Genomic DNA, 101,489 nt, shown 5'->3' with positions numbered 1-101,489 from the left:
TCCTCGCTGTGCATTGCCCACCAGACTCAAGGAGCCTCGTGGGACTTTCAAAGGAACCTCGAACCTGCCTTCGACAGGTCGGGGTATCAACATATCTGGCGTTGACTTTTGGCACGCTGTTGAGTTCTCAAGGAACGGACGCTTCCTTTGTACTCACCCTCTCGGGCTTTCCTCCGGGCGCTTCCCTTCGGTCTTGCGTTTCCGACTCTATCAGACTCTTTCGTGTCCGATTCCCGGTCGAAGCGGGTCAAGCGTTTTTCGCTTTCCAGTTCTTCGCTTTCGCGTTTCCCTTTCCGGCGAGTCCGACTCTATCAGATCCTTTCGGGCCTGATTCCCAGTCAGCGGGGTTTGTCCTCCGGGCCGTTGGGCCCTTCCGACGTCCAAAACCTTAGCGGATTCTCCCGGCGACTCATAATCGAGCCTCGCAACTGAATTTCGGCATGCCGAAATTGCCCCGTGCGGGAGGTCGTGCTGAAGAGTTGGTTGCCGCGGATGCGGCGGGATCGGCTGTCGGAGAACCGTTACGGCTCGATGACAACTCGAAGAACCTTACGGATCAGGGAGGGTCGTGTCAACCCCTCCCCGGGGGCGCTCTCAGTCCAGGTCGGTCAGGCGGCCGCCGGCGTCCGGCTGGGCGTGCTCCACGCGGCGCAGCAGGCGGATCAGCATCTCGCCGAGGACGCCGCGCTCCTCGCCGGAGAGGTCCTGGAGCAGGTCCTCCTCGAAGTCGGTGGCCATCCGCATGGCCTCCAGCCACTTCGTGCGGCCCTCGTCCGTCAGCTCGACGATCACGCGCACGCGGTTGTTCTCGTCGCGGTCGCGGGTCACCAGCCCCTCACCGGCCATGCGGTCGATGCGGTGGGTCATCGCGGCCGGGGTGAGCCCGAGCCGCTTGGCGAGCTCGCCCGGACCCAGTCGGTACGGGGCCCCGGAGAGGACCAGTGTCTTGAGGACCTCCCATTCGGCGTTGCTGATGCCGAGGGCGGCGACCTGGCGTCCGTACGCCACGTTCATCCGGCGGTTGAGCCGGCCCAGCGCGGAGACGACCTGTTCGACCTGCGGGTCGAGGTCGCGGAACTCGCGCTGGTAGGCGGCGATCTGCTCGTCGAGGCTCGGCTCCTGCGGACCGGGCTCGGTGGTGTCAGACATGGCGCGCAGTATGGCACGCCACCCACAGTCGTCGAAGTCCTTCACCTTGAATTGTTGAGCTTCTAACTTTAGTGCTAAAGTCTTCGGGTTCGAGTCTTTCGACGGTGTGGTTCGAGACCTTGAGGAAGGTGAGTGTGACCAGGGAAATGGGCGCGGCACTGCGGCGGATCCAGCTGGGGAGCGCGCTGAGCGCGTTCGGGCTGGGGTTCACCGTTCCGTATCTGTACGTCTACGTGGCGCAGGTGCGGGATCTGGGAGCCGGTACGGCGGGAGTCGTGCTGGCCGTCTTCGCGATGGCGGCGCTGGCGGTGCTTCCGTTCACCGGCCGGGTCATCGACCGGCGCGGGCCGCTTCCCGTGCTCGTCGGCGCCTCCGGCATCGCGGCCGTGGGTGCCGTGGCGCTCGGGCTCTCCTCCCAGGTCACCGCCGCCGTGCTCGCCGCGGCCGTGCTCGGTGCGGGCACCGCCGTCATGCAGCCGGCGCTCGCCACCATGCTCGTGCGCTGCACGGGCACCGCGACCCGGACCCGCGCCTTCGCCATGCAGTTCTTCCTGCAGAACCTGGGCCTCGGGATCGGCGGCCTGGTCGGCGGGCAGATCGTGGACACCTCCCGCCCGGCCTCCTTCACGCTGCTGTTCCTCATCGAGGCCGTCATGTTCGTCGTGCTCGGCGTCATCGCGGCGACCGTGCGCATGCCGCGTACCCCCGCCGTCGTCACCGGCACGGCCGCCGGTGAGGGCGCCGCGCCGCGCGGCGGGCTGCGGCAGCTGCTCTCGCACCGGGCCATGGTGCAGCTGTGCGTCCTCGGGTTCGTGCTGTTCTTCGCCTGCTACGGACAGTTCGAGTCCGGGCTCGCGGCCTACGGCACCGAGGCGGCCGGGATCCAGCCGTCGACGCTGGGCATCGCGCTCGCCGCCAACACGGCCGTCATCGTCGTCGCCCAGTTCGTGGTGCTGCGTCTGGTGGAGCGCCGCAAGCGCACCCGGGTCATCGCCGCGGTCGGTCTGATCTGGGCCTTCGCCTGGATCGTGGCGGGGTACGCCGGGCTCGGCCACGGCAGCCAGACCATGGCGACGGCCGCGATGATCTCCACGTACGCCCTGTTCGGACTGGGTGAGTCGATGCTGTCGCCGACGGTCGCGCCGCTGGTCGCGGACCTGGCGCCCGAGTCGATGGTCGGTCAGTACAACTCGGCGTTCGCGCTGTGCAAGCAGCTGGCGCTGGCGGTCGGACCGGCCGTGGGCGGCCCGATGGGGGCCTCGCTGCACGGGCCGTACATCGTCACGTTCGTCCTGTTCTCGCTGGGGATCACCGTGCTCGCGCTGCGGCTCGGGAAGCGGCTCACCCCCGTACAGGACCAGCCCTCGCTCGCGGCCGTGCCGTCGCGGGTCGTGGCCGTGTCGCTGCCGGAGAACGCGCCGGCCGAGATGCCCGCGGCGGTCGCCGCCGCGCGCTGACCGAACCCCCGGGGCCGGCGGCTACTGCGGCAGGGCGAACTCGCACCAGACCGCCTTGCCGCCGCCCGGGGTGCGACGGCTCCCCCAGGACGTGGCGATCGTCGCGACGATGGAGATGCCCCGGCCCGCCTCGTCGCCCGGTTCCGCGCGGCGGCGGCGCGGCAGGTGGTCGTCCCCGTCGGTGACCTCGATGATCAGCCTGCGGTCGGTGCGGCGCAGGCCCAGGCGCATCGGTGGCGTCCCGTGCTGGAGCGAGTTGGCGACCAGCTCGCCCGCCGCCAGGACGCCCAGGTCGCACAGCTCGACCGGGAACCGCCACGAGGTGAGCACCCCCGTCGCGAAGGCGCGGGCGCGCGGGGCGGCCTCGATGCCGCCGAGCAGATCGAGCGAGGCGTTGTGGAACAGCTCCGCCGCCGGGCCCGTGCGGGCCGGGTGCTGGACGACCAGGACCGCCACGTCGTCGTCGTGCTCCGCCGTCACGTTCAGGGAGCGGATCAGACGGTCGCACACCACCTGCGGCGCGCCCTTCGCGCCGGCCAGGGCGCGCTCCAGGGCGGCCACCCCCTCGTCGATGTCCTCGCTGCGGCGTTCGACCAGGCCGTCCGTGTAAAGAACAGCGGTGGAGCCGGGCGGCAGGGCGATGGTCCCCGAGGTGTGGATCCAGCCGCCGGTGCCGAGCGGCGGACCGGTCGGGTCCTCGGCGCGGCGGACCGTGCCGTCCTCGTCGCGCACCAGGATCGGCAGATGCCCGGCGGAGGCGTAGACGAGCAGGCCCTCGTTGGGGTCGTGGACGGCGTAGGCGCAGGTGGCGATCTGGCTGGCGTCGATCTCGGCGGCGAGGCCGTCGAGCAGCTGGAGCACCTCGTGCGGTGGCAGGTCGAGCCGGGCGTAGGCCCTGACGGCGGTGCGCAGCTGGCCCATCACGGCGGCGGCGCGGACCCCGCGGCCCATGACGTCCCCGATGACGAGCGCGGTGCGGCCCGCTCCGAGGGTGATCACGTCGTACCAGTCGCCGCCGACCGCGGCGTCCGTGCCGCCCGGCTGGTAGGTGGCGGCGATCCGCAGGTCGTCGGGGTGTTCCAGCTCCTGCGGGAGCAGGGAGCGCTGGAGGGTGACGGCCGTTTCGCGGTGGCGGCGCTCGCTGGCGCGCAGCCGCTCGGCCGCTTCGGCGTGGTCGGTGACGTCGACGGCGTAGACGAGGACTCCGCCCTCGTACCCCTTCTCCCGGTCGCCTCGCACGGGTGTGCAGGTGACGGTGTAGGAACTGCCGCTGCCGGCCTTGCGGGACTTCACCGTCCTGGGGGTGCCGCTGCGCAGCACCTGGTCCATGAGCGGGAGCAGGCTCAGTTCGGTCAGCTCGGGCATGGCCTCGGCGGCGGGGGCGCCCTGGGGGCGGGGGCCGAACGCGGCGGTGTAGGCGTCGTTGACGTACGCGATGCGGTGCTCGGGTCCGTGCACGAGGGCGACGAGGGCGGGCAGCCGGCCGAGGATGTCGCGGGTGGAGAGGTCCTCGGGGGTGGGGGCGCCGGGCCGGGCCCCGGTGTCGTCCGGGCCCGTGTCGGAACCGCCGTGGGGAGGGCTCGAATCGGTGTCCGCCTGCGCGTACTCACCGCGGGCCGCCGGAACGGGGCTGCGGTCGTCCCGGGCGGCTCTGCGCTGCGTACCGGGTAGGCGGGCGCTCCAACGCGTGAAGTTCACGGAATCTATGGCCTCGTGTGTCGGTCTGGTCCGCTCGGGCGGGCTGCTTCCTCTGCCGGGGCGTCACAAGTATGTGCTGGTGGTCGGTCGCCCCTGGGACGGTCTCCTGGATGGTCACTGTCGGTCGCTGCCGGCCGGGTCACTCTGTGCAGATGTGAGCCCACCTATGGTCACACGTCCAGTGTGTCGGACCCTACTGACAGTCGTCGTCGTCCGGGCGGGGGCGCCGTCCCGCGGCGATCTCGAACTCGGCCCGGGGGTGCTCCAGTGAGCCCAGTGAGACGATCTCCCGTTTGAAGAGCCCGGCGAGGGTCCATTCGGCCAGCACCCGGGCCTTGCGGTTGAACGTGGGGACCCGGCTCAGATGGTACGTACGGTGCATCAGCCAGGCCGGGTAGCCCTTGACCCGGCGGCCGTAGACATGGGCGACGCCCTTGTGGAGGCCGAGCGAGGCGACGGATCCCGCGTAGCGGTGGCGGTACTCCTCGGTGGGCCGGCCGTCCAGGGTGGCGACGAGGTTGTCGGCGAGCACCTTGGCCTGGCGGACGGCGTGCTGGGCGTTGGGCGCGGTGCGCGCGCCCGGTGTGTCGGAGGTGAGGTCGGGGACGGCGGCCGCGTCTCCGGCGGACCAGGCGTGCGGCGTGCCCTCGACGGTGAGCCGGGCGGTGCAGAGCAGCCTGCCGCGTTCGTCGAGCGGCAGGCCGGTCTCGGCGAGCAGCGGTGCGGGTTTGACCCCGGCGGTCCACACGAGGGTGCGGGTCGGGAAGCGGGAGCCGTCGCTGAGGACGGCGACGCGGTCCTCGCAGGAGTCCAGCCGGGTGTCGAGGCGGACGTCGATGTTGCGGCCCCGCAGCTCGCGCACGGCGTACCGGCCCATCGACTCCCCCACCTCGGGAAGGATGCGCCCGGTGGCTTCCACGAGGATCCATTTCAGGTCCTCGGGCTTGATGTTGTGGTAGTACCGCGCGGTGTAGCGGGCCATGTCCTCCAGCTCGGCGAGCGCTTCCACTCCGGCGTAGCCTCCGCCGACGAAGACGAAGGTCAGGGCGGCGTCGCGGATCTCGGGGTCGCGGGTGGCGGAGGCGATGTCCATCTGCTCGATGACGTGGTTGCGCAGTCCGATGGCCTCCTCGATCGTCTTGAAGCCGATGCCGTGGTCGGCCAGGCCGGGGACGGGGAGGGTGCGCGAGACGGAACCGGGGGCCAGGACGAGTTCGTCGTACGCGATCTCGACGGCGCCGGTGCCGTCCTCGCCGGTGGCGAGGGTGGTGACGGTCGCGGTGCGTTTGGCGTGGTCGATGCGCCTGACCTCGCCGACGACGAGCGTGCAGTGCGGCAGCACCCGACGCAGCGGGACGACGACGTGGCGCGGCGACAGGGAGCCCGCGGCCGCTTCGGGGAGGAACGGCTGGTACGTCATGTACGCGTCAGGGGTGACGACGACGATCTCCACCGCCCCGCTTCGCAGCCGATGCTTCAGTTTCCGCTGGAGGCGCAGCGCGGTGTACATCCCGACGTAGCCGCCACCGACGACGAGAATGCGCGCGCCCGGCTGGGGGCCGGGGGCTGTTCCCCCGGATTCTGAGGCCATCACCACCCCATGACGCAACGTGCACAAGAGTTTGTCCACAGCCTCGGCGAATTGTGTGACCGGAGCGCGCGTTCGGGCCGCCTCCGCCTTTCCGGCCGGTCGGGCGGAAGTACCGCAGGTCAGGCGTTACGGGGAGGGGTGCGGGCGAACCGGGGGCCGCAGGGCGGGCGGTGGTTGCTCCGATCGGGGGGCGCTCCCGGCGGGCTGCCCCCTTCTGAATTGACCCGGGCTCAACTATGTTCGTATGTCGTCGGGGTGTCGGACGGTGACCATCGATCCACCCTCGACAGACACGGCGGGAGTCTCCGGGGGGAGACGTCATAACCGGGGGAACAGTTATGCATATTCAGGAATCCCATTGGCCGACGGCCGCGCTCTCACCCGAAGGAAACGGGCGAATCGGGGCAGTCGGTACGACAAGCGGGACCAACGGGACCGCGACGGTCGCGGGCACCGTGAGCACGCTGGGGACCGCGCTCGGCGCGCAGGCCCCCGCACACGGCCGCTCGGCACCGCTGCGCGTCGACGCGCAGCGCAATCTGGAGCACGTACTGCGCGCCGCCCGCGAGGTGTTCGGCGAACTGGGGTACGGCGCACCGATGGAGGACGTGGCACGCCGCGCCCGGGTCGGTGTCGGCACGGTCTACCGGCGCTTCCCCAGCAAGGACGTGCTGGTGCGCCGGATAGCCGAGGAGGAGACCGCGCGGCTGACGTCGCAGGCCCGCGCCGCGCTCGGCCAGGAGGACGAGCCGTGGTCGGCGCTGTCGCGCTTCCTGCGGACCTCGGTGGCCTCGGGCGCCGGGCGGCTGCTGCCCCCGCAGATACTGCGGGTCGGCGTGGAGGTGGACGAGGGGCCGGCGGCCGGTGAGACGGCTGCCGTCCAGGGCGCGGAGAGCGGTGACCCGCGGGACGAGCACCGGGTGCCCCAACAGCGCCAGGAGGTCGGGCAGTCCGGACTGCGGGTGGCCGAGCGCCGCCCCGCGTCCGAGGAGGCCGACGACCTCGGCGCCGGTGCCGCCGAACTGCTGGAGGTCGTGGGCCGGCTGGTCGAGCGGGCGCGTACGTCCGGGGAGCTGCGCCGCGATGTGACGGTGGCCGATGTGCTGCTCGTCATCGCGACGGCCGCTCCCTCGCTGCCGGACGCCGCCCAGCAGGCGGCCGCCTCGGCCCGGCTGCTGGACATCCTGCTGGAGGGTCTGCGCTCGCGGCCGGAGTAGCGGGAGCAGTCGGCGGGGAGCCGCCGCGGGCGGGGTGGGCCGGCAACGGCACGCCCGGTCCGCGGCGGCTCCCCGGCGTCCGAGGGGGCGTCCGGGGACGGCCCGGGGCGTGTCCGGAGAAGGGCGGTCTTCGGCCATCTCGTGCCGTTCCACCCCAACTGCCCCGTCAACACGTGCCGTTACTCCTCCCCCTCACGGGTGTCTTTTAGAGCTCGCCTGCGGGAAAACTCCCCGGATGAGTGGTTGCCGGGGCTGAAAGGCGGCGGCTCCCGCGCTCTGTGGCACGCTTGCCCGGTATTCGGGGCCGAAAAGCGCATACGGGGGCGTCCGCGATGAGCGGTGACGGGCAGCAGGAAGAGTCGCTCGAAGGTTTCTCCAGCGGTGGCGGCACGGGGACGGACGGCCCGGCGGGCCGTCGGGCGGAGGGCCGGAAGGGACCGCGCGCCCCGGAGTCCGACGAGGACGGCGGCGGCACGGTGCTGCCCGGCCCCTGGTCATCCGCGCCCGTCGAGACCCTGGCCGACGCGGCGGACACCGCGCGGTCCGGCGCGATCGACGCCGCGGCAGCCGCGGCCGTGCCCATGCAGCGGAGCCCGGTGAGCGGTTCCGCGGCCACCGGGCCGGGCGCCGCGCCCGGTGACGCGGCGCCGTCGGACGCGCAGTTGATCCAGCGGATGCGCGGCGGCGACGACCTGGCGTACGAGGAGCTCTTCCGGCGGCATTCGGACGCCGTGCGCCGCTACGCGCGTACCTGCTGCCGGGACGCGCACACGGCGGACGACCTGACGGCCGAGGTCTTCGCCCGGACCCTGCAGGCGGTACGGGGCGGCAAGGGGCCCGAGGAGGCCGTGCGGGCCTATCTGATGACGGCCGTCCGCCATGTCGCCGCCGCCTGGACGAGAACGGCGAAGCGCGAGCACCTGGTGGACGACTTCGCGGTGTTCGCGGCGCAGGCCGTCCGCACCTCCGAGGTCTCCGACGCCGACACGCTCGACCTCGGCGCGGACGTACGGGCCATGCACGAGGCAGAGCAGTCGATGGCGATGCAGGCGTTCCGGAGCCTTCCCGAACGCTGGCAGGCGGTGCTCTGGCACACCACGGTCGAGGAGGAGTCGCCCAGCGACATCGCCCCGCTGTTCGGGCTGACCGCGAACGCGACGTCGGTGCTGGCCAGCCGGGCCAGGGAAGGGCTCAAGCAGGCCTACCTCCAGGCCCATGTGAGCCAGGCGCTGACCGCCGGGGGCGACTGCGCCCGCTACGCCGACCGGCTCGGCGCCTACGCCCGGGGCGGGCTGCGGATGCGGGCCGAGCGCGGACTGCGCGGCCATCTGGACGCCTGTGAGAAGTGCCGGCTCGCCGCGGGCGAACTGGCCCAGGTCAACGCGGGCATCCCCGCGCTGCTCCCGGTCGCGGTCATCGGCTGGTTCGCCGCCGGGTACGCGCTCAAGGCCGCCGGGGTCGTGGCGGGCGGTGCCGTCGGCGCCGCCGGTGCGGGCGCGGCGGCGGCGGCCACCGGCAGCGGTTCGTCGGCGGGTTCGTCCGCCGGCGGGGCCGCCGTCTCCGAGGGGCTCGGTGCCCCGGCGAAGGCCGGAATCGCGGCGACCGTCGCGGTCGCCGCCGCGGCCGGTCTGGTGTGGGCCCTGGTCGGGGACGACCAGCCCCGTCCCGAGCCGAAGCCCGTCGCCAAGCCCCCGGCGGTGGCCCCCGCGGTGCCGTCCCCGACCCCGCCGACGCCCACCCCGACGCCTCCCGTGCCCGCCCCGCCGCCCCCGGAGCCGACGCCGACCCCCAGCCCGACACCGACGCCCACACCCACACCCACACCCACACCCACACCCACACCGACGCCGCCCCCCACGCCGACGCCGACGCACACGCCTCCGCCGCCCGCACCGGAGCCGCCCCCGACGACGCCTCCCCCGCCCCCGCCGGCACCGGAGGTGTACCAGGTCAACGAGCTGGCCTACACCCTGCTCGGCGACCACTCCGGCCCCGAGGTGGTGCTCGGCGAGAGCAGCTGGGTCTGGCAGCGGTCCGCGCTGTCGATCGGCGGCACGCGGTACGCGCACGGGGTGACCGTCAACGGCAGGTCCTCGGTGAACATCCAGCTCAACCGGGCGTGCACGCGGTACGAGGCGATGGTCGGCGTGGACGATCTGACCCGGGGGCTCGGCTCCGTGCGCTTCTCCGTGTTCGGCGGGGACGGGACGCGGCTGTGGCAGTCCCCGGTGGTCAACGGCGGCGACCCGGCCGTTCCGGTCGGCGTCGGCATCGAGGGGCAGGAACGGATCCGGCTCGTCGTCGAACCGGCGGGCCCCTTCGGCGGGATCGCGCTCGCCGACTGGGCCGACTCGCGCATCACCTGCGTCTGACGGGCGGTGCGGGGCGGGCGGACAGGGTTACGGGAGGTCCGCCGTGATGCCTTTCAGCAGCTCGATGGCGTCGTCCAGGGTCAGGCCCCGCCCCGCGGTGTGCTCCTCCTCGTACCGTGACGGCCCCAGCTCCTCCCGGGCCCGGCGGGCCACGGCGTCCACCTCGGCCTGCTCGCCCTCGGCCCGCAGGACGGGCAGCCGCCAGACGTCCGCCGCGGCCAGGAAGCGTACGGCGGCGTCGGTGCGGCCCACCTGCGGCAGCACGGTGGCCAGACCGTCCGCCAGATAGCCCGTGACCATCTCGGGGCACTGCGCGTCCCGGGACACGACCAGCGTCTCCAGCAGGGCGCGCGCGGCGGCCGCGGGGCCGCCCCCGGGCTCCGGTTCGCGCAGGGCGATCCGGGCCGACACCCCTTCCTGCATGACGATGAAGTGGGAGGCGGGGCCGCCGCGCACGTTCTCCTCCCGGGCGACGGTGAGGAACCGGCGGGCGGCCGCCGGATCGCCGCGGTGGAGCGCCATGACGGCCCGCAGGTAGTAGACGTACGACGTGGCGTCGCGGGTGTGGTGCCGCTCCGCCTCGGTCTCCGAACGGTCGAGGTCCCGCTCGGCGGCGGCCAGATCGCCGGTGCGGTAGGACAGTTCGGCCAGCCGGGCCAGCAGGAAGGGGGCCTCGGCGTGGGCGCCGACCTCGCGGGCGAGCAGCAGCGCCTCCGCGTAGTCCTGGCGCGCGTCCTCGTAGCGGGCACGCATCATGTTCGCCTCGGCGGCGGCGCTCGCGACCTGGGCGCGCATCCAGCGGTCGCCGACCCGGCGGCTCAGCCGGCGCAGTTCGGCGAGGTCGTCGTCGACTCCGGGCATGCCGCCGGGAGTGTCGACGACCATGTGCGTACGGAACATCAGCGTGGCCCCGTACTCCCACTCCCCGCCGTGGACGCGGGCGTTGTCGACGGCCCGGTCGATCTTCAGCCGGACGTCCGCCGTGGTCCAGGTGAGGAACGAGGTCATCGGCCAGAGCAGCCCGGGGAAGCGGGCGCCCTGCTCGGCGGAGCCGGCGAACGCCTGGGCCACCCGGCCCATGAGGGCCTGGAGCCCGGGATCGTCGGTGTCCACATCGGCCGCCCGGGAGTCCATCCCCAGGAAGAACCACACCATGTGCACGTTCATCCGGGGCCAGTAGCGGGGGTCCGTGTCGTCCTCGGGGTCCGTGCCGAGGGCGAGGGTCCGCTCGGTCCAGGTGAGGCCCTCCACGCGGTAGTTGCGCAGCCACCAGAACCAGGCCATGCCCATGACCAGCCGGGTGGCGGCCGGTTCACCCGGCGGCCCGGCGGCGATGGCCCGCTGGAGCGCCGCCCGGATGTTGTCCAGGTCCGTCTCCAGCCGCTGGATCCAGCGCAGTTGGTCGCCGGAGCGCAGCCGGGGCTCGGCCTCCTCGACCACGGCGGTGAAGTACGCGCTGTGGGCGTCCTCGGCGGCGGACCGGGTCTCGGGGGTCTCGGCGCAGCGCTCGATGGCGTACTCGTGGATGGTCTCCAGGAGGCGGTAGCGCATCGTGCCGTCCGCCGCCGGGGCGGCGACGACCAGGGACTTGTCGACCAGGGCGCCTATGAGGTCCGCGGTGTCGGCGCGGGGGCCGCCCGGTCCGGAGGGGGTGGCGACGACGGCCTCGGCGGCGGCCAGGTCCCAGCCGCCCGCGAAGACGGAGATCCGGCGCAGGGCGGTGCGCTCGTCCTCGTCCAGGAGGTCCCAGGACCAGTCGACGACGGCCCGCAGGGTCTGCTGGCGGGGCAGTACGGTGCGGCTGCCGCCGGTCAGCAGGCGGAAGCGGTCGTCGAGCCGGTCGGCGATCTGGCGGGGGCCCAGCAGCCGCAGCCGGGCTGCGGCCAGTTCGATGGCGAGCGGCAGTCCGTCCAGCCGGCGGCAGATCTCCGCGACGGCCTCGGGGTCGTGCGCCGGATCGTGCACGGGGTCGAAATCGGGGCGCACCGCCCGCGCGCGCTCCGTGAAGAGCCGCAGCGCGGGGTCGGCGGGGAGCGGGTCGACCGGCCGGACGGATTCGCCGGGGACGCCGAGCGGTTCGCGGCTGGTGGCGAGGACCCGCAGGTGCGGGCAGCGGGTCAGCAGGGTCTCGGCCAGGGCGGCGGCCGCGTCGACGACGTGCTCGCAGTTGTCGAGGATCAGGAGGACCGGCCGGGGCCTGCTGCCGTGCGCGAGGTGGTCGACGAGCAGATCGACCGGGTCCGTGCGCAGCACCGGCCCGTCGTGGGTGCCGTCCCGCAGCAGGGACGTCTCGCGCAGCCCGAGGGCGGAGAGCACGGCGCCGGGGACGGCGTCGGGGTCCTCCACCGGGGCCAGTTCGGCGATCCAGACCTCCCGGGGGCCCGTGGCGGTGCGCTGCTCGTGGGCGGCGGACTCCTCGGCGAGCCGGGTCTTCCCGGAACCGCCGGGTCCGGTCAGCGTGACCAGCCGGGACCGGACCAGGTCCGCGCGGATCGCGGCCAGTTCCGGTTCGCGCCCCACGAACGAGGTGAGCCGGGGGCGGAGATTGCCCCGGGCCGGTTCCGGTTCCGGCTCCGGCGGCGGCCGCCGCTCCGGGGCGGGGGCGGGCGGTGGCGGCGCGGGTGCCAGCAGTTCCTGATGGAGGGCGGTCAGCTCGGGCCCGGGATCGGTGCCCAGGCCGTCGGCGAGGGTGCGGCGCGCGTCCTCGTACGCGGCGAGCGCGTCGGCCGGCCGGCCGTCGGCGCGCAGGGCGCGGATGAGCTGCGCCCGGAAACGCTCGTCGTAGGGGTGCGCGGCGGTGAGTCCGGCCAGCTCGGCAACGAGGGCGGCGGGGGCGGCGCCCGGAACAGCGGGGGCGGCGCCCGGAGCGCGGCGCGGCTCCTCGGGGCCCGGTACCGCCGCGCACCGCAGGTCGGCCTCCACGCGGCGTTCCAGTGTGGCCAGCCGGTGGGCCTCCGGGCGCAGGGCGTGGCCCCGGTCCGCTTCGGGGAGGTCGGCCAGGGCGGGGCCGCGCCAGAGCGCGAGCGCGGTCCGCAGGGTGCGGGCGGCGGCCTCCGGGGCGCCGGACTCCAGCTCCGCCGCGCCCTGCCGGGCCAGCTTCTCGAAGACGTACAGGTCGACGTCGTCCGCGCCGGCGGCCAGCCGGTATCCGCCCGGGGAGCTGGTCAGGGCCTCCCGTCCCAGCACCCGGCGCAGCCGGCCCACGAGGGCCTGGAGGGCGGCGGGGGCGTCGGCCGGGGGATCGTCCGCCCAGACGTCGTCCACCAGCTCGCCGATCGGCACGGCACGTCCCGGCTGCAGGGCGAGCGAGGCCAGCAGGGCGCGCAGGCGCGTGCCGCCGAGCGGCAGCACGCCACCGCTCTCGTCTCGCGCCTCCGTGACGCCCAGGATCAGATACCGCACTCCGCCATTGTGTCCCCCCGCTCGGACACCGGTACGGATACCTGCGCGGAGGGCCGCGTTCCGTCCGTACGGCTCCGGAAGCGCGCCCGGAGCGCCGGTCTCAGCGCTGGAGGGAGCGGCGGGCCGGGGCGACGCCGCCGGCGACGGCGCGCTGGCGGGGGGCCGCCGTGCCGGTCCAGCAGGTGCCGCGGCGCGACACCAGGCGGCGCAGCCAGAGCTCGGTGGAGGCGAGGTCGGCGAGGCCGTCCAGCGGCAGGGGTTCGCCCTCGGAGGCCGCGCGCAGGGCCTTGCGGACCACGCGGGCCTCGACCAGTCCGGCGTCGGCGAGCAGCGGGGCGTCGAAGAGGGCGATGAGCTCGGGCAGGGCGGCGCGCAGTCCGGTGCGGTTGACGGCCGTGGAGGTGGCGTGGGAGGGGGTGCCCCAGCCGGGCGGCAGGTCGTGGATGCCCGTACCGGCCAGGACCCGGCGCAGGATCGCGGCGCGGGCGCCGGGCTGGACCCGCAGGGACTCGGGGACGGCGCGGGCGGCGCGGACGACCTGGTTGTCCAGGAAGGGGGCGTGCAGGCGCTGGCTGCGCACCTCGGCGGCCTGTTCCAGGATCCGGTGGTCGGCGGCGTGGCGGGCCAGGGCCGCCCTGGCGCGGGCCTCCCCGGGGCGCTGGACGGAGGTCGGGCGGATCGCCGCCTCCTGGAGGCGTACGGAGACCTCCGCCAGGGCCTCCCCGGTCAGCCAGCGGGCCGCCGGTCCCGGGCGGGACCAGGCGAGCGCGGCGAGCGAGGCGTCGGCGGGGGTGTCGAGGCCGGGGGTCAGGCGGTTGGCCTCGGGAAGGCGTCCGGCCGCCGTCTCCAGGCCGGTGCGGAAGGAGGTGCGGGCCAGTCTGCGGGCGGCCCGGTAGACGGTCAGCGGGACGACCAGGGAGTGCGCGGAGGGGCCTTCGGCCCGTGCGAGGGCGGCGACCGGGCGCACCAGATGGCGGCGTCTGCGGTCGATCAGGAGATCGGCGAGGCGGGCCGGGTGGGCGTCCAGGACCTGCCGGGCACCGTCGCCGACGAAGTGGTCGGCGCTGCCCGCCGCGAGCCTGCGGCGGTGTCGCTCGACGAGGACGAGGGAGGGGGCCGGTTCGTCGGTGAGCGGACCGTTCGCCAGATCCGCGTACGGCAGGGCCTCCTCGCCGGCGGCGACCACGACGTGGTGCAGCCTCGGGTTGGCGGCGATGGCCCGCGCCCGTTCGAGTTCGTCCTCGTGGGCGCGGGTGGTCAGATCGTTGAAGGTGACCGCGAGCAGCCGCTCCCCGGCCCCGGTGCCGTGGCCCAGGATCGTGCCGGGCAGTCCGGGAAGGCCGGCGGCGAGCAGGGCGAGCGTCGCGGACGCGCTGCCGCCGGAGAGGTCGGAGCCGATGCCGGGGACGGGCGCGCCCCGGGCCGCGCGGCGCTCGGCCGGGCCCATGCCGGGGACCGGCCCCGGGTCGGGCGGCAGGGTCTCCGGGGCGTGGCGCGGGGCGAGCAGCCGGGCCCGCACGGCCTCGACGAGGGCGTCGCGCACCCCGTCGACCGCGCTGACCGGGTCGGTTTCGGGTGCGGCGACGGCGAGGGAGGCCACGGCCTCGTAGCCGGTGATCTCGCGCGAGCCCTCGCGGAGGATCAGCGCGTGTCCGGGCGGGATGCGCTTGACCCCGGCGTACGGGGTGCCGTCGCGCAGGGCCTCGGGGGTCTCGGGGCAGGCCAGCAGGGCGGCGAGGTGGCCGATGTCGAGCTGGGCCTCGATGAGGTCGGCGAGGGGGAGCGCGGCGGTGGCGTAGGCCGTACCGCCGGCCCACGGCGTGTAGAAGACCGGCCGGGCGCCCGCGAGGTCCCCGACGACGGTGATCCGGCGGCCTATCTGGACGACGGCCGTGTAGCTGCCGGTCCAGGCGGTGAGGTGGCGCAGGGCGCCGCCGCGGGCCGCGAGGAGTCCGACGCGCAGCTGTTCGTCGGTGGCGCCGCAGCAGCCGAGGACGGCGAGCCGTGCGGTGGGGGCGCCTTCGGCGGTGTCCACCCGTACGGTGCGGATCTCGTCGGGCCGCCAGTCACCGACCGCCCAGAGGGGATCGGGGTCCCCCCAGAGGAGTTGCGAGCCGACCGGGTGCATCGTGCGCCCGTCGTCGTCCGCGCCGACCGCTCCGGCCGTGCCGAAGCTCGCGGCGATACTGCTCCAACCCACCAACCAACGCATCGCCGCCTCCACAGGCTGTGGACGAAGGGGCGCAGCGAAGCAGTCGCGGGAACTCCGGTCACGCGCGGCGCCGTTGCGGACATGCTGCCACGACAACGGCGTGCGGGAGTGGCTACGGGCGGCGCACGTCGTACGGGCATGCGCCCCTGGCAAGGGCCGGAGCACGGCCGCGGGCCCCGGACGGGGTGTGCAGCCCGCGCGCGTCGTCCCCGTGATCAACCGCGGCCGGGCCTCCGGCGGTTGTCCGGACCCCCCGAGGGCCGGGCAGCGGCTGTGATCCGGCCGGAAAGCCGCTGCCCGTCCGGCCGTTCGCGACGATGTCCGCGAATCGTCCGGCCCAACCGTGCCGGACCGATGACATCCGGCCAATCTCGGGAGGGACGGGAACCGGTCGGGCGGTCAATCACCGCCCCACGTAAGCCAGTTCATCCCGGTTTGCTCCCGGGAGGCTTCGGCGGACCGGCACCCGTCCCACGGCCGCCGCACCATTCGACGGCCGGGGCGGACACCGTTCCGCGACCGGTCCCGCACTTCCGTTCACGCACAGTCCGGGAGGCGAGCCCCACCTCCCGGACCGGTCCGCCGCCTGCGGGGAAATGAGGCGGCGGGATTCCCCCAGCCCGCCGCTTCCGGAGCGACGGGCCGACCCACGCAGCACCCATGCAAGCGCTCCCGCCGGGGCCCGGCCAGAGCGCACGGCCGGGCGCACGGCCACACACCCGGGGCACGCGCGAACCCCTCGCGGGAGCGCTTCCCCGAGGCCGTGGCACCGACCGCCCGGGACCGCGCCGCGCCGCGCGCGCCCCGGGTCCGCCCCTGGTCACGGCCGGGCCGCCCGCTCGGAGCCGTACCCCGCGGCCTCCGCGACCACCCCGCCGCCGACAGCCCGCGACCCGGCCGCGCGCCCACCGGCCGGCCGCCGGCCGGACCGCCGCGGACATCCGCCGACGGGCTCCACACCCCCTCCCCGGGGCCCCCTCCGTTCCTCCGCCGCTCCTTCGCGGGCCCTCCGCCCCCCGCTCGCCCCACCCGTCCCCCGCACCTCTCATGTCACTCGGCACGCCCCGGACGGCCGGGACGGACAACAATCCCGCCATCCGGACGTCCGGCCCTTAACGGTAGGGATGCGGCGAACTACGCTGGGTTTACTGATGTTCTCAGCAGGGGGGCATATTCCCCGGGGCTCGGCCATATGCGTGTGCGGCCGGTGTGACGGGGTTCGTCCCTGGGGAGAACCCGGTACGAATGCCGCGCGCCGCAACGGTGACGCGGCTGCCGTCTGTGTGTCGAGGGGTGGCGCATGTCCAGGGAGCAACGCGGACCGAACGACAAGCTCGGAACCGTTCTCGCCCTCGCGGGAATCAGCAACGCCGGGCTCGCCCGGCGGGTCAACGACCTCGGGGCGCAGCGCGGACTGACACTTCGGTACGACAAGACCTCGGTGGCCCGGTGGGTCTCCAAGGGGATGGTGCCGCAGGGCGCCGCGCCCCATCTCATCGCGGCGGCGATCGGCGCCAAGCTCGGCCGGCCGGTCCCGCTGCACGAGATCGGGCTCGCCGACGCCGATCCGGCGCCCGAGGTCGGGCTGGCCTTCCCGCGCGACGTGGGCGAGGCGGTCCGTTCGGCGACCGAGCTGTACCGGCTGGATCTGGCCGGACGCCGGGCGGGCGGTGGCGGCATCTGGCAGTCGCTGGCGGGCTCGTTCTCGGTCAGCGCCTACGCGACGCCGGCGTCCCGCTGGCTGATATCCCCCGCCGACCCCTCGGTGGCCCGCGCCGCCACGGCGGCGGTGACGGCCCCGGCCGCGCAGCGGAACGGCACACAGGGCGCACGGGGCGCGTCGGGGGCGCAGAGCCCCGGCGGCACACCGCCCGGCACACCCGGGACGCTCCTGTCCCCCGGTGTGCCCGCTCCCCCCTCCGGGTACGGGGCGGCGATCCCCGCGCAGCCGGGACCCGACGCCGCGCACGACGCCTCGCCGCTGCGGGTCGGCCACAGCGATGTCTCCAAACTGCGGGAGGCCGCGCAGGACGCGCGCCGCTGGGACTCCAAGTACGGCGGCGGCGACTGGCGTTCGTCCATGGTCCCGGAGTGCTTACGGGTGGACGCGGCACCGCTGCTGCTCGGCTCGTACAGCGACGACGTCGGCCGGGCGCTCTTCGGGGCCGCGGCCGAGCTGACCCGGCTCGCCGGCTGGATGGCCTTCGACACCGGCCAGCAGGAGGCCGCGCAGCGCTACTACATCCAGGCCCTGCGCCTGGCCCGCGCCGCCGCCGACGTCCCGCTGGGCGGCTACGTCCTCGCGTCCATGTCCCTCCAGGCCACCTACCGGGGCTTCGCCGACGAGGGCGTCGACCTCGCCCAGGCCGCCGTCGAACGCAACCGCGGCCTGGCCACGGCCCGCACCATGAGCTTCTTCCGCCTGGTCGAGGCGCGGGCGCACGCGAAGGCGAACGACGCGCCGGCCGCGGGGGCCGCGCTGAAGGCCGCCGAGAGCTGGCTGGAGCGCTCCCGGGACGGCGACGCGGACCCGTCGTGGCTGGGCTTCTACTCGTACGACCGCTTCGCCGCCGACGCCGCCGAGTGCCATCTCGACCTGAAGGCCCCCCGGCAGGTGCGGCGCTTCACCGAGCAGGCGCTCTCCAGACCCACCGAGGAGTTCGTCCGCTCCCACGGTCTGCGGCTCGTCGTCTCGGCCGTCGCCGAGCTGGAGTCCGGGAACCTGGACGCGGCCTGCGCGGCGGGCACCCGGGCCGTGGAGGTCGCAGGGCGCATCTCCTCGGCCCGCACCACCGAGTACGTACGCGATCTCCTGCACCGGCTGGAGCCCTACGGGGACGAGCCGCGCGTGGCCGAGCTGCGGGAACGCGCCCGGCCGCTGCTGGTCGCCCCCGCGTAGATCCCGTCCGGCCCGCCGCCGGACCGGACCGGGGCGGCGGGGCCCCGCCCCCGCCGTGCGGGCACGGGATGCGCCACGCTGTGCCCGCGGGGGTTTGAGTGCGTTGTCAGTGGGCCAGTGCACTATCGGGGTGGGAGGTGGCGTGGTGATGACGCACGCGGCGTACGACTGCGACGTGCTGGTGATCGGCGGCGGGATCGTCGGCCTGTCGACCGCGTACGCGCTCACGCGGAGCGCGCCGGGCACCCGGGTGACGGTCCTGGAGAAGGAAGCGGCCCCCGCGCTCCACCAGACCGGCCGCAACAGCGGGGTGATCCACAGCGGGATCTACTACCCGCCGGGCTCCCTCAAGGCGCGGTACGCGGTCCGCGGCGGCGCCGAGATGATCGACTTCTGCCGCGAGCACGGCATCCGGCACGCGGTGACCGGCAAGCTCATCGTGGCCACCGAGCGCTCCGAGCTGCCCCGGCTCCACGCCCTCGTCCAGCGCGGCCGGGAGCACGGACTGCCGGTGCGCGAGCTGGGCCCCGCGCAGATCTCCGAGCACGAGCCGCACGTCCGCGGCCTCGCCGCGATCCGGGTGGGCACCACGGGGGTGTGCGACTTCGGCGCGGTGGCGCACCGGTTCGCCGCCGAGGTGCGGGACGCCGGCGGCCTGATCCGCTTCGGCGCCGAGGTCACCGCGATCGACCGGCGCCCCTGGGGCGTCGCGGTCCGCACGGCGGACGGCCTGGTGGTGCGGTCCCGGGTGCTGGTCAACTGCACGGGGCTGCACTGCGACCGGGTGGCCCGGCTGGCGGGCGACGACCCGGGCATGCGGATCGTGCCCTTCCGGGGGGAGTACTACGAGCTGACCCGCCCCGAGCTGGTGCGCGGCCTGGTCTACCCCGTGCCCGATCCCGCCTTCCCCTTCCTCGGCGTCCATCTCACCCGGGGCCACGACGGCGGTGTCCACGTCGGCCCCAACGCGGTCCCCGCACTGGCCCGCGAGGGCTACGGCTGGCCGGTCGTCCGCCCCCGCGAACTGCTGTCCACGCTCAGCTGGCCCGGCTCCTGGCAGATCGCCCGCAGACACTGGCGGTACGGGGCGGGCGAGGTGCACCGCTCGCTGTCGAAGCACGCGTTCACCGCCGCCGTGCGCCGGCTGCTGCCCGAGGTCACCGAGGCCGATCTGCGCCCCTCCCCCGCCGGGGTCAGGGCCCAGGCCGTGCTGCGCGACGGCACGCTCGTCGACGACTTCCTGATCCGCGAGGCCCCGCACACCGTGCATGTGCTGAACGCCCCGTCCCCCGCCGCCACCGCCTCGCTGCCCATCGGACGGGAGGTGGCACGCAGGGCGCTGCTCCGGGCACGGGCGACGGGGTGGAAGCCGCCCGCCGTAGAATCGGGGCATTGTGTCTGAGCCCATGAACTCCCCCGCGACGCCCCCCGCCGGTTCACCGGACGGCCGGGAGGCCGCCACCGCCGGTATCCCGGACGAACTGCGCGCCGCCTCGCTGGACCGCGCGCGCCGACTGCGCCAGGAGCCCCGCTTCCCCGGCGGCCCCTCGGCCGACCCGGCCGGATCGCACCACGAGCGCCGCATCCGCAGCTTCCAGCCGCGCCGCAGCCGGGTCACGACCGGCCAGCAGAACGCGCTGGAGCGGCTCTGGCCGAAGTGGGGCCTGGACATCGACGGGCTGAGCGTCCTGGACCTGCCCACGCTGTTCGACGGGCTCCCGGTGGTCCTGGAGATCGGCTTCGGCATGGGCGAGGCCACCGCCCAGATGGGCGCCGACGACCCGGGCACCGGCATCCTCGCCGTCGACGTGCACACCCCGGGCCAGGGCAATCTGCTCGGCCTCGCGGACCGCAACGGGCTCACCAACATCCGGGTCGCCAACGGCGACGCGATCATCCTGCTCCGCGAGATGCTTCCGCCGGACGCCCTCGACGGGATGCGGGTGTACTTCCCCGACCCGTGGCCCAAGGCGCGCCACCACAAGCGCCGACTGATCCAGCCGGAGTTCCTCGACCTGGCGGCTCAGCGGCTGAAGCCCGGCGCGGTGCTGCACTGCGCGACCGACTGGGAGCCGTACGCCGAACAGATGCTGGAGGTGCTGACCGCGCACCCCCGCTTCGAGAACACGGCGGCCGACGGCGGTTACGCGCCACGGCCCGCGTTCCGGCCGCTGACCCGGTTCGAGGGCCAGGGGCTGGACAAGGGCCATGCGGTCCACGACCTGCTCTTCGCGCGCCGCTGACGGACGGGGTACGGGCGGACGGGGTACGGGCGGACGGGGCGTGGCCGTCGTCCGTCGGCCGGTTCGTCCCCGCTCCATGGCCGTTGTCGGTCCCGGTCGTTAGGGTCGAAGGGTGTCCGACGGGTCCGTGCAGCAACAGCGGCAGCCGGCCGTCCCGGTGCTCGAGGAGCAGCGGGTCGGCGAGATCCTGGCTGCCGTGCCGGAGCGGGGCCAGTGGCGCTACCGGCCGCGCGGGGTCGGCATGCTGTGGCGGAGCCGGACCCTCCGCGTCGTCGCCGTCTTCACGGTGCTGGCGCTCTGCGGACTGGTGATCCTCGCCCTGGTCCGCGACCAGACCGGGACCCGGGGCTTCCTCGTCGGCCTCGGACTGGCCGTGCTGCCCGTTCCGGTGCTGATGACGGCCTTCCGCTGGCTGGACCGGGTCGATCCGGGCCCGTGGCGCACGATGCTCTTCGCCTTCGCCTGGGGGGCCTGCGCGGCCGCCCTGATCGCGATCCTGGCCAACTCGATGGCGGCACGGTGGATCGCCACGGCCACGGCGGACCCGGGGGACGCGGACACCCTGGGCGCCACGGTCATCGCCCCCGTGGTGGAGGAGAGCGCCAAGGCCGCCGCCGTGCTCCTGCTCTTCCTGTTCCGCAGACGGGACTTCGGCGGTGTCGTCGACGGGGTGGTGATCGCCGGCTTCGCCGCCACGGGCTTCGCCTTCACGGAGAACATCCTCTATCTGGGCAACGCCTTCGGCGAGGACCAGCAGTTGGGCTCGGGCTTCGCCTCGGTGACCGTGGCGACGTTCTTCGTCCGCGCGGTGATGTCGCCGTTCGCGCATCCGCTCTTCACCGTGCTGACGGGCATCGGCTTCGGCATCGCCGCCGACGCGGCCCGCCACCAGCGGCTGCGGCGCTTCGGGCCGCCCCTCCTCGGCCTGCTCCTCGCGATGGGCATGCACGCCCTGTGGAACGGATCCGCCTCCTTCGGGCCGTACGGGTTCTACGCCGTGTACGGGGCGTTCATGGTCCCGGTCTTCGGGCTGGTGACCTGGCTGGCGATCTGGTCCCGGCAGCGGGATCTGCGCACCCTGGGCGTCGAACTCCCGGCCTACGCCGCGGCGGGCTGGCTGTCGCCCGCCGAGCCGCTCGCCCTGTCCTCGATGCGGGCCCGGGGCATGGCCCGCGACATCGCGCGCCGCCTGCACCAGGGACCGGGGACGCACCCCTTCCCGGCCCAGCAGCCCCTACCGGCCCCCGCCCCGCCGCGGGGCCGCGCAGGGAAGGAGGCGAAGGCCCGCGAGAAGGCGGCGGCCCGTACGGTCGCCGAGTACGAGTCGTTCGCGACCTCCCTCGCGTTCCTGCGCCGCCAGGCCCGCCGGGGCACGGCCGGACCCGACTTCGCCGAACGGGAGCTGGAGCTGCTGCACCATCTGTGGCAGCGCCGCGGTACGGCAGGCCCCGCCCTGGTCCACGCGGCCCGAGCCACCGGCCGGCTCCGCCCCCGCTTCGCCCCGCCGGTGCCTTCGCCGTACCCGGGCCAGGCGTACGGGCCCCGGCCGCTCCCGTACGGGGGAGGCCCGGTGCCGTACCGGGGCGGCCCCGTCCCGTACGCCACCGGGCCCGTCCCGTACGCCACCGGGCCCATCCCGTATGCAGCCGGGCAGAGCCCGTACCCGGGCGGTCAGGCCCCGTACGAGTCCGGGCACGTTCCGCGTCAGGACGGCGGCCCGCTTCCCTACGATCCGCAGGCGGGCCCCCGGAGCTGACGGCTCCCGAGGCGGACGGTCCCCGAGGAGAAGGACGATGCCCCGACGGCCGCGGGGGCGTCGGGGCATCGTGTCGGCTTCGGGAGGCCGGTGCGGTCAGGCGGAGGCCTCGGTGAGGCGGGCCAGCTCCGCGTCGGTCAGGTGGAGGTCGGCGACGGCGAGCAGGGCGGGAAGCTGCTCGACGGTGCGGGCCGAGGCGATGGGCGCGGCGACGGTCGGCCGGGCGGCCAGCCACGCCAGCGCCACGGTGGCGATCTCCGCCTCGCGTTCGGTCGCCACGGCGTCCAGTGCGGCGAGCACCTTCTGCCCGCGCTCGGACTCCAGATGGGCGGAGGCACTGCCGGCGCGGGCGCTGTCGACGGTCGTCCCCGGGCGGTACTTGCCGGTGAGGAATCCGGCGGCGAGGGCGTAGTAGGGGACGGCCGCGAGTCCGGCGCGGGCGGCGGTCTCCTGGAGCTCGCCCTCGTAGGTGTCCCGGGAGACGAGGTTGTAGTGCGGCTGGAGGGCCACGTACCGGGCGAGGCCCTCGCGCTCGGAGAACTCCAGCGAGGCGCGCAGCCGCTCCGGGCTGATGTTGGAGGCGGCGATCTCGCGGACCTTGCCCTCCTTCACCAGCTGGTCGAGCGCGGTGATGATCTCCTCGACCGGGACGGTCTCGTCGTCGAAGTGCGTGTAGTAGAGGTCGATGTGGTCGGTGCCGAGCCGGCGCAGCGACTCCTCCGCACCGGCCTTGATGGTGGCGGCGGAGAGGCCCTTGTAGTCGGGGTGGGCACCGACCTTCGTCGCCACGACCACGTCGTCGCGGTTGCCGCGCGCGGTGAGCCACTTGCCGATGATGGTCTCCGACTCGCCGCCGACGTTGCCGGGGATCCAGGACGAGTAGGTGTCGGCCGTGTCGATGAAGTTGCCGCCACCGGCCGTGTAGGCGTCGAGCACGGCGAAGGACTGCGTCTCGTCGGCCGTCCAGCCGAAGACGTTGCCGCCGAGGGAGAGCGGGAAGACCTGGAGACCGGAGGTGCCGAGGGGGCGAAGAGAAGTCATGGGGAGAACAACCCTCCCCACCCGGGCCGCTATTCCGTGCCCGGTACACGGGAATACCCGGAAGCCCCCGGGCGCGGGCAGACCGGCAGCCCTGACGTCGGGGGGTCAGCGTCAGGGCTGCCGGGGTTTCTCAGAGCGCCTAGGGCGGCTGTCAGACGGTCAGACCGCGGGCGTTCAGCCAGGCCATGGGGTCGACGCCGGTGCCGTCCGCGGTGTGGACCTCCAGGTGGAGGTGCGGGCCCGTCACGTTGCCGGTCGCGCCGACGTTGCCGATGACGTCCCCGGTGGTGACCTTCTGGCCGACGCTGACACCGATCGAGGACTGGTGGCAGAACCACAGCTCGGTGCCGTCCTCCAGCTCCAGGACGGTGCGGTAGCCGTAGGACCCGGACCAGCCGGCCGACTTGACGGTGCCGGTGTGGATGGCCTTGATCGGGGTGCCCGTCGGGGCGGCGAAGTCGAGGCCCGTGTGGTAGCCGGAGGACCACATCGAACCGGCCTCGCCGTAGGTCGAGGTGATCGTGTACGAGGAGGTGGGGATGGCGTAGCTCGCGGCGAGCTTGGCCAGCCGCAGGGCCTCCGCCTTCTTCGCCGCCTCCTCGGCCGCCTTCTTCTTCTCGGCGGCGAGCTGGGCCTCGGCGGCGTCCTGCTTCTTCTTGGCCTCGGCCGCCGCCTTCTCGGCCGCGGCCTTCTCCTCGGCGGCCTTCGCCTCGGCGGCGGCCGCGTCCTGCTGCTGTTCGGCCTGCTGGAGGATGCGGGCGCGCAGCGCCTCACCGGCGTCGGTGGTGCCCTGCTCGGCCTCGGCGGTGGTCACACCGGCGGAGGTCAGCGGGGCGGCGGCGATGGCCGCCTCGGCCTTCTCCTCGGGGGACTCGGCCTTGTCGGACGAGAAGAGCGCGCCCACTCCGGGCAGCGACTTGGCGGCCGGAAGGTTGTCCGCGATGGAATCGGGAAGAGAAATGGAGACCGGCGGCTTGCTCTGGGCGGTGGCCATGCCCCCCGCTCCGACGGCCGCGATGACACCGACACCGAGGACGGTGGAGCTGCGGGCCAGACCGTTGCGCTGCTTGGCGACGCGGTGCCTGCCGCGTACGGGACGGATGGACTCCTCGGTGGGATTCCACTCCTCCCAGGCCTGATCGGACCCGGCCTCCTCGGCACGGAAGCCGGCCGCGAAGCCGTCGCCCCGATCGATCCCGCGCTCGGGCGCGAAGTCGTTGCCGTAGTCGTACCCGAAGCGGGAAGAGCCTTCGGGGGCAGGCTTGTTGGACGCCACGGAGGCGCACTCCTTTCCTTCCTTCTCGCCTACCGGGTTAGCTGACGGGTTCGGAGCAGGAAGGTCTCCTACGGGTTCCTCCGCCTCGACAGGCGAGACAGAGATGCCCGATTCACCCCATGTAGGTGGTTCCCCGGTTCCCTTGCGGAATTCGGCGCTCGCGCACGGTGCCGCCACTGACGGCGGTTGTGACAACCGCGCTGCGTTATCGAACGTTAATAGACAGGCGGGCTCGATTCCAAGCTGTTCCCCTTGATCGTTCCCGTCCTTGGCCTGGACTTTACGGGACACAACCGGGTGGAATCGGGCGAGTTCACCGCCCCTCGACGGCCACCCGGTTTCTGACAGTGCGTCAAATGTTATGCGGAGTGGGGTCTCTCGGTCACGGTCCGTGGCCCCGCTCGTCGCCCCTGCCGACGATCTTCACCGTCCTGCGCCGGTCGGGCTGCCCCTCGGCGGGCCGGGCGACGGCCAGGAGCGCCATGTCGTCCGTCGTCTCCCCGCCCGTGTGCAGCCGCACGTCCTCGGTGAGCGCCGTCAGCAGTTCCTCGGGTCCGGGGAAGATCCGCCCGCGCAGCCGGGCGGCGGGGTCGTAGAAGACCCCTGCGGCATCACGGGCCTCGGAGAGGCCGTCCGTGTAGAAGAGGAGCATCGCCCCGGCCGGCAGCTCCCACTCGTCGGTCCGGTCCGGCCACGTCCCGAGGTCCAGCCCGAGGGGCAGCGCGGGCACCGAGGGCGTCAGCACCTCCAGCGCCCCGTCGGCGTGCAGCAGCAGGGGATCGGGGTGGCCCCGGTTGACGATGCGCACCCGGCCCGCCCCCGGCGGGATCTCGGCCAGGACGGCGGTGATGAACCCCTCGAAGGCGTCGAGGCCCCCGCGCGCGTCCGCCTCCCGGGCCAGCGCCCGCTCCAGCCGCACCGCCACCCCCGCCGGGCCGTCCTCCTGCTCGGCGGCCTCCCGGAAGCAGCCGATGGCCACCGCCACCGCCCCGACCGCGTCCAGCCCCTTGCCCCGTACGTCCCCGACCAGCAACCGCACCCCGTGCGGGCTGTCCGCCACCGAGAACAGGTCGCCGCCGATGTACGCGTCCGCCTGCGCCGCCTCGTACCGCGCGGCGACCCGCAGCCCTCCGATGCGCTCGGCCGGGGTCGGCAGCACGGCGCGCATGGCGGTCTCCGCGATGACCCGGGCGGAGGCCAGCTGCTCGTTGCTCCGCCGGACGACTCCGTTGATCACGACGGCGAGGACGGAGACGGTGAGGACGGTGAGCAGTTCGATGACGATCACGGGACCGGGCAGGTCCTGGTGCTGGATCCGCAGGAGAAACAGGGCCAGCAGGGCGGCGGCGCCCGTCCGGATGGTGCTTACCCGCGAGAAGAACGGGGCGGCGATCAGCGGAGCGGCGGCGAACAGCGGGATCGCGGTGTACCGGGGCGGGGTCAACGCGTCGGACAGCACACCGCCGATGATCATCAGCGCGGGAAGCGCGCGGACGAACCGGCGGGCCGTGATGCCCCCGGCCGGCCCCGCCCCCCGCTGCTCCCGCGTCCCCACCTGTCTGGCCTCCTGCCCGGCGCCTCCATGGCCACGGCCGGTGCCGCACCACCGCCGCCCCCAGGTTTCCCCGGGCGGGAGCGCGGGGCGAACGCTCATCGGCAAATGGGGGAAGAGAGCGCGGGCCACCGGGCCCCGCACACGCATCAGGCCCGGCACGCTGCATGCGTGCCGGGCCTGATGTTTCAGTAGCGGGGACAGGATTTGAACCTGCGACCTCTGGGTTATGAGCCCAGCGAGCTACCGAGCTGCTCCACCCCGCGTCGGTGAACACAACTCTACGCCATCCCCGGCGCACCTGTGACCACTCACCCCGTTCACCCCCTCCGCACCCCCCGTGCACACGCGCCCCGCCCCCTTCTCCCTACGCGCCGGAGTGCGCTCCACCTGCACGTCCTGCGCGCACCAACACCCCATGCCGCCAAGGGAGTAGAAACCAGCCATCCCGAACACACGCCCTCTCGGCCACCCTTGGAGAGCGGAATCAGGGCCTCCCGGCGGCACGCGCGGGTGCAGGCCGACCGTCGGTCCGTCAAGGTGTGGAAAGCGAGAAGGTGTTGCAAGGAACACGTGTTCTGCCGCAAGGTAACTGCTGCATCCCCCGGTCCGGTGGGCTGCCCGTGCGAGCAGGCCGCCGACCGCGCATGTCATCGCGCCCGGACGCCTCTCCCGGCCTCGCGTCGCAACCCGTCTGGAGGGCCCTCGACGATGACCGCTCCGCTCACCTCTGACCACGCCCCCGCTTCCCCGGCCGCCCCGGCCTCCCCCGTACGCGCCGCCGCCACGGGCGGACTCATCGGCGGCGTCATGGGCGCGGTGATGAGCGCGGTCGTGAACTACTTCGCGATCGGCCTGCCGGGCAGCGAGTCCGTCAACGCGGTCAACCACGCGATATCCGGCCTGATCAGCGGCTTCATCGCGGGCTTCATCGGCATCATGACCCACAGCAGGAAGACGGCGGCGGAGGCCGCGGCGCCCGCCGCCCAGGCCGCGCCCGCCACCCAGGCGGCGCCGGCGGCCGAGCCCGAGGCGTCCCCGGAGCCCGCGGCATCCGCCGGGTCCGAGGAGCCCGCGAAGGCCGAGGCGTCCACCGAGTCCGCCGAGTCCGCCGAGTCCGAGGATTCCTCGAACGCCGAGGAGCCCGCGAAGGCCGCCTCCGTACCGGAGAAGTAGCCGCCGCCCTCCGGCGCCGCGCCGCACAGCCCCTCGCCCGGCCCCTCCCTCTCCCCCGCACGGCGGAAGGGGGACCACACCAACGGGCGAGGGGCTGAATGCGGTGATATGACTGATTTCAGTTTCAGCCATTTCGACGCTGCGCCAGGAGTGGACGATGGACGACTACCCCCTGCTCAACCTGTTCTGGACCATGCTCTGGTTCTTCCTCTGGATCATGTGGCTGTTCCTGCTCTTCCGGGTCATCATGGACATCTTCCGCAGTGACGACCTCGGCGGCTGGGCGAAGGCGGGCTGGCTGATCCTGGCCCTGGTGCTGCCGTATCTGGGTGTCCTGATCTACGTGATCGCCCGGGGCAAGTCCATGGGGCAGCGCGACATGAAGGACGCGAAGGACCGCGAGGCCGCGTTCAAGGCGTACGTACGGGATGCCGCGGGCACCTCGGACGCGCAACGCGCCGGCGGACACGTCGACGATCTGTCCAAACTGGCGGACCTCAAGGCCAAGGGCGCGATCTCGGAGGACGAGTACCAGCGCGCGAAGACCAAGCTGCTGGCCTGACCGCACAACACCACGGCGCCGGACCTCACCCGAGGACCGGCGCCGTGGAGCTGAACCGCCCCGCGCGGAACCTGAAAGATTCGAGGTACCCGGGGGCCGTCCCCCCGCCCAGAGTGAGGGCTGCTCGACCAGCGACTCACAACGGGAGGACCTCACATGATCAGGAAGAAGATCGCCGCGGTGGTGGGCACGGCGATGCTCGCGGGACTCGGCATCGCGGCGACGGCGACGCCGGCCAGCGCGGCGTACGGCGACTGCTCCCCCGGGGCGCTGTGCGCCTTCCTCGGCGACGGCGGCGCGGGTGACCCCGGCGAGGTGTCCGGGAACAACAGCAACCTGCTGCAGTACTACAAGTTCGACAACGCCGAGTCGGTCTACAACCACGGCAACGAGTGCGATGTCCGCATCTACAGCGGGACCGGCTACACCGGCTACTCGTTCATCCTGCACCGCGGCAAGGTGGTCTCCAACCTGGACACCTGGTACAGCGGGCACTACGCCGACAACGTCGCCTCCAACAAGTGGGTCTGCTGACCCCATGCGCACCCTGCTGTGGCCGGCCGCCGCAGTGTTCCTCGTCGCCGGGTGCTCGACGCCACCCGGCGGCGGGGCCGCCGCGCAGCACCGGCCCGACCCGCGCCCGCTGGACCGCGTCCTCGACGTCACCGCCGCCCAGTCCGCCGCACTGCACCGCGCGGAGGAACAGGAGGTCCGCACCTGCATGACGGCACGCGGATTCGCCTACGCCGTGAGGCCCGTCAGTGACGCTCGCAGGTCGGCGACCCCGAGCCCGTACGGCTTGCTGACCGAGAGCCGGGCCCGGCAGAACGGTTACGGGCTGACGGTGGACCGTCTGCGGAAGCGCCCGCCCGACCCGAACGCCCGTCGGCTCGCCGCGCTGAACGATCACGACCGCCGCGTCTGGGAAGCGGCCCTCCAGGGAGCCCCCGACGGCCCCCGCGAAGAGATCGCCCTCCCCGACGGCCCCACCATGTCCGTCTCCACCGACTCCTGCGTCACCGCAGCGACCAGGGCCCTGTACGGCGCCTCCTGGGAGCGGAACCTCTTCACCCTCCAGAACCTCGCCAACACCGTCGTGGCCGACGCCCTCGCCCACCCCCTCGTCAGGGCGGCGGAGCGGAAGTGGGCGGCGTGCATGCGCGACCAGGGCTTCCCGTACGAGAACCGCCAGGACCCGCTCAGGGCCCTGGAGAAACGCCTCACCGCCGCCGGCACCGATCAGGCCGCCCTGCGCGCCACCGGCCGCGAGGAGTTGAGGATCGCCGGACAGGACGCCGCCTGTCAGGCCGAGTCCGGCCTCGCCGAACGGATCCTCCGCGCCCAGAACCGGATCGAGAAGGCCCTCCCGCCCGTGCGCACCTCCGTCCTGGCCGATGTGCGCACCGCCCGGCGCAGGGCACTGGAGCGTGCGGAGCGGGCCTGAGTCCGCTCGACGGCGCCGGGGCGGGCCCCCGGGCACGGCGAACGGCCCCGACCCGGACGTCTTCCGTCCGGGTCGGGGCCGCGTCCGCGCCGGCCGGGTGCTCAGTGCCTGCGACGGCGCCGGGCCGTGGCCAGCAGGACGCCGCCGCCGAGGAGGACACAGCCCAGGGCGGTCAGCGCGAGCGGGCCCTTGCCCTCCGCGCCGGTGTTGCCGAGCTCCCCGCCGCCACCGCCGTGGCCACCTCCGTGGTCACCGCCGCCGGGAGGCGGTGTGGGGTGCGGGCCCGGCCAGGTGTGCGAGGGGTGGGGGGACGGGGAGCCGCCCCGCTCCTCGTTGGTGAGGGTGCAGGTGACCTCGTCCCCGGCGGAGAGCGTCACCCGGTCGTCGGTGACCGGCACGTCCCCGTCCCCGGAACGCGTGCACGTCCAGCCGGACGGCAGATAGCCCTCGGGCCCGCCGGACTCGCCCAGGGTGTAGGTGCCCGAGGGGACCTCCACACCGGTGACCTCCCCGCTGCCGCTCGTACCGGAGAGGTTCTCGGGGCCGTCCGCGCTCAGCGTCCAGTCGCCGGGGACCGCGGTCCCGCCGTGCTGGTTGACGACGCGCTTGACCAGGGTCAGGCGGGCCCGGTCCTCGTCCTGGCAGGTCACGGTGTTGCGTACGGTGAAGGTGTTCTCGGGCTCCGTGAGCTGGGCCGCGTACGGCAGGGCCGCGTCCACGGGGCCGCCGTTGGCCGCGACGACGCGGCTGCTGTCCACGGCGCAGGTGTCGGGAACCGTCGTGGTCTCGGCGATCGTCGTGGTGTCGCCGACCGCGTAGCCGCCGCGGGGCTCGTCCCACTCCTGGGGTGTCGCGGCGGCGGTGCCCGGACCGGTCAGGGTGAGGTCCGCGTCGAAGCCGTCCGGACGCTCGTCGTGGGCGTACGTCGTCCCGTCGATGCTCCATTCCTTGTGGACGGTGACCTCGGCCTCCGGCTCCGCCAGGGGCCGGTTGTACATGGTGCAGCTGATCGCGGAGAGCCGGGGGACGTCCACCCCGAAGGCGGGGGCGCCTGGCGTTCCGCCGTCGGTGACCTCGACCGGCTCACCGGTGTCGAGATCGGTGCAGACGGCGTTGCGGCCGCCCTGGGTGACCAGTTCGTAGCCCGGTCTCTGGGTCTCCGTCACGTCGATGGCGGCGGAGTCCGTACCGGCCGGGTAGGTGGGTTCGAAGGAGACGGCGCCGGTGCCGTCGGCGGTGGTCTCCTTGGCGTCGGGCAGTCCGCCGATGCCGGGCGTCGTGGTCGCGGCGCCGAACTCCCAGCCCGCGCCCGCCGGAGCGGCCCCGGTGACGTCCTCACCGGTGGTGCCCTCGGGCACGATCTGCTTGACGACGGAGAGGGTCCCCGCACAGTTGCTGAGCGCCAGTTCGGTCAGGGCCTGTCCGGCGCCGGCGAAGTCGGCGGTCTGGTAGTAGTCCGCGGTGAGCGGATTCGTCCCGTCGAACGCCTCCGTACCGGAGATGGCCCGGAGGTTCAGCCCCGAGATCCCCTCCACACCCCGGCCGACGCCCACCGCGACGACCCGGGAACCCTCCGCCTTGACCGCGTTGGCGGCGAAGATGCCGCCCTCCACGTCGGCGAAGTGGGTGTGCGAGCCGTCCCCGCGGCGCGGGTTGTTCCAGTAGGTCGGGTTGCCGTCGGTGAGCACGACGACCGCGTCGTAGTGCGGCTCCGCCTTGGCCACCGCGTACAGCCCCTGGTCCCAGTTGGTGCCCGAACCCAGGGTCCAGTCGGCGTACAGGGACTTGAAGGCGTCGGCACCGGCCTGGGTCGAAACGGGCATCAGCTCGGGGTGGTTGGCCGTCCCCGTGCTGGGCGAACCCCGGTCGAAGGAGAAGAGCGCCATCCGGGACGGGGTCCGGGCCAGCGCGTCGGTGAAGCCGTTCGCGGCCGCCTTCAGATCGGGCAGCGCGCTTCCCACGGACGCCGAGAGGTCCAGCACGAGCGCGACGTCCAGACCGCAGGTCTCGGGCAGCGCGGGGTTCTCGCGGGACTGCTGCCAGATACCGCCCGAGGCGACGTAGGGGTTGGCCGCGTAGTCGGTGCTGAACATGAAGTCGCTGGTGGAGGAGTAGGTCTGCCCCTCCTCCAGGGCCGGCGTCAGGAACCGGTACGGGGAGCGGACGGAGCCCGAACCGCTTCCCGCGCCGGTCCGCAGGGAGGTGTTGGTGAACCAGCCGGGCGGCACACCGTCCTCGGGCTGGCCGACGTAGTAGCGGGCGTTCTCGTTGGCTCCCCCGTCACCGGTGTCCGGGACCGTGAAGTTGCAGTCTCCGTCCGCGTCCGAGGTGCACCGGGCCCACACGGCGTCCAGGGGCTCGGTGGCGTCCTGCGAGGCGTACAGCGCCAGCCGCACCCCCGCGAGCGGCCCGACGACGGAATCACCCGTACGGTCGCCCCCCGTCTTCACCGTGACGACGGAACTGCCCGGCACCGGGGGCGGGACCGTCGCGGGGGCCGCCCCCAGCGAGGCTGCCACGGCCACCAGCCCGGCCAGCACCCGGCCGACGGCCCGGCCTCTCCGGCCCTGCGGGCCCCTCGGGGCGGGCCCTGTCCTCAGCGACCGCATGAGCACTCCTCTGATACGCAGATACGGAGATCTCATTAGAAGGAGACAAGCGGCGCCGGCTTCCCCATTGGTCCGTTCACCGGCGTGGCACCACAGGACGTGCGGCGGCCACGGGCGCGCGCGGGTCGCCGGCACCGTCGGCTTGCGGCCTCGCCGCTCACGGGAATCATGGGACGGGGAGAGACGAAGCGGGGGATCCGCGCCCCCCTGGGGGCCGCACGCACTGGAGCACTCATGACTCAGCAGCCCCCGCCCGTCACGCCCTATCTGGAGCGCGCCGCGCGGGAACTCGCCGACGCGACCGACCCGCATCCCCGCATCTACGAGGTACCGCCGGAGCAGGGCCGCGACATCCTCGCGGGTCTGCAGAGCGGCGAGGGCGTTCCCCGTCCGGAGGTCGACGAGGAGTGGGTGGACGTCGACGCCGGTGAGTGGGGCACGGTCAGGACCCGTGTCATCCGCCCCAAGGGCGTGTCGGGGCCGCTGCCGGTGATCGTCTACATCCACGGCGCCGGGTGGGTCTTCGGCGACGACAAGACGCACGACCGGCTCTTCCGGGAACTGGTCGTCGGGGCGGGCGCCGCCGGGGTCTTCCCCGTGTACGACCGGGCGCCGGAGGCGAAGTACCCCACGCAGGTCGAGCAGAACTACGCCGTCGGCCAGTGGGTCCGCAAGAACGGTGCCGACCACGGCCTCGACGCCTCACGCGTCGCGGTGACCGGCGAATCCGTCGGCGGGTGCATGTCCGCGGTGTTCGCGCTCATGAACAAGGAGCGCGAGGACGGCATCGCCCTCAAGGCCCAGGTCCTGCTGTACCCGGTGACGGACGCCGACTTCGACACCCCGTCGTACCACCAGTTCGCCGAGGGCTACTACCTCACCCGTGACGGGATGAAGTGGTTCTGGGACGCGTACACGACGGACCCCGCCGAGCGGAAGCAGCACTACGCCTCCCCGCTCCGGTCGACCCTCGATCAGCTCAAGGGGCTGCCGCCGACGCTCGTCATCACCGACGAGGCGGACGTCCTGCGCGACGAGGGCGAGATGTACGCGAACAAGCTCCGCGAGGCCGGTGTCGACGTCACCTCGGTCCGGGTCGCCGGCATGGTCCACGACTTCCTGCTCCTGGACAGCCTCCGCGACACCCGCGCCGCCAACGTCGCCCGCCATCTGGCGATCGACGCCCTCAGGAAGGCGCTCCACGAGGACTGAACGACGGAGCGCCCCGCCCGGAAGAAACCGGACGGGGCGCTCCACCGCAGGTCGGAAGGGTTTCCCCCGCCCTGCGTCGCGTAGGCCGTGTGGGACTCGAACCCACAACCAACGGATTAAAAGTCCGCTGCTCTGACCAATTGAGCTAACGGCCCTCGGCACATCACCCCCGAGCATAGCCCGCCGCGGCCCGGCCGCCGATCGGGTATCGGCCGGCGGGGGTTCCGGGTGGGGTGGAACGGGGAAGGCGCCCCCGCCGGAGCGGGGGCGCCTTCGGCCGGTGCGGGGTCAGGCGAGGCGGTTGTACATGAGCCAGCCGCCGCCGATCTTGACGCGGGTGGCGAAGAGGCCCTTGCCGTCGCCCGGGTAACTCCAGAGCGCGCCGGAGGTGTCGCGGGCCAGGAGGTCCGCCCGGCCGTCGCCGCTGATGTCACCGACGCCCACGAGGGCGTCGTAGACCTGCCAGCCGCCGCCGACCTTGACGCGGGTGCCGAGCGTCGTCGCGCCGGTGCCGTTGGCCGGGTAGCGCCAGAGGACACCGGAGGTGTCGCGGGCGAGGAGGTCCGGCCTGCCGTCGCCGTCGAGGTCGCCGGCACCGGCCAGCAGATAGCCCTTCCAGCCCTTGCCGATCTGGAGGCGGGCCTTGAAGACGCCCGCGCCCTTGCTCTCGTAGAGGAAGAGCAGACCGGTCGTGGTCTCGCGGGCGATCAGGTCCGCCCGCCCGTCGCCGGTCACGTCGCCGGGGGACGTCAGCGTGTCGTAGACGTTCCAGCCGAGGCCGACCTTCGTGTACGGCGTCGACGGCGTCAACGCGGCGCCGCACGCGGGGCGGTAGGCGCGCAGCTCGCCGCTCTTCACCCGCACGAGGACGTCGTTGCAGCGGTCGCCGTCGCCGTCGTCGAACGGGACGGCGGCCGTGACCGCGGAGGTGCCGGTCCAGCCCGCGCCGGAGACCTTGGCGTCGACCCGGCCGGTGCCCGTACCGGTACCGGCGCGGAAGTCCGCGACGCCCGCCGGGGTGAACGCGAGGAGGTCGCCGAAGCCGTCGTCGCCCGTGAAGTCGCGGGCGACGGCGGCGCCGCCGGTGACCTTCACCGTGTTCGAGACGGAGAGGGCGGCGCCCTGGCCGTCCGCCGGCACGGCCGTCAGCGTCCAGGTGTACGCGCCGTTGCCGACGAGCCGGCCGGCCGTGTCCTTGCCGTCCCAGGCGGCGGTGAGCGAACCCCGGACCTCGCCGCCGGAGACCGTGCGGACGACCTTGCCGGAGGCCTTGTTCTTCACGGTCAGCCGCCAGGAGGCGGCCGGCTTGGACAGCCACCAGGTGCCGGTCCAGCGCGGCGCCGAGGCGCGCAGGTCGAGCGAGGCGGCCGGGGCCCGGGTGTCGATGACCGACAGCGGGGACGCGGCGATGCCGGTCGGGACGATCCGCACGCGGCGGTCCTGGCCGGTGTACGCGACATGCCCGCCGAAGCGGTCCACGGTCCAGCCGGAGCGCCGCACCGTGCTGTCGCCCAGGTCCGCCGCGTTCACCAGCACCCGCCGGGGCAGGTCCGCGTACGCGCCCGAGGCCGGCAGACCGCTGTGCAGGTCGTAGACGGTCAGGCCGTCCTTCTCCGTGTACCCGACGAAGTAGCCGTCGCCCAGCAGGCCGGGGCCCTCGGGCGCGGTCGTCGTCCGGCCGGTCTGCCGGTCGCTGATCCCGGCGCCCCGGACCCAGGAGCCGTCCCGGCACTCCCAGTACACCCACCGGCCCACGGCCTGGAGCTCACTGGGAACGCATCCGTTCGGCGTGGTGAAGGAGGCACCGGCCGCGCCCGTGGACAGCGTCTTCGAGGTGATCGTGGACGAGCCCGGGAGGTTGCTCCAGAGCGTGCCGCCCCACAGCGCGGCGCTCTGCTTCCCCGTCTCCACGACCGTGCCCGGGTCGGAGCCCTTGAACTCGGCGATCCGCTGGGTTCCGCCCGTGCCCTGGCCGATCACGCCGTACCGGCCGGAGAGGTCCACGAGTTCGGGCGAGGAGAGCCCGGTGGTGAGCTGCGGGCCCCATTTCTGCTCACCGTTGCGGTAGAGCATGGTCACGTCCTGCTCGGTGGCGTCCTTGCGGCCGTGGAAGCCGTCGCCGCTCGCGAACATGGTCACGCAGTAGATGGCGTCGGTCCATCCGCAGTCGGCGTCCCGCCCGCCGATGAGTCCGTCCTGCGTGGTGCGGATCTCCTCGGGGCGGCCGGAGGTCTTCAGCCAGGTGCTCCGGTAGCCGCCGACGTACGTGTGCGGCTGGTAGAGGTACGAGTCGTCGGCGGTGGTGAGGATGCCGCTGCCGAGCGCGATGCCGGCCGGGCGGGCGGGCATGTCCTCGATGTCCGCGACGCGCGTGCGCGTCACCTTGCCGTCGGCGCCCGCCGTGAACCGGTAGTAGCCCCAGTCGAGGGCCCCGTAATCGGTCCGCTTCTCGGCCCCGGCGACCAGGAGCGAGCCGTCCGGCGTCCGGGTGAGGTCCGTGTGCGCGACCGCCAGCAGCTCCTCGCCCCAGTAGTCGCCCGCGACCAGGGCCAGGCTGTTCCCCCGGTACTCGTTGTTCCCCGCGTTGGCCCGGTCGACCGCCACCAGCGAGTCGCCGAGCATCCGGAACGTCGTGTCGTACGCGAAGTTCCGCAGGTCCAGCGGGCGCGGCGGGGCCGTCGGATCGTTCCGGTCCAGCACCTCCCCGCCGTAGGAACCGATCTGGAGGACGGAGTCCGGGGTCAGGCTGACCGATTCGGCGTGCGCGTCGAGGGTCCTGATCGCCCCGGTCGCGAGGTCGACCAGCCACCACCCGTTCTTCATGGTGGTGTCCTCCCAGAGGATGCCCCGCACGAGCGCCGAGCGGCCGTCCCCCTCCTGGAGGCCCAGGTTCCACCCCTCGGGCAGCCCCTCCAGCCGCTGGTCCTCGATCCCGTCGGCCGTCCGCCGCAGCAGATGCAGGCTCGTGACGGCGTTCGCGGCGCCCGTGCGGGTGACCACGGTGGTGCCGAAGGTCTGGACGTACGTCTGCCCCTCCGGGATCGGGACGACGGTGGTCGCTCCACCGCCCGCGCCCTGCTGGAGCGTCACATGCGGGTCGGGCGTCGCGGCGTAGACCGCGACGGTGTCCGAGCCCTGGCCGAACCCGGTGGGCCAGGCGCCGACCTCGCGCCCCTCCTCGGGGTTGTACGCGAGCGGCTTCGGCAGCCGTTCGGACAGGACCGTGGCCGTGCCGGTGGCGTAGTCGATCCAGCGCAGCCGGTCGTCGCCCTCCTGCGCGGTCAGGAAGCCGGTCTCACCGGCGTTGAGGATCCGCGTCGTACGGGGCACGAAACGCGCCCCCGGGCTCACGACCACGGTGTCCGCCGCCGAGGCCCCGGCCACCGCCGTCCCCGTGTCGGCCGCCGCAGTCCCGGTGCCGGCCGCACCGGCGCCGCCGGTGATCGCCAGGGTGATCAGGAGAGCGAGGTGCCCGGACGCACGCCTGCGTCTCCACCCGCTGGATGAGCGAGTCAATGTGAAAGTCCCTCCCCGGGAAACAAGGGCACGGGAGGGGCTCGCGGCGCGCACGAGAGGCGCCGCGGCCTGCGTGGTGCGGCCGATACCGCTCGCACCACCACCCCCGAGCAGATGCGGCGACTTTAACAGCAGCATCCGACATCCCGACAGCGTGTTTCGAACCCGTTCAACGCGCGGGGGCCCGCACGGCATTCTCCGCCGTACGGGCCCCTGTCGCGTCACTCGTCCCGGGCGGGCCGGGCGTCCCTCAGGCCAGCCTGGAGTACTTCTGCCAGCCCCCGCCGATCCGCACCCGCGCCGCGAACAGCCCCTTGCCGTCGCCCCGGTAGCTCCAGAGCACACCCGACGTGTCCCGGGCCACCAGATCCGCCTTGCCGTCCCCGCTGATGTCCCCGATGCCGACCAGCGCGTTGTACACCTGCCAGCCACCGCCGACCCGTACGCGGGGCGCCAGGGTGCCTTTGCCCGTACCGGCGTACCGCCACAGCACCCCGGCCTTGTCGCGGGCCAGCAGATCGCCCTTGCCGTCCCCGTTCAGATCACCGGCGCCGACGATCAGATAGCCCTTCCAGCCCTTGCCGATCTGCACCCGGGACTTGAAGGCGCCGCCGCCCTTGCTCTCGTACAGGAAGAGGAGCCCGGTCGACGTCTCCCGCGCGATCAGGTCCGCCCGGCCGTCACCGGTCAGGTCGCCCGGCGACGTCAGCTCGTCGTAGACGTTCCAGCCGAGGCCGACCTTCGTGTAGGGGGTCGTGAGGAACAGCCCGCTTCCGCAGTTCGGCCGGTACGCGCGCAGTTCGCCGCTCCTCATGCGCAGGAGCACGTCGTTGCACCGGTCACCGTCCACACTGTCGAAGGGGACCGCTTCCGTCACCTTGTTGGCGTCGGACCAGTCCCGGTCGCCGGGTTCCTGCGAAGCCACCTGTCCGGTCCCATTGCCGCCCCGGAAATCCGAACCACCGAGCGGGTCGAACGTCAGCAGATCGCCGAACCCGTCCCGCCGGATGAAGTCCCGGAACACCGCCGCGCCCCCGGTCAGTTTCACCGTGCCCGTGGCGCTCGCGTCCGGGCCCTGTCCGTCCGCGGGCTTCGCGGAAAGCGTCCAGGTGTACGCGCCGTTCGGCACGTAACCGCCCTTCTCGTTCCTACCGTTCCAGCTCGTCGTGACCGTTCCGCCGCCCTCGCCCGGCACCCCGCTCAGCGTGCGCACGACCGTGCCGGTGGCCTTGTTCCTGATGACGATCCGCCAGGACGCCACCGGCCGCGACATCAGCCAGCGGGCCTTCCAGGGGTTGTTGTAGCCGACGGTGGGCCCCGTCTCGGACTCGATGGGCCCGACCGGCTGCTTCGCGACCCCGCTCGGCACGAGGTGCACCCGCTGGTCGGCGGCGACGTAGGCGACCGGGCCACCGAACTTGTCGACCGTCCAGGTCACCCCGCGCGCGGCGGTGGAGGACACCTCGCCGATGGTGCGGGGAGCCCTCGCCGTGCCGTCCCGGAAGTCGGTGAGGGCGAGCGTGCCGGCCTGCTTGTCGTGCCGGACGAGGAATCCGTCACCGATCAGGGCCTCGCCCTTCGGTACGGCGATGTTCCGGCCCGCCGTGAGGTCCCGGACGCCCGCCGGCCCGTCCGGGCCGCAGGACCAGTAGAGCCAGCGCCCGACCGCCTGCAACTCCTTGGCCACGCAGGGCGCACCGGTGTCGACGGTCTTCGTGATCTTCAGCGTCTTCAGGTCCTGCGCGGTCACCACGCCCGGCGTGGGGGTGGCCGACCACACCTTCGTGGCCCAGACCGAGGCCGTTCTGATCGGCCGCGAGAGGGGCATCGTGTCGTACGCGCCGAGGTCGCCGATGTACTGGAGGTCGGGGTTGACCCCGTTGAGGACCACGTACCGGCCCGTGAGGTCGATCAGCTTCCCCTGGCCGGAGCTCATCCGGAACCAGCGCGGGTCCTGTCCCTGTTCCAGGGAACCGACTTCGGTCTCGTAGCCGTAGTTCCGCGTCTGGATGAGGTGGCCGTCGCCGGAGGACCAGGGGCCTCCGGCGGCGTCGTCCGCCCACTCCTTGTACACCGGGGCGCCCACCGCGAGCCCGCCCGCCGTCGTGGTGACCGTGCGGCCGAAGACGGACGGCAGGAACATGGAGTCGGACTCCTTGGTGACCATCACCCCGTTGGCCAGCGACAGCCGCTCGATCCGTGCCGCCACCGGCGCCACGGGCGCGACCTCCGACGGGCCGGACGTGCCCGGGGCGACCCTCCGCAGCGCCCACTGCCCGGCGTCCACGCCCCCGGCCACGACCACGCTGCCGTCCGCGGCGCCCGCCATCACCGGAGAGGCGTGACGCAGCAGCGTGACCGGGTCACCGCCGGCGAAGGGCATGGCGAGCAGACGCAGGCCCGAGGTGTCGGCCATGTCGCCGTCCCAGCGCGGAGGCGTGTACCAGGAGACGATCAGGTTCGCTCCGGCCGCCGCGATGACGGGCAGTTCGCCGTGCTGCGGTTCCAGGTCGATCACACGGCGGTCGGCGAACAGGTCGTCGCGGGGGATCCAGTTGACGTCCTCGCCCAGCCAGACCAGGCGGTCGGCGGTCAGCACCACCTGCTTCACCGTGGTGCCCAGGGCGGCGGCCACGTTGGTGAACCGTCCGGTCGCGAAGTCGACGAGGCCGATACCGGAGGCCCCACCCGGCGCGCGGTACCTGACCACCAGGATGTCGGCGTCCGCGGCCGCCGACCCGGTGATCTCAACCCCCTCCGGCGCGTCGACGGACGCGCCGGGCACCACCGTCTCCCCGCCGTTCCACGTGGCCAGGTGGAAGGAGTAGTCCCCGTCCGTCCCGGTCCGGGTGACCAGGTGCCGTCCCGCCCACGTCACGGCGGTCTGCCCGGCCGGCAACACGAACGGACTCGTGTCACCGCTGCGCAGGTCCGTGCCGCGCAGCTCACCGTCGACCGAGGTGATGATCGTGTCCGAGCCCGCCGGGAGCCACTTGGGGTTCGCGGACGCGTAGGCCGCTGCGTACGTCGTGACCGGGGAGGCGTCGGGCACGTCGACGGTCCTGGTGGTCCCGTCCCAGGTGGTCCACAGGAGACCGTCGTGCCCCTCCTGCCGGTAGAGGACCCCGGACTCCCCCGCCCCGTACGGGACGGTCACCCTCGGCACATAGCGGTCGGCTGCGAACGACACCTCGCCCGTCGGCGTCCCCGCCGCAGCGGCCGGGGCGCCGGCCGCACCGGCCGGGGCGCCGAGCGGCCCCAGGACACCGGCGAGGACCGCCGCCGTTCCCGTGGCGGCGGCAAGAGTTCTGAACGTACGGGAGCGTGCCAGGACATGACGGCCCACAGAGGACCCCCCAAGATCTGTGTCGACCAGGAAAACGGCAAGTGGTGCACGGTTCGGACGAGGAGTGGGGCCCTCGGGCGGCCTCGGGTGCGAACGCCGAGGCGATGTATGCGCGCGGGACTCGTGAGGTATGTGAGGCGGAACCGCGTGCATGCGGGGGGAGAGGCTATCAGCGAAACACCCCCGCGCGTTGGCATGCCCACCGCGAGGTCTGCCGAAGGGAACGCCGAAGGGCCCTGCCCGATGCGGTGCATCGGGCAGGGCCCTTCGGTTCAGGCGGTGCGGCGCCGAGGATCAGCCGTTGCGCTTCCAGCGCGGCTTGTCGTCGCGGCGGCCGAAGGAACCGGTGTTGGTGCCGGTGCCCCGGTGGTCGTCGCGGCGGCCGGTCGGGCGGTCCGAGCGGTAGCCGCCCGAGGGGCGGTCGTCGCGGCGGTCGCGGTTGAACGGACGGTCGCCGCCGCCGGAGCGGTAGCCACCGGACGGGCGGTCGTCACGGCGGTCGCGGAACGCCGGGCGGTCGTTGTCACGACGCTCGAAGGGGCGGCCGCCCCGGTCGTCACGGCGGTCGTCGCGGCGGAAGCCACCACGGTCGCCGCCCGAGGGACGGTCGTCACGACGGTCACGGAACGACGGACGGTCGTTGTCACGACGCTCGAAGGAACGACCACCCCGGTCGTCACGACGGTCATCGCGACGGTCGTCACGGCGGAAGCCACCACGGTCACCGCCGCGGTCGCCCCGGTTGTCGCGGCGCTCGTAGTTGCCGCGCTCGTCGCGGCCGGCCGGCTGCTCCGGGACCGAGGTGGCGGCCAGCAGGGCGGCCTCCGCCTCGGCGGTGACCTCGGCCACGGCGGCCTCGGGGTCCTCGCCCCGCTCACGGGCGGCGCGGGCGACCAGACGGTCGGCCTCCTCGCGCAGCTCCACGGCACGGCGCTGGACGCGCTCCAGCTGCTTGGTCAGGTCGGCGGCCTCGCGCTCGGCCTGCTTGGCGGCGTTGTTCGCGGAGTCGGCCTGGACCTCGGTGAGCGAACGGGCACCGGTGATCTCGGCGACCTCCGGCTCGAAGACGCCCGCGCCCTGGACGATGTGGCGCGAGGCGTCGACGCCCGCGTCCTCCATCAGCCGGAAGATCTGGCGGCGCTGGTGCGGCAGCGCCAGCGAGACGACGACACCGGACTTGCCGGCGCGGGCGGTACGGCCCGAGCGGTGCAGGTAGTCCTTGTGGTCGCCGGCCGGGTCCACGTTCAGCACCAGGTCGATGCCGTCGACGTGGATACCGCGGGCGGCGACGTCGGTGGCGACCAGGGCGTTGACGTAGCCCTTCTTGAAGTCCTCCAGGACGCGGGTGCGCGCACCCTGCGTCATGCCGCCGTGCAGCGCGTCGGCCTTCACACCGGACTCGATGAGCTGCTCGGCGATGCGGTCGGCGCCCAGCTGGGTGCGGACGAAGATGATGGTGCGGCCCTTGCGGGCGGCGATGGCGGCGGTGACCGGCGCCTTGTCCTTCGGCTTCACGACCAGGACGTGGTGCGACATCGTCGACACGTTGCCCTGGGCGGAGTCGACCTCGTGGGTGACCGGGTCGGTCAGGTAGCGCTTGACCAGGGTGCTGATCTCGTTCTCCATGGTGGCGGAGAAGAGCATGCGCTGGCCGCCGCCCGGGATCTGGTCGAGCAGCTCGGTGACCTCGGGCAGGAAGCCCAGGTCCGACATCTGGTCGGCCTCGTCGAGCACCGCGACCTGGACGTCCTCCAGGGAGCAGGCGCCGCGGTTGATGATGTCGCGCAGCCGGCCCGGGGTGGCGACGAGGATGTCGACACCGCGCTCCAGGGCGTAGATCTGGTTGCCCATCGACGTACCGCCGCAGACGACCTTCATCTTCAGGCCGAGCACGTCGCCGTACGGCTGGAGCGCGTCCGCGACCTGCATCGCGAGCTCACGGGTCGGGGTGAGGATGATGGCGCGGGGCTTCTTCTTCTCGGTGCGCCCGCCCGCCAGCGCGGACAGGGTCGGCAGACCGAAGGAGAGGGTCTTGCCGGAGCCGGTACGGCCGCGGCCCAGGATGTCCTTGCCGGACAGGGCGTCCGGGATGGTCGCCGCCTGGATCGGGAACGGGGCGGTCACCCCGTTCTGCGCGAGCTTGCGGACGATGCCCTCGGGCAGGCCCAGGTCGGCGAAGGTGATGGTCGGCTCGGCGTCCGCCGCGTCGGCGGAACCGGCCTGCTCGGCCTCGGAGGCGTCGGCCTCGATCACGTCGGACTGCTCGGCGACGGCGGCCTTCGCCACCTCGGCGAGCTCGTCGTTCTCGACGTTCTCGGGCATGACGGTGCGGTCAGAGCTGGAAATTGACATGCGAAATGCGAAACCTTCCGGAGTCTCGGCACGCGCCCGTAACTCCGTGATTCGCAATTTCGACCGCCTCAATGCGGTCCAGCCACGGCAAGGGAGAGTACGCGCCACACGGCGCTCTTCTGTGTCGGCGCCGGGCAATGGGATCAAACGATCTACCACCATACGCACTCTCACCCGCATTGCGCAAACCGCCCCCGCCCGGACCCCCGCTCAGACCGGCCCCACCTGCGGCGATGCCCGCGGAGTCCGCAGCGCGTAGACCCCCTCGGACGTCTGCGCGGAGTCGGTACGCAGCTGCGCGGCGGGCGAGGCCGAGGGCGCCGGCGGCTCGGAGTGCTCCGGCTCGGGCTCCGGCGGCGCGGACGGCTCGGGGCTCTCCGAGGCCCCCGGGCCGGGATCGGACGGGGCCGGCGGCTCCGAGTGCTCCGGGGCACCCGGCCCCTTTCCGGGCCCCCTCCCCGGCTCCGGGGGCGTCGGCGCCGGATGCCCGCCGGACCCGCCCGGAACGCGCGGGTCCGGTGTCGCGCCGGGACTGCCCGAGGGGGCGGCCGAGGCACTGGGGTCGGCGGACCGGCCGGCCTCCTGCCCGGAGTGCGCCCCCGCGCCGCCCCCGGTGCGCGCCCGCCCCGTCCCGGCCGCGGTGGCTCCGGCGGGCTCCTCGGCCGACCCCTTCGGCGCGGCGGAGCGCGAGGGCTCGGGGCTGCCGCCGCCGGAGCCGATGCTCATGCAGCCGGTGGACGCGACGGCCGTCACCAGCGTGACGGCCGCCCAGCGGGCGGGGACGGACAACTGGCGCACGGGGGCACCTCCGGGGCGCGAAGAGGATCGGGGCCCCGCGAGAACGAGCCGGGGAGCGCCCTGCCCAACTCCCGCCGCCCCGCCGGGGACACGCCCCGGCCGCAGGCTGCCGCGCCGGCGGCGCCCGCGCCCCCGTCCGCGCCCCCGCGCGGACCGGGGCGCGCCCCTCACCCGTAACCCAGCGCGTGCAGCCTCTCGTCGTCGATGCCGAAGTGGTGGGCGATCTCGTGGACCACCGTGATCTCCGTCTCGGCCACCACGTCCTCGCGCGTCTCGCACATCCGCAGCGTCGGCCCCCGGTAGATGGTGATGCGGTCGGGCAGTACGCCCGCGTACCACTCACCGCGCTCGGTCAGGGGCGTGCCCTCGTACAGACCGAGCAGCTCCGGATCGTCCGCCTCCGGTTCGTCCTCGACGAACACCGCGACGTTGTCCATCAGCCGGGTGAGCTCCGGCGGGATCCGGTCCAGCGCCTCGCCGACCAGTTCCTCGAACGCTTCCCGCGTCATCTCCAGCACCCCGCCATTGTCCCGTACCGCCCCCGGACGTGTCCCCGCGCGGCATACGCGCATATCCGCTCCCCTCCTGGGGCATACGCGCCCAATGGCCCGCGACCCGTTCCGTGCCGCAGCAGTCCGCGTACGGCACCTCCTCCGCCCCCGCGCCGGGCGCCGCCCCCGCACCGGCGGCCTGCCGGGCGCCGCGCCGCGTCCCCTCGTCCGCGCGCTGGGGCTGGTCGCCGTCGTCCTGCTGGGGGCCTGGCTCGGACTGCTCGCCGTCGGCAGCGTCCGCACCCCGGTCGGCCCGATGGACACGACCATGACGCTGCGGCCCTCCCTCAGCGGCGGCACCAAGATCAACGTGTCACCGCTGGGCGCCCTGGAGCTGGACTCGCACCACGCCCCGGTCCGCCTCGACGTCGACGTCGACCGCCTCGACCCGATCCGCTCCGAGGCCCTGGTCCAGCACCCCGAACGGCTGGCCGGACTGGAGGACGAGGTCACCGGCGACGTCAGCGCCGGGGCGCGCGAACTGGCCGTGCGCTCCTGCGTCGCGGTCGTCTCCGGAGCCACCGCCCTCGGCCTCGCCGTGTACCGCAGGCCCCGCCGCGCCCTCGCGGCCGGCGGGCTGGCGCTGGCTCTGCTGGCCGCCTCGGGGATCGGCGCGTACGCCACCTGGAACCCGAAGTCCGTCCTGGAGCCGAAGTTCTCCGGACTGCTCTCCAGCGCCCCGTCCGTCGTCGGCGACGCCCGCTCGATCGTCAGCGACTTCGACGTCTACCAGCAGGAACTGGCCCGGCTCGTCACCAACGTGACCAAGCTCTACGACGCCACCTCGACGCTCCCCGTCTACCGTCCGGACCCCGCCACGCTCCGGGTCCTGCACGTCTCCGACATCCACCTCAACCCGGCCGCCTGGCACATCATCGGCTCGCTCGTCGAGCAGTACGGCATCGACGTGATCATCGACTCCGGCGACACGATGGACCACGGGGCGGCCGTCGAGAACAGCTTCCTGGACCCGATCGCCGACCTCGGCGCGCCCTATGTCTGGGTCCGGGGCAACCACGACTCCGCCGTGACGCAGACGTATCTGGAGAACAGGAAGCGGTTCCCGAACGTGCGGGTGCTGGACGAGGGGCGCGCCGTGACCATCGGCGGGGTGCGCGTCGCGGGCGTCGGCGACCCGCAGTTCACGCCCGACCGCACCGGCCCCGAACAGGCCGGCGACGTCCAGCGGACGGCCGGGCTCCGGCTGGCCGCCGGTCTCGGGGCCCAGAGCCGGGCGGGCACCCCGGCCGATATCGCCGTCGCCCACGAGCCCGAGGCGGCCCGGCAGACCGACGGGGCGGTCCCCCTGGTGCTGGCCGGCCATGTGCACCACCGGCAGAACGAGGTCATGAAGGGCGGCACCCGGCTGATGGTCGAGGGGTCCACGGGCGGCGGCGGACTGCGGGCCGTCCAGAACAAGAGCCCCGAACAGGTGCTCGCCTCGGTGCTCTATCTGGACCGTTCGACCCGCACGCTCCAGGCCTGGGACGAGATCACCCTGGGCGGACTCGGCCTGACGACCGCCGAGGTCAGCCGCCATCTGCCCAAGGACGCGCCGGCCCCGCCGACGTCCCCCGCGCCCTCCCCGTAAACCGTTTTGGCGATACCCCCCGGCATCCCATATGCTTCTCACGTCCCCGACGCGCTGGAAAGCGCGCAGGTGGGCCCTTAGCCCTCATCGTCTAGTGGCCCAGGACGCCGCCCTTTCAAGGCGGTAGCACGGGTTCGAATCCCGTTGGGGGCACGCTTTACCGTGTGCGAGACTTGTTCTCGCACATTGCTTGGTCCTGTGGAGCAGTTTGGAGTGCTCGCCACCCTGTCAAGGTGGAGGCCGCGGGTTCAAATCCCGTCAGGACCGCTGCAGCTTGTACGAGCTGCGTGGCTGGGTAGCTCAGTTGGTACGAGCGATCGCCTGAAAAGCGATAGGTCGCCGGTTCGATCCCGGCCCCAGCCACCTTCCGAAGGCCCCGTCCACAGGACGGGGCCTTCGTCGTTGCCCGTGCGGGCTCCCCGGGCCCCCGCACGCCGCGCGCGTACGCCGTCGTGCGCCCCGCGGGTGACCGGGGCCGCACGAAATACGCTCGCCGTTCCTCGGGCCCGGGTGAGATCCTGGGGTCCGTATGTCTACTTCCTTCGCCGATCTCCAGTCCCAGCTCGGACAGCTCTCGCTCCGCGACGCGCACCGGCTCGGCCGCCGCCTCGAAGGCGCCCGCCGCATCCGCAAGCCCGAGGCCCGACAGGCCGTGCTGGACGAGATCGCCGCCCAGGCCGGCAAGGGCGCCGAACGGCTCGCGCTGCGCGCGGGGCGGGTGCCCGCCGTTTCGTATCCCCCGCAGCTCCCGGTCAGCCAGAAGAAGGACGAGATCCTGGAGGCGATACGCGACCACCAGGTCGTGATCGTCGCGGGTGAGACCGGCTCCGGCAAGACCACCCAGATCCCCAAGATCTGCATGGAGCTGGGCCGGGGCGTCCGGGGCATGATCGGGCACACCCAGCCGCGCCGGATCGCCGCGCGCACGGTGGCCGAGCGCGTCGCCGAGGAGCTGGACACCCCGCTGGGCGAGGCGGTCGGCTGGAAGGTGCGCTTCACCGACCAGGTCAACCAGGACGCGACCTTCGTCAAGCTGATGACGGACGGCATCCTGCTCGCCGAGATCCAGACGGACCGCGAGCTGCTCGCGTACGACACGATCATCATCGACGAGGCCCACGAGCGGTCGCTGAACATCGACTTCCTGCTCGGCTATCTGGCCCGGCTGCTGCCCAAGCGCCCCGATCTGAAGGTCGTCGTCACCTCCGCGACCATCGACCCGGAACGCTTCTCGCGCCACTTCGGCGACGCCCCGATCATCGAGGTCAGCGGGCGGACGTATCCGGTCGAGGTGCGCTACCGGCCGCTCCTCGAAGAGGACGGCGACGACGCCGACCGCGACCAGATCACCGCGATCTGCGACGCCGTCGACGAGCTGCAGTCCGAGGGCCCCGGCGACATCCTGGTCTTCCTCTCCGGCGAGCGGGAGATCCGCGACACCGCCGACGCCCTCGGCAAACGCCATCTGCGCAACACCGAGGTCCTCCCCCTCTACGCGCGCCTCTCGCACGCCGAGCAGCACCGGGTCTTCCAGCGCCACACCGGGCGCAGGATCGTTCTGGCGACCAACGTCGCGGAGACCTCGCTGACCGTTCCGGGCATCAAGTACGTGATCGACCCGGGCACCGCGCGTATCTCCCGCTACAGCCACCGCACCAAGGTCCAGCGGCTGCCGATCGAGCGGATCTCGCAGGCCAGCGCCAACCAGCGCAAGGGCCGCTGCGGCCGTACGTCGGACGGTGTCTGCATCCGGTTGTACTCCGAGGACGACTTCCTGACCCGTCCGGAGTTCACCGACGCGGAGATCCTGCGGACGAACCTCGCCTCCGTCATCCTCCAGATGACCGCGGCCGGTCTCGGCGACATCGAGAAGTTCCCCTTCATCGACCCGCCGGACCACCGCAACATCCGCGACGGCGTGCAACTGCTCCAGGAGCTGGGCGCGCTGGACCCCGCGGAGAAGGATCCCAAGAAGCGGCTCACCCCGCTCGGCCGCAAGCTCTCCCAGCTTCCCGTCGACCCACGGCTCGCCCGCATGGTCGTCGAAGCGGACCGGAACGGCTGCGTCCGTGAGGTCATGGTCATCGCCGCCGCGCTCTCCATCCAGGACCCGCGCGAGCGCCCGGCCGAGAAGCAGACCCAGGCCGACCAGCAGCACGCCCGGTTCAAGGACGAGACCTCGGACTTCCTGGCCTACCTCAATCTGTGGCGCTACCTCCGCGAACAGCAGAAGGAGCGCGGCTCCTCCAGCTTCCGCCGGATGTGCAAGCAGGAGTACCTGAACTTCCTGCGCATCCGCGAATGGCAGGACATCTACGCGCAGTTGCGCACGGTGGCGAAGCAGATGGGTATCTCGCTCAATGAGGAGGACGCGCCCGAGCAGTCGGTGCACACCTCGCTGCTGGCCGGTCTGCTCTCGCACATCGGGCTGAAGGACACCGAGAAGAACGAGTATCTCGGCGCCCGCAGCGCCAAGTTCGCGATCTTCCCCGGCTCGGCGCTGTTCAAGAAGCAGCCCCGCTTCGTGATGTCGGCCGAGCTGGTGGAGACCTCCCGGCTCTGGGCCCGGGTCAACGCCCGGGTCGAGCCCGAGTGGATCGAGCCGCTGGCCCAGCACCTGCTGAAGCGCACCTACAGCGAACCGCACTGGGAGAAGGACCAGGCGGCGGTCATGGCGTACGAGCGGGTCACGCTCTACGGCGTACCGATCGTCGCCCAGCGCAAGATCAATTTCGGCCGGATCGACCAGGAGGCCTCGCGGGACCTCTTCATCCGCAACGCCCTGGTCGAGGGCGACTGGCGCACGCACCACCAGTTCTTCCACGACAACCGCAAACTGCTCGGCGAGGTCGAGGAGCTGGAGCACCGCGCCCGGCGCCGCGACATCCTCGTGGACGACGAGACGCTCTTCGACTTCTACGACCAGCGCATCCCGGACCACGTCGTCTCCGGCGCGCACTTCGACTCCTGGTGGAAGCACAAACGCCGCGAGGAGCCGGACGCGCTCGACTTCGAGCGCTCCATGCTCATCAACGAGAAGGCCGGCGCGGTCACCAAGGACGACTACCCGGACTCCTGGCGCCAGGGGAAGCTCAAGTTCCGTGTGACGTACCAGTTCGAGCCCGGCGCGGACGCCGACGGTGTGACCGTCCACATTCCGCTCCAAGTGCTCAACCAGGTCACCGCCGAGGGCTTCGACTGGCAGATCCCGGGCCTGCGCGAGGAGGTCGTCACCGAGCTGATCCGCTCGCTGCCCAAACCGATCCGCCGGCACTACGTCCCCGCGCCGAACTACGCGGAGAAGTTCCTGGACCGGGCCGTGCCCCTCCAGGAACCGCTGCCCGCGACCCTGGCCCGGGAGCTCCAGCGGATGGTCGGCGTGCCGGTCACCGCGGACGACTTCGATCTGAGCCGCGTCCCCGACCACCTCAAGATCACCTTCCGGATCGTCGACGAACGGCGGCGCAAGGTCGCCGAGGACAAGGACCTGGAAGCGCTGCGCGTCCAGCTGCGCCCGAAGGCCCGGCAGGCGCTCTCCAAGGCCGCCGCGGCGACCGCGGGCCCGTCCGGGAGCTCCATCGAGCGTTCGGGCCTCACGGACTGGACGATCGGCACGCTGGACAAGATCTTCGAGACCCGGCGCGCGGGCCAGCCCGTGAAGGCCTACCCGGCCCTCGTCGACCAGGGCGCGACCGTGGCCGTCCGGCTCTTCGACAGCGAGGCCGAGCAGCAGCAGGCCATGTGGCGGGGCACCCGGAAGCTGATCATGCTGAACATCCCGGTGAATCCGGCCAAGTTCGCCTCGGACACCCTGACGAACCAGCAGAAGCTCGCCCTCTCCCGCAATCCGCACGGCTCCGTCCAGGCGCTCTTCGAGGACTGCGCGACCGCGGCCGCCGACCGGCTCATCGCGGCCCACGGCGGGCCCGTCTGGGACGAGGCGTCGTTCCGGACGCTGTTCGACAAGGTCCGCGCCGATCTGGTGGACCTGACCGTCCGCACGATCGGCCAGGTGCAGCAGATCCTGGCCGCCTGGCAGGCCTGCGAGCGCCGGCTGAAGTCGACCAACAGCCTGGTCCTGATCAACAACGTCACGGACGTACGGGACCATCTGGCCCGGCTGATGCCGCCCGGCTTCGTCACCGCGACCGGGCTGCGCAGACTGCCCGACCTGATGCGCTATCTGGTCGCCGAGGACCGCCGGCTCCAGCAGATGCCGACGAACGTCCAGCGCGACACCACGCGCATGGAGAAGGTCCACGAGATGCAGGACGAGTACGCCTGGCTGCTGGAGCAGCTGCCGAAGGGCCGGCCCGTGCCGCAGGAGGTCCTGGACATCCGCTGGATGATCGAGGAGCTGCGGGTCAGCTATTTCGCCCATGCGCTGGGCACCGCGTTCCCGGTCTCCGACAAGCGGATCGTGAAGGCGATCGACGCGGCGGTGCCGTAACGGTCCTCCGGCCGGCGGGTCACGGCGGGCGCGCGGCCGTGACCGCGGGTGCGTGACGGCTTCACCACCAGGAGTGAGTTCGACCGCACCCGCCGACCTCCTGTACAGTCTGTCTTCGCAGGCAGCCGCGAGGCCGCCGCGAAAACCTGGTCCTGTGGAGCAGTTTGGAGTGCTCGCCACCCTGTCAAGGTGGAGGCCGCGGGTTCAAATCCCGTCAGGACCGCAGTAACGAAAGCCCGGATCCCCTGGATCCGGGCTTTCGCGTGTCTTGACCACGGTGGCGGGCGACGAGTACTCAGAAACCAGGGCTGCTCCCGGTTTCCCGGGCGGGGCGGCACGCATCCACCGGGAGGTGGCGCGGATGGCGGCATCCACGGGCGCGGAGTTCCCGACGGCCGGACCGGGCATCGCGGAACCACCCCCGGGACGGCGTCCCCGGCACGAGACGGGCGCCCTGCTGCGCGCCCATCTGGCGGCGGCCGCGGGCCTGCGTCATCTGACCCGGCACTGCGCGGTGTGCGCGCGGCTGCTGCGGCTGGCCATGGAGCCGGTGACGGGGGCGGACGCCCCGGGGGCCGCCACGGGCCCCGGCACGGCCGCAGGGGCGCCCTCACGGGCCGTGGAGGCCGTCAGGGACCCGCGCGGCACGGTCGAGCCGTCGGGGACGTCGGGGCGCACGCCGGGCGGCCGCTCTCCGTCTCCGTGGACGCGGGACGAAAGTCCTCCCGCCACGTGACCAATGGCGTGGCTTTCCACGGGTACACAGTGGCAGGCTCGTAGTTGGCAAGAGCCATGCGATGTGACGGGTGTCACTCGATCAGTTTTGAGAAGGGTCGACTTTACGCCCTTCCTACAAGTGGCGAATTTAATATGTGCAATTGCACCACTCGGTGAGGGTCCGCCCGGGAAGCCCCCGAAGGCGCCCCGAAGGCCCTCGGAGCCAACCGGACGCCCGGTTTTCCTCGCCGGCCCGACCGGGCTCCCGCAGCCCCGGAAGACCCGACCCGGCGCACCCCGGCAGCCCCCGCGCGCACAAAAAAGATCGCGCTGGACCCGGCGGAGTCCAGCGCGATCTGACGACGAGGCCTGTGAGACACAGGTACGGCGCCCGTTGGGGCGGGCGCCCGTCATATGGAGCTATGGGTGGGTCAGTCGGGTTGGGGGACCCAAAAGCCCAGGGGTGAAGCGGCGCGACAGGGGTGGATCAGGCCTCGCTGCGCTGCTGCGGAATACCCGCAAGCAGTGCGCGGACCTCTGCCTCGCGGTACCGGCGATGTCCACCGAGCGTGCGGATGGACGTGAGCTTGCCTGCCTTGGCCCAACGGGTCACCGTCTTCGGGTCCACGCGGAACATCGTGGCAACCTCAGCCGGGGTCAGCAGCGGCTCGGCATCAGGGGTGCGAGCGGTCATGAGCGGCCTCCTCGGGAGAACCGAACCATCTCGGTTCTTTCCTCTAAATTCTGCACCTTGACCCACGTTGCCCGAAATGGCGGACGCGGGCCGAGTCGGTTATAGGACGAACGGCTTGTCCTCGGCACTACAACTACACCATCCGTCCAGCCACGTCGGCCAAACCGATGGAATTGCCCTCCCAGGTGTTCATCAGCGACGGAAGCCGATGGACCATGCCATAGCGGACAGTCACACCACCGTGACGATCAGTCACAGAGCGATCAGGAGTCATCAGACCCCCCATAGCGTGCAATGCAGAGCAATCCGCCCATACTTGGACGGATGGAGCCCTCCCCGGACTCCTTGTCCTATTTTGGCACGAGGGGTAGGGAAGGGCGCAAGGGCCCCGTAAGTGCTATCCATCACGGTTGAGGCAAAGGCCCGGTTCGGGACGTAGGTCCCACACCACTCCCGTACGCTCTCGCACCTTCACCCACACGTGTCACACGCGTCACGGGTTCAGCATGCGTCAGTTCGCGAACTGACGGTCCCTCACGGCCCGCCAGCGCTCCGCGAGACGCGCGTACGCCTCACCGGCCAGCTCCGCGTCCCCGGCGCCGAGCGCCGCGATGCCCTCGGCCACGTCCGCCGCGCTCCGGTCCGCCAGCAGCTGCTCCGCCGGCAGCGCGTGCACCAGCCCGCCGTAGTCCAGCTCCACCAGGGCCCGGGGGTGGAACTCCTCCAGCCAGCGGCCCACGTCCACCAGCCCCTCGGTCAGCGGACCCTCGTCCATGGACTCCCGCAGCGTCCGCAGCCCCCGTGCCAGCCGCCGCCGGGCCTGGACCATCGGCGTCCGGTAGCGCATGACGGCCGGCTCGCCGTCCTCGCCCGCCTCCCGGTACTCCCGCTCCTCGTCCGCGAACAGCACGAACCAGCGCACCGGCACCTGCCACACCGAGGTCCTGATCCACGGCCGGGCGTCCGGATTGCGCGCCGACCACCGCTCGTGGTCGGCGACGGCCTGCCCGCGCACCACCGGGGGCAGCACCGCGTCGAGCACCGGCCCGGGGAACATCTCCGCCAGCGCGTCCAGCGCCAGCCAGCCGCGCAGCCGGGTCCGCCACGGGCAGACGCACACCACACCGTCCAGCTCGGCGACGAACGCGTCCCCGCTCTCGTGCGCCGGCACACCCACGGGCGGGGTCGCCGCCAAGTCCGCGAGCGACCGCCGCAGTTCGTCCTGGGCGGTGGGGATCCGCCCCCCGCTCGCGTAGCGGGTCCAGTGGGCGCGCTCGGCCTCCGGGAAGGCGGCCAGCGGCTCGTAGACCCGGAGGTAGGACGCGTACGGAACCCGCACCGAAGACACCACCGACATGCAGCGATCGTGTCACGCCCGTACTCCCGTAGTGGGTGATCCACGGCACTCGCGCCGATCCGCGCCCCAGGAGGACTTACCCTCTTGCCCATCGGACCGTCCGTACCGGCCGGTCCGGGGCCCTCCCCACCTTCAGGAGGGCCTTCCGCCGCTTCGTACTTGGGAGTCACCACAGTGACCGATGTAACCGGCGCGCCTGTAGATGCACTGCACACCCTGTTCCACTCGGACCAGGGCGGCCACGAACAGGTCGTTCTCTGCCAGGACCGCGCCAGCGGTCTCAAGGCGGTCATCGCCATCCACTCCACCGCCCTGGGCCCGGCCCTCGGCGGCACCCGCTTCTACCCGTACGCCTCCGAGCAGGAGGCCGTCGCGGACGCGCTGAACCTGGCGCGCGGCATGTCGTACAAGAACGCCATGGCCGGTCTCGGCCACGGCGGCGGCAAGGCGGTCATCATCGGTGACCCCGAGCAGATCAAGTCCGAGGAACTGCTGCTGGCCTACGGCCGCTTCGTCGCCTCGCTCGGCGGGCGCTACGTGACGGCCTGTGACGTCGGCACCTACGTCGCCGACATGGACGTCGTCGCCCGCGAGTGCCGCTGGACCACCGGCCGCTCCCCCGAGAACGGCGGCGCCGGCGACTCCTCGGTGCTCACCGCGTACGGCGTCTTCCAGGGCATGCGCGCCTCGGCCCAGCACCTGTGGGGCGACCCGACGCTGCGTGGCCGGAAAGTGGGGGTCGCCGGTGTCGGCAAGGTGGGGCACCACCTCGTCGAGCATCTGCTCTCCGACGGCGCCGAGGTCGTGATCACCGATGTGCGCGAGGAATCCGTCCGCCGGATCACCGACCGGCACCCGGAGGTGGCCGTCGCGGCGGACACCGAGGCGCTGATCCGGACCGAGGGCCTGGACGTCTACGCCCCGTGCGCGCTCGGCGGCGCGCTGAACGACGCGACCGTCCCGGTGCTCACCGCCGCCGTGGTCTGCGGCGCGGCCAACAACCAGCTGGCGCACCCGGGCGTCGAGAAGGACCTGGCGGACCGCTCGATCCTGTACGCGCCCGACTACGTGGTGAACGCCGGCGGTGTCATCCAGGTCGCCGACGAACTGAACGGGTTCGACTTCGACCGCTGCAAGGCGAAGGCGTCGAAGATCTTCGACACCACGCTCGCCATCTTTGCGCGCGCGAAGGAAGACGGGATTCCGCCGGCCGCCGCCGCCGACCGGATCGCCGAGCAGCGGATGGCCGAAGCCCGCCGCGGCTGATCGCGACGCCGGAGGAAGCCGACGCCGGGGGAAGGCGTCGCGCTCCACGTACGGACAGCAGGCCGCCGGCCGGCGAGAGAAGACTCACGCCGGTCGGCGGGTCGCATGCCCGGAAGAGGTTAAAATCGCAGTTGACCAGCGAGGACACGGCTCTTCGCGGGTCCTCTTCCGGGGCACGTGATGCGGGCGGCGTACCGTAGGGCCGCGGAAGCAGGTACCGTTAAAGCACTACAGGCGCGGTCTCTCTGCCGAGAGTCCGTCCTGAAACATGAACGCGTGTCAAGACTCTGGGGCCGTCGAGCCCCGTCACCGAGGGGGTCGAGCCATGGGGCGCGGCCGGGCAAAGGCCAAGCAGACAAAGGTCGCCCGCCAGCTGAAGTACAGCAGCGGCGGGACTGACCTGTCGCGTCTGGCCAATGAGCTGGGCGCATCGACTTCGAGTCAGCCACCGAACGCGGAGCCGTTCGAGGACGACGACGAGGAAGATGACCCGTACGCACAGTACGCGGATCTGTACAACGACGACGATGACGAGGACGAGGACGACCAGTCCGGTCCGTCGTCCAAGCGTCGCGGCGCTTGACCTCGCGCTGACACAACGACCCGGTCCGGGCCTGTCCCGGACCGGGTTTTGTGCTGTCCCGAACCGGGCGGCCGTACGGCGGCCGTTGCACTCGCACCCGGCTCCCTGATCACGCCGCCCCGGCGTACGGACGGACCGGTGGTCCGGTCCGTCCCGTGCCCGGCGGCATCCCGCGCGCCCGTACTCAGCGCGCGTACCCGCCCACGAGCTCCGCGCCCGTCGTACGGTCGCCGCGGTCGGTGATCTCACCGGCGACCCAGGAGTCGACGCCACGGTCGGCCAGGGTCGTCAGGGCCGCGTCCACGGACTCCTCCGGGACGATCGCGATCATGCCGACGCCCATGTTGAGCGTCTTCTCCAGCTCCAGTTGCTCGACCTGTCCGGCCTTGCCGACGAGGTCGAAGACCGCGCCGGGCGTCCAGGTGGAGCGGTCCACCGAGGCGTGCAGGTGGTCCGGAATGACCCGGGCCAGATTGTTGGCCAGACCGCCGCCGGTGACGTGGCTGAAGCCGTGCACCTCGGTCGTACGGGTCAGCGCCAGGCAGTCCAGGGAGTAGATCCTGGTCGGCTCCAGCAGCTCCTCGCCGAGCGTCCGTCCGAACTCCTCGACCTGGCGGTCCAGCGTCCATCCGGCCCGGTCGAAGACGACGTGGCGCACGAGCGAGTACCCGTTGGAGTGAAGACCGGAGGACGCCATGGCGATCACCGCGTCACCCTTGCGGATACGGTCCGGGCCGAGCAGGCGGTCGGCCTCGACGACCCCCGTACCGGCACCGGCGACGTCGAAGTCGTCCGCGCCGAGCAGTCCGGGGTGCTCGGCGGTCTCGCCGCCGACCAGGGCGCAGCCGGCGAGGACACAGCCCTCGGCGATGCCCTTGACGATGGCCGCGACCCGCTCGGGGTGCACCTTGCCGACGCAGATGTAGTCGGTCATGAAGAGCGGCTCGGCGCCGCAGACGACGAGGTCGTCCACGACCATGCCGACCAGGTCGTGACCGATCGTGTCGTACACGCCCATCTGGCGGGCGAGGTCGACCTTGGTGCCGACGCCGTCGGTGGCGGAGGCGAGCAGCGGACGCTCGTAGCGCTTGAGCGCCGAGGCGTCGAAGAGCCCGGCGAAGCCGCCCAGGCCGCCGAGACCGGCGACCTCGGGGCGCTGGGTCTTCTTCACCCACTCCTTCATCAGCTCTACGGCGCGGTCGCCGGCCTCGATGTCGACGCCGGCTGCCGCGTAGGAAGCACCTGTTGTCTCAGACATTGCCCGGGATCTTTCGTGTGGACGTACGGGGCCGGTGGGAGGACTGCCGAGCGGTCCGGGTCACGGACGGCGCAGGGCGTCGGCCGCCGCGGTCGCCGCGGGGCCTGCCGCCAGCTCGGTCTCCAGCAGCTGCTTGCCGAGCAGCTCCGGGTCCGGGAGCTCCATCGGGTACTCGCCGTCGAAGCAGGCGCGGCAGAGATTCGGCTTGTCGATCGTCGTCGCCTCGATCATCGAGTCGATCGAGATGTACGCGAGCGAGTCGGCGCCCATGGACGTGCCGATCTCCTCGACGGACATGCCGTTGGCGATCAGCTCGGCGCGGGTCGCGAAGTCGATGCCGAAGAAGCAGGGCCACTTCACCGGGGGCGAGGAGATCCGGATGTGGATCTCGGCGGCGCCGGCCTCGCGGAGCATCCGGACGAGCGCGCGCTGGGTGTTGCCGCGGACGATCGAGTCGTCGACGACCACCAGGCGCTTGCCCTTGATGACTTCCTTGAGCGGGTTCAGCTTGAGGCGGATGCCCAGCTGCCGGATGGTCTGGGACGGCTGGATGAAGGTCCGGCCGACATAGGCGTTCTTGACCAGTCCGGCGCCGAACGGGATGCCGCTCGCCTCCGCGTAGCCGATGGCCGCGGGGGTGCCGGATTCCGGCGTCGCTATGACCAGATCGGCCTCGACGGGGGCCTCGGCGGCCAGCTTGCGGCCCATCTCCACGCGGGAAAGGTAGACGTTGCGTCCGGCGATGTCGGTGTCGGGGCGCGCCAGGTAGACGTACTCGAAGACACAGCCCTTGGGCTTCGCTTCCGCGAATCGGGAGGTGCGCAGACCGTTCTCGTCGATGGCGACCATCTCGCCCGGCTCGATCTCGCGGACGAAGCTGGCACCGCAGATGTCCAGGGCGGCGGACTCGGAGGCCACCACCCAGCCGCGCTCCAGCCGGCCGAGGACCAGCGGGCGGATGCCCTGCGGGTCACGGGCGGCGTAGAGGGTGTGCTCGTCCATGAAGACCAGCGAGAAGGCGCCCCGCACGTCGGGAAGCACCTTGGCGGCGGCCTCCTCGATCGTGAGCGGCTTGCCGTCGTCGTCGGTCTGGCCGGCGAGCAGCGCGGTCACCAGATCGGTGTCGTTCGTCGCGGCGACCTGGGTGGCGCGGCCGTCCTTGCGCGGAAGGTCGGCGACCATCTCGGCGAGCTGGGCCGTATTGACCAGGTTGCCGTTGTGACCCAGGGCGATCGAGCCGTGCGCGGTCGCACGGAACGTCGGCTGCGCGTTCTCCCACACCGAGGCACCGGTGGTGGAGTAGCGGGCATGACCGACCGCGATATGGCCCTGGAGCGATCCCAGAGACGTTTCGTCGAAGACCTGCGAGACCAGTCCCATGTCCTTGAAGACCAGGATCTGCGACCCGTTGCTCACTGCGATGCCCGCGGACTCCTGTCCACGGTGCTGCAGGGCATACAGTCCGAAATAGGTGAGCTTGGCGACCTCTTCGCCCGGAGCCCAGACACCGAAGACGCCGCAAGCGTCCTGGGGGCCCTTCTCTCCGGGGAGCAGGTCGTGGTTGAGTCGTCCATCACCACGAGGCACGCCACCGAGTGTAGGCGAGATCGACCACTGGTCCGAATTGGGGACACCCCGCCGGAGCACGGGTGGAGCGCCCTGCGACCCCCCTTTCGGGCCACACCGCGCGATCACGTTCCGTGATCATTGGTCCGGTCCGGACCAGGGCCCGCAACGGACCCCGAGCCGCCGCCGCCCGGACCATCACCGGGTTACCGACAGGTTCCGGCCATCGATTCCCTCGCTTCCCGGCCGCGGCCGAACCCTCTTCGTGGCACTGCGTGAAGCCTCCGGGCACCCCGCCGCACACCCTGGCCGAACGCCCGTTTCGTGGCGAGCCTCACATCGCGGCAGGGGCGGGGGCGGGCGGTATGGGGCTTCTGGGACGGGTGGGGATTCCGGGGTGCTGCGGGGTGGGGGAGGGGTGCGGCGGGGTGGGGTGTGGGGCGGGGAGGTGCTGCGGGGTGCGGGGCGGGTCGGGGCGCTTGCGGGTCGGGGGCGCGTGTGGGTCGGGGGGCGCTTGCGGGTCGGGGACGGCCGACCGTGCGTCGGCGGGTGCACGCCCGTGCGTCAGGTCGGCGTCAGCGGATGCCCGAGGGGCGGACAGGGTGTCCGAAGTACGAGACCATCGTTGACACGCGCATGTCTCATTGGCAGGCTCCTCCCCCATGCAGCCCCTCGGTGACCGCACGGTCACGCTCGTGGAGCGCCGCCACGTCGATCTGGGACGTGTGTCGAGCGCCCTCTGTCGCCGCGCCTGACGCGACGGGTACGCCCGAGGGTTTGGCGCTGCTGACGCTGCCGCTGCTTCCGTGACGCCGCGGGGTTTTCCGGGTCCCGGACCCCTTCCGCCTGAACCGTACGCACTGCCCCTGCCCTGCCGGTGAGCTGCCGGACGGGTCCTGGGTGGGTGCTGGGTGGGTGCCGGCCGTGAGTCCTGCCGTCGGCCCTCGATGTCGTCCGTCGCGTCCCTCTGAGTCTTTCGCCCTCTGCCGTCCGGGTGCGCATCCCGGACCGGCCCCTCTCGCCTGCGCCGCGCTCGACGGCGGCGGGCCCCGCACTGCCTCGGAGCAGACATGCCTACGTCGGAACCGGACAACACCCCTTCCTCTTCCTCCCAGCCCCTGACGCGGCGCGCCTTCGGCGCGGCCGTCGGCGCGACGGCCGCCACGGCGGCGGTCGGACTCACCGCAGCCCCCGCGACCGCCGCACCGGCCGGGCAGCACGGGCCGAACGCCCACGAGAAGCCCTTCCGGGCCGCCCGGGGCAAGCACGCGCGGCGGCCCAACATCCTGTTCATCCTCGGCGACGACCTGGGCTGGGCCGACCTCTCCTCGTACGGTGCGCCGGACATCCGCACCCCGAACCTGGACCGGCTGGGCCGTCAGGGAGTGCGGTTCACGGACGCGTACGCCGGTTCCGCCACCTGCTCGCCGACCCGGTTCAGCCTCTACACCGGCCGCTACCCCGGGCGCACGAAGGGCGGCCTCGCCGAACCCATCGCGGACCGGTCCGTCGGTCTCGAACCCACCCACCCCACACTCGCCTCGCTGCTGCGCGGGGCCGGATACGCGACCGCGCTGATCGGCAAGTGGCACTGCGGCTACCTGCCGGACTACAGCCCCACCAAATCGGGCTGGGACGAGTTCTTCGGCAACTTCGGCGGGGCGCTGGAGTACTACTCGAAGCTCGGCCTGGGCGGGGAGTACGACCTCTACGAGGGCGATGCCGAGTACAAGGACCTGCGGTACTACACGCGCATCCTCACCGAGCGCGCGAGCGAGTACGTCCAGCGCGACCACGACAGGCCCTGGCTCCTCAACCTCAACTTCACCACCCCGCACTGGCCCTGGATAGCGGAGGGCGACACCGCCGAGAGCGCCGAGATCGTCCGCAAGATCAAGCAGGGAGGACTCGGCGGACTGTTCCACGCGGACGGAGGCTCACTGGCCAAGTACAAGCAGATGGTCGAGGACCTGGACCGGTCGGTCGGCGAGGTGCTCAAGGCACTGAAGCGGTCGGGCCAGGAGGAGGACACCCTCGTCTTCTTCGCCAGCGACAACGGCGGCGAACGCTTCTCGTACCAGTGGCCGCTCTCCGGAAACAAGAGCTCCCTCCAGGAGGGCGGTATCCGCGTCCCGGCCGTCCTGCGCTGGCCCGCCCGGATCGACCCGCACCAGGTGAGCGACCTGCCGCTGTTCTCGCCCGACTGGACGGCCACCCTGCTGGAACTCGGCGGCGCGCGCCCCGATCCCGCGTACCCCCTCGACGGCGTCAGCCTCGCCGGTTATCTGCTGCGCGGCGAGCGGCCCGCGGAACGGGACCTCTTCTGGCGCGTACGCGGGGAGCGGGCCCTGCGGCGCGGCGACTGGAAGTACTACCGGGGCAGGAGCGGAACCGACCAGCTCTTCAACCTCGCCCAGGACCAGCGCGAACAGGCCGACCGCGCCACCGCCGAACCGGAACTCCTCGCCTCCCTGCGCACCGCCTGGGAGACCACGAACGCGGAACTCCTCCCGTATCCGAAGACGACCTGACCGTCACGGGCCTCGGGGGTGTGGCGCCCCTGCCCCCCGAGGCCCCGGGTATCCCCGCGACTCACCCCATCAACGGCAGCAACGCGTCCAGGTCTGCCCGTTCCCCGCTCGCGCTGACCTTCGCGGCGTCCCGTTCCGTCGCCCATCGGGCCCGGCCGGTGGCGAGCCGGATCCAGGTGAGCGGATCGGTCTCGACCACGTTGGGCGGCGTCCCCCGGGTGTGCCTGGGCCCCTGGACGCACTGGACGACCGCGAAGGGCGGGACCCTCACCTCGACCGATCCGCCCGGGGCCTTCTCCGCGAGGGCGTCGGCGAGCAGCCGGGTGCACGCGGCGAGCGCCTGGCGGTCGTACGGGATGCCGAGCCCCACCGCCTCGTTGAGGTCGTAGCTGTGGACGACCAGTTCCACGGTGCGGGTGACCAGGAAGTCCCCGAACCGCATCGCGCCGACCCGGGTGGCCAGCAGCCGCTCCTCCGGCACTCCGGAGACCGCGGCCTCGAAGCGCTCCGCCACCTCCGCGTACAGCGCGTCCAGATCCGGACGGTCCGCCGCGATCGCCACGGTGTCGTCGGCGATCGCCCCGGCCCGCTCCGCCGTGGAGAACGGCCACTCCACCAGGGCCACGTCCGGCTTCCCCACCGCCGGCTCCGGCAGCTCCAGGGTCCGGCAGACGTGCGAGAGGGCCATGGTCAGATGGACGGCCAGCTCACGCACCGTCCAGTCACCGAGCCCGCTCGGCCCGTCCAGCTGCTGGGGCGTCAACACCCCGACAGCGGTCCGGACATGGGCGAACTGCGCCAGAACCGCCGTGCGGGTCCTGGCAAGGTCGTAGCGGCGGGCGCGCTTCTGGGACGGCGGCATGCCCCGGAGCCTACGGCCTCCCCGCCCGCCGGCTCCCGCCGGTGGGCCCCGCCGGTCGCTTCCGTCCTCACGCCCGCGCCCCGAAGTCGCCCAGGCCCTGCTCCAGCAGGTCGAACCCGCGCTCCGCGAGCGCCCTCGCGTCGTCGGCTATCGCGTCGGCCGGCTCCCCCGCCAGCAGCCGCCGGTGGTTCTCGGTGATCAACGCGTTCCGCGTACCGATCAACTGGGTGGCCACGATCCGGGCGACGGCGGGGTCTTCCCCCTCCTCGACCAGGGCGTCGGTGAGCAACTCGAAGGTCTGCACGAACACGGCGTGCCCCCTGGCCATCAGGGACGGCGTCTGCTGGATCAGCCGGACGAGCCCGAGCGCCACCGCCGAATCGCTCATCCCCACCGCCGGATCGCGCTCCTCGATGGAGGTCATGAACTGGCGCCGCACGGCCACCACCACCGACTCCCCGGGGGCCCGGTGGCGAACGACCTCGGCGACATCGCCGGTGTGCGTCTCGACCGGGGCGAAGACCAGGTCCTCCTTGCTGCCGAAGTAGTTGAAGACGGTCATCTTCGACACCTCGGCGGCCTCGGCGATCTCCGCGACCGAGACCTCGTCGAACCCGCGCTCACCGAACAGCCGCGTGGCCTCGGACAGCAGCCGCCGCCGCGTCTGGATCTTCTTGCGCTCACGCAGGCCCATCACCTCGGTCATGGCGTCACTGTACCAGGATGAATTTTTATCCCAGTTGAAACATTGACTCAGTACAGCTTCATCGGGAGAGTGGAACCCGACCACGGCGGCACATGCCGCCCCGAGGGGAGCCCCGCCATGCCCGCATCCACGTCCGGGACCGACGCCACCACTGCGGCATCCACCGCCACCGCCATCGGGACCGCCACCGGAACCCCGCCACCCCCCTCGCCCCACGGCCCCGGAAGCCCCGGTCCCCGGCCCGGCTCCGACATCCGCCGGACCGTCGCGCTGGTGCTCTGCATCGTCACGATCCTGCTGGCGCTGCTCGACTCGAACATCGTGTCCTCGGCAACCGTGCCGATCGTCCACGACCTCGACCCCGTCCACGGCGTCGACCGGATCCCGTGGCTCATCGCCGCCTACCAGCTCGCCGCGACCGCCGCGCTCCCCCTCTACGGAAAGCTCTGCGACACCCTCGGCTCGAAGCGCGTCCTCATCGGGGCGCTCGCCACCTTCCTGACCGGCTCCGCCCTCTGCGGGGCGGCCCGGTCCATGGGCGAACTGATCGCCGCCCGCGCCCTTCAGGGCATCGGCGGAGGCGGGCTGATGAGCATCACCATGGTGGTGCTGCACCAGCTCGGCACGGAGGACGAGGCGAGCGGCAAGGGGCCGGGGCGGGGCGGCAACCTCGGCGGGATCGTCGCCGGGGCGGGCATGGCGATCGGCCCCTGGCTCGGCGGTGTGCTGGCCGACCACGCCGGGTGGCGATGGATCTTCTTCGTCAATCTGCCCGTCGGCCTGGCGGTCCTGGCCACCGCCGTCGTGGTCCTGAAGCCCCCCACCGGCACCTCCCGCCACCGGATCGACTTCCTGGGCGCCGGTCTCGCCGCCGCCTTCTCCACCACGCTGCTCCTGGTCACCCAGTGGGGCGGTCAGGACTACGCCTGGTCCTCGCCGCAGATCATCGGGCTGCTGACCGCCGCTGTCGCCACCCTCGCCCTCTTCCTCCGCCGCCAGGCCACGGCCGCCGAGCCGATCCTGCCGCTCGGGCTGTTCTCCATCCGGCCGGTCCGCTACGGCTTCGCCATCCAGGGGCTGGCCGGCGTCGCGATGATGGGGTCCATCGTCTACGTCATGATCTACCTCCAGGTCGTGCGCGGTGTGCCCGCGACCTCGGCCGGGCTCTTCCTCGTCCCCATGGCGATCGGTATGACCGTCATCGGCCTCGCCTCGGGACGCCTCGTCGCCCTGGGCTGGTCGCAGAAGACCTTCGTCGTCAGCGGTGCCGCCTGCGCCTCGGCCGCCCTGGCCCTGCTGGCCACCCTCGGCACCGACACCGGCCTGTGGACGGTGCGCGCCACGATGCTGGTGCTCGGGCTCGGCTTCGGCCAACTCATCGGCCAGCTCATCCAGCTGGTCCAGAACAAGGTCCCCGCCGGTCGACTGGGCGTCGCCACCACGGGGCTCCGCTTCTTCCAGACCCTCGGCACCGCCCTCGGCGCCTCCGTCTTCGGCACCCTCCTCAGCAGGATGTACGCGTCCCGGGGTCCGGGGGGAACGACCAGCGACATCGCCGGGCTCACCGGCTCCTCCCGCCGGCAGGCCCTGGAGGCCTTCACCACCTCCACCCACCTGGTCTTCGGATGCGCGGCCGCCGTGATGGCCACGGCACTCGTCCTGGCCGTCCGGCTCCCCGGCGCCACCCGGGATCAGACCGGCTGAGCCGGGCCCGTCTCCCGCACCGGGTCCCCCTCGGAGTCCGGCACCGCACCGGATGCCGGGCCCGCTCCCCGGCCGGCATCCGGGCCCCGTCCTGCATCGGAGCCCCGGTCGGCATCAGCGCCCCGGCCGACGCGGGCCTCCCGGTCGGCGACCGATTCCCGGTCGGTGCCCGGGTCCCGGCCCCCGTCCTCGGTCACGGCCCTCCCGGCGGTGAACGTCCGGCCGTTGGCCGGCACGCCTATTCCGCGCCAGGTGAACGGAATTCCTATCGCCACATCGGGATCGGGGTGGTCCATCAGCTGGAAATGAACGTGCGGTTCGGTGGAATTCCCCGAGTTCCCGCACTCGGCCAGCTGCTGGCCCGCCCGGACGGTCTCGCCCACCCGGACTCGGAGCGAGCCGTGCCGCAGATGGGCGTAAAGCGCGTACGTACCGCCGCCCAGATCCAGCACCACATGGTTCCCCACCACGGCCCGGGGGCCGACCACGTCCCGTACCGATGCCTCGACCACCATCAGATAGACCAGCCCCGGCAGCGAATTCCGGCTGAGATGGTCGCGCCGGGCATCCGAGGCACGGACCACCGTGCCGTCCGCCACCGCGAGCAGCGGGGCACCGAAGGCCGGAAAGTCGCGGTTGCGCCGGGCGAGCGGCCACAGCACGCGGAACTTCGGCCGCGCCGAACCCGCTCCCCCGTCCGCGCTCCCCACCGGCCCGCCGTCCGCCGTGACCGGCTCCTCGCGCCGCTCCGCCACGATGTCGATCGCATAGGTCTGCCCGTAGGTGTGGATGCCATGGCTGGGCACCCGGTCCGCCGGACTGTTCAGCGCGGTCCACAGCCCGGACACCGGAGCCTCGACCTCGACCGCCGGCGGCGGGTCCGCCTTCGCCGCCCGCGCCCTGTGGCCCGCCGCCAGGACCAGCAGCAGCGAGACGGCCACCGGCACCCAGGTCACCCAGGCCGGATACGACGGCTCGGCGACGAGCCCGAAGACCACCATCGCCAAAAAGATCATCAAACAGATGCGGTAGAGCACCATGACGGTTTTGCGGACAGACATGACATCCCCCTGACAGTCGGTCTGGTCGTCGGTCTTGATCCCGGTCCCGATCCCGGTCCCGATCCCGATCCCGATCCCGGTTCAGCGTTCTCGCGCGCTCCTCAGGGCTTCGCCGCCGTGAGGACCACCAGCAGGGGCACCACACGGGCGCCCGGAACCTCGTACTTCCCCCGCCCCTTCGTCCGGAGCCAGCCCGCACCCGTCAGCTGACGCAGATGGTGGTAGATCTGGCCCGTCGTGCCCGTCTCGTCGAGCGCGGCCAGCTCCGCCGCCGTGCGCCGGCCGCCGAGGATCTCCCGGAGCAGCCGCAGCCGCACCGGATGCCCGAGCGCGGCGAAGGACTCGGCCGCCTCGGCCCAGTCCGTCCCGCCCTCCGCCGACTCCTCCTCGGGTCCCGCGTCCAGCAACTGCGCGGTCAGCGCGCCGTACTGCCACTCGTACCGCTCGCCCGTCGGCAGGCGCACCGCGCCCGTGTACAGCACCCCGCCGTCGGCCTCGCCGGCCTCCGACAGCTCCTCCTTCAGCCCCTCCAGCGCCCAGAAATCGGCTCCCGCGGGCTTCCGGGCCGCATCGGTCCGCTCTCCCACCAGCGCCTCTAGCCGCCGCTCCAGCTCCGAGACCCGTTCCTCCAACTCCATTCCACAAAGTTACGTAATTACGTAATCCCCGTCAAGGAGATCCGTAAACCGGCACGCCGAAGCCCCCGCCGGATCGGGCCCGGCGGGGGCTTCGGTGTGGGCGGACGGGCACGGCCCGTCCCGTGTTCTAGGCGAGCAGCGCGGGGATCGTCCCCTCGTGCGCCGTCCGCAGCTCGCTCAGCGGAATGCTGAACTCGCCCTGGATCTCGACCGCGTCACCGTCCACGACGCCGATCCGGGTCACGGGCAGACCCCGCGCCCCGCACATGTCGTTGAAGCGGAGCTCCTCGCTGCGCGGAACCGAGACGACCGCGCGCCCCGCCGACTCGGAGAAGAGGAAGGTGAACGCGTCCAGACCGTCCGGCACGACCAGCCGGGCGCCCTTCCCGCCGCGCAGGCAGGACTCGGTGACCGCCTGGACCAGACCGCCGTCGGACAGGTCGTGCGCCGCGTCGATCATGCCGTCGCGGGACGCCGAGATCAGGATCTCGCCGAGCAGCTTCTCGCGGCCCAGGTCGACCTTGGGCGGCAGCCCGCCGAGGTGGTTGTGGACGACCTCGGACCAGGCCGAACCGCCGAACTCCTCGTGCGTGTCGCCCAGCAGGTAGAGGAGCTGGCCCTCTTCCGCGAAGGCGACCGGCGTACGCCGGGTCACATCGTCGATCACACCGAGCACGGCCACGACCGGCGTCGGGTGGATCGCCGTCTCGCCGGTCTGGTTGTACAGCGACACATTGCCGCCGGTGACCGGGGTGCCCAGCTCCAGGCAGCCGTCCGCGAGACCACGGGTGGCCTCGGCGAACTGCCACATGACGTCCGGGTCCTCGGGCGAACCGAAGTTCAGGCAGTCCGAGATGGCGAGCGGCTTGGCACCGGAGGCCGCGACGTTGCGGTACGACTCGGCCAGCGCGAGCTGGGCGCCGGTGTACGGGTCGAGCTTCGCGTACCGGCCGTTGCCGTCGGTCGCCATGGCCACGCCGAGGTTGGACTCCTCGTCGATGCGGACCATGCCCGCGTCCTCGGGCATCGCCAGCACGGTGTTGCCCTGCACGAACCGGTCGTACTGGTCCGTGATCCAGGACTTCGACGCCTGGTTGGGCGAGGACACCAGCTGGAGGACCTGCGCGCGCAGCTCGTCGCCGTTCGCCGGGCGGGCCAGCCGGCCGGCGTCGTCGGCCTGGAGCGCGTCCTGCCAGGACGGCCGGGCGAACGGCCGGTGGTAGGTCGGGCCCTCGTGGGCGACGGACCGCGGCGGAACGTCCACGATCTGCTCGCCGTGCCAGAAGATCTCCAGCTGGGAACCCTCGGTCACCTCACCGATGACGGTGGCGATGACGTCCCACTTCTCGCAGATCTCCAGGAAGCGGTCCACGTGCTGCGGCTCGACGATCGCGCACATGCGCTCCTGCGACTCGCTCATGAGGATTTCCTCGGGCGAGAGGGAGGAGTCGCGCAGCGGCACGGTGTCCAGCTCGACGCGCATGCCGCCGGAGCCCGCGGAGGCCAGCTCGGACGTGGCGCAGGAGAGCCCGGCGCCGCCGAGGTCCTGGATGCCCGCGACGAGCTTCTCCTTGAAGATCTCCAGGGTGCACTCGATGAGGAGCTTCTCCTGGAACGGGTCGCCGACCTGGACGGCCGGGCGCTTGGCCGGACCGGTCGACTCGAAGGTCTCGGAGGCCAGTACGGAGACGCCGCCGATGCCGTCGCCGCCCGTGCGGGCGCCGTACAGGATGACCTTGTTGCCCGGCCCGGAGGCCTTCGCGAGGTGGATGTCCTCGTGCTTCATCACGCCGATGCAGCCGGCGTTGACCAGCGGGTTGCCCTGGTAGCAGGCGTCGAAGACGACCTCGCCGCCGATGTTCGGCAGACCCAGGCAGTTGCCGTAGCCGCCGATGCCCGCGACGACGCCCGGCAGGACGCGCTTGGTGTCGGGGTGGTCGGCCGCGCCGAAGCGCAGCGGGTCGACGACCGCGATCGGGCGGGCGCCCATGGCGAGGATGTCGCGGACGATGCCCCCGACGCCGGTGGCCGCGCCCTGGTAGGGCTCGATGTACGAGGGGTGGTTGTGCGACTCGACCTTGAAGGTGACCGCGTACCCCTGGCCGACGTCGACCACACCGGCGTTCTCACCGATGCCGACGAGCATGGCGTCGTTGGCGGGGGCCTTCTCGCCGAACTGCTTGAGGTGGACCTTGCTGCTCTTGTACGAGCAGTGCTCGGACCACATCACGGAGTACATGGCGAGCTCGGCGCCGGTGGGACGGCGGCCCAGGATCTCGCGGATCCGGGCGTACTCGTCCTCCTTGAGGCCGAGCTCCTTCCAGGGCTGCGCGGTGTCCGGGGTTTCGGCCGCGTGCTTGACCGTGTCCAGGCTCATGCGTTGACCAGCTTCTTGATGATCGAGGTGAAGAAACCGAGACCGTCGGTGCGACCGGTGCCGATCAGCGGCTCCACGGCGTGCTCCGGGTGCGGCATCAGGCCGACGACGTTGCCCGCCGCGTTGGTGATGCCGGCGATGTCGCGCAGCGAGCCGTTGGGGTTCACGTCCAGGTAGCGGAACGCGACGCGGCCCTCGGCCTCCAGCTCGTCGAGCGTGCGCTCGTCGGCGGTGTACCGGCCGTCCATGTTCTTGAGCGGTACGGAGATCTCCTGGCCCGCGGCGTAGTCCGAGGTCCAGGCGGTGTCCGCGTTCTCGACGCGCAGCTTCTGGTCGCGGCAGATGAAGTGCAGGTGGTTGTTGCGCAGCATCGCGCCGGGCAGCAGGTGCGCTTCGGTGAGGATCTGGAAGCCGTTGCAGATGCCGAGGACCGGCATGCCCGCCTTCGCCTGCTCGATCACGGTCTCCATGACCGGCGAGAAGCGGGAGATCGCTCCGGCCCGCAGATAGTCGCCGTAGGAGAATCCGCCCGCCAGGATGACCGCGTCGACCTGGTGCAGGTCCTTGTCGCGGTGCCACAGCGATACGGGCTCGGCGCCGGCGACCCGTACGGCCCGGAGGCTGTCCTGGTCGTCGAGCGTGCCCGGAAAGGTGACGACTCCGATACGAGCGGTCACTTCGACTCCTCGGCGCTCTCCACCTTCACGGTGAAGTCCTCGATCACGGTGTTGGCGAGGAACGTCTCGGCCATCTCGTGAATACGGGCGAGGGCGGCGTCATCGACGGGCCCCTCGACCTCCAGCTCGAAACGCTTTCCCTGACGTACGTCCGCGATTCCCTCGAAGCCGAGGCGCGGCAGTGCACGCTGCACAGCCTGCCCCTGCGGGTCGAGGATCTCGGGCTTGAGCATGACGTCGACTACGACGCGTGCCACTGGCACTCCCGGTGTGGTGGTGTGGTGCGGCTGTTTCTCCGGGGGGTTCCCCAGACCCCCGCGGGTCCACTCAGCGTACCTGGCCAGAAATTCTACGCGGGTAGATATCCACAGGCCAAGATCACGCGGAGATATCGGACACAACAACGGCCACGGAAAATCCTGCGAAGAAAATCCCCACCAGCACCACACAAAGCACCTTGACACGCGCATCGAATTGCGCGGGCTTCACAATGCGGCATCCATCGCTGTACAAATGATTACCAGGGAAAGCGGCATTGCCCCTAAACGGCCGGCACCGGTCGGCCGTATCCGCGCTCACAGCCGGAAGGCCGGTATCCGCGCATGTCAGGCACGGATACCGTAGGAAAGGACCGATATCCGTGGCTCAGCGCGTAGTGGTCACCCTCTCCGACGACATCGACGGGGGAGCAGCGGCGGAAACGGTCACCTTCGCCCTGGACGGGAAGTCGTACGAGATCGACCTCAATCCGTCCAATGCGAAGAAACTGCGCAAGGCGCTCGCGCCGTACGTGGCCGCCGGCCGCAAGCAGACGAACGCCGCCCGGCACGGCAAGGCCCCCGCCTCGTACCGGCACACCTCCCTCGCGCCCGACCCCGCGGCGGTCCGCGCCTGGGCCCGCTCGCACCGGATGGAGGTGCCGGCCCGCGGCCGGATCCCGAAGAAGGTCTACGAGGCGTTCCAGCAAGCCGGTTGAGCCGGCCGCGACCGGACGCGGCCCACCGGCGCGCACAGCGGACCCTCCGTCAGCGGCCCCCGGAGCGACACCCTCCGGGGGCCGACTTGCGCGACACCCCCGCAGGTCGGCTAGAGTCTGGAGCACGCCGAAGGGCAAGGCCGAAAAGCCGGGTCCGACGCAGCGTGCGGGTGTAGTTCAGTAGCAGAACATCCCCCTTCCAGGGGGAAGGCGCAGTGTGCAATTCCTGTCACCCGCTCTGCATCGCTCTTCACGACCACTCCGGTGGATCAGGTAGAGTAGTGCTCGCTCCACCGGTGAAAGCCGAGTGGTTGCAATGCGGACGTAGCTCAGTTGGTAGAGCGCAACCTTGCCAAGGTTGAGGTCGCCAGTTCGAACCTGGTCGTCCGCTCAGTTCAAAGGCCCCGGTCATTATCGACCGGGGCCTTTGTCGTGCCCGTATGCGTTTCCGTTGCGCGTCCGGCGTGTTGTGAGGGTGGCCACAGAGGGAGCCGTCCCGGGGCAGTGTGTTTCACGGGCCCGTGAGGATGGGTATAGTAGGCATCGCGCTTCGGCGCTTGCGGACGTAGCTCAGTTGGTAGAGCGCAACCTTGCCAAGGTTGAGGTCGCCAGTTCGAACCTGGTCGTCCGCTCGGTTCAGCAAGAAGCCCCCGGTCTTTCGGCCGGGGGCTTCTTCGTTGTGCGGGGCCCTACTTCCAGGGCGTACCGGTGAGGAGTTCGTAGGCCTCCAGGTACTTGGCGCGGGTCGCGTCCACGATCTCCTGGGGCAGCGCCGGCGGCGGCTGCTCGCTCCTGCGGTCCCAGCCGGAGGCCGGGGAGGTCAGCCAGTCGCGGACGAACTGCTTGTCGTAGGACGGCTGGGCGCGGCCCGGCTCCCAGGACGCGGCCGGCCAGAAGCGGGAGGAGTCCGGGGTCAGGACCTCGTCGGCGATGATCAGTTCCTCGCCGCCGTCGGCGGTCGGCGCGAAGCCGAACTCGAACTTGGTGTCCGCGAGGATGATCCCGCGCTCGCGCGCGATGTCACGGGCCCGGCCGTACACGTCGAGGGTGGTGGAGCGCAGCGCGGCGGCCGTCTCCTCGCCGACCTGGCGGGCCACCTCCTCGTAGCTGACGTTCTCGTCGTGGTCGCCGACGGCCGCCTTGGTGGCGGGGGTGAAGATCGGCTCCGGCAGTTCGGAGCCGTCGGCCAGGCCCTCGGGGAGTGCGAGACCGCAGACGGTGCGGGAGACCTTGTACTCGGCCAGTCCGGAGCCCGTCAGATAGCCGCGGGCCACGCACTCGACCGGGACCATCCGCAGCGAGCGGCAGACCGTGGTGCGGCCGGCCCAGTCCGCCGGGGCACCGGCGGGCAGCTCCGTCGACAGCACGTGGTTCGGCACGAGGTCGGCGAGCTGGTCGAACCACCACAGGGAGAGCTGGGTCAGGACCCGCCCCTTGTCGGGGATCTCGGTGGGCAGCACCCAGTCGTACGCGGAGATCCGGTCGCTGGCGACCATGACGAGGTCACCCGCCTCGTTCCGGTACAGGTCACGCACCTTGCCCGTGTGCAGGTGGGTGAGTCCCGGCACCTCCACGGGCTCGGGCTTTTCTACAAATCCGGACACGCTGCCTCCGCGTAGGTTGATCCAGGAGCTGCTCCGATTGTCCCGTATCCGGGCGGCAGCGGCTGCCGAGGGGGTGTGCGTCCGGGGGCCGGCCGTCCGCCTCCTCAGGCGCGCTTGCAGATGCGGTCGAGGAGGTTGGCCGTGGCGCGCTGGATGCGGGGGTCGACGTGGCCGGGCCGGTCGAGCGCCGGGGACCAGGCGAAGGTGCCGGAGGCGAAGACCAGCGCACCGGACGGGGCCCGGTACAGCGAGGTCTCCTGGTGGCGGGTGACTCCCTCGCCGTCCTGGTACGGGGAGTGCGCGAGCAGGATGCGGTTGTCGTGCTCGGGGAGCGAGGTGCGCGGGAAGTAGCGGTCGGCCTCGCCGGCGACCAGTCCCTCTATCGCGTCGCCCTCCACGGCTCCCGTGGCGTCCCAGAGCCAGTGGTCCGCGTTCCGCACGACGAGCGGATGGGGATCGGGAACCCGGCCCGCGTACTGGATGCCGAGCAGTTGCTGCTCCGGGCGGTCGATCTCCCGCCAGAGCGCGGGCTTTCCGGGCCCGCGGCGTTTGCGGCAGGTGAGCAGCCGGTCGGGAACCCCGGAGGCGGACGGCGCCAGACTGACCTGCCAGTACATGGTGTTGGCGGAGAGGAAGACCAGGGACGTGCCGTGGTCGCGGGCGCGTTCGGCGGTGCGGCGCATGGGCACCGACCAGTACTCGTCGTGGCCGGGGAAGACCAGCCCCCGGTAGCGGGTCGGGTCGACGCGGCCGGCGTGCAGATCGCGGGTGTCTGCGTAGGCGATGTCGTAGCCGTAGCGCTCGGCCCAGCGGATGAAGTCATAGGCGTGGCCGACGTGGAGCGGCAGACCGGCTCCCGCGTACGGGCGGTCGAAGGAGACGGTGACGGCCGCGTCCTCCTCGCCGAGCAGCAGGCCCTGTTCGTCCCAGGCGTGGTAGAGGCTGGCGCCGGTCCTGCCGTCCTCCGGGTAGAGGTTGTACGCCTGCCACGTGATGTCCGGGAGCACCAGCAGCAAATCGGCCGGGTGGTCGTCGCGGACCGTGAACGGGATGTGGGAGCGGTGCCCGTCGGCCGTGGTGAGGACCGCGACGTACGCGCCGATCGACCAGTACGAGGGGATCTGGAGGCGCCAGGACTGCCACCAGTGGTGGCAGGAGACGGTGCGGTCGGCCGTGAGCGGGGGCGGCTGGACGATGCCGGAGAGCCGCGGGCTCGTGGTGATCTTGGCGGCGCCGTCGCCGCCGTAGTGGCCGATCCGGTAGATGTCCACGGAGAACTGCTGGGGCGGGTCCACGGTGATGTGGAAGTCGATCGCCTCGCCGGGGGCCGCGGCGCCGGTCGAGATGAAGCCCTTGATCTGGCGCCGGACGTCGTCGGCGGTCCGTGTGCCGCCGCGAGGGAGCGTGGGGTCGGCGTACCAGGGGACGACGTGCCCGGTGTCGTCGAAGTAGTTCTCGCTGCCGCGCAGCCAGGGGAGCGGTCCTTGGCCGAAAGGATCGCTTACGGCGTGCGCGAGGGCGCCCGATTCCCACCGGCGAATGCTCTCCGCCCCCATGACGCATCCCTCCCTCTGACCCCCGGAACAACACTGGTGCGCCGACTGTCAGCGCCGGTCCCCAGCACATCACATAACGCACGCACTCCGTCACCGTTCGTCGCGAATTGACGTGAACGGAAGGCGCTATTCCGGATATTCGGGTCCATAGACGTCAACAACCGTCCATCCAGCGGTGTTTCAGACGAGACGCACGGGCTTGTCGGTCCGTACACCGACCGAAGTCAGCCAGGACCACAGCGGTCCCGCGTCGCCCTCCTCGACGAGACTGAGCACCGGGCTGCCGAGGTCCGACCGGCGCTCGCCGTCCACAAGGAGCGCGGGCCCGTCCAGCCAGTCCAGCCCCGGCCGCGCGCCCGCGGTGTCGACCGCCGCGCAGCAGACCATCGCGGCGACATGGTCGGCGAGCAGCTCCGTCCCCGTACGGGGCGGCTGGAGCGGGAGAAGCGGAAGCGGATCGGGACCCCAGGGATCCAGCGCCCCACCGGCTCCGCCCGGCCCCGCGCCGGCGGCGGGACGGGGCTCACGGGCCTCGTCCCGGGCGACGGCCGCGCTGATCCCGGCCGCAAGCTCCTCACCGCCGCCACCGCCGGACAGATACTCCACGACGCGCGCCAGCGTCGGCACACCCGTGCAGACCGGGTCGGAAGCGGAACCCGCCGCCGGGGGCACGCCCAGGGCGTCGAGGACCCGGTGCAGCCGGGCGGCCTCGCTGCGCCACTTCCGGTCGACGACCTCGTCGGGATACGCCTGCCAGTCCACCGGGGCCCAGTCGGGGCCGTTCTCCGCCGGGCCGCCGTGGAAGAGCCTGGCGGCCAGCAGGGAGGCCGCCTCGTCGGCCGCGCCCGGCTCCTCCAGGAGGTCGCAGGCGGGGCGCTCGCCGAGCCGGGAGGCGAACCCCTCGGCCAGCCGGTCGCGCCGGGACAGCTCCGTGAGCGCCGAGACCACGCCCACGTCCAGCCGCGAGGGCCAGCGCCCCATCCGCCAGGCGGGCAGGGCGACACGGGTGAGGAGCCGGTCCCAGCCCGCGTAGGCCAGACCGACCTGCTCCTGCGCGACGATCCGCAGCCCGTAGTCCACGGCCTGGGCGCGCGTCGACGCGGCGGCCGCGACCCCGCGCTCCATCTCCGCCGCGTGGCCCCGGCAGCTGCGCAGCAGCAGCCGGGCGATCCGGCCGGTCAGCAGGCGCGGAAGCCTCAGGAGGGCGCGCAGCGGCCCCGGGGCGGGTGCGGCGGCGTCCGCCACGGCACCGTCCAGACCGCGCACGAAACGGCGGGCCGCGGCTATGTCGGGGTGGGCGGAGGGGCCGGTGCCCGCGACGACCGGTGCGAGCACCGCCCGCAGCTCGGCGACGCGCATCCACCACAGGAACGGCGAGCCGATGACCAGCACGGGCGCGGCCTGGGTCCTGCGCCGCGGTCCCGTCCGCCGGCCCGCGCCGTCCGGGGAGCCGTCGGAGGAACCGCCCGAGGCCGCCCGGACGGCCTGCTCGGCCGCCGGATGCGTGCGGTCCTCCAGCCAGCTGTCGCAGTCGGGCGTCAGGGCTATCGCCGAGGGCGCGGGCACTCCCAGCCGCTCCGCCAGATCGCGGACCAGCCGGTAGAGATCGGGGGCGGCCGCCTCGCTGAGCGGGACGGTCGGGCTCACCGCGGGTTTCGCGCGGACGACCGCGAGCGCGACGGCCGCGGCGACCAGTAGGACGACCACGGCACAGGCCGTCACCGCCCATCGGGCAGCGTCCCAACCGCCGCCCTCCGCGAAGCCCTGCGCGCCGGCGGCGAACAGCACCACGGCGCACGCGGCCGGCAGCAGAGCCGCTGCCGTCGCCCTGCTGCGGATGCGCAGCAGGGCGAGCGCACGGGTGCGCGCCGCCTGCGCACCCAGCTCCTCACCTGTACCGGTAACGGACACGGCCGGACGTCACCCCCTCTGCCCCCACGGCGGTGTTGCTCACTCCCCCACTGTGGCACCCGTCACTGACATCGCAATGCCGGTGGGCCAAGTGCCGGAACGCTTGCGCCGCACCCTAGTTGGGGCTTCGACGAGCGTCATCCGGATGGCTCAGCCGTCACTCGATGGAATGGCTTTGGGCAAAGGTGCTGACGCGCCGCGGCCCATGGGGCAGCAGCGCGTCAGTGGTGGTCAGGAGGCCGGGGCAGGGCCGCGGCACGGGACCGGTCAGGCCTCCGCGGCCTTCTTCGCGATGTCGGTACGGAGCTGGGAACCGTCGAGCCGGATCCGGGCCGCGGCGGCGTACGCGCGCTCGCGGGCGCCCGCGAGGTCCTTGGCGGTCGCGGTCACGGAGAGCACCCGGCCACCCGCGCTGACGACCGTCCCGCCGTCGAGCCGCGTCCCGGCGTGCAGGACGTACGCGTGCGGGGCATCCTGCGCCGCGACCTCGTCGAGCCCCTCGATGGGATCACCCGTTCGCGGCGTACCCGGGTAGTTGTGGGAGGCGATGACCACGGTCACGGCGGCCTCGTCGCGCCACTTCAGCGCGGGGAGCTCGTCCAGGGTGCCGTTGGCGGACCCCAGCAGGACACCGGCCAGCGGGGTCTTCAGACGGGCCAGGACCACCTGGGTCTCCGGGTCGCCGAACCGGGCGTTGAACTCGATGACCCGCACCCCGCGCGAGGTGATCGCCAGGCCCGCGTACAGCAGACCCGAGAACGGCGTCCCGCGGCGGCGCAGCTCGTCGACCGTGGGCTGGAGCACCGTCTCCATGACCTCGTCGACCAGCTTCGGATCGGCCCACGGCAGCGGGGAGTAGGCACCCATGCCGCCGGTGTTCGGGCCCTGGTCGCCGTCGAGGGCGCGCTTGAAGTCCTGGGCGGGCTGGAGCGGCAGCACGGTGGTGCCGTCGGTGATCGCGAAGAGGCTCACCTCGGGGCCGTCGAGGTACTCCTCGATGACCACGCGGTCGCAGGCCAGCGCATGGGCGCGGGCGGCCTCGATGTCGTCCGTGACGACGACGCCCTTCCCGGCGGCGAGGCCGTCGTCCTTGACCACGTACGGGGCGCCGAAGGCGTCCAGCGCGGCGTCGATCTCCGCGGGCGTGGTGCAGACGTAGCTGCGGGCGGTCGGAACGCCCGCACCGGCCATGACGTCCTTGGCGAAGGCCTTGGACCCCTCCAGCTGGGCCGCCTTCCCGGACGGGCCGAAGCACGGGATACCGGCCGCGCGCACGGCGTCGGCGACCCCGGCGACGAGCGGCGCCTCCGGGCCGACGACCACCAGCCCGGCGCCCAGCTCGGTCGCGAGGCTCGCGACGGCGGCGCCGTCGAGGGCGTCGACCGGACGCAGTTCGGCCACCTCTGCGATGCCGGCGTTGCCGGGAGCGCAGTACAGAGCGGTGACGTCGGGGTCGAGGGACAGAGAGCGGCACAGGGCGTGTTCGCGGGCGCCGCCGCCGATGACGAGGACCTTCACGGGGTGCAGCCTAGCCGCCGAGGCGCGCCGCCCTTGACGCCAACCGGTCCGTGGACACGGGGCGGGCGGCCCACGCGGGTGGGCCGGGCGCCCTACTCGTTCGTGTACTCCTCGACGACCGTGGCGCCCAGCTCGCGGACGATCAGGTCGTGGCCGGAGAGGGCGGAGTCGACGAGGTCGGGGTCGTCGGCCTCGGGGGTGTCGTCCTCGGGGGCGACCGCGCGGGGCGGCTCGGGGGCGGTGTACGCCGGAGGGGCCGGTTCCGGAGCCGGTCCGCCGGAGGGGGGCTGCGGGCGCTCGGGCGCGGGCGGGCGGGGCTCGTAGGACTGCTGGGGCGGCGGGGGTGCCTGACGCTGGGGAGCGGCGGGCGGCGGAGGCGCGGAGGGCCGGCCGCCTCCGGTCTGCGGGGGCTGTCCGGCGCCGCCGGACGGGTCGACGATCGCCTCGATCTTCCACTGGGCGTTGAACCGCTCGGCGAGGGCCTGCTTCAGGACCTCCTCGCTGCCGCTGCTCGCGAAGTTGTCGCGGGCACCGGCGTTGAGGAAGCCGATCTGCAGGGTGGTGCCGTCGAAGCCGGTGACCTGGGCGTTCTGACTGAGGAGGATCCACGTGAAACGTCGGCGGCCCTTGACCGCCTCCAGGATGTCGGGCCACATGGCGCGCACCTGTCCGGCTCCCTGGGCCATGCCCGGTGCGGGGGCGGCGGGTGCCGGTGCGGACGCCGCGGGCACGGGAGCCGCCGGGGCGGGGGCGGCCTGGGGCACCGGGGCCTGGCCCGGGGCGGCGGCGGTCGGCCAGCCTCCGGGCCTGCGGCCCTGCTCGGGTGCGGCGGCAGCGGTGGGCCAGGCCCCGGGCCGCTGCGCGGCCGGCGCCTCGGCGGGCGGGGGCTGCACGGGGGCGGGTGCCGGGGCCGGGGCGGGGGCCGCCTGGGCCGGGGCGGGCGGGGGCGCGTCGCCGCGGACGGCGGCGCGCGCGGCGGCGGGGCCCGATCCGGGGTCCGGGTGGCCCATGGGGGCGGAAGCGGAGGCGGCGGCGGGAGCGTGGTGCTGCGGCGCGGCCGGAGCCGGTGCGTGGGCCAGCGCCTCGGGCCCGGGGACGTACCCCATCGCGGGCCCGGGGCCGGTGGTGGCGAAGGAGGCGCCCCGCTCCAGCCGGTCGAGCCTGGCCTGCAGGGAACGCTCGTCGTCGTAGGCGGCCGGGAGCAGCACCCGGGCGCAGATCAGCTCGACCTGGAGGCGCGGCGAGGTCGCGCCGCGCATCTCCGTCAGCCCCTCGTTGACCAGGTCGGCGGCGCGGCTCAGCTCGGCGGCGCCGAAGACGGAGGCCTGGGCCGTCATCCGCTCGACCACGTCGGCCGGTGCGTCGATGAGGCCCTTCTCCCCGGCGTCGGGCACGGCGGCGAGGATCACGAGGTCGCGCAGCCGCTCCAAAAGGTCGGCGACGAAGCGGCGCGGATCGTTGCCGCCCTCGATCACCCGGTCCACGACCTCGAAGGCCGCGGCCCCGTCGCCCGCCGCGAAGGCGTCCACGATCGAGTCGAGCAGGGAGCCGTCCGTATAACCGAGCAGCGACGTCGCCATGGCGTACGTCACACCCTCGTCGCCCGCGCCGGCCAGCAGCTGGTCCATGACCGACATCGAGTCACGTACGGAACCGGCGCCGGCCCGCACGACCAGCGGGAGGACCCCGTCCTCGACGGAGCTGTTCTCCCGCCCGCAGACGTCCGCGAGGTACTCGCGCAGCGTGCCGGGCGGGACGAGGCGGAACGGGTAGTGGTGGGTGCGCGAGCGGATCGTGCCGATGACCTTCTCGGGCTCGGTCGTGGCGAAGATGAACTTGAGATGCTCCGGCGGCTCCTCGACCACCTTCAGCAGGGCGTTGAACCCCGCCGAGGTGACCATGTGCGCCTCGTCGATGATGTAGATCTTGTAACGACTGGACGCGGGCCCGAAGAACGCCTTCTCCCGCAGGTCACGGGCATCGTCCACACCACCGTGCGACGCGGCGTCGATCTCGATCACATCGATCGACCCCGGCCCGTTGCGCGCGAGGTCCTGGCACGACTGGCACTCCCCGCACGGCGTCGGCGTCGGCCCCTGCTCGCAGTTCAGGCAGCGGGCGAGAATGCGCGCACTGGTCGTCTTGCCGCAGCCGCGCGGACCGCTGAACAGGTACGCGTGATTGACCCGGTTGTTCCGCAGGGCCTGCTGGAGCGGGTCAGTGACATGCTCCTGACCGATGACCTCGGCGAACGACTCGGGGCGGTAGCGGCGGTACAGCGCAAGGGACGACACACCTACGAGGTTATCGGGACCGACTGACAACCGGCCCCGGACCGGACACCCGGCCCCGGAGGCCGGCGCGGCACCGGGCCACGGACCCCGGGAAACACAAGGGCCCCCCACGCACCCGCCAGAGCCAACCTACCCTTGCTGCCTTCCGGCCCTGGGGGAGTTCAGTCAGATAGCGCCACGTGAGGGGCTGACGCCCACCTTAGCCGATCCCCACCCCCGCAAGTCCACCTCCCCGGCCCCCGCGCCCCCCTCCCGAGGCCCACGGACCCCTCCCCCGGGGAACGGGTTCGCGAGCACTCCTCAACGTCTTGTATTGTTTGCGGCGGAGGATTCGCCTAGTGGCCTAGGGCGCACGCTTGGAAAGCGTGTTGGGGGCAACCCCTCACGAGTTCGAATCTCGTATCCTCCGCCAGTGCCTCACCGGGCACGTTGTCGAAGGGCCTCATCGTTCGCGGTGGGGCCCTTCGACGTGCGTGGTCTCAGTTTTGGTCTCAGTTGCACATGGCAGGCAGCCGTGGACTTCTGTGGTCGGCCTCTAGCCGCCAATGATCATGGCTGCCGGGGCGAGGTCGTCGGCCACATCGAGTCCAAGATCCTCCTGGGTCACCCACATGCGGCCTCTCGGCACTCTGCGGGCCGCACCGGGGCAGAGAGACCGGCCACATCCTCACTGCCAGAGCGACGAAATAGGATGCCCAGCGGAAGCTTCGCGGCCCCTGAGATCGCTACCCAGACACGAGCAAGGACACCCCCAACTGATGGCAGTGAGTCTTTTCCAACCTGAGGATGCAGGTTACCGGGGGTGCTCGGGCTTGCCGGGTCCTTGATCGACAGCGTGTCACGGTCCGCCAGCGGGCGGATTGCGCCGACACCTGGATCGTGCTGCTCTTTCGCGTGTCCTACCAGTACGTGGCCGGTCCCGTGATGACCCAGCCAGTGTCGGTGGGCCTGACCCGAAAGCCCAATGCCACTTCGATGATCTGCGCGTGGTAGGTGATCTCAACGTAGACATGGCTGCCGGTGCGGTCCCAGTGGAAATCTGCGAGATTCAGTTCGCCAAGCCAGGACAGATCCTGCTCCCACCCGTCGACAGGAGGGCTTCCGGCCTCGTCCCCATCGGCGCTTGCTTCGACGGACCCGGTCCACAGCGACTTGAGCACATGATGGACCGGGTAGTGATCAATGAGCTGTTCGGCCTCAGGGATCCTTCCGGCTCGGAGCAGGCTGAAGTAGCGGCGAACGACAGCTTCGACGTCTGCCTTGGCAGGGTGCTCCGTCCAGATCCTCATCGCGAGATCATACGAGCTCGGCAACTGAGCCTTCTTCAACCTGCCCCGCGCGCTGTCCAGTTGGGCTGACAACAGGATGAAGCCCCTGGTAGATGGGTTTTCGACCAAGAGAACCTTCTCCACCAGAGGCTTCGCATGCTTGTCTACCCGTCCGGCGCCGACGTGTCCAGCTCTTCCCTGCGCTTCCTCGCACAGCATCTGCGCGGGCGTCGCCGGGCGATCGGGTCCCGGTGGCGACGGCTGAGCCCGGGCCGCCAAGCCCTGCTCGCACTCGCCCACCTGCGGGTGGGGCACACCTACGCCCAGCTCGCCGCAGGCTTCGGCATCGGCACGACCACCGCCCACCGCTACGTCACGGAGGCCGTCGACCTCCTGGCCTCCCTCGCTCCAACTCTTGCCGAGGCGGCTCGCGCCGCGTCGATGAAGGCGTTCGTACTGTTGGACGGCACGCTGCTACCGATCGACCGCATCGCTGCCGACCGCCCCTTCTGTTGAGTCGGCACGGAGCGCGGTGCCGGTGTTGCCATCGGTCCGTTTCTCCGTGCCGCTCGCCGAACCCGGCGTGCGGCTCTCACCGCACCGGGCTCTCCACGGTCTCTGCCGTTCAGGCGTGGTTGAGTGTCCAGGGGTTGGGGATCGTGTTGCCCCGGTATCGGTAGCGGGTGACCGCGGTCGAGACCATGGGGAACAGTTCGATCCCGTCCACCGAGAGCTTGTGCCACCGGCCGTTGCGGTCGGTGAAGCGTCGGCGGACGTCCTTCCACCTCCAGCGATGCAGCACTATCCACCAGCTGGTCACCCGTCGCCATACGAACTGGTCCAGGGCTTTCAGCGTGGTCTTGCATACCGCGTGCTTGAAGTAGTTGACCCAGCCGCGCAGAATCGAGTTGATCCTTTTCAGCACGGTCCCCGGGTCCTGCTGCGACGTTCTGTTCGTCAGGGCACGGATCTTTTCCTTCAGCTGCCGGATGGGCCTCTTGGCGATGAAGGTGTAGACGTACCACTTGTTCGAGCCCCGCTTGCGGCGCCACTGGATGTGGAACCCAAGGAAGTCGAACCCGTCCGACATGTGCACGATCTGAGTCTTGGCCGGTGACAGCCTCAGCCCGAGAGGGTGCAGTACGTCGGCGATGTCCTCGCGCAGGCGGGCGACGTCGTCACGGGCGCCGTCGACCAGGACGACGAAGTCGCACGCGTAGCGGACGATGCGCCAGTTCGGGCGGCTGTGGAGACGATGGTGTGCCCGCCTGCCTCTGGTGGACATCCTCCCGCCTGGCTCCCACAGCTCCATCACGTGCTCGTCGAGCGCGGACAGGGCGATGTTCGCCAGCAGCGGGGAGAGGATGCCTCCCTGCGGGGTGCCGGTCATGGTGTTCTCGCGGTCGCCGGCCTCGGTGAGGACGCCGGCCTTGAGGAACGCCTTGACCAGCCGCAGCACGCGCTTGTCCTTGACTCTCACGTGCACTCGGTCCATCAGGGCCGTGTGGTCGATGGAGTCGAAGCACGCCTCGATATCCGCATCCAGCACCCAGCGATAGCCGCTGGTGCCGTAGCGGTGGATCTCGGCGATCGCGTCGTGTGCGCGCCGCATGGGCCGGAAACCGTAGGAGACCGGCAGGAAGTCGGCCTCGAAGATCGGCTCCAGCACCAGCTTGAGCGCCGCCTGGACCACCCGGTCGGTCACGGTCGGGATGCCGAGCTTGCGCACCTTCCCGCTCCCGCCGGGCTTGGGGATCTTGCGCTCGCGCACCGGCAAGGGACGGAATTCACCCGTCTTCAGTACGCGTCGCAGGTCCTCCAGGTAGCCCGGGAGGCCGAGTTCCCGCTCGACGTTGACGACCGTGAGGCCGTCGACGCCCGGGGATCCGGCCCCCTTGTTGCCCGCGACCCGTTCGAACGCGACAAGCAGCGTCGCCGGATCGCACACGAGGTTGAACAGATCGTCGAACCTGCGGCCAGGGTCGGCCGCTGCCCAACGGTGAAGCTTGGTCTGCATCCCCGATACCCGCTGGCGAGGCCCCATCGGGGCCTCGGGAGCACCGCTGTTCAGCGGTGCGTCTTTCGGCATTGCAGCCTCCTTCCCTTCTCGAAACCGCTGCCGCCCTTCCCCATGTGCCGGGCTCTCCCCGGCTCGGAGTACTACGGCGGCTCCGCCCCGTCCCGGCCCGATCGGCCGACGGTGGACCCAGCCCTCCCACCGCACTGGACGCACGGTTTGAGGGCGATACCGGGACGGTTCCCGTGTTCACTCACTGTTCGATCGTCGGAGTAGGAGCCCGGCTATGCCCCCGCGGCCTCGCCACGGCTACCCCGCAGCACTTCACCGTGGCCTCCCCGCGCGACCGAAATAAACCGCGCGGAAAGTCCCCGCCAGCCGAATATCCAGCAGGGACGCACCGCATCCAGCCCACATCCACCAGGTTCGAGCTGGCGTGCCTTAAGGAGGCGTAGACGCCGGTTCCTCGCGTACTCCTCTCCGTCTCGCTCGCCGGACCCGCACCATCTGGCAGTACTGGCACGTCCCGGCTTTGTCGGGGCTGCTTCCCGCCCTCCCCGGCACTCCCGGATCAGGCTGCCCCCAGCTTCAACCGCCCTGCTGCGACAGGACGATGGTGGTGGCCTTTCACCTCCACTCGAACAGCAAGCGCCTCACGGCGCACACTCGGGCAAGCACAGGAAGCACGGCATGAACGTGCAAGTCCTCGCCGATCCCTTCGGCCGGCTGCTGTGGGCCTCCCCGGCCCTACCCGGCGCCGTCCACGACGTCCGCGCGGCCCGCGAGCACGGCGTCATAGACGCCCTGGCCGCGGTCGACGTCACGTGCTGGGCAGACAAGGGTTACCGCGGCGCCGGCGGAACCATCCGCATCCCGTACTGGGGACGCTGGCACACCCTCTCCACAGGTCAGCAGGCGGTGAACCGGTCCCACGCGAAGATCCGCGCCCTGGTCGAACAGGCCATGGCCACCCTCAAGTCCTGGCGCCTCCTGCGCAGGATCCGATGCTCCACGACCCGCATCACCGCACTCGTCCAAGCTGTCCTCACCCTGCATCTGGCCAGCTCAGAGTGAAGATGGAAAAGGCTCAGTGACGTTCCGCAGGAGCGACTCGACGCTCGAGCCCAGGAGATTCGTACCCTGCTTATCGCCGACAGCGACGTCCTGCTGCGCCCCGGAGGTCCGCTGGAACCCGTCGCCGAGTGGGTCGCCGCGTTTCACAGCGCCGGCCAAGCCCTCGCCGATGGCGTCCAAGACGGAACACTCCACCGCGGGCTACGACAGGTGCTCAGCTACCACGTGATCTTCCACTGGAACCGGCTCGGGCTCTCCATTCGCGGGCAGAGCATCCTGGCCTGGACAGCCAGAGCGGCCATCCTGCACAGCGACGAGCACCATGAAAGCTGAGACGCCTGACGTTACACGAGACCTGAAACCATGAGCGGCAATGCTCGTTGGCACCCGCCACAGTCGGACTCGCCACGCAAGTCTCAGGTATCCCGCGGTCGCCCTCGTCAGTCGTTGCCGTAGTCATGCGACATCGCGCCTTCTGCTCCAGGAAGAGCAACAGCATCGCCATTGGCGCGGATTCCCGCGATGAGCTTCCCGAGTTCGGCCAGGGTGTCCTTGCCCAGCAGCGAATGGTTCGCCTCGAGCATCAACGTGATTTGTTCCCCGATGCGCTGCGGCGTGAGATCACTCGTGGCCCCCATATCCACCGGACCGTGCTCTCCCTCCTCTACAACCCGGGCATCGCGTACCAACCGTAGCTGCCCATCGCTGTACAGCCTGGCTACCACAGCCGCCTCGATCCTCTTCCGCGCCTCCGCACTGCTCATGGTCGTCCGCTGATCGCCCGGGAGGATGACGGCTTCCTGTAGGTCCCCCTCGGCCCCAGACCGGCGGTCACTCGGGCGATGTCGTACCACGCTGCTCCATGTCGGCCGGACGGACAGGATTTTCTGGTCCTTCCACTTCGACTTCACTGCCGGAAACGCTTGTTCAGACCACCACTTCCTGACATGCGGAGCAGCCTTCTCCGCCAATCTGAGGCCGACCTGGACGAGCACGTCTGCGAGAAATTCCGCGTTCTCTCGACGCTCCTGCGCTCGCGCCTCCGACTCATAGAGGTCAGATTCGGGCCAACCCTGTAGGTACGTCGCCACCGGATCCGGCTCGTTCTTCTCCATCAGAAAGATCTCGGCTTGCCCCATCTGATCGGTGCCGGGGTCAGTGATGCCGCGGTAAGCGCCCTCGGTCTTCCTTGACCGCGCAAGACGGGCACCCTTCGGAACCCTGACCTTGGCCGTGAACTCGTCGTACTCGTTGCTGTCCATGCCTCACCTTCGATTTGCGGAATACGCTACGCCCGTCGCCCGACCCGGCAGCCACAACTACGACTCTGGACGTTCGGCATCCGGCCGTCCACCAAATCGCCAGATGTGACTCTGAAGCGGAACGGAGTGGGCTTCGCCGACGAGATCGCCGCCCCACTGGTGAATCAGCAGCCCGAGGTCGACCTCACCGGCTTACCACCGGAGAAACCCCCGAAGCTCCGCGAACTGGTCGCCACCTGGCGCAACCCGAACTCGTTCAGTGACACGACGTTTCAGGTCACCGACCCAGCCGAGATCAACTTCAATTCACCCAAGGTCCAGGCTGTGGAGCTCCCGACCTCTGACGGCATCGGCACCGTGCGCGGAACTCGCGCGCACGTACGCCCCCCCCTGATCGGCGAGGTGGACGGCGTTACGCCTGCTCGATCCGGGGGCCCTCACATCGGCGACCAAGGAGCAGGGCGGCGGTGTGGCCCAGGTGGTGGTGCCGAGTCGGCTCAGCTCCAGATACATGCTGCCTACTGAGGTAAACCCCCGTAGCCGGCCCTAACTCCTTCGGCCACACCGGCTGCGGAGGCTTCCTGCGGTTTGCCGACCCGAAGCACGGCATCGCCTTCGGCTACGCGATGAACCACATCATCGGCGGTCCCGACGATGTGCGTGCGACATCGCTAGTAGACGCAGTGCGAAGGTCGCTGGCCTGTTGACCGACACAATCGGCACCCACGAGTTTTTCAAGATCGCGAACTGACAGCTGAGGTGAGTCGGGGCGATGCGTTGCCCTGGCGATGAGGGCGACGCTCCAGTAGAACGAGGGGTCTCACGCCGCCCCATCAATGAGCTTCTTCGAGGTGGCCACCGATCGGGTGACGAGCGGTGAAGCGCAACGAGCGAGGCCCCCGGGCTGTTGATCGAGATGTCTGACGTCTCAATCACGTTGCTCGGGGGCCTCGTTGGTCATCCATCCTGCCGCACTCGACCTTCCGCATGCACTCGTGGAGTGGGTCACGATGCTGATCGTCACCCGTGAGGGCGACCGGCGCTGCAAGCTCGTCCGTCCCAGCGCGCGATGGTGGCACTGGTGTACCTACGCGAACACACCACCCTCGCGAAGATCGCCGCCGGGTTCGGGATCAGCGAGTCCACCGCCCACGCCTACACCAGCGCAGTCGTCGACCTGCTCGCCGAGCGTGCGCCGGGCCTGCTGAAGACGCTCCCCGAACACGAACCCGACTTCGTCCTCCTCGATGGCACCCTTGCCGAGTGCGACCGGGTCGGCGACGGTCGGGCCGACTACTCCCACAAGCACCGGCACCACGGAGTGAACGTGCAGGTCATCACCGACCCCGACGGCCGGCTGCTGCGGCTCTCGCCCGCCCTTCCCGGCCGCACCCATGACCTGACCGCCGCCCGCACTCACCGGATCATCCGGATCTGCGAGCGCCAGGGCGTCTCCATCCTGGCGGATCTTGCCTACCAGGGCGGCGGGCCCGGGCTGACCACGGGCATCCAGCGCAGGCCGTTGCGGGAGCTCACGCCGACCGAGAAGACCCTGAATCGTGCCCTGGCCGCGGCACGGTCGCCAGTCGAACGCGGCGTCGCCTGCCTGAAGTCCTGGCGAATCTTCCGCAAGGCCCGGTGCAGTCCGAACCGCATGACGTCAATCGCCAAGGCCATCCTCACTCTGGAGCGGCAACGCTGAAGAAGCTGAATGAGTGAGGCGCTACTGCTCCCCGAGCAGTCGCCTCACCGCAACGCCGAGCGTCTTGGCCATCCGCACAGGCACCGCGTTTCCGATTTGCCGCTCAATGGAGCCATAGTCTCCAACGAAATCGTAATTCGTCGAAAATGTCTGAATCGACGCCGCTTCCCTAAGAGTGATGCCGCGATTTTCAGTTGGGTGAATAAAAGATCCGCACGCCGGAGTTGTACAGCGAGTCGTCATTGTGGGCGCAGGCTCGGAAAGCTTGATGCGTCCGTAAGAGGCCGTAGCGCTACGGCGCGAAATCCTCTTATGACAGTCCAGCTGATGCTCCTCCGGCAGATCGAACCGATCCCCACCTATGGGAATCGCAGCCATTCTAGCGCGGACCTTCTCGCTGTGCGCCCGGTGCCTACGAAGTGGATCTTCCGCGCGCCGCGAAGCGGCAACCTCCTGAAAGGCAATGCTCGCAGGTGCAGCCGCAATAAATTCGGGGACAATGTCGCCAACATCAACCGGAATCTCCAAGCGACGCCCCCGGAGGGCAATCATGATGAGCCGCTTACGGCGCTGAGGCACACCAAATTGTGAGGCTTCGAATCGGAACGTTCTGCTCACATAACCCAACGAGGAAAGAGAATCGCGAATGGATTCCAATCGTGAATCGCGCTCGAGCCCAGGAACATTCTCAAGCAGCACGGCCCTCGGCATGAAGGCTCGGACAAATCGAACCGTGTGGTAGACGAGATCATTCCTGTCCTCATCCTCAAGCCCCTGACCCGACGCCAGGGTTGAGAACCCTTGGCATGGCGGGCAGGTCTTTAGAAGGTCAAGCTCCCGGAGCTGCATGCCCAAGACTCGACGCAGACTCACGGCACTCACCGTACGAATGTCCGCTTCCAACAGGTACGTTTGAGGGTGATTTATCCGGTATGTCTGAGCAGCATTGGCGTCCAACTCGATTGCTCCGCGCACATCGAACCCGGCGTCGCGGAGCCCTCTAGTAGCTCCACCAGCGCCGGCAAACAGGTCGATGGCTGTTGGCTTCACACGGGGATGCTAGCGCACCGCAGGCTTAGATGACCATGGTTTGAGTGGCTCGAACCCCTCTAGTTGAGTGGCTCGAACCCCTCTACGGGTAGCGAGCGTGATGGATCGTCATGCACAGTGTAAATCCGTACGCATCGATCTTAGGGGGGAGTCATGTCGGACTCAGCTCAGATGTTGCCCTTGGGTGATCGCGCTGGCGCGGGCAGCGAAGGCAGCGGTGGCGAAAAGCATCCCTACACGATGAAGATCAGTCGCTTGACGATCGACAAATTGGGAATCAAGCTGTACGACCGGGTTTCCGCCGTGTTGGCAGAGCTCATCTCTAACGCTTACGACGCCGATGCCGAGAAAGTTGACATCTCCTTGCCCTGGGGGGTCTTCCTCTACGATCCGAAACTTCCGACGGCATCGTCTCAACTTGAGATCGTCATCAAAGATGACGGGCACGGTATGACCCGCGCCGAAATGAACGCTCATTACCTGACCGTAGGGGCAGATCGACGGACCAGGCCAGGCGGGGGCGATGTATCCCGAGAAAGGAAGCGCCCCGTCATGGGGCGTAAGGGAATCGGCAAACTGGCACCATTCGGGATTTGCAAGACAGTAGAGATCATCTCGGCCGGTGGGCCCCAGACTGAGCACGGATATGCAATCTCCCATATCATTCTGCACCTCCCGGATATGCTGACTGATACCGATCGTGACTATAATCCGGCGCCTGGGCAGCTCGATGGGACCTGGTCGAGGGACCGCGGCACAACCGTGAAGCTCCGCGACTTCTCACGTAAGCGGGTTCCCGCGAAGGAAGACCTGGATCGCCAACTTTCTGCTCGCTTCGGCCTAGAACGGAAAGACTGGAAGGTTGAGGTTACAAATTCGGCCAACAGGCATGAATCGTTCGTTCTCGGCCACCTAAAAGTCGACCTGATGACGAATACTCGGATCGACTTGGAAAATAGGCCCGTCCCCTACAACGGAGGTTTTCTTGCCGTGAAAGGGTACGTGGCATACAGCGCAAAGCCGTACAAAGATGAGTACATGGCTGGCGTACGGATCTATTCACGCGGAAAGTTCGTTGCACAGACCCGAGAGTTCGGAATCGGGGCAGGATTTACAGGCGAGTTCAAGCTGCGCAGTTACATCGTCGGCGAATTGCACGCAGAGTGGCTAGACAAAGATGAAGATCTAATCAGGTCCGACCGCCAAGACATCATTTGGTCGTCAGATTTGGGCGAAGCCTTGTCCGCTTGGGGGAAGAAGCTTGTGAAGGAACTTGCCAAGCGGAGCGACGAGGTTGCACGGCAGGAGAAGACGAGAGTCTTCATGAAGAAGTCTGGCCTGCCTGAAAAGCTAATGAAGTCAGCACCGGGCGATCCCGTCTACCGCGAGGCCGTGACCGAGGCGGCCGAACTTCTTGTCAAGGATGTCGATCCGGACTCACTGGATAATCCAGAGCAAGTCGCGAGGATCGCCAATCTTGCGGAATCCCTCGCCCCTCACCGCAGCCTTCTTGAAGCCCTGCGGGAAGTGTCTAAGACCACTGAGACCACCGTCGACGCCGTCATGGACCTGTTTAAAAAGGCCCGCATTGCCGAGATGTACTCCCTTGGCCAAGTGGCCGCAGAACGGCTGGAGGTTGTCGCGAAGCTTGAGTCGTTGATTGACGACCGCCAAACTCTAGAGCGCCCACTCCAAGAGTTGATCGAGCAGGCCCCGTGGATTCTTGCACCCGAGTGGACTCCCCTCGGAATGAATGAGTCCCTAAAACGCGTGCGCGCAAGCTTCGAATCCTGGTACCACAAGAATACCGGAATTCGCCTGATCACTACGGCCATCGACACCAAGGCCAAGGAACCGGACTTCGTATTGCTACACGATTCAGGCATTCTCTGGATCGTAGAGATCAAGCGCATGGACCACCACCTGAAGGACGATGAGTACCTGAATGCCTTGGGTTATCTTGAGGCGCTGACCAAATTCCTAGATTCCAACCCAGAGTTGGGAAATCAGTTCCCGATCCGACGCCTCACCTTTGTGGTGGACCATGCCGATAAGTTGAACTTTGGAAATCAATCATCGCTGAACAGCGACCCTCGCATCAGCCGTCGCACATGGCATGAGTTGCTCGATGCCACGAAGCGGAGCCACAAGGACTTCTTGGCCCGTGTCGACAGCACGCGCTACGAGTGGGATGCAGCAGCCCTGGCTCCCGCGCCAGCCTCGCAGGTAGGCGCACAGCGCCGAAGCCCCGAGGAAGAGGGGCGCCTGATCTGACCCGTTCCCCACGACTCACGGGCGCCGATTAGGAGATTGACATCCGCTGACTGACCTGCTGGAGGGTTGCAGTTTGGGTTGCAGTCAGCTCCGTTCGTGAGGGTCCAAGCGCTCGGACATCGGCCACCACATCGCAGGTCAGGACGCAGGCGAACTCGTCCGGACATCCATACGAACAGTTGGAAAGCGTGTTGGGGGCAACCCCTCACGAGTTCGAATCTCGTATCCTCCGCCATTGCTCTCACCGGGCAATACGTCGAAGGGCCCCGCAGCTTGCTGCGGGGCCCTTCGACGTTGTTCGGACCGCTGTTCCTCGACGGGGCGTCGCTACGATCGCCGGTCATGGACTGGGTGGAGCGCGCGGCGAAGCTGAGGCAGTGGGCCGGGAACGGGGCACGGGCTCCGCACAAGCCTCTGTTGCTCCTGTACGCCCTCGGGCGGTTCAGGGAGGATGCCGACGGCGAGTTGCGGTACAGCGCGGTGGAGGAGGATCTGAAGCGGCTGCTCGTCGAGTACGGGCCGGCCAACAGGACGACGCCCGCCTACCCCTTCCACCATCTGGTCAGCGACGGGGTGTGGGAAGTGCGTACCGACCGAGGGCCGGGCAGCCCCGGCACCGGAGTACTGGAACTGCGGGCGACGGGCGCGGCGGGCCGGTTGGTGCCGGAGCTGCGGGAGGCTTTGCGCCGTGAGCCGTCACTGCTCGGCCGGATCGCCCGGGTGCTGCTCGATCAGCACTTCCCGCCGTCGCTCCACGGAGAGCTGCGCGAGGCGGTGGGCCTGGAGCTGGAGCCGGTGGAATCCGGACCGCTCCCGGCCGGGCGGCGGCAACGGGACCGGCGGATGCGGGAGATGGTGCTGACCGCCTACGAGTACCAGTGCGCGTTCTGCGGCTACGACGGCAGAATCGGCGCGATGCCGGTCGGGCTGGAGGCCGCGCACGTGCGCTGGTGGGCGTTCGACGGTCCGGACGCCGTCGACAACGGGCTGTGCCTGTGCGCACTGCATCACAAGCTGTTCGACAAGGGCGTCCTCGGCATCGGCGAAGGGCACCGCATCCTGGTGTCGCAAGGGTTCGTCGGGCGAAGCCCGGCGGCCCGGGAGCACGTGACGGCGCTGGCAGGCCGCCCCTTGATCGGCCCCCAGCCGGGCACGAGCCGGATCGCGGCGTGCCACCGGTCCTGGCACACCGAACAGGTCTTCCACGGCGTCCCACGCCCCACCTCCTAGACGCGATCGTCGGGGCATCGTCGGGCGCTGCGGGCACAACGGGCACTGCGGGCACGTCGGGCACTGCGGGCACGACGGACGTGATCGCGCTCGTCCCTGCACGTCCGTCGTGCCGGAGGCCGGGCGGATCCGCCGGTTCGTCGAACAGCGCGGGCCCGTCATGGACTTGATGCGCCAGGCCCTCTCCCGGACCGCCGCGCGGAGTCGGTGGGATCGTCGGCGTTTCCGCAGGTCAACGCGGCGTGCTGGTGGCCGGAAAGTACGGCGGGGGTAGCGAAGGGTGGCGAAGCGCACGCCTCGGGGGCAGGGCCCCGTGTGGAGCGGTTTTGCCTTACGGGCACCGGGCCGCCGTACCTGACCCCGAAGCAGCCGGAGTTCACGATTCCTTCACGTGGAGTTCACTCGGCCGCTACCGTGCTTCTCGTGTGCAGCGGGTGGCGCTGTGTCACGGAGCAGGATGCTGCCGCTGCCAGGGTGTGCCCCGACGCGGCCGTGCGTCCGGGGTGGGGGATCGCATGCGGGAGATGACCAAGGGTGCCAACGTCGGGCTGGCGGAGCTCAGTGACGAGGCCGGGGCAGTCGTCGCGAGTCTGAGCTGGAGCAGTTCGGCGGGGGACGGGGACGCCGATGTGTCGGTGCTGTTGCTCGACGCGAACGGGAAGGTCCGCTCGGACGCCGACTTCTTCTTCTACAACAACCCGGCCGCTGCCGACGGCAGTGTGCAGCTTCTGGGCAAGACGCCCACGGACAGTGGCAGCGAGGACCGGATCAGCCTCGATCTGACCGCCGTTCCGGACGACGTCGACCGTCTCGTCGTCGCCGCCAGCCGCTACGGCGGCGCGCGCTTCGGGGAGCTGGACGATCTCCGTATGACCGTCGCCGACCGCACCGGGGAGCTGCTGCTCGGGTTCTCCATTCCCGAGGCCGGGGAGGAGAGTGCGTTTCTGTTCGGTGAGCTGTACCGGCGGGGCTCCGAGTGGAAGTACCGGGCCATCGGGCAGGGGTACGCGACCGGGCTGGCCGGTCTCGCCACCGACTTCGGCATCGATGTGGACGACGAAGGGGAGGGAGAGGAGGGGGCAGGGGAAGGAGAGCGAGGAGAGGAAGGCGTTGTCGGTGGTGTGCCCTCGCCGCGGGTGGAGTTGTCGCCTTCCGAGCCCGAGCCCGAGCCCGTACCCGTACACGTACCCGAGCCCGTCGCCGTCGAGTCGTCCGCGCAGCCCGCTGCCCCCGCCCCCGCCGCCGCGTCCGGGTCGGCCGCACCGGCCAAGCGGGCGCGGGGGCCCCGTACGGCGAAGAAGAAGGTGACGCTTCCGGCCGTGGTCAGGAAGTCGCTGGCGGAGAACGACTCCTGGCACGATGCGCGGCTCTTCCCCGCGCCGTCGCTCAAGAGCGACAAGGAGCGGGAGGTGCGGGCCACTTCGGTGCTGTTGTCGGTCATGGCGCAGGTGCCGGAGTTCGGGCGGCGGCTGACGGCCGGGTTCGGGGCGCCGGCCGGGCGGATGCAGACGTTCACCGAGGTGTCGCTTCCGCACGGGGAGACGCCGAAGCGGCCCGACGGCATCATCCGGGTGGAGCGGGCGGGGAAGCTCTGGACCGCGCTCGTCGAGACGAAGACGAACGGGAACGCGCTCCGTTCCGAGCAGGTGCAGAACTACATGGACATCGCCGCGCGGCGCGGGTACGAGGCCGTGATCACGTTGTCCAACGACGTCGCGCTCGAAGGCAGCCCGCTCGTGGACGTCAAGATCGACGGGCGGCGCAAGCACAAGGTCGCGCTGCGGCATCTGTCGTGGGCGGAGGTGGCCCATCAGGCGCACATGCTGATCCGGCACGAGGGCGTGGGCAACGCCGCGCACGCGTGGCTGCTCCAGGAGTTGCTGCACTACCTCCAGCACGAGAACTCCGGCTGCCACGGCTTCCAGAACATGGGCCCCTCCTGGGTGCCCGTCCGCAACGGCATCGACGCCGAGACCCTCTGCCAGGGCGACGAGCGCGCGGTCGAGGTGGTCGAGAACTGGGAGCGGCTGATCCGCCAGGTCTGTCTGCGGCTCGGCGGCGAACTGGGCGAGAAGGCGCTCCCCGTCCAGCGGGCCCGGCGCGGCACCACAGCCCAGTCGCGGCGGGCCGCGCTCGCCGACCGGCTCTGCGAGGAGGGGCGGCTCACCGCCGAGCTGCGGGTCGACGGTTCGCCGGGCATCACCCATGTCGTCGCCGACCTGCGGACCGGGAAGCTGCGCACCTCCATGGAGATCCCCCCGCCAGAGGGGGCCTACCCCCTCGTCACGGCCAAGCGGCTGCTCCGCCAGCTGGCCGAGGCGCCCGCCGATCTGCACGTCGAGACCCTCCTCGAAGAGCACAGCGGTCCCCGGGGCACCCTGGAGAGGCTCCGGCCCGAACCGGGCGACCTGCTCCCCCGGGACGGCAGCCGCATCACCGGCTTCCGGCTCTCCCTCTTCAAGGGCATGGGCTCCTCGCGCGGCAACGCCGAATCGGGGTTCATCCGCAGCGTCGACGACGCCGTCGGGCGCTTCCACTCCCATGTCGTGGCCCATCTGCCGCAGAACGGGCGCTGACCGCCCGCCGTTCGCGGACCCCGCTCCCCCGTTCCGGGCGTTCTTCCGGGCTCTCGCCGGTTCCCCCGGCGCGGTGCCGGGCGCCGTCCCGCCGCTCCGGCGTCCCCTGTGGGAGCCGCCCGCACCGGGCGGCCGGAACGAGGGAGCGGCACGTGAAGTACCTGGTGATGGTGCAGGGCTCGCAGGCGGACTACGAGACGATGCGCGGGAATCCGCAGGCCGGCGCGGTGGCCTGGAGCGAGGAGGACGTACGGGCGATGTTCGCCTTCATGGGCGCGCTCAACGACGAACTCACGCGGAGCGGGGAGCTGGTGCCCGCGCGCGGGCCGTCGTCATCCGGCCCATCGGCGACGATGGGGGCGATGTGTGACGCGTACGGACGAGGCCGGGGTCCGCCGCGGCCGACCACCCATGACGGGCAAACGGCTGCAAACCACTGCATCAGCGGTGATTTCACTGGCCGCGGCACCCCTGGCTCGCAATCATCTGGTCCATGACCGACAGCAAGCAGGGCCGAGACATCACGCTCCGGATCGCCCAGGAGCCGGAGGCGGACGAACTCCTCGCGCGCAGTCCGCTGGCCGCCCTCGTGGGCATGCTGCTGGACCAGCAGGTGCCGATGGAATGGGCGTTCGCCGGACCGCACGCACTGGCGCAGCGGATGGGCGGGGACGATCTGGACGCGCACGAGATCGCGGCGTACGACCCCGAGGCGTTCATCGAGCTGTTCACCGCCAAACCCGCCCTGCACCGCTATCCCGGCTCGATGGCCAAGCGGGTGCAGCAGCTGTGCCAGTACCTCGTGGCGCAGTACGACGGTGTGGCCGAGGCGGTGTGGACGGGCGCCGGGAGTGGGGCCGACCTGCGCAAGCGGCTCAACGCCCTGCCCGGTTTCGGCACCCAGAAGGCGCAGATCTTCCTGGCGCTGCTGGGCAAGCAGTTCGGTGTACGGCCGCCGGGCTGGCGGGAGGCGGCCGGAGCGTACGGGGAGGAGGGTTCGCGCCGCTCCGTCGCCGACATCACCGGACCCGAGTCCCTGGCCGAGGTCCGGGCCTTCAAGCAGGAGGCCAAACAGGCCGCGAAGGCGGCCAAGGCCGCCGCGAAGACGCGATGAGCGTTCCTCCCGGGTCCGCCGCCGCCCTCGGGCTCCCCGGAGCCGGCGCGGCGGGCCGGGACGGGGTGGGACGGGGTGGGAGACGGGCGGAGAGATGCGGGGACGCGCGGGGGACACGGGAACCCGACGGGGCCCCTGGGTGCCAATTCCGGAATGAGGGCATATGAGACCTCTGTATGCCATCCCGGGCAGGCGCGCAGTCGCCCTCCATGGCTGCGCCCGGGGGCTCCCGGCCGGTAGGCTTTCCGTGTGATCTTCAAGCGCATCGGAAATGGGAAGCCTTATCCCGACCACGGCCGGGAAAGCACCCGGCAGTGGGCGGATGTCGCGCCGCGCCCGGTCCGCCTCGACCAGCTCGTGACCACCAAGGGCCAGCTGGACCTCGAAACGCTGCTCGCCGAGGACTCGACGTTCTACGGCGACCTCTTCGCGCACGTCGTGAAGTGGCGGGGCGATCTGTATCTGGAGGACGGGCTGCACCGGGCGGTCCGCGCCGCGCTCCAGCAGCGCCAGGTGCTCCACGCCCGCGTGCTCGAACTCGGCTGAGACCCCACGCCGGTGTGTTCGACCCGCACCGGGTTCGTTCGGGTGCATTCGCACTCGGACGGGTGCGAGCGGCCCATCATTAAATAGGCATCATCACCGGGTCGCACTACGCTGCGCCCATGAGCATGCTCACTCCCCCCGGCATGGGCGGAAAGTACCGCATCACGGGTGACAAGTACCCCCGCATGCGGCGCCCCCGCCGCCGCAGCAGGCTGATCGTCGCGGCCACCGCCTCCGTGCTCGCCCTCGGGCTGGTCGGCTGGGGCTCGCTGCAGCTCATCGACGTCTTCACGGGCGGCGACAAGCAGGCCAGCGCCGCCGACCGCACGACCGACTGCCCCTCGCCCAAGCCGTCCGCGCCCGCGAAGGTCCTCCCGAAGCCCGCGAAGATCACGGTCAACGTCTACAACGCGACGCCGCGCGGCGGGCTGGCCAAGTCGGCGGCAGACGAGCTGAAGAAACGCGGCTTCGTCATCGGCAAGGTCGGCAACGCCACCGCCGCCTACGACAAGAAGGTCCCCGGGCCCGGCATCCTGCTGGGTGCGCCGGCCGCCGCCAACGGCACGTTCCCGGTGCTCGGCACGCAGCTGCCGGGGGCGCAGACCAAGACCGACGCCCGGAAGACGGCGGACGTCGACCTGATCATCGGGACGACGTTCAAGGCGTTCAGCACGCCCCAGGCGGCGGCCTCCGCCCTGACCGCCCTGACGAAGCCCGCCCCGGCGCCGTCCGGCTGCTGACACAACGCACGGGCCCTGCGCTCACCCCGGCCGGGGTGAGCGCAGGGCCCGTGGCATGTCGGTGGAAGCGCCTAGTCGACCGTGCCGTACATCCGGTCGCCCGCGTCGCCGAGGCCGGGCACGATGTAGCCGTTCTCGTTCAGCCGCTCGTCGACCGAGGCCGTGACCACGGTGACCGGCGTCCCGGCCAGTTCCCGCTCCATCACCTCGACGCCCTCGGGCGCCGCGAGGAGCACGACCGCAGTGACGTCGTCCGCGCCGCGCCGGATCAGCTCCTGGATCGCCGCGACGAGCGTGCCGCCGGTCGCGAGCATCGGGTCCAGGACGTACACCTGCCGGCCCGAGAGGTCCTCGGGCATACGCGTCGCGTACGTGGACGCCTTGAGCGTCTCCTCGTCGCGGATCATGCCCAGGAAGCCCACCTCGGCGGTCGGCAGCAGCCGCACCATGCCGTCGAGCATGCCGAGGCCGGCCCGCAGGATCGGGACGACCAGCGGGCGGGGGTGCGACAGCTTCACTCCGGTGGTGGGTGTCACCGGGGTCTCGATGTCGACCTGCTCGGTGCGCACATCGCGGGTCGCCTCGTACGCGAGCAGGGTCACCAGCTCGTCGGCGAGGCGCCGGAAGGTCGGGGAATCGGTGCGCTTGTCGCGCAGGGTGGTGAGTTTGTGCGCGACCAGCGGGTGGTCGACGACGTGGATCCGCATGACACCAACAGTAACCGCGCCTCCCGTACCCGTGCGCTGGCATCAACCGCACGTTCGGGGGGAAGGTGGGGGCATACGGACCCAGCCTGGGGGTGATGTGCGGATGCCGGACGGGGCGAGGCGGAAGCGGGACGGGCGGACGAGGCCCGACGCGCCCGGTCCGCGCGAGGTCCGGGACGCGTCGGAGGCGGTGGACGAGCCGGGTCCGCAGGGCTCCGGGGACGCGCCCGAGAGCGACGCGCAGCGCCGGCGGCGGCGCGCCCAGTTCCTCCGCGAACTCCACGAGGCCAAGGCGCTCCGCGACCGGGTCCAGCCGCGCCGGGTCAAGGCCGCCAGGATGCGTCAGGCCATGCGGATGAGGACCTTTCGCTGGTAGCCGCGGTGATCGGCCGGAAAAGGCCTGGTGAGGGCCCCGGGGAGAACTGGTGGCCGACGCAACGGCGGAACTGCTCTCGCGAGGCCGAGGTTTCTGCCACGATTCCGATGGGCGGGACGCAGGGCAGCCGGACCACCGACTGCCCTCCCGTCGGACCGACACACCTAGGGCCCTTCGTCCGGAGCGGGCCGGATCACAGCTCCGGCGGACCCGGCGCGATCCGGACGAGCGACCCTGAGACCAGTGGGAGAGTCACGGTGTACTTCGCCGCACTGCTCGCGCGCACCGAAGACGGGTGGGAAGCGAGCGACACGGAGCTCGACGATGTGGAGACCCTGTCCGATCTGACGGATCTGGCCCGTGATGCCTCGGTGGACGAGGACACGGTGCTCGTCTTCATCGAGCAGGAGGACGCCTGGTTCGGCGTCGTCCGGGTGGACGGTGAGGAGGACCCCCGTATCTACATCTCGGACGCGTCCGCCGCCGCCCGCTCCTCGTACGGGGAGATCCTGCTCACCGATGAACTGCTCGGCCGCGAACCCGGGGCCGAGGACTCGATTGCCGCCCTCGAAGAGCTCGTCGGACTCGACGGCACGGAGGACGGCGAACCCGACACCCCCGACAACGACACCACCGACGACGGACCGGACGACGACGCCGTGCCGACGGGTCCGCTCGGCGACACCGGGATCCTGGCGGACCTCGGCCTCGCGGAGGCGGACCTGCTGACGCTGCGGACGGACGCGCTGGCGGAGATCGCGGAGGCACTGGGAGCCGCCGAGGTCCTGGAGACCGTCCGCTGACGCCGTGACGGGGGCCTGGCAGCCGGTCAGGCGTTAGGGTCCGCGGGTGACCGATGCTTCCCGCCCGCACCCGCCGGACCAAACCGTCCACGACCCCGTACGGGACCCGTGGCGGGCGGCCATGCGCCGCGCCCTGGACGAGGCCGACCGTGCGGCGGCGGCCGGCGACGTGCCGGTCGGCGCCCTCGTCCTGGGCCCGGACGGCGGCCTGCTCGCCACGGGCCACAACGAACGCGAGGCGACGGGCGACCCCACCGCCCACGCCGAGGTACTGGCGCTGCGCCGGGCAGCCGCCGCGCTCGGCGCGTGGCGGCTGTCCGGCTGCACCCTGGTCGTGACCCTGGAGCCCTGCACGATGTGCGCGGGCGCCCTGGTGCAGGCCCGGGTGGACCGCGTCGTCTACGGCGCCCGGGACGAGAAGGCCGGAGCGGCAGGATCGCTCTGGGACCTCGTACGCGACCGCCGGCTCAACCACCGCCCCGAGGTGATCCACGGCGTCCTGGAGCCCGACTGCGCGGCCCGGCTGACCTCCTTCTTCCGCCACCGCTGACCTGCGTTCCCCGGGCGCCGGGGGTGCTCCGGCGGCCGCACGGGGGCCGTGCGGGGAATCGGATTTCGGCGGACGGCCGAGATGGTCTAAGCTCTCTCTCGGTAGCGTGTCCGAGCGGCCGAAGGAGCTCGCCTCGAAAGCGAGTGTGGGGAAACTCACCGAGGGTTCAAATCCCTCCGCTACCGCCAGCAAGACGAAGGGCCCGGTCCATCAGGACCGGGCCCTTCGTGCTGTTCCGTACGGGACGCTTCCCACGGTGATCGGGCCCTGCGGTGATCAGGTCCCGCGGTGATCGGGTCGGGGGAAGCGGCATCGGGGGGACAAGCCGCTTCCCCCGATGAGAGCAGGTCCGCCGACGCCCGTCGCGATCGGGGGAAGGCCGCGACGTGCGCCCCACAGAGGGGCCTGCTCCTCGCCCTGCGGATTCCTGCCAGGTCCGCCGGGCTCGCTCTCCATCCTGGCGCGCGGAGGCGGGCGCGGGAGGCGGCGAAGGGCCCCGATCCGGGGGCCGATGGTCCCTAAAGACCGGGTGAGTGATCGAAACAACCCCGGTGGATCCGGTCAGGTGTACGGATAGACTCCGCCCGACTGCACAGGGGATCGAAGGGGAGTCAGGGGCTGATGGTGGAAGTCAAGAAGATAGCCCTCTACGCGATCGTCGTCTTCGTGCTCTACACGATCATCAACTCCCCCGAACGGGCCGCGGACCTGGTCCAGGTAGGGTTCGAAGGCGTTTCCAACGCCGCTCAGGGCGTCGGCGACTTCATGTCCGAGCTGGTGAAGTAGGAGAGTCCGCATGATCCGCCACCTGGTGCTGTTCAAGCTGAACGACGGTGTCGAGCGGGACGAACCGCGGGTCGTGGCGGCGGCGCGGGCCTTCGCGGAGCTGGGCGACCAGGTGCCGGGGCTGGAGTTCTGGGAGTGCGCCTGGAACATCACCGACCGGCCGATCGCGTACGACTTCGCCATCAACTCCGCCGTCGCGGACGAGGCCGCGCTCAAGAGCTACCTGGAGCACCCGGCCCACCAGGCCGCGGCCGGTCAGTGGCGCGAGTTCGCCACCTGGGTGATCGCCGACTACCCGTTCTGACGCCATCGGCCCTGCGAGCCCCCCACCACAGCGGTGAGGGGCTTTTCTTTGTGTTTAAACCGTTGTGCGGTCAACACGGCGCTATGGGGTGCTTGCACATAGTGGACCTGTCTTGTGATGCTATGACCGCTTTTGACGGATGAGTTGACCGATGTTGACCGCAGAGGGGTGGCGTCACCGTGCCGGCCAGTACAGCGCCTCAAGTGCCTCCCCAGAGCGCCCAGCCCGCCCCCGGGACCGAGGGCGGCACCACGCCCGCGCGCAGCCGGGGGGCCGACACCCGGGCCCTCACCCAGGTCCTGTTCGGCCGGCTCCAGGGGCTGGAGCCGGGAAGCGCGGAGCACGGGCGGGTGCGGGCGGCGCTGATCGAGGCGAACCTGCCGCTGGTGCGGTACGCGGCCGCGCGGTTCCGCAGCCGCAACGAGCCGATGGAGGACGTCGTCCAGGTCGGCACCATCGGCCTGATCAACGCCATCGACCGCTTCGACCCCGGACGCGGCGTCCAGTTCCCCACCTTCGCGATGCCCACCGTCGTCGGCGAGATCAAGCGCTACTTCCGCGACAACGTGCGCACCGTCCACGTACCGCGCCGGCTGCACGAGCTGTGGGTCCAGGTCACCGGCGCCACCGAGGACCTGACGACCGCTCACGGGCGCTCCCCCACCACGGCCGAGATCGCCGAGCGGCTGAAGATCTCCGAGGACGAGGTCCTCGCGTGCATCGAGGCCGGCCGCTCGTACCACGCGACCTCCCTCGAAGCCGCCCAGGAGGGCGACGGGCTGCCCGGACTCCTCGACCGGCTCGGCTACGAGGACCCCGCCCTCGCGGGCGTCGAGCACCGCGACCTGGTCCGCCATCTCCTCGTACAGCTGCCCGAACGCGAGCAGCGGATCCTGTTGCTGCGCTACTACAGCAATCTGACGCAGTCCCAGATCAGTGCCGAACTCGGAGTCTCCCAGATGCATGTGTCAAGACTTCTGGCCCGAAGTTTTGCCCGACTTCGATCCGCAAACAGGATCGAGGCATAACCAGAACGGGTAGACCGTTCCTGGAGCCGGAAGGCGGGCCCAAACGCCGCACACCCCTTGTCAACAGCGCAGACTCACCCTTGACTTGTCGACATGTCACTACAGCGTGTTGCCGACATGTGACATTCTGCGGGAACCGCGTTTGCCGCAGCCTCCCCTCCGGTATTCAGGTGGAGGCAGCGTTCCTCCGATGGTCGCGGCCACCGCGACCGTCCGCGACCTCAAGGGGGTGGCATGTCCGCAGAACAGGGCAGCTCGAAGGTGCTCACGCTCACCAAGAGCGCACCCGCACCCGTTGCGCTCACCAGCTCGTCGGAAGCCATCGACACCCGTACGCTGTCCCGCTCGCTGTTCCTGCGGCTGGCCGCGCTGGGGCCCGCCCCGGGGCCGGACGGCGTGGACAGCCCGGAGCGCGCCTATGTGCGGGACACGCTCATCGAGCTCAACCTGCCCCTGGTGCGCTACGCCGCCGCCCGGTTCCGCAGCCGCAACGAGCCGATGGAGGACATCGTCCAGGTCGGCACCATCGGCCTGATCAAGGCGATCGACCGGTTCGACTGCGAACGCGGCGTGGAGTTCCCGACGTTCGCGATGCCCACCGTCGTCGGCGAGATCAAGCGGTTCTTCCGCGACACCTCGTGGTCGGTGCGGGTGCCGCGCCGGCTCCAGGAGCTGCGGCTCGCCCTCACCAAGACCAGCGACGAGCTGTCCCAGAAGCTCGACCGCTCGCCGACCGTACCGGAGCTGGCCAAGGCGCTCGGCGTCTCCGAGGAGGACGTCGTCGACGGCCTCGCCGTCGGCAACGCCTACACCGCCTCCTCGCTCGACTCGCCCTCCCCCGAGGACGACGGCGGCGAGGGCTCGCTCGCGGACCGGCTGGGATACGAGGACACGGCGCTGGAGGGCGTCGAGTACCGCGAGTCCCTGAAGCCGCTGCTCGCCAAACTCCCGGCCCGGGAACGGCAGATCATCATGCTCCGCTTCTTCGCCAACATGACCCAGTCGCAGATCGGCGAGGAGGTCGGCATCTCCCAGATGCATGTCTCGCGCCTGCTCACCCGCACGCTCGCCCAGCTCAGGGAAGGGCTCATCGCCGACTGACCCCCGTCCGCACGTCCTCCCGTCCGCCCGCGAGGGGCGGCGGGGGGTTCCTCATTGACGGCCCGTCAGACAAACTGTTCTGATGCGACGTCAGATATTGGGTCCTTCCGGCCGCCGGGGCACCGCGCTCGTCGCCTCGGCGGCCGTGCTGTGCCTGGGCGGCGTCCTGGCGGGCTGCGGTGGCGGCACGGGCGGCGACGGCTACACGGCGGTCGGCGCGGCCGGAGCGAGCGGCGGAAAGCCGTCCCCGGGCGCGGGGGCGCCCTCGGGCGAGGTCACGCTGATCCCGCTGGACGGGAAGCGCGCGGACGGCGGGCGGCCGGGCGCCTCGCCGGACGGCGGAGGCCCGGGTCCCTCGGGAAGCGCCGACGGGTCGGGGCGTACGGACGGCGGTACGAGTGCTTCGGGGGGCGCGGACGGGCCCGGAGCGGGTTCCGCACGGTCCGGTGGGTCCGGAGGCGCCGCGTCCGGGTCCGGGGGCGGCACGGGGCCCGGTGCGGGCGCGGGTACGGGCGGCGGCGCGGGGGCCGGCGGTGGTGACGGGGCCGGAGGGTCCGCGAGTGGCGGCGGGGCCGGTGGTGGCGGTGATTCCGGCGGGTCCGGGTCCGCGAGTGGCGGTGATTCCGGTGGGGCCGGGGGTTCCTCGCCGTCCGTGCCGGGGCCTGCCGTGCTGGAGGTCGGGGAGCCGGTGCGGGCCGCCGGCGACGTGCGCTGGTGCGAGAAGGTCACCGTCGGGTTCCGCAACACCGGTGGTACGGAGGTCCGCTCGGGCACCGTCACCTTCGCCACGCACATCATCGGCGGGCTGGGCATCGACTGGGCGACCCGGGAATCGACAGCGCCGCTCCCCGCACCGATCGGCGCGGGGGCGGCACGGAAGGAGACGTACACCGTCTGCGTGGACGCCTGGCGGGTGCCCCTGGGTATGCGGATCGAGACCCGGGACGTGACCGCCGACTGGAAGTGACGGGGGAAGGGCGGCGACCGGACGGTCAGCCGAGCGCGAGCCAGGCGACGGCGCCGAGCACGACGATCACACCGATGACGGCGGCGATCAGCCCGGTCCGCGAACCGGACGCCGGGGCGGCGGCGGTCTGCTGCCGGCGCTGCGGCTCGCCCTCGTCGACGAAGGCGCGGAACATCTGGGTGCTGCCCGCCGGGTCGTAGTTGCCCTCGGGGCCCTGCGGGGCGTGGGGATTGTGTGCCATGGGCCAGGACACTAGCGAACTCGGCGGTACGACCCAACCCCCGGGGCCACGCGGGAGAGAGAAGGGGAGTACCTTCTTCCGGCTCTCGCCCCGGCCCCCGGACCGCCCCGATCGCCGTCACCCGAGTGGCGCACGCCACATCCGCCTCCCTCGTGCGGCACACGCTGGGCGTTTGACCGACGCCCTACGGAGCCTTTTGCGTTCCTTTACTTCTGCAAGCCCCTTTTCGTTTGCCTGCAGCAACCAACGGCTTCTATGGTTGCCCTAAGCAACAAGATGGTCGTGACGAGAAGCCGGAGGTCCCGTGGCCGCGCGAGGTGGGTACGAGGAACTGGCCCGGCAACTCAGCGCCATCGGGGCCGTGAAACGCGGGCTCGGACGCATCCTTCCCGCGGAGTGCCCCGGAGGGTCCGCGGCCGTCCTGGCGCTGCTGAACCAGCACGGT

The 101,489-nt window shown here is 71.4% G+C and carries 73 protein-coding genes, 11 tRNA genes, 1 other RNA gene, 4 pseudogenes and 1 riboswitch (1 of these 90 cut by a window edge); of the genes and pseudogenes, 50 read left to right on the top strand and 39 right to left on the bottom strand.

The window, feature by feature from the left end; genetic code table 11:
- Positions 1-594: 594 nt before the first annotated feature.
- Entirely contained in the window at positions 595-1,149 is a 555-nt protein-coding gene (locus ACFVDM_RS02825; protein WP_383632067.1) for a MarR family winged helix-turn-helix transcriptional regulator, read from the bottom strand.
- A gap of 146 nt (positions 1,150-1,295) precedes the next feature.
- Here ACFVDM_RS02825 and ACFVDM_RS02820 point away from each other — a divergent pair, with 146 nt between their 5' ends.
- On the top strand, positions 1,296-2,606 hold the full coding sequence (locus ACFVDM_RS02820) for an MFS transporter (RefSeq protein WP_383632162.1): 1,311 nt from the start codon (positions 1,296-1,298) through the stop codon (positions 2,604-2,606).
- Between the two features lie 21 nt (positions 2,607-2,627).
- Here the strand turns inward: ACFVDM_RS02820 and ACFVDM_RS02815 are convergent, their stop codons facing one another.
- Positions 2,628-4,304, bottom strand: a complete 1,677-nt coding sequence (locus ACFVDM_RS02815; RefSeq protein ID WP_383632064.1) for a SpoIIE family protein phosphatase — start codon at positions 4,302-4,304, stop codon at positions 2,628-2,630.
- 193 nt (positions 4,305-4,497) lie between these two features.
- The gene (locus ACFVDM_RS02810; protein ID WP_383632159.1) at positions 4,498-5,814 is read right to left on the bottom strand and encodes an NAD(P)/FAD-dependent oxidoreductase; all 1,317 of its coding nucleotides are present in this window, start codon (positions 5,812-5,814) and stop codon (positions 4,498-4,500) included.
- A 419-nt stretch (positions 5,815-6,233) separates the two neighbouring features.
- Here ACFVDM_RS02810 and ACFVDM_RS02805 point away from each other — a divergent pair, with 419 nt between their 5' ends.
- Positions 6,234-7,112, top strand: a complete 879-nt coding sequence (locus ACFVDM_RS02805) for a TetR/AcrR family transcriptional regulator (RefSeq protein WP_383632062.1) — start codon at positions 6,234-6,236, stop codon at positions 7,110-7,112.
- A 332-nt stretch (positions 7,113-7,444) separates the two neighbouring features.
- Positions 7,445-9,484 (top strand): sigma-70 family RNA polymerase sigma factor, encoded by a 2,040-nt coding sequence (locus ACFVDM_RS02800; RefSeq protein WP_383632060.1) that lies wholly within the window; start codon positions 7,445-7,447, stop codon positions 9,482-9,484.
- A 27-nt stretch (positions 9,485-9,511) separates the two neighbouring features.
- On the opposite strand, the gene ACFVDM_RS02795 is transcribed toward ACFVDM_RS02800, so the two are convergent.
- Together ACFVDM_RS02795 and ACFVDM_RS02790 are read right to left on the bottom strand one after the other, a co-directional pair.
- Entirely contained in the window at positions 9,512-12,886 is a 3,375-nt protein-coding gene (locus ACFVDM_RS02795) for a BTAD domain-containing putative transcriptional regulator (RefSeq protein WP_383632057.1), read from the bottom strand.
- Positions 12,887-12,986: 100 nt separating this feature from the next.
- Positions 12,987-15,098 carry an asparagine synthase-related protein gene (locus tag ACFVDM_RS02790; protein WP_383632054.1) on the bottom strand — a complete coding sequence of 704 codons (2,112 nt, stop codon included), beginning with the start codon at positions 15,096-15,098 and terminating at the stop codon, positions 12,987-12,989.
- Positions 15,099-16,398: 1,300 nt separating this feature from the next.
- Between ACFVDM_RS02790 and ACFVDM_RS02785 the strand changes: the two genes are divergently transcribed.
- The 4 genes from ACFVDM_RS02785 (at position 16,399) to ACFVDM_RS02770 (ending at position 21,996) form a co-directional block, all read left to right on the top strand.
- Positions 16,399-17,997 (top strand): sporulation protein, encoded by a 1,599-nt coding sequence (locus ACFVDM_RS02785; protein ID WP_383632051.1) that lies wholly within the window; start codon positions 16,399-16,401, stop codon positions 17,995-17,997.
- Positions 17,998-18,142: 145 nt separating this feature from the next.
- Positions 18,143-19,399, top strand: a complete 1,257-nt coding sequence (lhgO, locus tag ACFVDM_RS02780; protein ID WP_383632156.1) for an L-2-hydroxyglutarate oxidase — start codon at positions 18,143-18,145, stop codon at positions 19,397-19,399.
- 4 nt (positions 19,400-19,403) lie between these two features.
- Complete coding sequence (gene trmB, locus ACFVDM_RS02775; protein ID WP_383632153.1) at positions 19,404-20,240, top strand: tRNA (guanosine(46)-N7)-methyltransferase TrmB; 837 nt, start codon at positions 19,404-19,406, stop codon at positions 20,238-20,240.
- Positions 20,241-20,352: 112 nt separating this feature from the next.
- On the top strand, positions 20,353-21,996 hold the full coding sequence (locus ACFVDM_RS02770) for a PrsW family glutamic-type intramembrane protease (RefSeq protein WP_383632048.1): 1,644 nt from the start codon (positions 20,353-20,355) through the stop codon (positions 21,994-21,996).
- Positions 21,997-22,092: 96 nt separating this feature from the next.
- Here the strand turns inward: ACFVDM_RS02770 and ACFVDM_RS02765 are convergent, their stop codons facing one another.
- The 4 genes from ACFVDM_RS02765 to ACFVDM_RS02750 form a co-directional block, all read right to left on the bottom strand.
- Positions 22,093-23,037, bottom strand: coding sequence for an aldo/keto reductase (locus ACFVDM_RS02765; RefSeq protein ID WP_383632045.1), 945 nt, complete (start codon positions 23,035-23,037; stop codon positions 22,093-22,095).
- Positions 23,038-23,188: 151 nt separating this feature from the next.
- Positions 23,189-24,313 carry a M23 family metallopeptidase gene (locus tag ACFVDM_RS02760; protein WP_383632042.1) on the bottom strand — a complete coding sequence of 375 codons (1,125 nt, stop codon included), beginning with the start codon at positions 24,311-24,313 and terminating at the stop codon, positions 23,189-23,191.
- A gap of 11 nt (positions 24,314-24,324) precedes the next feature.
- A riboswitch (cyclic di-AMP (ydaO/yuaA leader) is annotated at positions 24,325-24,480 on the bottom strand.
- Between the two features lie 215 nt (positions 24,481-24,695).
- Positions 24,696-25,868 carry a PP2C family protein-serine/threonine phosphatase gene (locus ACFVDM_RS02755; RefSeq protein WP_383632039.1) on the bottom strand — a complete coding sequence of 391 codons (1,173 nt, stop codon included), beginning with the start codon at positions 25,866-25,868 and terminating at the stop codon, positions 24,696-24,698.
- Between the two features lie 189 nt (positions 25,869-26,057).
- Positions 26,058-26,131: transfer RNA gene (locus tag ACFVDM_RS02750), tRNA-Met, on the bottom strand.
- 445 nt (positions 26,132-26,576) lie between these two features.
- Here ACFVDM_RS02750 and ACFVDM_RS02745 point away from each other — a divergent pair.
- The 4 genes from ACFVDM_RS02745 (at position 26,577) to ACFVDM_RS02730 (ending at position 29,047) form a co-directional block, all read left to right on the top strand.
- Positions 26,577-27,041: a hypothetical protein gene (locus ACFVDM_RS02745; RefSeq protein ID WP_383632036.1), complete on the top strand. Its 465-nt coding sequence runs from the start codon at positions 26,577-26,579 to the stop codon at positions 27,039-27,041.
- Between the two features lie 157 nt (positions 27,042-27,198).
- Complete coding sequence (locus tag ACFVDM_RS02740) at positions 27,199-27,603, top strand: SHOCT domain-containing protein (protein ID WP_383632033.1); 405 nt, start codon at positions 27,199-27,201, stop codon at positions 27,601-27,603.
- 156 nt (positions 27,604-27,759) lie between these two features.
- Positions 27,760-28,137 carry a peptidase inhibitor family I36 protein gene (locus ACFVDM_RS02735; RefSeq protein WP_383632030.1) on the top strand — a complete coding sequence of 126 codons (378 nt, stop codon included), beginning with the start codon at positions 27,760-27,762 and terminating at the stop codon, positions 28,135-28,137.
- 4 nt (positions 28,138-28,141) lie between these two features.
- Complete coding sequence (locus ACFVDM_RS02730) at positions 28,142-29,047, top strand: hypothetical protein (protein WP_383632027.1); 906 nt, start codon at positions 28,142-28,144, stop codon at positions 29,045-29,047.
- A gap of 101 nt (positions 29,048-29,148) precedes the next feature.
- Here ACFVDM_RS02730 and ACFVDM_RS02725 read toward each other — a convergent pair whose 3' ends face one another.
- Positions 29,149-31,656, bottom strand: a complete 2,508-nt coding sequence (locus ACFVDM_RS02725; protein WP_383632024.1) for a hypothetical protein — start codon at positions 31,654-31,656, stop codon at positions 29,149-29,151.
- A 234-nt stretch (positions 31,657-31,890) separates the two neighbouring features.
- Between ACFVDM_RS02725 and ACFVDM_RS02720 the strand changes: the two genes are divergently transcribed.
- Positions 31,891-32,868: an alpha/beta hydrolase gene (locus ACFVDM_RS02720; protein WP_383632021.1), complete on the top strand. Its 978-nt coding sequence runs from the start codon at positions 31,891-31,893 to the stop codon at positions 32,866-32,868.
- An 81-nt stretch (positions 32,869-32,949) separates the two neighbouring features.
- On the opposite strand, the gene ACFVDM_RS02715 is transcribed toward ACFVDM_RS02720, so the two are convergent.
- The 6 genes from ACFVDM_RS02715 to ACFVDM_RS02690 all read right to left on the bottom strand — a co-directional run bounded on the left by ACFVDM_RS02715 (position 32,950) and on the right by ACFVDM_RS02690 (position 43,398).
- Positions 32,950-33,023, bottom strand: a tRNA-Lys gene (locus tag ACFVDM_RS02715).
- A gap of 133 nt (positions 33,024-33,156) precedes the next feature.
- Positions 33,157-36,384 (bottom strand): FG-GAP-like repeat-containing protein, encoded by a 3,228-nt coding sequence (locus ACFVDM_RS02710; RefSeq protein ID WP_383632019.1) that lies wholly within the window; start codon positions 36,382-36,384, stop codon positions 33,157-33,159.
- 250 nt (positions 36,385-36,634) lie between these two features.
- The gene (locus ACFVDM_RS02705) at positions 36,635-39,730 is read right to left on the bottom strand and encodes an FG-GAP-like repeat-containing protein (RefSeq protein WP_383632016.1); all 3,096 of its coding nucleotides are present in this window, start codon (positions 39,728-39,730) and stop codon (positions 36,635-36,637) included.
- Between the two features lie 294 nt (positions 39,731-40,024).
- Complete coding sequence (locus ACFVDM_RS02700; RefSeq protein WP_383632150.1) at positions 40,025-42,052, bottom strand: DEAD/DEAH box helicase; 2,028 nt, start codon at positions 42,050-42,052, stop codon at positions 40,025-40,027.
- A gap of 240 nt (positions 42,053-42,292) precedes the next feature.
- Positions 42,293-42,880, bottom strand: a complete 588-nt coding sequence (locus ACFVDM_RS02695; protein ID WP_383632013.1) for a hypothetical protein — start codon at positions 42,878-42,880, stop codon at positions 42,293-42,295.
- Between the two features lie 167 nt (positions 42,881-43,047).
- Positions 43,048-43,398, bottom strand: coding sequence for a metallopeptidase family protein (locus tag ACFVDM_RS02690; RefSeq protein WP_383632010.1), 351 nt, complete (start codon positions 43,396-43,398; stop codon positions 43,048-43,050).
- Between the two features lie 85 nt (positions 43,399-43,483).
- Here ACFVDM_RS02690 and ACFVDM_RS02685 point away from each other — a divergent pair, with 85 nt between their 5' ends.
- The 7 genes from ACFVDM_RS02685 to ACFVDM_RS02655 all read left to right on the top strand — a co-directional run bounded on the left by ACFVDM_RS02685 (position 43,484) and on the right by ACFVDM_RS02655 (position 50,208).
- Positions 43,484-45,022: a metallophosphoesterase gene (locus tag ACFVDM_RS02685; protein WP_383632007.1), complete on the top strand. Its 1,539-nt coding sequence runs from the start codon at positions 43,484-43,486 to the stop codon at positions 45,020-45,022.
- Positions 45,023-45,102: 80 nt separating this feature from the next.
- Positions 45,103-45,175: transfer RNA gene (locus ACFVDM_RS02680), tRNA-Glu, on the top strand.
- A gap of 39 nt (positions 45,176-45,214) precedes the next feature.
- A tRNA-Asp gene (locus ACFVDM_RS02675) sits at positions 45,215-45,289 on the top strand.
- A gap of 22 nt (positions 45,290-45,311) precedes the next feature.
- Positions 45,312-45,385, top strand: a tRNA-Phe gene (locus tag ACFVDM_RS02670).
- Between the two features lie 166 nt (positions 45,386-45,551).
- Positions 45,552-49,472 carry an ATP-dependent RNA helicase HrpA gene (gene hrpA / locus ACFVDM_RS02665; RefSeq protein ID WP_383632004.1) on the top strand — a complete coding sequence of 1,307 codons (3,921 nt, stop codon included), beginning with the start codon at positions 45,552-45,554 and terminating at the stop codon, positions 49,470-49,472.
- Positions 49,473-49,620: 148 nt separating this feature from the next.
- Positions 49,621-49,695 (top strand) — tRNA-Asp (locus ACFVDM_RS02660).
- A 138-nt stretch (positions 49,696-49,833) separates the two neighbouring features.
- Positions 49,834-50,208, top strand: a complete 375-nt coding sequence (locus ACFVDM_RS02655; RefSeq protein ID WP_383632001.1) for a DUF6274 family protein — start codon at positions 49,834-49,836, stop codon at positions 50,206-50,208.
- A 468-nt stretch (positions 50,209-50,676) separates the two neighbouring features.
- On the opposite strand, the gene bldC is transcribed toward ACFVDM_RS02655, so the two are convergent.
- Both bldC and ACFVDM_RS02645 read right to left on the bottom strand, forming a co-directional pair.
- A complete protein-coding gene (bldC, locus tag ACFVDM_RS02650; protein WP_003949541.1) occupies positions 50,677-50,883 on the bottom strand; it encodes a developmental transcriptional regulator BldC in 207 nt (68 codons plus the stop codon).
- A gap of 511 nt (positions 50,884-51,394) precedes the next feature.
- Complete coding sequence (locus ACFVDM_RS02645) at positions 51,395-52,240, bottom strand: hypothetical protein (RefSeq protein ID WP_383631998.1); 846 nt, start codon at positions 52,238-52,240, stop codon at positions 51,395-51,397.
- 174 nt (positions 52,241-52,414) lie between these two features.
- Between ACFVDM_RS02645 and ACFVDM_RS02640 the strand changes: the two genes are divergently transcribed.
- Positions 52,415-53,506 (top strand): Leu/Phe/Val dehydrogenase, encoded by a 1,092-nt coding sequence (locus ACFVDM_RS02640; protein WP_383631995.1) that lies wholly within the window; start codon positions 52,415-52,417, stop codon positions 53,504-53,506.
- A gap of 325 nt (positions 53,507-53,831) precedes the next feature.
- On the top strand, positions 53,832-54,089 hold the full coding sequence (locus ACFVDM_RS02635; protein ID WP_383631991.1) for a DUF3073 domain-containing protein: 258 nt from the start codon (positions 53,832-53,834) through the stop codon (positions 54,087-54,089).
- Positions 54,090-54,273: 184 nt separating this feature from the next.
- Here ACFVDM_RS02635 and purM read toward each other — a convergent pair whose 3' ends face one another.
- Both purM and purF read right to left on the bottom strand, forming a co-directional pair.
- Positions 54,274-55,347 (bottom strand): phosphoribosylformylglycinamidine cyclo-ligase, encoded by a 1,074-nt coding sequence (gene purM, locus ACFVDM_RS02630; protein ID WP_383631988.1) that lies wholly within the window; start codon positions 55,345-55,347, stop codon positions 54,274-54,276.
- Between the two features lie 60 nt (positions 55,348-55,407).
- The gene (gene purF, locus ACFVDM_RS02625; RefSeq protein WP_383631985.1) at positions 55,408-56,934 is read right to left on the bottom strand and encodes an amidophosphoribosyltransferase; all 1,527 of its coding nucleotides are present in this window, start codon (positions 56,932-56,934) and stop codon (positions 55,408-55,410) included.
- A gap of 641 nt (positions 56,935-57,575) precedes the next feature.
- Between purF and ACFVDM_RS02620 the strand changes: the two genes are divergently transcribed.
- On the top strand, positions 57,576-57,668 hold the full coding sequence (locus tag ACFVDM_RS02620) for a putative leader peptide (RefSeq protein WP_365397685.1): 93 nt from the start codon (positions 57,576-57,578) through the stop codon (positions 57,666-57,668).
- A 315-nt stretch (positions 57,669-57,983) separates the two neighbouring features.
- Positions 57,984-59,444 (top strand): sulfatase, encoded by a 1,461-nt coding sequence (locus ACFVDM_RS02615; RefSeq protein ID WP_383631981.1) that lies wholly within the window; start codon positions 57,984-57,986, stop codon positions 59,442-59,444.
- Between the two features lie 61 nt (positions 59,445-59,505).
- Here the strand turns inward: ACFVDM_RS02615 and ACFVDM_RS02610 are convergent, their stop codons facing one another.
- Both ACFVDM_RS02610 and ACFVDM_RS02605 read right to left on the bottom strand, forming a co-directional pair.
- Entirely contained in the window at positions 59,506-60,306 is an 801-nt protein-coding gene (locus tag ACFVDM_RS02610; protein ID WP_383631978.1) for a sterol carrier family protein, read from the bottom strand.
- 67 nt (positions 60,307-60,373) lie between these two features.
- Positions 60,374-61,012, bottom strand: a complete 639-nt coding sequence (locus tag ACFVDM_RS02605) for a TetR/AcrR family transcriptional regulator (protein ID WP_383631975.1) — start codon at positions 61,010-61,012, stop codon at positions 60,374-60,376.
- 117 nt (positions 61,013-61,129) lie between these two features.
- Here ACFVDM_RS02605 and ACFVDM_RS02600 point away from each other — a divergent pair, with 117 nt between their 5' ends.
- The gene (locus ACFVDM_RS02600; protein WP_383631972.1) at positions 61,130-62,716 is read left to right on the top strand and encodes an MFS transporter; all 1,587 of its coding nucleotides are present in this window, start codon (positions 61,130-61,132) and stop codon (positions 62,714-62,716) included.
- Here the strand turns inward: ACFVDM_RS02600 and ACFVDM_RS02595 are convergent.
- From ACFVDM_RS02595 to purS, 5 genes are all read right to left on the bottom strand, one after another.
- Complete coding sequence (locus tag ACFVDM_RS02595; protein ID WP_383631969.1) at positions 62,704-63,777, bottom strand: M23 family metallopeptidase; 1,074 nt, start codon at positions 63,775-63,777, stop codon at positions 62,704-62,706. The genes ACFVDM_RS02600 and ACFVDM_RS02595 overlap by 13 nt on opposite strands.
- Positions 63,778-63,878: 101 nt before the next feature.
- Complete coding sequence (locus tag ACFVDM_RS02590; protein ID WP_383631966.1) at positions 63,879-64,415, bottom strand: ArsR/SmtB family transcription factor; 537 nt, start codon at positions 64,413-64,415, stop codon at positions 63,879-63,881.
- Between the two features lie 127 nt (positions 64,416-64,542).
- The gene (purL, locus tag ACFVDM_RS02585) at positions 64,543-66,792 is read right to left on the bottom strand and encodes a phosphoribosylformylglycinamidine synthase subunit PurL (RefSeq protein WP_383631963.1); all 2,250 of its coding nucleotides are present in this window, start codon (positions 66,790-66,792) and stop codon (positions 64,543-64,545) included.
- The gene (purQ, locus tag ACFVDM_RS02580) at positions 66,789-67,469 is read right to left on the bottom strand and encodes a phosphoribosylformylglycinamidine synthase subunit PurQ (protein ID WP_383631960.1); all 681 of its coding nucleotides are present in this window, start codon (positions 67,467-67,469) and stop codon (positions 66,789-66,791) included. Before purQ ends, purL begins: the two co-directional genes overlap by 4 nt.
- Positions 67,466-67,726 carry a phosphoribosylformylglycinamidine synthase subunit PurS gene (purS, locus tag ACFVDM_RS02575; RefSeq protein WP_383631957.1) on the bottom strand — a complete coding sequence of 87 codons (261 nt, stop codon included), beginning with the start codon at positions 67,724-67,726 and terminating at the stop codon, positions 67,466-67,468. Before purS ends, purQ begins: the two co-directional genes overlap by 4 nt.
- Before the next feature lie 383 nt (positions 67,727-68,109).
- On the opposite strand from purS, the gene ACFVDM_RS02570 reads away from it, so the two are divergent.
- From ACFVDM_RS02570 to ACFVDM_RS02555, 4 genes are all read left to right on the top strand, one after another.
- Complete coding sequence (locus tag ACFVDM_RS02570) at positions 68,110-68,445, top strand: Lsr2 family protein (protein ID WP_383631954.1); 336 nt, start codon at positions 68,110-68,112, stop codon at positions 68,443-68,445.
- A gap of 166 nt (positions 68,446-68,611) precedes the next feature.
- Positions 68,612-68,683 (top strand) — tRNA-Gly (locus tag ACFVDM_RS02565).
- 80 nt (positions 68,684-68,763) lie between these two features.
- Positions 68,764-68,836: transfer RNA gene (locus tag ACFVDM_RS02560), tRNA-Gly, on the top strand.
- A gap of 168 nt (positions 68,837-69,004) precedes the next feature.
- Positions 69,005-69,077, top strand: a tRNA-Gly gene (locus tag ACFVDM_RS02555).
- A gap of 57 nt (positions 69,078-69,134) precedes the next feature.
- On the opposite strand, the gene ACFVDM_RS02550 is transcribed toward ACFVDM_RS02555, so the two are convergent.
- The 6 genes from ACFVDM_RS02550 to ffs form a co-directional block, all read right to left on the bottom strand.
- Positions 69,135-70,049 (bottom strand): phosphoribosylaminoimidazolesuccinocarboxamide synthase, encoded by a 915-nt coding sequence (locus ACFVDM_RS02550; RefSeq protein WP_383631951.1) that lies wholly within the window; start codon positions 70,047-70,049, stop codon positions 69,135-69,137.
- Positions 70,050-70,153: 104 nt separating this feature from the next.
- Complete coding sequence (locus ACFVDM_RS02545; protein WP_383631948.1) at positions 70,154-71,605, bottom strand: N,N-dimethylformamidase beta subunit family domain-containing protein; 1,452 nt, start codon at positions 71,603-71,605, stop codon at positions 70,154-70,156.
- Between the two features lie 180 nt (positions 71,606-71,785).
- Positions 71,786-73,516, bottom strand: coding sequence for a hypothetical protein (locus ACFVDM_RS02540; RefSeq protein WP_383631945.1), 1,731 nt, complete (start codon positions 73,514-73,516; stop codon positions 71,786-71,788).
- Positions 73,517-73,783: 267 nt separating this feature from the next.
- The gene (purD, locus tag ACFVDM_RS02535) at positions 73,784-75,034 is read right to left on the bottom strand and encodes a phosphoribosylamine--glycine ligase (protein ID WP_383631943.1); all 1,251 of its coding nucleotides are present in this window, start codon (positions 75,032-75,034) and stop codon (positions 73,784-73,786) included.
- 92 nt (positions 75,035-75,126) lie between these two features.
- The gene (locus ACFVDM_RS02530; RefSeq protein ID WP_383631940.1) at positions 75,127-77,328 is read right to left on the bottom strand and encodes a DNA polymerase III subunit gamma and tau; all 2,202 of its coding nucleotides are present in this window, start codon (positions 77,326-77,328) and stop codon (positions 75,127-75,129) included.
- A 95-nt stretch (positions 77,329-77,423) separates the two neighbouring features.
- Positions 77,424-77,520, bottom strand: an RNA gene (gene ffs / locus ACFVDM_RS02525) — signal recognition particle sRNA small type.
- Between the two features lie 132 nt (positions 77,521-77,652).
- Here ffs and ACFVDM_RS02520 point away from each other — a divergent pair.
- A tRNA-Ser gene (locus ACFVDM_RS02520) sits at positions 77,653-77,740 on the top strand.
- A 487-nt stretch (positions 77,741-78,227) separates the two neighbouring features.
- Here the strand turns inward: ACFVDM_RS02520 and ACFVDM_RS02515 are convergent.
- Positions 78,228-78,617 carry a hypothetical protein gene (locus ACFVDM_RS02515; RefSeq protein ID WP_383631937.1) on the bottom strand — a complete coding sequence of 130 codons (390 nt, stop codon included), beginning with the start codon at positions 78,615-78,617 and terminating at the stop codon, positions 78,228-78,230.
- A 135-nt stretch (positions 78,618-78,752) separates the two neighbouring features.
- Between ACFVDM_RS02515 and ACFVDM_RS02510 the strand changes: the two are divergent.
- A pseudogene (locus ACFVDM_RS02510) lies at positions 78,753-79,106 on the top strand (transposase family protein); the annotation flags it as partial.
- Between the two features lie 115 nt (positions 79,107-79,221).
- Here ACFVDM_RS02510 and ltrA read toward each other — a convergent pair.
- Complete coding sequence (gene ltrA / locus ACFVDM_RS02505; RefSeq protein ID WP_383631934.1) at positions 79,222-80,685, bottom strand: group II intron reverse transcriptase/maturase; 1,464 nt, start codon at positions 80,683-80,685, stop codon at positions 79,222-79,224.
- Positions 80,686-81,270: 585 nt separating this feature from the next.
- On the opposite strand from ltrA, the pseudogene ACFVDM_RS02500 reads away from it, so the two are divergent.
- Positions 81,271-81,687, top strand: a pseudogene (locus ACFVDM_RS02500) (transposase family protein); the annotation flags it as partial.
- Between the two features lie 440 nt (positions 81,688-82,127).
- Here ACFVDM_RS02500 and ACFVDM_RS02495 read toward each other — a convergent pair.
- Positions 82,128-82,949 carry a hypothetical protein gene (locus tag ACFVDM_RS02495; RefSeq protein ID WP_383631931.1) on the bottom strand — a complete coding sequence of 274 codons (822 nt, stop codon included), beginning with the start codon at positions 82,947-82,949 and terminating at the stop codon, positions 82,128-82,130.
- 132 nt (positions 82,950-83,081) lie between these two features.
- On the opposite strand from ACFVDM_RS02495, the pseudogene ACFVDM_RS02490 reads away from it, so the two are divergent.
- A pseudogene (locus tag ACFVDM_RS02490) lies at positions 83,082-83,656 on the top strand (esterase); the annotation flags it as partial.
- Between the two features lie 246 nt (positions 83,657-83,902).
- Positions 83,903-84,651: pseudogene (locus tag ACFVDM_RS02485) on the top strand (transposase family protein).
- Positions 84,652-84,672: 21 nt separating this feature from the next.
- On the opposite strand, the gene ACFVDM_RS02480 reads toward ACFVDM_RS02485, so the two are convergent.
- Positions 84,673-85,701 (bottom strand): DNA cytosine methyltransferase, encoded by a 1,029-nt coding sequence (locus ACFVDM_RS02480; RefSeq protein ID WP_383631928.1) that lies wholly within the window; start codon positions 85,699-85,701, stop codon positions 84,673-84,675.
- A 153-nt stretch (positions 85,702-85,854) separates the two neighbouring features.
- Between ACFVDM_RS02480 and ACFVDM_RS02475 the strand changes: the two genes are divergently transcribed.
- From ACFVDM_RS02475 to ACFVDM_RS02445, 7 genes are all read left to right on the top strand, one after another.
- On the top strand, positions 85,855-87,975 hold the full coding sequence (locus ACFVDM_RS02475; RefSeq protein WP_383631925.1) for an ATP-binding protein: 2,121 nt from the start codon (positions 85,855-85,857) through the stop codon (positions 87,973-87,975).
- A gap of 342 nt (positions 87,976-88,317) precedes the next feature.
- Positions 88,318-89,205, top strand: coding sequence for a phosphorothioated DNA-binding restriction endonuclease (locus ACFVDM_RS02470; RefSeq protein ID WP_383631922.1), 888 nt, complete (start codon positions 88,318-88,320; stop codon positions 89,203-89,205).
- Positions 89,206-89,720: 515 nt separating this feature from the next.
- Positions 89,721-91,781: a TerD family protein gene (locus ACFVDM_RS02465; protein WP_383631919.1), complete on the top strand. Its 2,061-nt coding sequence runs from the start codon at positions 89,721-89,723 to the stop codon at positions 91,779-91,781.
- 152 nt (positions 91,782-91,933) lie between these two features.
- The gene (locus tag ACFVDM_RS02460) at positions 91,934-92,278 is read left to right on the top strand and encodes a hypothetical protein (protein ID WP_383631916.1); all 345 of its coding nucleotides are present in this window, start codon (positions 91,934-91,936) and stop codon (positions 92,276-92,278) included.
- Positions 92,275-92,895 carry an HhH-GPD-type base excision DNA repair protein gene (locus ACFVDM_RS02455; RefSeq protein WP_383631913.1) on the top strand — a complete coding sequence of 207 codons (621 nt, stop codon included), beginning with the start codon at positions 92,275-92,277 and terminating at the stop codon, positions 92,893-92,895. Before ACFVDM_RS02460 ends, ACFVDM_RS02455 begins: the two co-directional genes overlap by 4 nt.
- Positions 92,896-93,144: 249 nt before the next feature.
- Complete coding sequence (locus ACFVDM_RS02450; protein WP_383631910.1) at positions 93,145-93,441, top strand: type II toxin-antitoxin system VapB family antitoxin; 297 nt, start codon at positions 93,145-93,147, stop codon at positions 93,439-93,441.
- A 143-nt stretch (positions 93,442-93,584) separates the two neighbouring features.
- Positions 93,585-94,181 (top strand): LytR C-terminal domain-containing protein, encoded by a 597-nt coding sequence (locus ACFVDM_RS02445; RefSeq protein WP_383632147.1) that lies wholly within the window; start codon positions 93,585-93,587, stop codon positions 94,179-94,181.
- Positions 94,182-94,252: 71 nt separating this feature from the next.
- Here ACFVDM_RS02445 and upp read toward each other — a convergent pair whose 3' ends face one another.
- On the bottom strand, positions 94,253-94,888 hold the full coding sequence (gene upp, locus ACFVDM_RS02440; protein ID WP_383631907.1) for a uracil phosphoribosyltransferase: 636 nt from the start codon (positions 94,886-94,888) through the stop codon (positions 94,253-94,255).
- Positions 94,889-94,991: 103 nt separating this feature from the next.
- Between upp and ACFVDM_RS02435 the strand changes: the two genes are divergently transcribed.
- From ACFVDM_RS02435 to ACFVDM_RS02395, 9 genes are all read left to right on the top strand, one after another.
- On the top strand, positions 94,992-95,264 hold the full coding sequence (locus ACFVDM_RS02435; RefSeq protein ID WP_383631904.1) for a hypothetical protein: 273 nt from the start codon (positions 94,992-94,994) through the stop codon (positions 95,262-95,264).
- 257 nt (positions 95,265-95,521) lie between these two features.
- Positions 95,522-96,067: a hypothetical protein gene (locus tag ACFVDM_RS02430; RefSeq protein WP_383631901.1), complete on the top strand. Its 546-nt coding sequence runs from the start codon at positions 95,522-95,524 to the stop codon at positions 96,065-96,067.
- A 46-nt stretch (positions 96,068-96,113) separates the two neighbouring features.
- Complete coding sequence (tadA, locus tag ACFVDM_RS02425; RefSeq protein WP_383631898.1) at positions 96,114-96,617, top strand: tRNA adenosine(34) deaminase TadA; 504 nt, start codon at positions 96,114-96,116, stop codon at positions 96,615-96,617.
- A 100-nt stretch (positions 96,618-96,717) separates the two neighbouring features.
- Positions 96,718-96,805 (top strand) — tRNA-Ser (locus ACFVDM_RS02420).
- 433 nt (positions 96,806-97,238) lie between these two features.
- Positions 97,239-97,403, top strand: coding sequence for a hypothetical protein (locus ACFVDM_RS02415; RefSeq protein ID WP_383631896.1), 165 nt, complete (start codon positions 97,239-97,241; stop codon positions 97,401-97,403).
- A 10-nt stretch (positions 97,404-97,413) separates the two neighbouring features.
- Positions 97,414-97,707 carry a Dabb family protein gene (locus ACFVDM_RS02410; protein ID WP_383631893.1) on the top strand — a complete coding sequence of 98 codons (294 nt, stop codon included), beginning with the start codon at positions 97,414-97,416 and terminating at the stop codon, positions 97,705-97,707.
- 179 nt (positions 97,708-97,886) lie between these two features.
- Positions 97,887-98,735, top strand: a complete 849-nt coding sequence (locus ACFVDM_RS02405) for an RNA polymerase sigma factor SigF (protein ID WP_383631890.1) — start codon at positions 97,887-97,889, stop codon at positions 98,733-98,735.
- Positions 98,736-98,969: 234 nt separating this feature from the next.
- Complete coding sequence (locus ACFVDM_RS02400) at positions 98,970-99,836, top strand: RNA polymerase sigma factor SigF (RefSeq protein WP_383631887.1); 867 nt, start codon at positions 98,970-98,972, stop codon at positions 99,834-99,836.
- 82 nt (positions 99,837-99,918) lie between these two features.
- Positions 99,919-100,803 (top strand): hypothetical protein, encoded by an 885-nt coding sequence (locus tag ACFVDM_RS02395; RefSeq protein ID WP_383631885.1) that lies wholly within the window; start codon positions 99,919-99,921, stop codon positions 100,801-100,803.
- A gap of 25 nt (positions 100,804-100,828) precedes the next feature.
- Here ACFVDM_RS02395 and ACFVDM_RS02390 read toward each other — a convergent pair whose 3' ends face one another.
- Positions 100,829-101,044, bottom strand: a complete 216-nt coding sequence (locus tag ACFVDM_RS02390) for a hypothetical protein (RefSeq protein WP_383631882.1) — start codon at positions 101,042-101,044, stop codon at positions 100,829-100,831.
- A 304-nt stretch (positions 101,045-101,348) separates the two neighbouring features.
- Between ACFVDM_RS02390 and ACFVDM_RS02385 the strand changes: the two genes are divergently transcribed.
- Positions 101,349-101,489 carry the 5' portion of a MarR family winged helix-turn-helix transcriptional regulator gene (locus ACFVDM_RS02385; RefSeq protein WP_383631879.1) on the top strand. 378 nt of this gene lie beyond the right edge of the window, so the window shows 141 of its 519 coding nt (coding positions 1-141); the start codon lies at positions 101,349-101,351; its stop codon lies beyond the right edge, outside the window.

The sequence above is a fragment of the Streptomyces sp. NPDC057682 genome (assembly GCF_042799575.1).
GTDB lineage: Bacteria > Actinomycetota > Actinomycetes > Streptomycetales > Streptomycetaceae > Streptomyces.
Note: the sequence above shows the minus strand (reverse complement) of the source record. Positions and strands in the feature narration are given on the sequence as shown.

Coding starts and splice junctions, on each gene's coding strand:
- ACFVDM_RS02825 (WP_383632067.1), bottom strand. CDS start 1,149: ATGTCTGACACCACCGAGCCCGGTCCGCAGGAGCCGAGCCTCGACGAG.
- ACFVDM_RS02820 (WP_383632162.1), top strand. CDS start 1,296: ATGGGCGCGGCACTGCGGCGGATCCAGCTGGGGAGCGCGCTGAGCGCG.
- ACFVDM_RS02810 (WP_383632159.1), bottom strand. CDS start 5,814: ATGTACACCGCGCTGCGCCTCCAGCGGAAACTGAAGCATCGGCTGCGA.
- ACFVDM_RS02805 (WP_383632062.1), top strand. CDS start 6,234: ATGCATATTCAGGAATCCCATTGGCCGACGGCCGCGCTCTCACCCGAA.
- ACFVDM_RS02800 (WP_383632060.1), top strand. CDS start 7,445: ATGAGCGGTGACGGGCAGCAGGAAGAGTCGCTCGAAGGTTTCTCCAGC.
- ACFVDM_RS02790 (WP_383632054.1), bottom strand. CDS start 15,098: ATGCGTTGGTTGGTGGGTTGGAGCAGTATCGCCGCGAGCTTCGGCACG.
- ACFVDM_RS02785 (WP_383632051.1), top strand. CDS start 16,399: ATGTCCAGGGAGCAACGCGGACCGAACGACAAGCTCGGAACCGTTCTC.
- trmB (WP_383632153.1), top strand. CDS start 19,404: ATGAACTCCCCCGCGACGCCCCCCGCCGGTTCACCGGACGGCCGGGAG.
- ACFVDM_RS02765 (WP_383632045.1), bottom strand. CDS start 23,037: ATGACTTCTCTTCGCCCCCTCGGCACCTCCGGTCTCCAGGTCTTCCCG.
- ACFVDM_RS02745 (WP_383632036.1), top strand. CDS start 26,577: ATGACCGCTCCGCTCACCTCTGACCACGCCCCCGCTTCCCCGGCCGCC.
- ACFVDM_RS02740 (WP_383632033.1), top strand. CDS start 27,199: ATGGACGACTACCCCCTGCTCAACCTGTTCTGGACCATGCTCTGGTTC.
- ACFVDM_RS02735 (WP_383632030.1), top strand. CDS start 27,760: ATGATCAGGAAGAAGATCGCCGCGGTGGTGGGCACGGCGATGCTCGCG.
- ACFVDM_RS02730 (WP_383632027.1), top strand. CDS start 28,142: ATGCGCACCCTGCTGTGGCCGGCCGCCGCAGTGTTCCTCGTCGCCGGG.
- ACFVDM_RS02725 (WP_383632024.1), bottom strand. CDS start 31,656: ATGCGGTCGCTGAGGACAGGGCCCGCCCCGAGGGGCCCGCAGGGCCGG.
- ACFVDM_RS02720 (WP_383632021.1), top strand. CDS start 31,891: ATGACTCAGCAGCCCCCGCCCGTCACGCCCTATCTGGAGCGCGCCGCG.
- ACFVDM_RS02700 (WP_383632150.1), bottom strand. CDS start 42,052: ATGCCCGAGAACGTCGAGAACGACGAGCTCGCCGAGGTGGCGAAGGCC.
- ACFVDM_RS02685 (WP_383632007.1), top strand. CDS start 43,484: ATGGCCCGCGACCCGTTCCGTGCCGCAGCAGTCCGCGTACGGCACCTC.
- hrpA (WP_383632004.1), top strand. CDS start 45,552: ATGTCTACTTCCTTCGCCGATCTCCAGTCCCAGCTCGGACAGCTCTCG.
- ACFVDM_RS02655 (WP_383632001.1), top strand. CDS start 49,834: ATGGCGGCATCCACGGGCGCGGAGTTCCCGACGGCCGGACCGGGCATC.
- bldC (WP_003949541.1), bottom strand. CDS start 50,883: ATGACCGCTCGCACCCCTGATGCCGAGCCGCTGCTGACCCCGGCTGAG.
- ACFVDM_RS02645 (WP_383631998.1), bottom strand. CDS start 52,240: ATGTCGGTGGTGTCTTCGGTGCGGGTTCCGTACGCGTCCTACCTCCGG.
- ACFVDM_RS02635 (WP_383631991.1), top strand. CDS start 53,832: ATGGGGCGCGGCCGGGCAAAGGCCAAGCAGACAAAGGTCGCCCGCCAG.
- purM (WP_383631988.1), bottom strand. CDS start 55,347: ATGTCTGAGACAACAGGTGCTTCCTACGCGGCAGCCGGCGTCGACATC.
- ACFVDM_RS02620 (WP_365397685.1), top strand. CDS start 57,576: ATGCAGCCCCTCGGTGACCGCACGGTCACGCTCGTGGAGCGCCGCCAC.
- ACFVDM_RS02615 (WP_383631981.1), top strand. CDS start 57,984: ATGCCTACGTCGGAACCGGACAACACCCCTTCCTCTTCCTCCCAGCCC.
- ACFVDM_RS02610 (WP_383631978.1), bottom strand. CDS start 60,306: ATGCCGCCGTCCCAGAAGCGCGCCCGCCGCTACGACCTTGCCAGGACC.
- ACFVDM_RS02605 (WP_383631975.1), bottom strand. CDS start 61,012: ATGACCGAGGTGATGGGCCTGCGTGAGCGCAAGAAGATCCAGACGCGG.
- ACFVDM_RS02600 (WP_383631972.1), top strand. CDS start 61,130: ATGCCCGCATCCACGTCCGGGACCGACGCCACCACTGCGGCATCCACC.
- ACFVDM_RS02595 (WP_383631969.1), bottom strand. CDS start 63,777: ATGTCTGTCCGCAAAACCGTCATGGTGCTCTACCGCATCTGTTTGATG.
- ACFVDM_RS02590 (WP_383631966.1), bottom strand. CDS start 64,415: ATGGAGTTGGAGGAACGGGTCTCGGAGCTGGAGCGGCGGCTAGAGGCG.
- purL (WP_383631963.1), bottom strand. CDS start 66,792: ATGAGCCTGGACACGGTCAAGCACGCGGCCGAAACCCCGGACACCGCG.
- ACFVDM_RS02545 (WP_383631948.1), bottom strand. CDS start 71,605: ATGGGGGCGGAGAGCATTCGCCGGTGGGAATCGGGCGCCCTCGCGCAC.
- ACFVDM_RS02515 (WP_383631937.1), bottom strand. CDS start 78,617: ATGAGGATCTGGACGGAGCACCCTGCCAAGGCAGACGTCGAAGCTGTC.
- ltrA (WP_383631934.1), bottom strand. CDS start 80,685: ATGCCGAAAGACGCACCGCTGAACAGCGGTGCTCCCGAGGCCCCGATG.
- ACFVDM_RS02495 (WP_383631931.1), bottom strand. CDS start 82,949: ATGGACAGCAACGAGTACGACGAGTTCACGGCCAAGGTCAGGGTTCCG.
- ACFVDM_RS02475 (WP_383631925.1), top strand. CDS start 85,855: ATGTCGGACTCAGCTCAGATGTTGCCCTTGGGTGATCGCGCTGGCGCG.
- ACFVDM_RS02470 (WP_383631922.1), top strand. CDS start 88,318: ATGGACTGGGTGGAGCGCGCGGCGAAGCTGAGGCAGTGGGCCGGGAAC.
- ACFVDM_RS02465 (WP_383631919.1), top strand. CDS start 89,721: ATGCGGGAGATGACCAAGGGTGCCAACGTCGGGCTGGCGGAGCTCAGT.
- ACFVDM_RS02455 (WP_383631913.1), top strand. CDS start 92,275: ATGACCGACAGCAAGCAGGGCCGAGACATCACGCTCCGGATCGCCCAG.
- ACFVDM_RS02445 (WP_383632147.1), top strand. CDS start 93,585: ATGGGCGGAAAGTACCGCATCACGGGTGACAAGTACCCCCGCATGCGG.
- upp (WP_383631907.1), bottom strand. CDS start 94,888: ATGCGGATCCACGTCGTCGACCACCCGCTGGTCGCGCACAAACTCACC.
- ACFVDM_RS02435 (WP_383631904.1), top strand. CDS start 94,992: ATGCCGGACGGGGCGAGGCGGAAGCGGGACGGGCGGACGAGGCCCGAC.
- ACFVDM_RS02415 (WP_383631896.1), top strand. CDS start 97,239: ATGGTGGAAGTCAAGAAGATAGCCCTCTACGCGATCGTCGTCTTCGTG.
- ACFVDM_RS02410 (WP_383631893.1), top strand. CDS start 97,414: ATGATCCGCCACCTGGTGCTGTTCAAGCTGAACGACGGTGTCGAGCGG.
- ACFVDM_RS02400 (WP_383631887.1), top strand. CDS start 98,970: ATGTCCGCAGAACAGGGCAGCTCGAAGGTGCTCACGCTCACCAAGAGC.
- ACFVDM_RS02395 (WP_383631885.1), top strand. CDS start 99,919: ATGCGACGTCAGATATTGGGTCCTTCCGGCCGCCGGGGCACCGCGCTC.
- ACFVDM_RS02390 (WP_383631882.1), bottom strand. CDS start 101,044: ATGGCACACAATCCCCACGCCCCGCAGGGCCCCGAGGGCAACTACGAC.